Source organism: Rheinheimera fenheensis (assembly GCF_039871805.1).
GTDB lineage: Bacteria > Pseudomonadota > Gammaproteobacteria > Enterobacterales > Alteromonadaceae > Alishewanella > Alishewanella fenheensis.
Map to the genome: position 1 here is coordinate 1 of NZ_JBDPJM010000012.1, position 114,849 is coordinate 114,849.

Consider the following 114,849-nt stretch of genomic DNA (forward strand, 5'->3'; position numbering starts at 1 on the left):
GGCTCCCCAGACTGGACTCGAACCAGTGACCTACGGATTAACAGTCCGCCGCTCTAACCAACTGAGCTACTAGGGAACAGCATTCAACGGGGCGCAATACTAATGCCAGCTATACCCACTGTCAACACTTTGGCTGCGGGATTTTTGCTATTGCTGACCACTTGCATATTGTTTGAGCAAAGCGGCCACGCCAGTGCCCTGATTCATCGCAAAATAACTGAAACAAGCTAAAAAATAGCAGGGCGTGTTCGGGCAATAACTTCAAAGCGAAACGATTTTCCAGTCGTAGCCAGGTTTGGCGGCCACTGCAGCCACTTACCCACAGAAACTGTGGATAACTCTGTGAATGAGCAGGGTGTTTCCAGCGCAATACGGCATAGACATTAGCTTTGTCGTAGGTCAAGTGACTTGCGACGAAAATTTAATCTGTTATAAAACAGTGCTTTACTGTTTTTGTCGTGGCGGTTTACTTTCGTTAAACGGAAAAAAACTGGCACAGCTTAAGCAAGGCGGAAATGTGAACTGTTTCACCAGCTAACACCGTATCAGGATGCAATAACCGGTATACGCGGCGAAGCGGCTTAATAGGCGTAGTGCCCACACCGGCTTTTCTTTACAATAGGCCGACACTTCAACTGTGCTGTAGTTATGACCTCTGCCAATTCACTGACGCAAAATCCGATCCAGCCCACCTTAGTGGCGATGACGCTGCCTATGCTGGTGGGCATGATCACGCTGATGAGCTTTAACCTGGTCGACACCTTTTTTATCAGTATGCTGGGTACGGTTGAGCTGGCCGCTATCAGCTTTACCTTTCCGGTGACTTTTACCCTGATTAGTTTAGCAATTGGTCTGAGTATTGGTACCTCAGCGGTGATTGCTAAGGCGCTTGGCGCTGGGCGCCTAACGGAAGCGCGTACCGATGGCCAGGTGGCGTTATGGCTGGCTGCGGCTATGGTTGCGCTGTTAGCCTTAGTTGGCTATGTCTTTACCCTGCCGCTTTTCCGCGCCCTGGGCGCCGGTAACGATGTACTAGTGTTTATCCGGCAATATATGGATATCTGGTTTGCCGGCGCAGTGTTGCTGGTGGTGCCTATGGTGGGTAATGCGGTACTGCGCGCTGCCGGGGATACTAAAACCCCCAGTCTTATTATGGCCGGCTCAGGTTTGGTAAATGCTGTGCTCGACCCACTGCTGATTTTTGGCCTGGGCCCGCTACCAGCGCTGGGTATGCAAGGGGCAGCCATTGCTACTGTGCTGTCATGGGTGTTTGGTTCGGTGATGATTATTGCCCTGCTGGTAAAACACGATCTGATTGCGACTCAGTGGATTAGGCCGGCTACCCTTATTGGCATTTGCCGTAAAATCTTGCGTATTGGTTTGCCAGCCGCTGGCGCTAACATGCTCACGCCACTGGCCATGGCGGTACTGACAGCCATTATTGCCGGTTATGGTGATGCAGCGGTGGCAGCGTTTGGCGTAGGGGTCAGGCTGGAGAGTATGGCGTGTCTGGTGGTGCTGGCGCTGTCGATGACCTTACCGCCTTTTGTCAGCCAGAACTTTGGGGCCGGTTTGTTGCACCGTGTGCAGCAGGCTTACCGGCTATGTGGCCGCTTTGTGATGTTTTGGCAGTTTGGCATTTATGTCTTGCTGGCATTGTTGGCGATACCGCTGGCGCGTTTATTCAGTGACGAGGCTGAAGTGGTGCGTATTATTTGCCAGTTTTTGTGGATAGTGCCCTTAGCGTATGGCCTTCAGGGCATTATTATTTTAACGAACTCGTCGTTCAATGCGCTGCATCAGCCGGGCAGTGCACTGTTGCTTAGCATAGTGCGCCTCTTTGTGTTCTATGTGCCACTGGCCTGGCTTGGTGGTAAACTCTATGGCGTTACCGGTTTGTTTATCGGCTGCGTTATCGCCAACATCTGCACAGCCGCCTTAGCCTGGGGTTGGTTTAACTGGGCTGTAACCCGTAGCTTACAGGAGAGCCAATGAGCCGCGACTTTGAATTATGTTCCAGTTATCAGCCTGCCGGCGATCAGCCACAGGCCATTGATAAGCTGGTAGACGGACTTGAAGCCGGACTGGCACATCAAACCCTACTGGGCGTTACCGGCTCAGGCAAAACCTTTACCATGGCGAATGTGATAGCCAGGGTGAACCGGCCGACGCTGATTATGGCGCACAATAAAACCCTGGCAGCTCAGCTGTATGGCGAAATGAAAGAGTTCTTCCCCAATAACGCGGTGGAATACTTTGTTTCTTATTACGATTACTACCAGCCAGAAGCCTATGTGCCTTCTACTGACACCTTTATCGAAAAAGATGCCTCTATTAACGAGCATATCGAGCAGATGCGCCTTTCTGCCACTAAGGCACTGATGGAACGACGCGATGTCGTGATTATTGCCTCGGTATCGGCCATTTATGGCTTAGGTGACCCTGAATCTTACATGAAAATGCTGCTGCATTTAAAAGTGGGCGATATCGTCGACCAGCGCTTTATTCTGCGCCGGCTGGCCGAGCTGCAATACAGCCGTAACGACATTGACTTTGCCCGTGCCACTTATCGGGTGCGTGGTGATGTGATTGATATTTTCCCGGCTGAGTCGGACGACATTGCTGTACGTGTTGAGTTATTTGATGAAGAGATTGAGCGTATCAGCTTATTTGACCCCTTAACTGGCGCAGTCGAAAAGGTTGTTACCCGCTATACGGTGTATCCGAAAACGCACTATGTTACGCCGCGCGAGAAAATCCTGGCGGCGGTTGACGAGATAAAGGTTGAGCTTAAGCAGCGCCGGGACGAGCTTATAGCGCATAACAAACTGGTAGAAGAGCAGCGGCTTAGCCAGCGTACCTTGTTTGACATCGAGATGATGATTGAGCTGGGTTACTGCTCAGGTATCGAAAACTACTCGCGGTATCTGTCGGGCCGTGCAAACGGTGAGCCGCCTCCTACCTTGCTGGATTATTTCCCGGCCGATGGTCTGATGTTTATTGATGAGTCGCACGTGACCATTTCGCAAATTGGCGCCATGTATAAAGGTGATCGCTCGCGTAAAGAGAACCTGGTCAATTATGGTTTTCGTCTGCCCTCGGCGCTGGATAACCGGCCATTAAAGTTTGACGAGTTTGAAGCGATAGCGCCACAACGCATCTATGTATCAGCCACACCAGCCGCCTATGAGCTTGAGCACTCGGCTGGTGAAGTGGTCGAGCAGGTGGTGCGCCCCACCGGTTTGGTGGATCCGCAAATTGAGATCCGGCCGGTCGCGACACAGGTAGATGATTTATTGTCAGAGGCCTTTATCCGTGCTGAGCGCCAGGAGCGGGTGCTGGTAACCACGCTGACCAAGAAAATGGCCGAAGATTTAACCGAATATCTAAACGAGCATGGCGTAAAAGTGCGTTATCTACACTCGGATATTGATACCGTTGAGCGGATGGAGATTATCCGTGACCTGCGCCTGGGCGTATTTGATGTGCTGGTGGGTATTAACTTATTGCGAGAAGGCCTGGATATTCCGGAAGTGTCGCTGGTTGCCATATTAGATGCTGATAAAGAGGGCTTTTTGCGCTCTGAGCGCTCACTTATTCAAACCATAGGCAGGGCAGCGCGCAATTTACAGGGCCGGGCCATTTTGTATGCTGACCGCATTACCGGCTCTATGCAGCGGGCGATAGATGAAACCGAGCGTCGTCGTGCTAAGCAGTTGCAGTTTAATCAGCTGCATGGCATAGCGCCGCAGGCGATTAAACGCAAAATTGCCGATGTAATGGACTTAGGCCAGGACGCCAAGACGGTACTGCCGCTGGTGGCCGAAAAAGTGCGGTTAATAAAAGGTAAAACGCCGTATCAGGTAGAAGCTGAAATTAAACAGCTGGAGCAGAAAATGCTGCAGCATGCCCGGGAGCTGGAGTTTGAGCAGGCGGCAAAACTGCGCGATCAGGTGCTGTTGTTAAAGCAAGCGCTGCTTGAAATTTAGCCGGTCGTGCACCGATGTGCTTACAGTATAAACTGGTTACAAAACAACTGGCTAAACAGGTGCCGGGTTCATTGATTGTTCAGCAATAACTGCTAGTATGCGCGCGGGCTGCGTCAGCCTTTAATGCCCTTGGGTTTTATTTTTGAAGGACAGTTATGAAAACTACAATGTTAGCTTCTGTTATCGCCGTTTTTTCTGCCTCTGCACTGGCCAATAGCTATCAGCATCAATCAGACGCCAGCTTTGGCTGGGGTGATGTTGCAACCGGTGAACTACAAAACTGGTCACTGCGCCATGAGTTCTATTTAACGCCAGTGCGTAGCGGCACTGTTCCTTATGCCGAAGCTGCGTTTATCAGCCGTAATGCCAGTGTGTTTGCCGGTTATGACTACACCAAGTTTGACTTGCCGAGCGTGGCGGAGTTTAGTTTCAGTAACTGGCAGCTGGGCGGTGTCTATCAGGATAAGGCACACAATTTCTATGCCGCAGCTGCGGTTAGCGAAGTTAACGGCAATGACGATCGGCAACTGGATATCAGCCTGGGTTATTTTGTGGCCAGTGACTGGCTGGTAAAACTGGATGCCCGTAACATCGATAACGAGGGGCAGGGCAGTTATACCGAGTATGGTATCAGCACGAAAAAGCTGCTGGCGCTGGAAAAAGGTAACTTTATCAATATTGAAGCCAGCTTTATGGATGTGAAAGGCAACGATATTTCAGAGTACAGCGTGGCTGCCGATTATTACTTTGGCCGCAATATCGCTGTCGGCCTGGTATATGACTGGCTGTCAGATGATCTGGTTAACGCTGAGGAAGACAGCTTTACACTGCGTGGCAGCTGGTTCCTGCAACCGAATCTGGCGCTTAAAGCCGCCGTCGCCTTTGATAACTATGTTACACAAGACGAGCTGTATCAGTTAGGTATCAGCTACCGTTTCTAAGCCGTGCTTTCTTTTTATTAAAACCCGCCCGCTGTGGCGGGTTTTTTCATCATGGCGAAAAAAACATGCTGTTAAGCAAGGCTTTTTTGCGGTTAAATAAGGCGCGCTGGTCAGACTTGGCTAAGCTTGTTCTGCACCTTCATTTTTTCATGTTTCAGGATGATACTCATGCGTCGACCCTTGCCCGTATTTTTTAGCGTCAGCCTTGCTGCCATAGTATTAACCAGTTGCTCAAAACCTGCACCCGAGCCTGTAGCCGAGCAAGTGCGGCCGGTAAAACTGCATCAGGTAAGCAGTGAGGCACAAGGGGCTGTGCGCCAGTTTCCGGCGGTGGTGGCGCCCACTGAGCGTGCCAGCCTGACGTTTCGTGTCAGTGGTAAATTGGTACAATTGGTAGCCCGGCCCGGCCAAATGGTGCAAAAAGGTGAACTGTTAGCCCGGCTTGATGACACCGATTTTGCGTTAAAGCTCGATCAGGCCAAAGCCCGCTTTGAACTGGCACAAACCCAGTTTACCCGCGCTGAGCAGCTTATTGCGCAAAAACTGGTATCGCAAGCTGTGTTCGATGAAGCCAAAGCGCAGCTGCAGGTGGCGCAGGCGGATTTATCTACCGCCGAAACGGCACTCAGTTATACCCGGTTAGAGGCACCCTTTGCCGGCAATATTTCCCGTCTGCTGGTCGAAAACCACGAAAACGTCGCCGCCCAGCAACCGATTATGGAGCTACAGGTACGCGATCAGGTTGATGTGATCATTCAGGTACCAGAAGATGTGATCTCCAATGTGCGCAAAGACTTTGATTATCAACCCGAAGTGGTGTTCGACTCGCACCCGGACCTGCGTTATCGTGCCCGCATCCGCGAGTGGGACACGCAGGCCGATCCGGCCACCAACAGTTTTAAGGTGGTGTTCAGTATGCCAACACCGACTGAGTTTAACGTGCTATCTGGCATGACAGCCAATGTGATTGCTGAGGTCAGTAAAATCAGTACGGTATACACTGATGCGCTCTACATTCCGGCCAGTGCCATCTTTATGCCCGCCGACATCGCCCTTGCGCAGCAGCAAAGCTATGTCTGGGTATATCAGCCTGACAGCGGCATGGTGACGAAAAGAGCCGTTACTGTGAAAAGCTTAAGCAGTGCCGGTGCAGCGGTTACCGCGGGTTTAACGGAAGGTGAGCAGGTGGTCAGCGCCGGTATACAGCACTTAACGGAAGGCCAGCGCGTGCGGCCCTGGGTGCGTGAGCGGGGGCTGTAAGCATGGATATCGCCCGCTATTTTATTAAGTACCGAACGTCGTCGTGGTTGTTCGCCGCTATTTTACTTTGTGGCGGCATAGTGTCTTACATGGGACTAGGTCGGCTGGAAGATCCGCAATTTACGCTAAAACAAGCGCTTATCATCACCCAGTATCCGGGGGCATCACCGACCCAGGTCGAAGAAGAAGTCACCTATCCGCTGGAAAATGCCATTCAGCAACTGCCTTACGTGAACCATGTCACTTCTGTCTCAACCGCCGGTTTATCGCAATTAATGGTCGAGATGAAAGACACTTACCGCGCCAAAGAGTTAAAACAAATTTGGGATGAGCTGCGCCATAAAGTGAATGATTTGCAGCCACAACTGCCACCAGGTGTGCAGGTGCCGCAGGTAAAAGATGACTTTGGCGATGTCTACGGCATTTTATATGCGGTGACCGGTGACGGCTACAGTGACGATGAGCTAAGAGACTACGTCGATTTTCTGCGCCGCGAGCTGGTATTGGTGCCAAGTGTGGGTAAAGTGGCGGTGTCCGGTGTGCAGCAGGAGCAGGTCATCGTCGAAATTTCCAGGCCCAGGCTGACTGCGCTGGGCATAGCGCCGCAAACCTTATCGGCACTGCTGCAAAGTCAGAATATGGTGGCCAATGCCGGCTCTATTAAAGTCGGGCCAGACCGGCTGCGCATTTACCCGACCGGTGAGTTTGAATCGGTAAAAGAGCTGGAAAACCTGATTATCTCAAGCCCCGACTCAAAAGAGCTGATTTATTTAGGCGACGTGGCGCGGGTCTATCGCGAAAATGCCGAAGTCCCGGCACAGCTCATTCGTTTTGGTGGCCAGAATGCGCTCACGCTGGGCGTATCCTTTTCATCCGGCGTTAACGTGGTCGATGCCGGCGCGCAAATTAAGCAGCGCTTGGCTGAGCTGGAATACAACCGCCCGGTCGGTATCACGCTGCATACTATTTACAACCAGCCTGACGAAGTGGCCAATTCGGTTACCGGTTTTATCGTCAATCTGGCGGCAGCCGTAGCCATAGTCATATTGGTGCTGCTGGTATTTATGGGGCTGCGAAGCGGCATACTGATTGGCCTTATTTTGCTATTAACCGTGCTGGGCACTTTTATTTTTATGCTGCAAATGGATATCGAGCTGCAGCGTGTATCACTGGGCGCGCTAATTATTGCACTGGGTATGTTGGTCGACAATGCAATCGTGATTACCGAAGGCATTTTAATTGGTATGCAGCGCCGGCTTAAACTGGCCGATGCCGCCAGTTTAATTGTAAAGCAGACCCAATGGCCGCTATTGGGTGCAACAGTAATAGCCATCGCGGCGTTTGCACCAATTGGTTTATCCAGTGATGCTACCGGCGAGTTTGCCGGCAGCCTGTTTTGGGTGCTGCTGGTGTCCTTACTGCTCAGTTGGGTTACGGCCATTACACTGACACCGTTTTTTGCCAGCCTGCTATTTAAAGAAGCGCCCAAAGAGCAGGGCGAGCCTGCGCAGCTGTATCAGGGCATTATTTTTACTCTGTACCGCAAGCTGCTGTGGCTGGCGCTGCGCCAACGCGCACTAACATACACGCTAACGCTGGTGCTGTTGGTATTGGCAGTAGTGGGCTTTGGCAAGGTGAAACAGGTGTTTTTTCCGCCATCGAATACGCCCATTTTTCTGGTTGACCTGTGGCAGCCAGCCGGCACCGATATCCGCCATTCGGCAGAGGGTGCGCTGGCGCTGATGCGTTATCTGCAAACACTTGAGGGTGTAAGCCATGTGACCAGTACCAGCGGCCGCGGCGCTGAGCGCTTTATGCTGACCTATCAGCCGGAGAAAAACTTTGCCGCCTACAGCCAGCTTATTGTACGTGCTGAGCAGTTAGAGCAGTTACCTGAATTGATGCAACAAACCCGGCGCTACATTGCCGAACAGCTGCCGCGTTTGCAGTATAAATTGCTGCGTTTAGAAGTGGGGCCTTCAACGCCGGCAAAAATTGAGGCGCGTTTCAGTGGTGCCGACCCTGACGTACTGCGTGCTCTGGCCGAGCAAGCGAAAGCCATTTTACTGGCCGATGGCCGTGCGGTTAGCGTGCGGGATAACTGGCGTGAGCGCACCAAAGTGATTAGGCCGCGTTTCAATGAAGCGATGGCGCGCCGCGCCGGTATCAGTAAGCAGGATATCGATGAGGTGCTGCTAAGCAGCATGTCAGGCCGTACTGTTGGCATTTATCGTGATGGCACCCATTTGCTGCCTATTATTGCCCGCTCGCCTCTGGCCGAACGCGATAACCTCGATGCTTTGTACGATTTACAGGTGTACAGCAATAAACTGCAGCGTTATGTGCCGATAACCCAGGTCGTCACCGGTTTTGATCTGGTATGGGAAGATGCCCAAATTCAGCGCCGTGATCGCAAACGCACCATTACCGTGATGGCCGAGCATGACAGTTTAACTGACGATACCGCCTCTGCCTTACTGGCCAGAGTCAAAGCCGATATTGAAGCCATAACTTTGCCAACCGGCTACTTCCTCACTTGGGGCGGTGAGTATGAAGCGCAGCAAAAAGCGCAAACCGCGCTGTTTAGCTCGCTGCCGCTGGGCTATCTGATGATGTTTATTATCACCGTGTTACTGTTTAACTCGCTGCGCAGTGCCTTGGTGATTTGGGCTTGTGTGCCGCTGGCTATTATTGGTGTGAGCTTTGGCTTGTTACTGCTGGGGGCGCCCTTTGGCTTTATTGCGCTGCTGGGCTTTTTAAGTTTGTCCGGCATGCTGATAAAAAACTGCATAGTGCTGGTGGAGCAAATCAAGCTGGAGCTTAGCGAGGGCAAAGCGGCGTTTAACGCTGTGTTTGACAGTGCTGTCAGCCGGGTGCGGCCAGTGTCTATGGCCGCCATTACCACCATTTTAGGTATGTTACCGCTGCTGGGCGATGTGTTTTTTGCCAGCCTGGCGGTGGTGATTATGTTCGGTTTAGGTTTTGCCACTGTGCTGACACTGGTGTTTTTACCGGTGCTGTATTGCAGTATGTTTAATATTAAAACGCCACAGGAAACACCATGAAGCTTTTAGCTCCGTCAATGCTGGCACTCTGTCTGGCCGCCTCTGGCCAGGGCCGAGCCACCGATGACTGGTTACCGCCATTACCCGCCTGGCAGGGCGCAAGTGAGCAACTGGTAAAACAGCAGGGCGATGCCTGGGTCACGCCGGCAGAGCTTAGTGGCCTGACTGATAGCCCGGATTATGCTGCCACACTGGCCTATTTAACCAAGTTGGTAGACAGCTCAGATTTACTGCAGCTGGAGCAGTTTGGCCAAAGCCCACAGGGGCGGCCACTCTATTTGGTGAAGGCCAGTAAGGTGCTACACAAAATAGCGAATAACCCTAATCGGCCATTGTTATTAGTGCAGGCCGGTATTCACAGCGGTGAAATTGATGGTAAAGATGCCGGTCTAATGCTGCTGCGTGATATTGCCCACGGCGGCAAAGCGGCACTGTTGGATAACGCTGACGTGCTATTTATTCCGGTGTTATCGCCCGACGGCCATGAACGACGCTCGCTGTATAACCGGATGAACCAGCGCGGCCCCTTGCAGCAAGGCTGGCGCGCCACCGCACAAAACCTGAATCTTAACCGTGATTATGCCAAAGCCGATGCACCGGAGATGCAGGCGCTGTTAGGCGTTCTGAAGCAATATCAGCCCGATTTGTATATTGATGTGCATGTTACCGATGGCGAAGATTATCAGTACGATATTACCTACGGCTTTAACGAACCCTTCGCTGCTGTAAGTGTGAATGCCGCCAGCTGGTTGGCAAAGGTGTATCGCCCCGCGGTCAACGCAGCGCTGACTGAAGCCGGCCATATCCCCGGGCCGCTGGTATTTGGTGTCGACAACAATGATTTTAGCAAAGGTATTAGTGGCTGGACTGCCAGCCCGCGCTTTTCCAATGGCTATGGTGATGTGCGCCATTTACCCACTGTGCTGGTGGAAAACCACAGCTTAAAGTCTTACCGCCAAAGGGTGTTGGGTACTTATGTGTTACTCGAAAGAAGCCTTACGTTGTTAAACGAGCAGGGCAAAGCACTGATGCTGGCACGCCAGGCTGATTTACAGGCCAGGCCACAACAGCTGGTGCTGAGCTACAAAGCCAGTGAACAAGCTGATTTTATCGACTTTAAAGGCATGAGCTACGAGCTGCGCCAATCTGACATCAGTGGTGCGCCCTATGTTGCCTGGACCGGCAAGCCTGTGTTGTATAAGCAATTGCCAGTGTACTGGGATAAAGTGGCCGATGTTACTGTGCAAATCCCGGCAGCTTACTGGATCCCACCTGAGCAGCAGCTGGTTATTAGCCGCCTGGAGCTGCACGGTATTGAAATGACCACGCTGGCTCAGCCGAAAAAGCTCAAGCTGCAGCAGCTGAGCGTAGAAGACTATCGCTTTGCCGATAAGCCCTTTGAAAGCCGCTTTATGCTCAGCGAGGCTCGCTTTAGTGAGCACAGTGTACAGCGCAACCTAACTGCCGGTTGGGTTAGGGTAAGTACCGATCAGCCGCTGGGCCGTTTAGCGGTAGCGCTGCTGGAGCCCAGCGCGCCCGACTCATTCTTAAGCTGGGGCTTTTTCCCGGGGATGTTTGAGCGCACCGAGTATTTTGAACCCTATGCTATAGAGCCATTAATTGCCCGAATGCTGGCGCATCAGCCGGCCTTAAAGCAGCAGTTTGACAAGGCGCTGGCAGAGGATGAGCAGCTGAGAAACAACCCGCGTGCGCGCTACAACTGGTTTTACCGCCAGATGCCGTTTTATGATCAGCAATACCTGAAATACCCGGTACTGATTGAGCGCTAAGGCTTCAGGCAAGTACTGTTATCATGACAGCCTTGCCATCTCTGCTGATAATTACGCTATGCCGGCAATAAAAAAGCCCCGCGGTGAAAACCGGCGGGGCTTTTATCAAAGCGCTACAGCTTAGTTTTTAGCAGCAGCTGCTTTCTTTTCTTTCTCTTTGGCGATTACCGCGTCCGCGACGTTAGTCGGGCACGGTGAGTAGTGCGAGAACTCCATAGAGAACTGACCACGGCCTGAGGTCATAGTACGCAGGGTAGAGATGTAACCAAACATCTCAGACAGTGGTACGTCGCCTTTAATCCGAACGCCAGTTACACCCGCTTCCTGACCTGAGATCATGCCACGGCGACGGTTTAAGTCACCGATAACATCACCTACGTGATCTTCCGGAGTGAACACGTCAACTTTCATGATTGGCTCTAACAGCTGTGGGCCAGCTTTAGGCATAGATTGACGGAATGCACCTTTAGCTGCGATTTCGAACGCGATAGCTGATGAGTCAACTGCGTGGAAACCACCGTCGAACAGTTCAACTTCAACGTCCAATACCGGGAAGCCAGCCAGAGGACCGGTTGACATCATAGACTCAAAGCCTTTCTCGATAGCCGGGAAGAATTCTTTTGGAACGCTACCACCCACTACTGTTGAAGTGAACTTGAAGCCTGAGTTCTGCTCGCCCGGACGAATGCGGTAGTCAATTTTACCGTACTGACCTGAACCACCAGACTGCTTCTTGTGCGTGTAGCTATCTTCGATTTCACGGGTAATAGTTTCGCGGTAAGCAACCTGAGGCTGACCAACTACTAATTCAACACCGTAAGTACGCTTTAAGATGTCTACTTTGATGTCCAGGTGCAATTCACCCATACCTTTCAGAATGGTTTCACCTGAATCTGGGTCAGTTTCAACGCGGAAGGTTGGATCTTCAGCAACCATCTTACCGATAGCGATACCCATTTTCTCTACCGAACCTTTGTCTTTTGGTGTTACAGAGATAGAGATTACCGGCTCTGGGAATACCATGGGTTCAAGAGTACAAGGAGACTTAGGATCACACAGGGTGTGACCAGTCTGGGTGTTGTTCTTCAGACCTACCAGCGCGATGATGTCACCAGCTTGTGCTGTGGTCAGGTCGGTACGGTCGTTCGCATGCATTTCAACCATGCGGCCAACACGTTCAGTTTTACCGGTGTAGGAGTTCAGGATGGTGTCACCCTTGTTCAGTACACCTGAGTAAATACGGATAAAAGTCAGGGCGCCGAAACGGTCATCCATGATTTTGAATGCTAACGCACGGAACGGCTCGTCTGGAGATACGATAGCGTGCTGGCCGGTTTCGTTACCTTCTTCGTCAGTCAGTGGCTGAGGAATAACTTCAGTTGGTGACGGCAGGTAATCAACAACAGCGTCTAACAGTAACTGCATACCTTTGTTTTTAAAGGCAGAACCACAGTAAGTTGGGAAGAACGCCAGGTCACGGCAACCTTTACGGATACAACGCTTAATGTCTTCAATTGACGGCTCTTCGCCTTCCATGTACGCCATTAACAGGTCATCGTCCTGCTCAACCGCAGTTTCGATCAGCTGTTGACGGTACATTTCAACGTCATCCGCCATATCGGCAGGTACGTCAGTAACAGTGTAGTTCTCTGGCTGGCCAGACTCGTCCCACACGTAAGCTTGCTTGGTTAACAGGTCAACCACACCTTTGAAGGTGTCTTCGCGGCCGATTGGCAGCGTCATGATTAACGGGTTAGCACCCAGAACTTTTTTCACCTGCTCGGTAACACGGATAAAGTCAGCACCGATACGGTCTAATTTGTTTACGAAGATCAGACGTGATACTTCAGCGTCGTTAGCGTAGCGCCAGTTAGTTTCTGACTGAGGCTCAACACCGCCAGAGCCACAGAATACGCCGATACCGCCGTCCAGAACTTTCAGTGAACGGTATACTTCAACGGTGAAGTCAACGTGACCCGGGGTATCGATAACGTTGAAACGGTGGCCTTTCCAGAAGCAGCTAACCGCGGCTGACTGAATAGTAATACCACGCTCGGCTTCCTGCTCCATGAAGTCGGTCGTTGATTCACCTTCGTGAACTTCACCCAACTTATGGATCTTACCGGTCAGTTTCAGGATACGTTCTGTTGTAGTTGTTTTACCGGCATCAACGTGGGCGAAGATACCAATGTTTCTGTATAAGGATAAATCTGCTGACATAGTCATCTCTATAAGCTAGGGTTTAAAAATAGTGCGACAATATACAGGATTTTAAATCGATTTGCCCGAAAAAAAATTATCCTGTCGTGCAAATTTTTTCTACTGCTGTCAAAGCAGCGTGACAGGTTAGCCTGACAGTCAGTCAAGGTTTATCTTACTGTGGCATAATAGCCACCATCAAACCTATTTCGAGCTGGTAGAGTCTGCTGCTGTGACAATTGACCCCGTATTGCACCCGCATCAACCCATAGGAATATTTGACTCAGGTATTGGCGGGCTGTCGGTTGCACGCGCAATTCGCCAACTCTTGCCGGGCGAGCGTTTGCATTATTTCGCAGATACCGGCCATGCGCCTTATGGTGAAAAATCAGATGAGTATATTTACCAACGCATGCAGGTTATTACCCAGCAGCTACTAAGCGCAGGCGTGAAAGCTATAGTAGTTGCCTGTAATACCGCCACTACAGCGGCAATTGCCAGGCTAAGAGCAGAGTGTAGTGTGCCAATTATTGGCGTAGAGCCAGGAGTAAAGCCGGCAACATTGGTCAGTAAGTCGGGAGTAGTGGGTGTATTGGCTACGCCTCGCACCCTACAAACACCGGCTTTTAGCCAACTGAGCGCGCGCTTTGCAGGTAACACCCGTATTTTGCTGCAGCCGTGTCCTGGCCTGGTGCCGCTTATTGAGGCACTGGCGCTTGAAAGCCCAGAGCTGCGCCAGCTGTTGCAAAGTTATATTCAGCCGCTATTGGCACAAGGCGCCGACACCCTGGTGCTGGGCTGCACCCATTATAACCTTATCGTGGATCTGATTGCTGACACGGCCGGGCCAGCAATTACGATAGTGCGCACCGAAATGGCAGTGGCGAAACAGCTGCAGCGCAGGCTTAGCGCGCTTGGTTTACTTAATACCGGCGATGTACGGGGGCCAGACAGCTTTTATAGCAGTGGTGATAACGTATTGTTTCAGCGTCAGTTACAGCAGTTCTGGTGTTTATAACACCAGATACTGCGGCCATCCCAGTAACGGGCTGGTTAAACCTTGTTTGCCCTCAAACGCATCCAGCTTTTCAGGTGAGGCCTGGCTTGCCACCAACTGCTGATACTTCTGTGCAAACTGTAGGGTGCGCAGCAGTGCCGGCATAAAATGCTGGCCCAAGTCTGCTCGGATGGCGGCGGCATTTTCAGCCGGCAACTGTGCCAGCGCTGCGTCAGTTTGGGCATGAAAAAACGCCTCGTTAAACCATTCAGGTTTAAGCGTTATGTTAACAATACGCTGCTTTAAATCAGCCCGCACTTTATCGCTACCGGTCAGGGCGCGATAAAATACCACTTCGGCCAATACTTCCTCTAAGCTGAAATGCTCAAATTCATCAAAGTGTGTACGCATATAAAACTGCTGTTGTAGCAGTTGCATCGACTGTGTGCGGCGGTGCTCGATAAGCGCCTGTTGATACTGCTGATAACCGTCCCATTCTTCGGCATCAGGCGGGCAGGAAATGCTTTGCAGCAGCTGCTCAGCCACCTCACCATACAGCGACGTCTTACCGGTTTTTTTGCTTACCGTGACCAGCATGCTCCAGCCTTTTTGAAATGGCTTTACCAGACCTTCCGGGGCCTGTAATACGGCTAATGCGCGGGCAGGGTCTTTTTCGCTCAGCTCCTGTAAGCCCAGGCTTACCACGCCAATCACGTCATAAGCTGCTTGCTCCAGCAGATGCATTTTATATTTGTTGTAGAACTTGTCGGCAAATTTCAGGCTCATCAGCACGGCTTTGCTTTTTATCTGCGCCAGCTCAGTCGGCTCAAGCAGGCTTTCAGCGCGGGCATAATTGAGCACTTGGCTTAAAAAAGGGCCGTTACTGCTATCACGAACGATTAACTGCATAACTGCTTGTCCTTAATCCAGAAAGCTGAACATCTCGTCCACTTCGCTGAACTCATCGTCCGTGGCCTGGTTTTTCTCTTTGGCTTGTAGCACCAGCTCTGCCGCAAATTTGTTGATAATACCTTCCCAGCCTGAATTTTCATTACGGATAAGTGCTTTAATCGCTGTTTCTACTTCAGGGGTAAGCTGGCGGATTAACGCCAGTAAACTGCGCGGGTCGTCAAAACCCAGATTGTGCGTGTCTTCTGCCAGTTGCCGCTCGGTATAGGCTTCAGCTTCCTCTAAATGCTCTTCATCTTCGTACAGTTTATCTTCCCAGTAGTTCTCGTATTCGAGAATTTCGCCACGGTATATTTCGATAAAAGGAATAGATAAATAGAACAATCCGGCCGGATCTTCGGCGATACAGGATAGAATTTCGGCCTGCTTCTCTTCACTGTCCTGGGTGCGGATAAGATAAGTTAAAAAATCAAAGGTGTGCTGTTTTAACTCTTCGGCATTGTTTTTAATTTTCTCTTCCCAGTACAACGGTTGCTGGCAGACGATGTCGCGAATGCGCTCGGGCGTCATCAGCTCGGTCATGATTGACGGGAAAGAAATATCATGCTCGCTGTTAATCTGAGTTAGGGTAACAATATCAATTTGTTCAATGACTTCTGTTAACTGCTCATCGCTCATGGTATTGGCAATCAGCTCGAACTTTTTACTGGCCTGCTTGGGTTCTACCACTGCCAGCTCTTTAATTTCCGCTACTGCAATTTCAATTAAACTGGTGCTCATTAACCTTACTCTCCCTTAAAGCGAATATTGTCGTACTGATCGTCGTAACCTTCTTCATCGCTATCGCCGCTGTCATAATCGTCGCTGTAGTCGTCGGCATAGTCATCAGCGTAGTCATCGCCTGTATTGTCGTCCTGCTCAGCGGCTTCAGCCGGGGCGCTATTGCGGCTTATGGCAGTTAAACTGGCATTATCCAACATAAATAGCACAGCACAGGCTTCGATTAACAAGCTTTGCGAGTAGGCCCTTACCGCTTTTACCAGCTCTAAATCGGCATTAGCAAAGGCGATGGCGGTTTTAAATTCGTCCCACTGCGGCGCTTTACCGGTCTGCAGCCATTGCTGCCATTTAGGCTTTGCTGCTGGCGGAAACTTCACCCGGCCGTACAGCGCCATTGGCAGGTACTCGGGCACCGAGTCGAGCATCTCGGGATCGGCCAGTAAAATAGCTTTCATTTTGGCTGTAAATTGCTCCAGCGCTTTGGGCGTATCAGGGTCCAAGTAAGACTCGATATTGTCCTTGGCATCGCGGTGAAGGGCGCGAATACGCGCAAGATCCAGTTTTTCTGTCATAAGCGGCTCGTTCGGGCGGTTCTCATCGATATGATTAAGGGTAGTACTGATCCCACAACTCCTGCATAGCAGCAGCAGGGTCGGTTACAATGACATTATTAAAATCTTTAATGTAGGCCGCGCGTAGCTTGGCATCTGACAACACCTCATAAGCGACCTTAACCCGTTGTAACTGGGTGGCTGCGGCGTCTTTTTCTTCGTCACTTAAGCCATGCAGTTTATCTGGGTGATATTTGTTGGCCAAACGGCGGTAAGCTTTTTTAATATCATCTTCGCTGGCGTTACTTTTAACGCCCAAGATGCGAAAGTGGTTAATCATAGCATTTCCTGCAACAACAAGAATTCTCTGCCGCTTAGCAAGTGGTGCCAAGGGGCGAACAGCGGCTGATCATAGCAGAGCTATGCCGGTTCACCTAGTTGTGCACAGTCTGATTTTACAACTCGCAGGTGTTTTTACTGTGCCGTGTTGATAAACCAGCGCGGGTCTACCGGTAGCGTAAACAGCAACGGCGCAAATTTGTTAAAGTGAGCCGCATTGGCCGGGCAGTTAATATTGTCGGGGTAGCGCTTTTTCCAGGCATCATTCACCAGATACACCGTTTCGCCATACACAGCTACACCTTCTATAGCCGTTTGCACCATAAATTCATAAGCCGGGCAGGGGCTGTCGGCCGGCGTAGGCGCATAGTAGGCCATTTGCTGCACAAATGGCGCCTGCTGCTGGCTAATATCGATGATCCAAAGCTGATCGTCATTACGCGCGGCCGCCACTAAATAACCCGGATGGCCGGCTTTTTTCGCCGGCAGATAATCCAGGCCGTTAATCGGGTGGTCTTTAGCATCCGGTACCGGCAGCACAAAGCCGGTATCCTGTACCTTTATATAGCCGTCCTGTTGCCAAAAGGTTTTATCGTACGGCGTTTTGAAAATCATCGGCGCATTGGCCGCATTTTGCTCCAGTGCTAAATACAAATTACCGGAATTATCAAAGGCTAAACCTTCAATGCCGTCGTTAGGCGCATTACCCACCAAAGACGCTGCAGGGAACTGCACCGGGCGTACCGCGCTAATTTGCGCACGGCTTAATGGTTTATCGGTATCAATTTTTACCAGTAACGTGGGGTAGTCGGTGGAGTTTGTTTCGCCATAGCGCGCTTGACATTCTGGGCTTAACTGCACAAAGGAGGAGTCTTCCGTTACGCTAACAAACACGGTGTCATCCACTCTGTCCCAGGTTAGTGATTCAAAATCGGCATAGTGTTTAAACAGCTCGCCAAAGCAGCCATTTAGTACGCTTTCGGCCACAGTAATAGGCAGAGGTTCTGCCAGTAACTGTGCGGATTGTGGGTTTATCCTCAAAAGCTTATTGCGCATCGGCTCAGCCGCGCTGTTATCGCCTAAGTGAATTAGCTCGCCGTGGCGCCATGTAAAGCCGGAGCTTTGCGGATCATTAAGGGTTTGGCCGCTTAAATCGGTGATCCACTTACCGGCTACCGGCTGTGCCGCGATGGCTTGACCTGTAAATACCAAAGTGGCCAATAAACAAAGGGGTTTTCTCATCAGCGAAGCTCTTTCTCAAGAAGTGCCATTATTCTGCCTGTTGCCGGCTCCTTTTAAAAGCATTGCGCGGTCAAGTGCCTATTATGGCAGCTTGAGCGGCCGGCCACCGTCTAACGCCAGCACCTTGCCGGTTATATACCGGCTGTGCAGTAAATACAGCACGGTATTGGTCAGCTCTGCAGCGCCAGGCTCCACTTGCAGCAAGGACTTTTGCAGCGCTTTTTGCCGGTACTGCGCATCATCGTGTTCGTTAAACATCAAAAGCGCTGGCGCTATGGCATTTACTTTTACTTTGGGTGCTAAGGCGCGGGCAAAGCTGTAGGTTAAATTCTCCAGCGCGGCTTTAGAGGCCGCATAGGCCATATGCTTGCTGCTGCCGACGCTGGCGACAAAGTCGGTCAGGTGAATTATATCGCAGGCACCGGTTTGGGCTTGCAGTAGCGGTGTAAAAGCGCGGTTAAGTAAATAAGGCGCTTTGGCATGCACAGCCTGCATCGCATCATATATGGCAGCGTCTTGCTTCAGGCTGTCGGGGCTTGGAGCGCTTGGTAAATCGGCTTTCCAGTCGGAGGCGTTATGGATCAATGCACGTAAACTGGTTAACTGCTGCTGCATGCTGCTGACAAAGGCCGACAGTGCCACATGATCAGTCACATCCAGTTGCACACATTGCACGCCAGCTTCCCTCAACTGTGCTAGGCCGGGTTTTTCGCTGCGGTAGGTAGCAATCACCTGATAACCCGCTTGCTGAAGACTTAATGCACAGTGCAAACCCAGCCGCTGGGCGGCGCCGGTAATAATAATGTTGTTTTCCATCAAAGAAGTTCCTGCTTGTCGCTGCTAAGCTCAGCACTGTAACTGTTACGTGACAAAAGTGCTTTGGTTTGCCGGCCGCGCAGAAAAAAGCCGACTAAACCAAGTCGCGCGTTAATCAGTACAAATTTTCAGAACAATAAGGTCTTAGGGTAAACAAGACCACAAGTGCAGCAATAAAGTGACCATAAACAACATCAGAGGCAATAACAATGAGCAATAGCAGAAGACGTTTTCTTAAACTGTCCGCCGGGGGCGTGGTGGGCTTAAGCATGGGTGGTATTAGCTTAAAAGCGTTTGCCGCCGAGCAGGTAGACCCCGAAAGCCCACAGGCCAAAGCGCTGCAGTATGTGCATAAATCGGCCAAAGAAGGGCAAAACTGTGCTAACTGTATGCTTATTCAGGGCAACGAGGGCGATGCCTGGCGCCCCTGTGGTGTGTTCCCCGGGAAATTAGTCGCCAGCGAGGGCTGGTGTGCCGCCTGGGCGAAAAAACCAGGTTAATTTTAACTAGCAGGCCCGCTATCGCGGGCCTGCTAAGTGTTAACACTCGATAATATTTACTGCCAAACCACCGCGAGAGGTTTCCTTATACTTGGTCTGCATATCTTTACCGGTATCCCACATGGTCTTTATAACCTTGTCCAGCGACACCTTGTGATCGCCGCTACCGCGCAGTGCTAAGCGTGAAGCGTTAATCGCTTTTACCGCACCCATGGCATTACGCTCAATGCACGGCACCTGTACCAAACCACCGACAGGGTCGCAGGTTAGGCCAAGGTTATGTTCCATGCCGATCTCTGCAGCGTTTTCTACATGCGAAGGTGTACCGCCAAGAATTTCGGTTAAGGCGGCCGCCGCCATTGAGCAAGCGACGCCCACTTCGCCCTGACAGCCGACCTCTGCGCCAGAGATAGAGGCATTTTTCTTATACAAAATGCCAATAGCAGCGGCTGTTAACAAATACTGTACGGCAATATCCGGCGTAACTGGCTGAATAAACTTATCGTAGTACATTAATACCGCCGGAATAATACCGGCCGCGCCGTTAGTCGGTGCGGTAACCACCCGGCCACCGGCGGCGTTTTCTTCGTTTACCGCTAAGGCAAACAGGTTAACCCAGTCCATCACCTGCAATGGGTCGCTGCTTTTTTCTGCCATCAACTTTTTATACAGTGCCGGAGCGCGGCGTTTTACTTTTAACCCGCCTGGCAGTATGCCTTCGGTTTTAATGCCGCGCTCAATACAGGCACGCATAGTCAGCCAGATATTATTCAGCTCATCGGTAATTTGTGCCGGGCTGCGTAATACTTTTTCGTTTTCCAGCATCAGGCCGGCAATTGACAAGCCGTTTTCTTTGCACAGAGCCAGCAGCTCAGCACCTGATTCGAACGGAAACGGCGGCGGGTTATCAGCGGCAAACTGACTGGCGGCTTCCTTTTCTTTGGCAAAATCCTCAGCTTTAACAATAAAACCGCCACCAATCGAGAAATACACATCGCTTAGCACCACGTTTTTGTCCTTATCTAGCGCAATCAGCTCCATGCCGTTAGAGTGCTCTTTTAGCGTTTTACGCCGGTGAAATACAATAGCACCCTCGCGCGGGAAGCTGACCGGGTGGCTTTTTGCCAGACGGATTTGCTGCTCGTCATGTACTTGTTTTAGCAATCCCGGCACCGCATCCGGGTCTACCGTTTCAGGCAAATAGCCGGCTAAGCCTAAAATCACCGCTTTACCGGTACCGTGGCCGACACCAGTTTGGCCCAGCGAGCCATAAAGCTCTACTTTCACGCTGGCCACTTTTTCCAGCAGGTTTGTCTCGGTTAAGTCATCGGTAAACTTTTTCGCCGCCCGCATCGGGCCAACGGTGTGTGAACTGGACGGCCCAATGCCGATGCTAAACATATCAAAAGCGCTGATAATCATAATTTATTCTGTTTGGTCGTTATCATAATTGCGTCATTGTAGCCCAAGCAGCGTGCTTCTGTAAGTCGGTTGGTAACTGGTCAGCGCTTATTACAGATGAGAAAAACTAATGGAAAAATCTTATGCGAGTTGTAGGCACAACCTATGCAAAATGGCGGCGGTAGCCCCCCAGATAAACTTATCCTGATATGGCATAGCGTGTAGCTGCTGTACTTTACCGCGTAGCGGCAGGCTAAATTGATAGCGGTTTTCCTGCTGTAAGAAATGCGTTAGTGGCACTTCAAACACACCGGCCACTTCATCGACCTGCAAAATCCAGCGACGCTGCGGTTTAAGCAAACCCACCCAGGGCTGAATAGTAAAACCGGTGCTGGTGCTTTGCAGCGGCAGGTGGCCCAGTAACTCTACCGCGCTGGGCAATAAACCAATTTCTTCTTCGGCTTCGCGCAGCGCGGCGATGCTACCAGTTTCGCCTGGCTCGATGCGCCCGCCTGGAAAGCTGATTTGCCCCGGGTGGTGGCGTAAATGTAGCGCGCGCTGGGTAAACAACACCTGCAGCTTGTCGCCATAATTAATTATCGGCACTAACACCGCAGCCTGGTGTTTGTCACCGGCCGCGATAATGTCGGCTGCCGCGGCTTGCTGCAGTATAAAGCGCTGTCGAAACTCAACGGCTAGCATCTTAATGCTCCGCCCCGGCCAGCACCGGCAGAATTTTATTTACCTTATCCAGGGTTTCCTGATATTCGCTATCAGCGTCGGAGTCGGCGACAATGCCGCCACCAGCCTGACAGTGAATTTGCCCTTCGCTGCAAATCAGCGTGCGAATGGCAATATTAGTGTCCATATCACCGCAGCTGTTAATGTAACCAATAGCGCCGCAGTATACAGAGCGTCGCTGTGGCTCTAGCTGTTCAATGATCTCCATCGCCCGCACCTTGGGGGCGCCGGTAATAGAGCCGCCAGGAAAAGCACCGCGCAATAAATCGCAGGCGCTGTACTCAGGCGATAAGTTGCCGGTTACCGTGCTAACCAGATGATGTACCGCCGGAAAGCTCTCAATGGCAAACAACTGCGGCACGGCAACGCTTCCTGGCAGGCACACTTTGCCTAAATCGTTACGCAGCAAATCGACTATCATCACGTTTTCGGCGCGATCTTTCGCCGAATGGCGCAGGTTATCGGCTTCCACTTCGTCAGTCATCGGGCAAATACCACGCGGCCGGGTGCCTTTAATCGGTTTGGTTTCGACTTTGCCGCTATGTAGCTGTAAAAAACGTTCGGGCGAGATGCTGAGTACCGCACCCTGCGGCAGGCGGATAAAGGCAGAAAAAGGCGCAGCGTTCTTATCGCGTAGTTGTAAATAAGCCTGCCACTCATCACCCTGATACTGCGCGCTAAAGCGCTGGGTCAGGTTTATCTGGTAGCAATCGCCACTCAGTAAATACTGCTGTACCTGATTAAACCGCGCGACATAGCCGTGTTTATCCATATTCGCCTGCCAGGGTGTCGTTAAGCTAAAAGAAGGGGTTAGCGCTATTTTTTGTTGTAAACGTTTGTGCAATTTTTGCCAGCGCTGCTCGGCGTTACCACAATAATCAACACACCACAGTTGTTGTTTTTGCTTATCGAGTATTAGCGCCCACTGGTAAAGGCCTACCGCCAGATCGGGCAGTTTGATATCGGCCTTTGCTGTGGTGGGTAGCTTTTCAATATAACGGCCTAAGTCGTAGCCAAAATAACCCATGGCGCCGCCGATAAAAGGCAAATTGCTGTGGGCTTGAGTAGGAAAATAGCGTTTTAGCGCGCAGTTAAGTACGGTAAAAGGGTCTTCATTGTAATGATGGCTACCTTGCTCGTCGGTTAGCACACAATAACCATGCTCGGCTACAAGTGTAGCAACCGGTTCGGCCACGATAATGTCATAGCGGCTGTTAACATGCTCAGGTGCGGCTGAGTCAAGCAGCATCGACCAGGGCTGGCTGGCGAAGTGACTAAACAAATTGAGTAAGGTGTCAGGCGTATTGCCATAAATTTCCGCTGGAATAAGGTACTGCTGCATTAATGGGGCTAGCCGCTGTTTCTGATGCGCGCTATCATACCAGCACCCGCTAAAATAGTTAAACATGGCGCTGCCAGAGGCGTCAGAGGACAGGTAGAACATGACGGTTATTCGCCAGCAAGACTTTATCGATAGCATCGAAGATGCTCTGCAATATATCTCTTATTACCACCCGCTGGATTTTATCAAAGCGTTGGAGGTGGCCTACCACAAAGAGCAAAACCAGGCGGCAAAAGATGCCATAGCGCAAATTTTAATTAACTCGCGCATGTCTGCTGAAGGCCACCGACCGATTTGCCAGGACACCGGTATTGTGACCTGTTTTGTCAAAATTGGTATGGACGTCAAGTGGGATAAAACCGATATGACGGTGCAGCAGATGGTGGATGAAGGAACCCGTCGTGCTTACTTAAACCCGGATAACCCGCTGCGCGCCTCTATAGTGGCAGACCCGGCAGGGCTGCGTAAAAACACCAAAGACAATACGCCGTCAGTGGTGCATATCGATTTAGTGCCCGGCCATCATGTTGAAGTGATGATTGCCGCCAAAGGCGGTGGCTCTGAGAACAAAACCAAGATGGCGATGCTTAACCCGTCTGATTCTATTGTCGATTGGGTGCTGGAAACCCTACCGAAAATGGGCGCTGGCTGGTGTCCGCCAGGTATGCTCGGCATAGGTATTGGTGGTACTGCTGAAAAAGCGGCGGTGCTGGCCAAAGAAGCCTTAATGGAGCCGGTGGATATTCAGGATTTAATTGCTAAAGGTGCAGAAACGGCTGATGAAAAGCTGCGCTTAGAGCTGTATGAAAAAGTAAACAAACTGGGTATTGGCGCTCAGGGCTTAGGTGGCTTAACTACTGTGGTCGATGTAAAAATTAATAGCGTACCGACCCATGCTGCTAGCTTACCCGTGGTGATGATCCCCAACTGTGCTGCAACGCGCCATGTGCATTTCCACTTAGATGGCTCGGGGCCAGCCGATATTCAGCCGCCAAAACTGGAAGACTGGCCACAGGTGACGTGGGAGCTTGGTAGTAATGTACGTAGGGTAAATTTAGACACCGTAACGCCAGAGGAAGTACAAAGCTGGCAAGCCGGTGAAACCGTGCTGTTATCTGGCAAAATGCTTACCGGCCGCGACGCCGCGCACAAGCGCATAGCCGATATGCTAAGCCGTGGTGAAGCCTTACCTGATGGTGTCGATTTTAAAAACCGCTTTATTTACTACGTCGGCCCGGTGGATGCGGTGGGCGATGAAGTGGTAGGTCCGGCCGGCCCGACAACCGCAACGCGGATGGATAAATTTACCGACATGATGTTATCGCAAACCGGTTTGCTTGGCATGATTGGTAAATCTGAGCGTGGCGATAAAACGGTAGCAAGCATTAAAAAGCACAAGGCGGTGTATTTAATGGCGGTGGGCGGTGCAGCGTATCTGGTATCTAAAGCGATTAAAAAAGCCCGCGTGGTAGCCTTTGCCGATTTAGGTATGGAAGCCATTTACGAGTTTGAGGTGCAGGATATGCCGGTAACCGTGGCGGTTGACCCTAACGGCAACAACGTGCATCAGCAGGGGCCGGCTATCTGGAAAGCCAAAATTGAAGTTCTGGATGCGGCGTTAAAAGCCTAATCCGAATTAAGGCTACAGCACTGCTGTGGCCTTTATTTTTTCAGCTTATAACAACTAAAAATCAAGGGATACGCATGAACAAGACCTTAGTTGCGCTGGCGCTGCTGGCATCCGCCAGCGCCACGGCCAAAGGGCCATTAACCGTAGAGCATTTAAACCGCTTTAATAAACTGCATGATGTGGTGTTATCGCCCGATGGTCGTTTCCTGGCATACGGCCAGACTAATGCCGGTTTTAGCCCGGCAGATACGTCATCTGATTTATACCTGATGGATTTATCCAACTTAAATAAAGTGACCCGTTTAACCCAAAGCGCCGGCCGCGAAAGCCAGCTGCAGTGGGCAAGCGACGGCCAGAGTCTTTATTTTATTGCCGATCGCAGCGGCTCGAACCAGGTATGGCAATTGCCACTGTACGGCGGTGAAGCGCTGCAGGTCACCGATTTACCGCTGCCGGTAGAGGGTTTTAAAGTATCAAACGATGGCAAACAGATTGCGCTGGCGTTAGCGGTGAAGCCCGGCTGTCAGAACCTGCAATGTACCTTGGATGCCAAAGCCGCAGATGCGGCGAGAAAAGACAGCGCCATGGCCTATGACCAGCTAATGGTTCGCCACTGGGATCATTGGTTAACGCCATATCGCAGCCATTTACATGTGGCGGCACTGGGGCAGGGGGCGGTGAAAGACGCCACTAACCTGATGAGCGAGTGGAATACCAATATTGCCGGTATGAAAGAAGTGGCGTTTACGCCAGACAATGCCCGTTTAGTCTTTAGTGCGAAAATTCCTGCTGCAGATCAGGCCTGGCACACCAATTACGACATCTTTATGGTGCCGGTAGCGGGTGGTGAAAAGCAGAATTTAACCGCGGCCAACCCCGCCTGGGATGCACAGCCGTCGTTCTCCAGTGATGGCCGTTTTATGGCCTATAAAGCCATGAGCAAGCCACAGGCCGAAGCCGATAAATTCAGCCTGATGCTGTTGGATATGGTGACCGGGCAGAAAAAAGAGCTGGCGCCTGAGTTTGACCGCTCTGTCAGCGATTACAAATTTGGCCCGGATAACCGCACTGTGTATGTCACTACGCAGGATGTTGGCCAGTACAGCATTTATGCCATTAACACCGGCTTTGGTGATGTACGCAAAGTGTTTGGCGATGGCACTGCTGGCGCGTTAAATGTGGCCAGCGATAAACTGGTGTTTACCAACCACAAACTGGATATGCCACCAGAGGTATTTCAGTTAAACCTGGATGGTAGCAATTTGACCCAACTGACCGACATCAACGCCGACTGGCGCCAAGAAGTGCAGTTTGGTGACTATGAGCAATTTAGCTTTAAAGGCGCCAATGACGAAACCGTGTACGGTTATCTGGTAAAGCCGTGGAATTTTGACGCCAAGAAAAAATACCCGATGGCGTTTTTAGTGCACGGCGGACCGCAAGGCAGCTTTGGCAATATGTTTAACGAGCGTTGGAATGCGCAGATGTATGCCGCTCAGGGTTATGCGGTGGTGATGGTCGATTTTCATGGCTCTACCGGTTATGGCCAGGCCTTTACCGATTCAATTAGCCGTGACTGGGGCGGTAAGCCACTGGAAGACTTGAAAAAAGGCTTTGAGTACATTGTAAAAGCCCAGCCCTGGATAGATGGCAACCGTGCTTGTGCACTGGGTGCCTCTTATGGTGGCTATATGATGAACTGGATTGCCGGCAACTGGCCAACCGGCTTTAAGTGTCTGGTAAACCATGCTGGTTTGTACGATATGCCAAGCTTTTACGGCAGCACCGAAGAGCTGTGGTTTCCGGAATTTGATTTAGGCGGCCCGGCCTGGAATCCAGAGTCTGACTATCAGAAATTTAACCCCGCCGTGCATGCCGATAAATGGCAAACGCCTATGCTGGTTATTCACGGCTTAAAAGATTACCGCGTGCCTTATGCGCAGGGTTTAGGTGCCTTTACTAACCTGCAGCGCAAGGGTATCGACTCGCGCTTAGTGATTTTCCCGGATGAAAACCACTGGATCTTAAATAAAGACAATCGTGTACGTTGGTACAACGAGGTGTTTCAGTGGCTGGAGAAGTACACCAAGCCTTAAATTCGTGACACAGAGCCCTGCATAACGCAGGGTTTTGTTTTTCAGCAGGAAAAATTATGCAGTTATCTGATGTCGTGATCCTGGCTGGTGCCCGCACCGCTATTGGTAGTTTTGGTGGCAGTTTAGCCAGCTTAAGCCCGGCGCAGCTGGGCACGGCGGTGGCGAAAGCGGCAATACAGCGTGCTGGCGTGGCGGCAACGGATATCGACCATGCGGTGTTTGGCCATATTATTACCACCAGTGCTGAGGATGCTTATTTAGCCCGGCACATCGCCTTGAATGCTGGCATGTCAGCCAGTTCTGCCGCCTTTAATGTGAACCGTTTATGTGGCTCGGCGGTGCAGTCGGTGATATCGGCCGTGCAGTTGATACAACTGGGCCAGAGCAAGATTGCCCTTGCCGGTGGCAGTGAAAGTATGAGCAACGGTGCTTATCTATTACCCAAGGTGCGCCGCGGCCTGAAAATGGGCCATAGCAGTATGACCGATTTAACCCTGGGTATTCTTAGCGACCCTTTTGGTAGCGGCCATATGGGTATTACCGCCGAAACCATTGCGGCGCAATATGGTTTTAGCCGCGCCGATTTAGATGCCTTTGCGCTGCAGAGCCAGCAACGTGCTGCCAATGCGCAGCAGCAGGGTTATTTTGACGAGCAGATAGAGCCACTAACCGTGCCAGCAGGCCGCAGCGAAGTGCTGTTTAGGCGCGATGAACATATCCGCGCGGATACCACAGCAGAGAGCTTAGCTAAATTGAAGCCGGCGTTTAAGCAAGATGGCATTGTCACGGCCGGTAACGCCTCAGGCTTAAATGATGGCGCCGCGGCGCTGCTGCTAACCAGCCGACTTGAAGCTGACAAACGCGGTTTACAGCCACAGGCGCGCATTGTTGGTTATGCCTTTGCCGGCGTAGAGCCGGGTGTGATGGGGCTGGGGCCGATACCTGCGGTGCAACAGCTGCTGGCGCAAACGGGTTTAACGGTGGCCGATTTAGACGTGATTGAATCTAACGAAGCCTTTGCCGCTCAGGCGATGGCGGTAAGCCAAAGCCTCGGGTTTGATAACAACAAGGTAAACCCCAACGGAGGTGCTATTGCGTTGGGCCATCCGGTGGGCGCCACTGGCTCGATTTTGATCATTAAACTGCTGGCTGAGCTTAAGCGGATAAATGGCCGTTATGGTTTGGTGACCATGTGTATTGGTGGTGGCCAGGGTATAGCGCTGCTGTTAGAAACGCTGTAACACTTACTAAGCTAAATACCTGAAAGTTAAATAAAAAGACGAAGCGCAAAGCCTTTGCGCTGCGTCTTTATCTCGCTTAAGCCTGCTCAGCAGCTATTTGTTTTAACGCCGCAACTAATTGTGCGGGTTCCTGCGCGCCGGAGATCAGGTATTTGTTATTGATAATAAAAGCCGGCACTGACGAGATACCCGCTTGCTGATATTTAGCAATATCCTGCTGCACCGTATCACGGTATGCATCACTGGCTAAAATGCGTTTAGCTTCGCCGCTATCCAGTCCGGCTTTTACAGCGCAATCAGCCAATACTTTTGCATCAGATACATCTTTGGCTTCGCCAAAATAAGCATCAAACAGCGCCAGTTTCATTGCCGTGGCTTTTTGCTCTGTCGACTCTGCCCACTTTACCAGCCGGTGTGCGTCAAAGGTGTTGCAGGTAAAACGTTGCTGCATCTTAGTGAAATTAAGCCCTAAATCGGCCGCTATTTGCATCATATTGCTTTGGGCGGCGCGCATTTCTTCCTCACTGCGGCCATATTTACGGCTTAGCGCCGGCAGTATTGGCTCTTGCGGCGCGTTTTTATCCGGGTTTAATTCAAAAGCATGCCACTGAAGCTCAACCTGTAAATCGGGCAGGCTAGTCAGCGCCTGCTGCAATCTGGCGTAGCCAATGGCACACCAGGGGCAGGCGATATCAGATACCAGGTCAATTTTTACCCTATTCATTCTGTTTTCGCCTCTGCTTGCAATACAAGCAGGTAGTTGACCAGCGCATTAAACTGCTCCTGTGAGGACACCGCGCTGATGTTAACCAGATATTTGTTGTTCACCACAAAGCTGGGTACTGAGCGGATGCCGGCAGCGCTCACCTCGGCGTCGTATTGGGTAATCATGCTGTTTACCACCATGCTGTTAAACTCTGCATCCAACTGCGGCTGCTCGACACCAATACTGGCAAACAGTTTGGTAATGTCGCCGCGGCTTTGCGGTGCTTTACGCTGTTGATGAATCTGATTAAACAGTGCAGCGGCAAAGGCATCTTCAACCTGTAACAGCTCAGCCGTGGCGTGGGCGCGCTGTATTGTTGCGGCCATATTGCCACCCAAAAAAGAGACAGGTACTTTATTAAGTGGTGTGCCCTCTGGTAAGGCTTTTTTCAGCTCGGCGACAATAGGCTCGAAGTTATAGCAAAATGGGCAATAGTAAGAGAAATACTCTACTACCTGTGCTTTGGAGCTTGGTGGTGTGGCCAGTAGCTGATAATGCTCGCCTTGTTTAAAGCTATCGTTGGCAAAACTTAGGCTGCTCGCTAATAGCAGCAGGGCAGAAATTAAGGTAGAAAAAACAGGTTTCATTATTGGTCCCATAAAAATGCTGTTAGTAAAACGCTATCACAGCGCCGGAGCTGAACCAAGTTGCGTCGCCAGATAATCGACCAGTACCCGCACTTTTGCCGACAAATGCCGGTTTTGCGGATACAGCGCCCAGATACCATCATCCGGTTGGCGCTGCTCGTTTAGCACCGCCACCAGCTCGCCAGTGGCCAGCTTATCGGCAACATAGTAATCGGGTAGTTGCACCAGGCCTAGCCCTTTAAGTGCAGCGTCCAGTAGCGCCACACCACTGTTGCAGACAATACGGCCTTTAGGCTTAAACTGGACCACTTTACCCTGCTGCATAAAACGCCACTGCGCCACGGTGCCGGTAAGACATTGATGACTGGCAAGTTCGGTTAAGTTGGCCGGGGTGCCATATTTAGCCAGATAAGCCGGCGCAGCCACGACATACTGGGTACGACTGGCCAGTTTACGCGCAATCAGGCTGGAGCTCTCCAGTGTGCCTAAGCGAATGGCTAAATCAAAACCGCCTTGTACTAAGTCCAGTTTGCTATTGCTCAGCTGTAAATCAAGCTCTGTATCCGGGTATAACAGCATAAAATCATGCAGCAGCGGCGCAATGCGGGTTTCGCCATAAAACACCGGTGCAGTAAGTTTAATTTGGCCGCGCGGTGTGGCTTTTAAATTGGCCAGTGTGCGGTTGGCTTCTTCTAAACTGGCGACTAAGTGGCGACAATGCTGCAAATACAGCAAGCCCTCTTCGGTTAAACTGACACTGCGCGTGCTGCGATACAGCAGTTTAATCGCCAGGCTGGCTTCCAGCTCGGCAATATTGCGGCTAACCTGCGCTACCGAAATGTCCAGCTGACGGGCAGCTTTGGTAAAACTTTGCTGCTCTGCCACCGCAACAAATTCGCTGATGCCAATCCAGTGTTTCAATTAAACCTTCTCGTATTAAATCGGCTTTTTGATTGTCTATTTTTACATATTTGAAAAACTGATTTGCATTTTAGTATTATTCATACTGATATGGCAAAAATAAAAATCAGGTTACACTTGCGGGTAAGCAATTTTATGTCTGTGCAGTTAATTAAAAGGATAATGCAATGCAAATGATCAAAACACGCGCCGCTGTGGCCTGGGGCCCGGGCCAGCCATTATCTATTGAAGAAGTGGATTTAATGCCACCACAAAAAGGCGAAGTGTTGGTGCGTATTGTGGCCAGCGGTGTGTGCCATACTGATGCTTATACCCTGTCGGGTGCCGATCCAGAGGGTATTTTCCCGTGTATTTTGGGCCATGAGGGCGGTGGTATTGTCGAAGCGGTGGGCGAGGGCGTCACGTCAGTGGCGGTGGGCGACCATGTTATCCCGCTGTACACGCCAGAGTGCGGCAAATGTAAGTTTTGTTTATCGGGCAAAACCAACCTGTGTCAGGCCATTCGCGCTACCCAGGGCAAAGGTTTAATGCCGGATGGTACTACGCGGTTCTCCAAAGATGGCAAGCCGATTTATCACTATATGGGCACGTCGACCTTCTCGGAATACACCGTATTGCCGGAAATTTCACTGGCGAAAATTAACAAAGACGCGCCGCTGGAGAAAGTCTGTCTGCTCGGCTGCGGTGTTACCACCGGCATGGGCGCTGTGGTGAATGCCGCTAAGGTCAAAGAAGGTGATACCGTTGCCGTATTTGGCTTAGGCGGTATCGGATTGTCGGTCATCATTGGCGCCGTAATGGCCAAAGCCGGCCGTATTATTGCCATTGATATTAACGAAGATAAATTTGATATCGCGAAAAAGCTCGGCGCAACTGACGTGGTTAACCCGAAAAAATTCGACAAGCCAATTCAGGATGTGATTGTTGAGATGACTGATGGCGGCGTTGATTACTCCTTTGAGTGTATTGGCAATGTGAATGTAATGCGCTCGGCGCTCGAGTGCTGTCATAAAGGTTGGGGCGAGTCGGTGATTATCGGTGTCGCCGGTGCCGGCCAGGAAATATCCACCCGGCCATTTCAGCTGGTTACCGGCCGGGTATGGCGCGGTACTGCCTTTGGTGGCGTAAAAGGCCGCTCGCAGTTGCCGGACTATGTAGAGCGCTACTTAAACGGCGAGTTTGAGCTGGATACTTTTATTACCCATACCATGCCGCTGGAGCAGATCAATGAAGCCTTTGATTTAATGCATGAGGGTAAGTCGATTCGCACGGTGATTCATTTTTAGTAAGAAGCAGATGTGAGTGATGGACGGATTAGAACACCGTTCTGGTCGGCACAGAGTGTCTGAGCCCTGGTAAAGCGGGCGACAAATTCGTCGGGAACGAATTTGAACAGCTTTAGCTGGCCTCTGGTGCTGGGCAGGATAGCCCGGCATAGTTGCTGTGACGAGCCAGGGCGGGTGTTGTAATCTGTCCTACCTACACACTATGGGTAAATTATGACAATTTCAGCATTAACCAAAGTGAGCGAACAGCTGTGTTTTGGCGGCAAACAAATCCGCTTTAAACATCCATCATCCGTACTGCACTGCGAGATGCAATTTTCGGTGTTTTTACCACCACAAGCCGATAACGCCAGGGTGCCTGCGCTATACTGGCTGTCAGGTTTAACCTGCACCGACGAAAATTTTTCCACTAAAGCTGGTGCCCAGCGTATCGCTGCTGAACTTGGCATTGCGCTGATCATACCGGACACCAGCCCACGCGGTGAGAGCATACCAGATGATGAAAACGGCGCTTATGATTTTGGCTTAGGCGCCGGTTTTTATGTCAATGCGACGCGTGAACCATTCGCTAAGCACTACCAAATGTATGACTATATCGTCAGCGAATTACCGGCACTGGTTGAGGCAGAGCTACCGCTGTCAGATAAACGCAGTATTAGTGGCCATTCAATGGGCGGCCATGGTGCTTTGGTAATTGGCCTGCGGAACGTTGAGCGTTATCGCAGCATCTCAGCGTTTTCGCCAATTGGTAACCCGGTAAACTGCCCCTGGGGCATTAAAGCCTTTACTGGCTATTTAGGCGAAGATAAAAGCCAATGGCAGCAGTATGATGCTTCAGTGCTGCTGGCAGGGGCGAAAAGCCCTCCACCTATTCTGGTTGACCAGGGCAGCGCTGACAGCTTTTACCCTGAGCAGCTGCGCACCGACAGCCTGATTGCGGCAGCAAAGCAAAGCGGCGCCTCGGCACAGATCCGTATGCAGCAAGGTTACGACCATAGCTACTACTTCATCGCCAGCTTTATTGAGCAACATTTTCGGTTCCATGCCCAGCACTTGAAATAAAATAATGTGCTAGCATACTCCCGGTTAAAGGTTAATTGGGAGTATGTCATGAGCTACGATAACAATAATATTTTCGCCAAAATTCTGCGCGGCGAAATCCCAAGTTTTAGAGTGTATGAAGACGACTATACACTGGCCTTTATGGACATTATGCCGCAGGCAGATGGCCATACCCTGGTGATCCCGAAATTTGCCGCACAGACCCTGCTGGATATCCCGGCAGACCAGCTTAGCCATACCATGACCACAGTACAAAAAGTGATGTCGGCGCTAAAATCTACTTTAGGTGCTGAGGGCGTGGTGCTGATGCAACTGAATGGCGAAGCCGCCGGCCAAACCGTGCCGCATTTACATTTTCATTTAATCCCAGAGCATTTATCGAAACTAAAAGGCCACGGCGCGGCAATGGGCGATATGGAAAAAATTAAAGCCTTAGCAGAAAAAATTCGCGCCGCGTTATAAATCGGCTTAAGCTTTGGCAACTATAACAATAAAAAACTGCTATGCCGTATTTTTACCACGCCTTATCTGATGTAACCCGGCAACTGTCGGGCTCAGTGCTTTGGCGCAATCTGCTGCTATTTTTGCTTTGGTTAGCGGTGTGGATGTTAGGCTTGCTGGTTGAATATACCGAGCATGCCAGTGTCTGGTTTCCGGCGGCTGGTTTAACCTTTGCTGCACTATTTATCGTTGGCGTACGGGTAATGCCAGTGCTGCTAGCGGCTTGTGTCTGTATTACCTACTGGGCCGGGCATTACTACCAATTAAACCTTAATTTCTGGCAATTAACCCAAGCCGGGTTGCTGTTTGCCATCGCGCATATTCTGCCTTATTACGCCGGCGCCAGGCTACTTCGCCACATAGCGCTTAGCGCAGCGTTTAATTTACCCCTTTTTGTCATTAGCTTTTTAGTGATAGCCGCGCTTGCTGCGCTGCTGGCCACAGCTTTGGTGATTTGTGCTTTGGTGGTGTCTGGCATGTTACCGTTCGCCGAGGTTAGCCGTACCTGGCTACCCTTCTGGATTGGTGATATGGCGGGCGTTATCGTGATAGCGCCGTTGTTTGCAAGTTTGCTTAGTGTGTTATATCCAGCCCCCAAGTTTGTGTTTGATGATGTGTTGGGGCCACAGCAACGTATTGCCAGCAAGCAGTTTAAGTACAAATTACTGCTAAATATCAGCCTGCTCAGTCTGGCGATGTTGCTGGCTTGGTATGCCGATTCCCCCGAAAGCGCCTTTGCTATCTTCTTTTTGGTGATCCCGCATATGTGGATCGCCAGCACCGAAGCGCCATTTTACAACGCAGTCAGTGTGGCGTTAAGCAGCTTTGTGATTGCCTTGTTGGTGAACGTACTGGCGCTGATGGATTACGTCATGGTGTATCAGTTTGCCATCAACGTAATTGCCGCTAATGCCTTATTTGCATTGGCTGTACCCAGTTTAACGGCAGCTAATCAGCAGCTTAAACTGGTAGCCTCTACCGATAGCCTGACTCGGGTAGCCTCGCGCGAGCACTTACAGCAACGGGCGAGTTTAGAGATTAGCCGTAGCTTGGAGCAGCATCAGGCTTTGTGTTTAATGGTGTTTGATATCGACCACTTTAAGCAAATTAACGACAAATACGGTCACAGTAAAGGCGATGAAGTACTGCAGCAGGCATGTTTGGCAGCGCAGCAAATGCTCAGGCCAACCGATGTGATAGGCCGCTATGGTGGTGATGAGTTTGTCGTGATCCTGCCGCACACTGAGCAGGACGTTGTGGTAGCGATAGGGCAACGCATTATTGAGCGGCTAAAACACATTACACTGGATGAGCAGTTAACGGTGTCAGCCAGTTTTGGTGTTGCCACATTAAAAGCAGATGATAATTTTCGCAGCTTATTTGAACGTGCCGATGCGGCTTTGTACCGTGCTAAGCAGCAGGGCCGCAGCCAGGTAGCCTGGCACTAGGCAAAATTTGGCGCTGTCATATCTTTTTCACTTGAGCCGGCAGTGAATTGTATTTAAGGTAGCCGGCCATTTTATCTTTAACTGTATTGGGTTTAGTTATGAAGCGCTTACAGCACACTGCCTTTTGGCAAACTGCCTTTCTGTGCACTGTATTATTTCTTACTGCCTGCACTACGCCATCTGCCGATAATATTGGCCTGACACTGCGCCTTATTCATATTAATGACACCCATTCACAGTTTGATCCAAGCCCGGCCGCCTTTAAAAATGCCGACAGTCAGTCGCTTTATACCTTTATTGGTGGCCATCCGCGTTTGCTGACAAAAGCCGAGCAATTACGTGTACAAGCCCGGCAAGATGCCATACCAGCGCTATTTTTACATGGCGGTGATGCTTTCAAAGGCAGCGCTTATTTTGAGCTGTTCGAGCAGCGCATTAATATCGATATTCTGAATAGAATGAATATTGATGCGATGGCACTGGGCAATCATGAGTTTGATATTGGCCTTAGCAAACTGGCCGATTTTATCGACAAGGTTAATTTCCCCGTGCTGGCGGCCAATGTCGACACCTCAAACGAGCCACTACTGGCAAACAGTGCTAATTTAAAGCCTTATCAGTTATTTGCCCTGGAAAATAACCAACTTAGCGCCATAGCATCACCAAAACTGGCCGCCGGGCGTGAGTTGGTGGCGGTATTGGGGGTGGCGCTGGAAGATATGCGCGGCATATCCCCCGATACCGGCGCTTTAGTGTTTGACAGCGAAGTAGCCGCGGCGCAGCGCACTGTCGATTACCTGCAACAGCAAGGCGTGCAACACATTATTGCCCTGACACATTTAGGCCATCAGCGCGACCTGGCACTGGCCAGCGCGGTTAATGGCATCGATGCTATCGTTGGCGGCCATTCGCACAGCCTGTTAGGTGATTTTCGCCACTGGTATTTAGGTCAGCAGCGGCCTTATGCCGAAGTTGTTACCAATCCCGACGGCGTCGGCCGCACTTGTTTGGTTCAGGCCGGACAATTTGCCCAGGCGGTAGGGCAGGCTGAACTCACATTTAACCGCGATGGCCGCCTAACGGCTTGCAGCGGCGGCAATACCTTGCTGGCCAGCCGTGACTATTTCAGCTCAGCACTTCGCACTAACGACAGCCGTATCGATAGCCAGGCACAGCAGGCGACAGAGCACTTTGTGGCCAGGCTGCCGGGCACCGCCATTGTTGAGGAAGACCTAATGCTTCGCGCCGTGTTGGATAACAACTACTTGCCGGCGGTACGTGAGGCTTATGGCAAGGTTATTAGCGTAACGGATGCCGAAGTAGCACATGTGCGTTTGCCAGGCTCTGGTGGCAGTGACCAGCATGGCTCTAAGCTTGCCGGCCATATTGCCGATGCCATGCTGTGGTACGTCAACACCGATGATGTGCAGCGGCTGATGAAAAAGCCGGTGCAGCTGGCACTGATTGGCGCCGGCAATATCCGTGCGCCGCTGCCAGCCGGTGAAATACGCGAGGGCAATATCCGGCTGGAGGTATTGCCCTTTAATACGCCGCTAAGTGTGCTAAGCGTAAAGGGCAGTGAGCTGAGAGCCCTACTTACCGACATTATTAGCCAGTCGGTGGTAGCCGGTGCCCATACCGGTAAATTCCCTTATGTTGCCGGTATTCGTTACACTGCCAAGCAAAATGGGCCTGATACGGCAATTCTTACCCAGTTGGATATTCAGCAGCAAGGCCGTTGGCAACCTCTGGATGACAACGCGCGTTACACATTAGTGACCACCAGTTATCTGGCCGATGGTAATGATGGCTGGCAGCTACTGCAACAGCTACAGGCAGAGCGATCCGATCGGGTCGATCTGGTATTACGCCAGCAGCAGGCTGCGCTGTATCCGGTAATGAAAGTTGAAGCGAGGTCCGACAGCAGTGGCAAGCTCTCTTTTGCCGCCCGCTATCCAAACCTGCCAGCACTGCCATGCGATAGCATGGGGGTAGACTGTAAAGTCGCAGCACAAGCTTTTATTGACTACCTGCAAGCAAAGCCTGAGCTATGGCAGCAACAACGCGAACCGACTGTGACCCTGCTACGCTGATATAGTTAGTCAGGCATTATGGCGGCTGGCAGCCGCCAATATTGTCGCTAACGTTTAAATTTTGTTTCCAGAATTACTGACGAATTAGTGCGCTCTACGCCGTCTAAATTACCGATGTCATCCAGGATATGGCTTAGCTGCTCGGTGCTTTGCGCCTGCACTATAGCAATAAGATCGTACTCACCGCTGATGGCATACAACGCCGACACCTGCGGGATTTGTTTTAGCTCAACGTTGGTTTTGGCAGTTAACTTTTGCCGCACCTTAATACTGACATGGGCCGATACTAAGGATGTCAGGTAATCCTCGCCGTAATCGACCGAATAGCCTTTTATCACGCCACTTTGCTCTAAGCGGGCAATGCGGGTTTGTACCGTAGAACGCGATAAATTAAGCATCCGGGCCAGGTCGGAAATACTGGCCCGGGCATTGTGCTTAAGGGCGGCGAGTAACTTCTCATCTTCTTTGCTTATCACTTTGCAAATCCATGCCGTTAAATTGTAATATTAAGTAGTAAAATTGCTGATAATGATACTGCAATATGACACTGCTGACCAATATAATAAAGGCACTTTAAAAAGCGCCGCCACGTATTATTCGAACCAAGGTCGGCTAAACACAGACAGCAGTGAGGTTTTTATGCAGGTAACAAGAAGTTTATTTGATGAAGTGATGGTACCTAACTATGCGCCGTCAAAAATTATCCCGGTAAAAGGTGAAGGTTCACGCGTATGGGATCAGGACGGCCGCGAGTTTATCGATTTTGCCGGCGGTATTGCCGTTAACTGTTTAGGCCATTGTCACCCGGCCTTAGTGACAGCATTAAAAGATCAGGCCGACAAGCTGTGGCACTTATCTAACGTGATGACTAATGAACCGGCGCTGCTGCTGGCCAAAGCGTTGGTTGACACGACCTTTGCCGAAAAAGTCTATTTTGCTAACTCTGGCGCGGAAGCTAACGAAGCGGCATTAAAGCTGGCACGCCGTTATGCCAAAGACAAATATGGTGAGCAGAAAAACCAGATCATTGCCTTTAAACAAGGCTTTCACGGCCGTACCTTCTTTACTGTTACCGTAGGCGGTCAACCAGCCTATTCAGACGGCTTTGGCCCTAAGCCCGATGCTATCGTGCATGGCGAGTTTAATAACCTGGATAGCTTAAAAGCGCTTATCAGCGACAACACCTGTGCTGTGATGGTAGAGCCGGTGCAGGGCGAGGGCGGTGTTATGCCGGCCTCGGTTGAGTTTATTAAAGGCGTGCGCGAGCTGTGTGATGCCCATAACGCCCTGCTGATTTTTGACGAAGTACAAACCGGCGTTGGCCGTACCGGTGAGCTGTATGCCTATATGGGCTATGGCGTAACGCCGGATATTTTAGCCACAGCCAAAGCGCTGGGTGGCGGTTTCCCGATTGGCGCTATGTTAACCACTACCGAGATTGCCAAGCATTTGGTGGTTGGCACCCATGGCTCGACTTACGGCGGTAACCCGCTGGCCTGTGCAGTGGCCTTGGCGGCGCTTAATACGGTGAATACGCCGGCCGTGTTAGCCGGCGTAAAAGCTAAAGCGCAGCTGTTTAAAGACGGGCTGAACAAAATTAACGAAAAATACCATGTATTTAGCGAAGTACGTGGCCAGGGCTTATTAATTGGTGCCCAGTTAAACAGCGATTACGCCGGCAAAGCACGTGATTTTATGCTGGCGGCAGCCGACCAGGGCTTAATGGCCTTAGTGGCTGGCACCAGCGTGATCCGCTTTACGCCATCGCTGGTTATTCCTGATGCCGATATCATTGAAGGCTTAGCCCGTTTTGAGCAAGCCGTTGCGCAAGTGGTTAAGGGCTAAGTTATGTTAGTGATCCGGCCAATAACGGCAGCGGATTTTGCTGCACTAAAGCAAATTGCTATTGAGTCTGGCGCGGGGTTTACCTCGCTGCCGGTTAATGATGCACGTTTGCAGCAAAAAATTGCCCATGCCGAGCATAGCTTTGCGGCTAAGGTAGATGGCCCGGGCGATCAGGGCTATCTGTTTGTGCTGGAAGATACACAAACCGGTGAAATCGTGGGTACTACCGGTATTGAAGCTGCGGTGGGTTTAGGCACACCGTTGTATCACTTTCAGCAAAATACCGTTATTCATCACAGTGCTGAGTTAAACGTATTTAACCAGCTAAAAACCCTGACCTTGTGTAACGATTACACCGGCGCGTCAGAGATTTGCACCTTGTTTTTACGCGAAAGCTACCGGCGTAACCATGCTGGCCGGTTTTTATCCAAAGTACGGTTTTTGTTTATGGCCGAATACCCTGAGCGATTTAGCGACCGGGTAATTGCCGAGATGCGCGGCGCGGCCGACATTGATGGCCAGCCGCCATTCTGGCACTGGCTGCAAAAGCTGTTTTTAACTATCGATTTTCCCACTGCCGATCATTTAATTGGTATTGGCAAAAAAGCCTTTATTGCCGAGCTGATGCCGCGTCACCCGATTTATGTTGGCTTATTGCCAGAGTGCGCGCAACAGGTGATTGGCCAGGTGCATCAAAACACTAAACCTGCGCTGAAAATGCTTGAGAACGAGGGCTTCGCCCATCGCGGCTATATCGACTTATTTGACGCCGGCCCAACGGTGGAAGCGCGCTTAAGCCAGATTAAATCAGTGGCGGCCAGCAAAAAAGTACCGGTTAAAATCACTGAGGTGCAAAGCGAGCAAACGCTGGCGGTATCGAACACTGAACTACAAGGCTTTCGTGCCAGCTTCAGTAAAAACGCAAAGTTTGATGCAGATCAGCAGCAACTGCTGCTAAGTGCTGAGTTTGCCGATACACTGCGGCTGCGCGATGGCGACCTGGCAAGATTTATCGTATTAGACAAGGCCTGAGGGCCAAACAAGTAATAACGTGTAATAAAGGCGGATAAAAAATGCATACTGATGTAAAAGTGTTGTTTGCCAACCTGTGGCAAGACTATGTAGCCGTAACTCCTTCTGCCAAAAAAGTACACCAGTTACTGGGCAGTTCGCAGCAGGATGACGTGATAAACGATCATATTGCGCTGCGTACTTTTAACCTGGAAAAAGTCGGGCTGGAAAAACTGGCAGCGCACTTTAAAGCGCTGGGCTATGAAGAGTGTGGTGAATACCATTTTGAAGCGAAAAAGCTGTATGCCAAGCACTATGAGCACCCGGATCGCAGCTTACCAAAGGTATTTATTTCTGAGCTGTTGCTGGATAAATGCTCTGCTTACCTGCGTGATACTATCACTGCCTTGGTTGAGCAAATTCCTGCTGAAGCGGTGACTGCTGATAACTTCTTGTACAGTGGCACACACTGGCAGGTAAGCCAGGCCACCTATGAAAAGTTGCTGGAAGAGAGTGAGTATGCTGCCTGGGTTGCTGCCTGGGGTTATCGCGCTAACCACTTCACGGTAAGCGTTAATGACTTACACAGCTTTGATACCCTGCAGCAGGTAAACAGCGCACTAAAAGACGCAGGCTTTTTGCTGAATACCTCAGGCGGTGAGATAAAAGGCACGCCAGAGGTGTATTTAGAGCAATCGTCAACGCTAGCTGATTTACACCCGGTGCAGTTTAGCGATAGCGTAGCGACCATTCCAAGCTGCTTCTATGAGTTTGCCCGTCGTTATCCGCTGGCTAATGGCCTGCTGTACACCGGTTTTGTCGCGGCCTCTGCTGATAAAATTTTTGAAAGCACCAACGCCCGTTAATAGCGTAGTGTGATCTGTAACGTGATCGAGGCCAGCAGCTTTGCTGGCCTTTTTTATTGCTGCCCGGCACGATTTAGGTTGATCTGAGGCAACTTTCGTTCTGTACTGCACTCTTAGCAAACGCAAACTACCGTTAAGGGTTTATCTGCCAGTGGTTAAAACTATTTTTGCTACTACGCTGCTGTGTGTTGTTGCGGTATTGCCGCTAGCGCAGGCCAGCACTATCACCACACAAATTATTCCGTTACCACACCCACCTAATGGTAGTGTGCTGCATTTGGCCGACAATAAACAACTGGCGGTGTCCGGCTTTAGCCAGTTTGAGCGTTGGTTAAGTGTGGTCAATTTAACCGACTACAGCAGCCGCATGCTGCCGATACCTGATGATGCGCAGTATTTTAGTCAGGCAAAACTGGCCGGTAGCAGTAGTGAAACCCTGGTGTTTTTAGGTTTAGGGGGTGTCAGTGTACTAAGCGCTGACGGCAGCTATGCCCAGCGTATTGTAGCCAGCGAGTCAATTTACCGGGTACTGGATAAAAACCGCCTTCGCGAAGCCGATTTTGTTGTCGATTTAGGCTCGGGCCTGAGTGACTTTTTAATTCCGGATTTTCAGCACACACATTTATACCGCCAGCAGGTCGATGGTAGCTTTATACATTACCCACTCAACGTTTCCGCCCCGATGCGCAGTTGGCGTAATAGCCCGGATTACACGCCAAGACGCCACTTTATTGCTGATGTGAATAACGATAGCAGGCAGGATATTGTTTTTGTCGCTGACGGCAAGTTTCAGCTGTTTCTGCAGCAAGCCGATGGCAGCTTTAATGCTGAGGCTGTTGTTGCAAACTGGCCGGTAAGCCTGTCGACCGAGCAGGAGGCCGATCAGCGCAATGATGCCGGGCGCAGCTATAACGGTCAGAATATCGATACGCTGCGAGATATGATTGATATAGACGGCGATGGCATTGTCGATTTAGTGATTAACCGTGAGCAGCTGGCTGACGCCCTGGAGCGTAACAACAGCTTTCGTATTCATTTTGGCAGTCTGACTGAGCAGGGGCTGAGTTTTAACGCCGAGCCGGATACCTTTATTACCACGGATACCTCACCTATTGATGTGGTGATAGATGATTTTAATGCCGATGGCAGACAAGATTTCTATATTCCCAGCACGCATTTTGGTGTCGGTACTATTATCCGGGTGTTGTTACGGGGCAGTGCCAACCTCGATATCGACTTTTACCTGCTAAGCAGTGAGCGACAGTACCCACAACAGGCTGATTTCCGCCAGCAAGCCACTATCGATGTCAGCATTGGTAATCTGCGCTACGATATGCCGCTGTTTAAACTGGCAGATATGCAGGGAACCGGGCATAAATCGCTATTGGTGGGCGAGGGCAGCGGGCAGCTAAAGCTGTACCAGCACGAAGACAAACGCTTATTTAGCCGCCGGGCAGAGCGCTTTAAACTGGCACTGCCACGTGATGCCAGCCGCGCCAAAGTATTTGATGTAAACGGCGATGGTAAAGAAGATCTGGTCTTGCCGTTTGATAGCCAGGAGGCCGAGCAGCAGCGCAACCAGCTGCATTTAGTAATAATGCCTTAAACAATATCCGTCGTGAAAACGTACAGGGGCAGTAAAACTGCCCCTGTACAGGTTTAGCGTGGCTCAAACTCAAATGGCCGGCGCTGCACGTCGCGAAGACCTATTTCGTTTAAGCTATTGGCGTCGTATAAGCGGCCATTCACCATAGTATGAGTGACTTTATCGCTCTGGCGGATATCTTCAAGCGGGTTACCATCGATAACGATAATATCAGCCAGTTTGCCTACTTCCAGTGAACCTAACTGATGATCCATACCAAAGGTTTTCGCTGGGTTTATCGTCGCTGTTTTCAGAGCCTCTAACGGGCTCATACCGCCTTGGGCGAACATCCACATTTCCCAGTGTGCACCTAAACCTTCGCGCTGGCCGTGAGCGCCGATATTCGCCACCACACCAACATCACTGAGCTCTTTGGCGGTTTTAACCACGTTAAAATGATTGTAGTGATGCTCAGGTGCTTTAGGGCGGCGCATACTGCGTGGTGCCAGCTCGTCCATCGGCACATAGGTGCGCAGTTTTGGGTGCCTCCACACTTCGGTTTTATCATACCAATAGTTTTCGCCCCAGATACCGCCATAGGCCACGTTTAGCGTCGGCGTGTATGCCGTGCCGCTGGCCTGCCATAACTGTTTCACATCGTCGTACACCTTCGCTGCCGGCAGCGCATGTTCAATGGTAGTGTGGCCGTCGACTATCATAGACAGGTTATGCTGCATTAACGAGCCGCCTTCCGGCACCACCATCATATTCAGTTCGCGCGCCGCTTGAATTACCTGCTGGCGCTGGTTACGCCGTGGCTGGTTATAGCTTTTAACGCTAAAAGCACCGGCTTTTTGCAAGCGCTCTAAGTGAAATTTGGCGTCCTCCAGGCTGTCGATATGTGAGGTGTAACCTGCACCCTCAGCACCATATAAAATGGTACCGGTAGAGAAAATACGTGGTCCGGCAATGCGGCCAGCCTTTTGCATCTCGCTGGCCGCGAAGACTTCACGGGTATCATTGGACGGATCGTGAATGGCGGTAACACCAAAAGCTAACGAGGCATAATTCAGCCAGTTTTGCTGCGGTATAATCTGATTGCTACCCTGGCTGCCATGGGCATGGGCATCAAATAAGCCCGGCATAATAGTTTTACCAGTAATATCAAACACTTTTGCTTTGGCTGGGATGGCAACATCAGCCCGTTTACCCACGGCGATAATCTTGTTGTTTTCAACTACGACCACGCCATTTTGGATCACTTCATCGCCGTTCATGGTAATCACCTGACCGCCAACAAAAGCTACGGTACCACGTGGGCTGTCAACTGCAGCACTAAAGCCAAGGTTAACACCGTTTTTAGCTGCAAAATCTGCTTTACTATCGAAGTCAAACAAGCCGTCTATGCTGGCATGGTAAAGCTCGGGGCCCAAGCTCCAGTAAAGATGGCGGCTATCGCCAGCCCAGCTGATATATTCACCGGCGCGCACCGACAGCTGTTTTACCGGAAACTGTTTATCGCTGCCGCTAACATCAATAGCGCTGCCGCGTTCGGTAAAGGGCGTAACAAACACTTTAAAGCGATCTGCAAAGGCAAGATATTTGCCATCCGGTGACAGTTTGAACTCGGTGCCGAATTTGGCAGTGTACAGCGTTTGTTGCGTATGCTTGGTTAAATTTATACGGATAAGGCTGGGTGCACTGCCATAATCCATGGCATACACAGCATCATTACTGGCGGCAAACATAGGTGCATAGCCGTTACGGCTGATAAGCTCTGGCGTGCCGCCTTTGCTGCTGATTTTATACAAGCCGGTATTCAAAGACCACTGCCGCGGTAGCAGGCTGCCGGCACCGGTTTTGCGATACACCACGGTTTTGCCATCGGGGCTGAATACCGGCTCAACGTACTTGCCCGGTTCGCTGGTCAGTTTGCTGATACGGCCGTTACGTAAATTCAGAATATTTACCGAGCCCTGGTTGTTATCGTTCCAGCCGACATACACCAGCTCTTTACCATCGCGGGAAAACTGTGGGTAATATTCAAAGTCGGTGCTTTGTTTGGTTAAACGCCGGGGTTTGGGGTTAGCCACATCAGTAATATACAAATGCCCCAGCGCCGTAAATACCGCTTGCTTGCCATCGGGCGATACCTGCACAAAGCGCAGCATCTTAGTATCAAACTGCTCCTGATCCAGATTTTGCTGTACCCGCACTGCAGTTTGTATTTGTTTGCTGATATCTACGCTAAACGGCACTGTCGCCAGCTTTTTGTCGGCAACACTGAGCTTTTTAATTTCGCCACCGGCCCAAAACAGCAGTGCTTTGTTATCCGGCGTCCAGGCCAGTGTAGGATAAACGCCATGAATGGCCCAGGTTTCCTGCATATCGCGGTCTAAACCGTCATACAGTTTGATATGCTCGCCGCTTTGTAAGTTGTACAAAAATAACGTGCTTTGAAAATCTACCCGGCGGATATAGGCCAGATATTTACCATCGGGTGACGGTGTGGGGCGAATAGCACCGCCAGCGCCGTCTAATACCACTTCCCATTTACCGCTTTCGCGCTCAAAGCGCTTTATTTTATAAATGCCGCTTTCCGAGTCTTTGCTGTAATGGAAGGTTTTACCCGGCGTATCATCCTGCGAAAAGTAAATGTACTTGCCGTCGGGTGAAAACGCCGGCTCGCCCAAGTCTTTCTGATCGTTGGGCCGCTCGGTAAGCATAACTCCACTGCCACCGGTTTTATGATATTGCCAGATCTCACCGGCGCCTAAAGAGCGACTGGCAGTAAAGTGTTTACGAGCAACGATAAACTCGCCATCTGGGCTCCAGGCCGGGCTGTTCAGTAAACGGAACGTTTCATTGGTCACGGCACGCTGCTCACTGCCGTCAGCATTCATCAGCCAGATATTGTCGCCACCGCCTTCATCACTGGTATAGGCAATATATTTCCCGTCCGGGCTAAAAGTCGGCTGCATTTGCCAGCCAATGTCCGGCGTTAAGCGTTTGGCAACGCCACCGCTAACCGGCATGGTGTAGATATCGCCAAGTAAGTCAAAAGCGATTGTCTTGCCATCCGGGCTTAACGCAATGTTCATCCAGCTGCCCCGGTTAACCTTAATATTAACCTCGTTAAACTGGCCCTGCGGCGCGTTAACATCCCAGGTTGGGGCTTTCTCAGTTTCGGCCTGCAGAAAAAAACTACTGAGCGTCAGCGCCAGCAGACAGGGGGTAAAAGCTTTCATCATCGGTTCCTTGGAAGGTGGTTTTTTATAATTATCTAATTACGTATCAGAGTGACATAAACTGGCATAGGAGTTAAGTTTTTCGCTATTATCTTGCGTCAAAACTCAGGTTAAAGCCGATAAAGGAAGGAAAAATTGTGGTTGAGTCTCCCTGCGTTGCTTGTTGCCGGCTAAACGCCGATAAAGTCTGTGTCGGCTGTTATCGTCATATAACCGAAATAGTTGACTGGAATCGGCGTACAGACGCTGAAAATGAGGCTATATTACAACAAGTTGCTTTAAGAAAACGTCAGGCTGAACTTTCAGGTGTCGATGAGGGTAGTACCAGCCCTATCACCCAGGCCGAATGGCAAGCGGCAAAGCACCAGGTACGTAACCGTTAAGGAACAACAATGGTTGATTGGCAGCAGGTGTTTGGTATTAGTCCTTTTGCTTGGACCGAGCTGGGCACGGCATTATTGTGTGGTTTTATCATAGGTTTAGAGCGGCAATTACGTGGTAAGCCAGCCGGTATTCGCACCAGCATTCTTATTGTGATGGGGACCTATGTGTTTATCGCTGCATCGATGTCGGTGAATAGTAATATGACCGACCCATCGCGCATTATTGGCCAGGTAATTACCGGCGTGGGCTTTTTGGGTGCTGGTGTAATGTTAGCGCGTGATGGCATGGTGATTGGTGTTACCTCTGCGGCAACGATATGGGTGCTGGCGGCTATTGGCGTATGTATTGGCATTGGTCAGGATCTCGTCGCGATCAAATTATCTGTTATGGTCGTGGCGGTGCTGGTGGGTATCGATATTTTGGAAAACTCATCATCGGCGATGCGTCGTGGTGTGCACCGCACCTACAATGAATGGCTACACCGGGCAAATGGGAGTTTGTTTGGCCGGCGAAAAGAGGATCAAGATGTTGCTTCAAAACCAGATATAGATGATCCACACTAATTGCGTTGAATTTATAAAACAAAGACTTACAACTAAAAAACTGGAATTAACGGATGCTTGAAGCGGTTTGGATAGGGTTTGCTTTCTCTTTAGGGTTATTGGTACGAGCGATTGGCTTGCCACCTTTAGTAGGGTACTTATTGGCGGGGTTTGTTATCTCTGCAACGGCTGCTGATTTAGATTTACCGGCAGAAGGACCTTCTATAATTCATCATGTCGCCCACTTAGGTGTGTTACTGCTGCTGTTTACCGTTGGTTTGAAGCTGAATGTTCGAAGCTTGGGCAAGCCAGAGGTGCTGGGTGGCAGCACCTTACATTTTGCGTTATCAATTATTCTTACCCTACCTGCGGTGCTGTTTATTTTCGATGTTAGCTGGTATCAGGCGTTAATGCTGGCTGTGGCGCTCGCATTCTCTAGTACTGTACTGGCAGCCAAAGTACTAGAAGGCAAACGTGAGATCCGCGCCTTTCATGGCCGGGTGGCGATAGGTATTCTGATCGTACAGGATTTGCTGGCATTGCTGGTAATGAGTCTGGCCAACGGCACTACACCATCCCCCTGGGCATTGCTGGTGTTTGCTTTGCCGTTGCTCAGACCTTTGTTATACAAGTTGCTTGATGCCAGTGGCCATGAAGATTTATTGATTCTGTTTGGCTTATTGTTGGCTCTGGTGATTGGTGGTAAAGGCTTTGAAATGGTGGGTTTAAGCTCAGAGCTTGGCGCGCTGGTGTTTGGTGCTATTCTGGCGAAACACCCTAGAGCTGGTGAGCTGTCAAAATCGCTGTGGAGTATTAAAGAGTTCTTTCTGGTTGGCTTTTTCTTGCAGATTGGTATCGACGGTTTACCGGATGCCAACGCTTGGCTATTTGCCTGCGTGATGTCGTTGTTGCTGCCTGTCAAAGCGATACTGTTTTTCCTGCTGCTTATTATGTTTAAACTGCGTGCCCGAAGCGCGTTTTTAGCCAGCATTAGTTTAACCAATTACAGCGAGTTTGGTTTGATTGTAGCCAGTGTAGTGTTACCGGAGTGGCTAATTCCACTGGCACTTACCGTGGCACTGTCGTTTGTTATCTCTGCGCCGCTTAACCGCATGGCGCACCCCTTGTACGATAAACTCTGTAATCGGCTGCTTAAATTTGAGCGTAACATTCATCACCCGGACGAGCAGCCAGTATCCCTAGGCGATGCTGACGTACTAATTATGGGTATGGGTCGTACGGGCACTGCTGCCTATAACTACCTGGCAAATAGCCGCAAGATTATTGCCATGGACTCGGATCCGGCCAAAGTGGCACAGCACCAGAAGAAGGGCATTAATATTTTCTATGCGGATGCCGAAGATCAGGTGTTTTGGCAAGGGCTGGATTTTGGCAAGGTTGAAGCGGTTATTCTGAGTATGAATGATGTTGAAGCGAAAATGATCGCGGCGAAAAAGCTAAGAGCGGCGGGTTTTAGCGGGTTTATCGTGTCGCACAGCATGCACAATGATGAGGCGCGTGACATTATCGAGGCTGGAGCCGATCAAACCTATTTGACCATGTCTGAGGCAGGGGTGGGTATTGCCGAACACGTAAAACAGCATTGTTTTAGCTTAAAGGCGTAGTTATAGCAATTTGCAGCTTAAATAAAAAAAGGCGCTATAAAAGCGCCTTTTTTAAGAATATCAATATATTAGCTGGCGCTACGCTCTTTGATAGCGTTGATGATTGGCGAGCTGGCAAAACCATTGCTGTTGGCCCACTCGATATCACCTGAAGCGGCTACCTGGCTGCCTGGTAACTGGCTGATAATAAAGCTGGCAGCGTCTGCAGCGTTGTGCTTGATAGCGTGGCGAACCAGTGGTAAACCGTCACATACGATACCATCGTACACGTTACGCAGGCGTAAACGGTTGTCTGATAAGGCTTTACGCAGATTGTTCTTGTTATCTGCCGCAACGTAAGAGCAGATAGACATGGCTAACTGGTCGTCGGCAGCAACCGGAGCACTGATAAATGAAGTAGATGCGATAACAGCGGCTAAAGTCAATAATTTTGCTTTCATATTCAAGCTCCAAAATGAGTTAAGGTTCAATCATCAGTGCAACACTTGTTGCAAAACACGAAAGGACATAAGGCATGTCGTTTAACTCTGACAGAGCAGAATAAACATCGCACTTAGCGACGGCAGCCCAGCTATCGTAGAAGTCAGCTTACTGACAACCTTAGACCTGAAGCTTTGCGTGTTCACCCTTTCGGGTGACTTGCCTTTCGAGCGTGCGCATTCTAATAAGCGCTTAATTTTTATGCAAGCGAAATTTCCAGCAAAACAAATATAATATTAACTTTAATCGCTTAGCTAAACAGCCCTGATGGCGGCAGTGCTGCTAGCGCATTGCTGGGTAACCAGTGTTAGCGCCTCGCAGGTAAGCCTCGCGCTAATGCTGGCAGCACCGGCAACGCGGCAAGCTTGTTTTGGCAGTAATGGCAGTTTTAGCAGAGCACCCTGTAAGTTAGTGTTCTGATGTTTGATATAGTGCATTAAACCATAATAGGCATGGTTGGCTACGCCGGTACCGGCATGGTAAGACAGCTGAGCTGGGATCTGTTGCTGTTGCAGGGAACTGACGAGTGCTGCCAGCGGCAGGTTGCTAAAGTAAGCAGCCGGGCCATGCTGTGCGGTCAGGCTGTCTTTGGCAGTCTGGTTATCCTGATCCGGGCTTAGGCAGTGGTTAATATTTAGCGCAACCTTTTCCAGGCTGATTTGTGTTTGTGTCGCATCTTGTGCCAGCAGCAACAGTACCGCCGGTTTATGCTGGGTAATCAGCTGCTCAAGCGCCACCAAACTGCGTTTAAATGCATAAGGCAGTGTAGCTAACTGCAGCTGATAGCCGTCAGTGCTGCCGGTCTGCACCAGCGGTGTTAACGCATTAAATAAGGTGTGCTTATCCTGTGGGCTGGCCGCATCCAACACGGCAAGTAGTATGGTACGCATCGGCGTTCTGCTCCTTCAGCTTAGCGCTGTTAACATACTACAGCCGTTATTGTATTGCCAGATCCAGCGCCAGTAGCGATGACACTGCGCGCTGCCAGCGCTGCTGCAACTGCTGTGCGCTATCATGGCTAAGTTGTGGCGACAGCGTCTGGCCAGCGCGCCATGCCTGGCTGATGTCCGTTAGTTTAGTAAACCAACCCAGCTGCAATGCCGCCAAAAAGGCGGCGCCCAGTGCAGTGGCGTCACTGTTGGCAGCAGGTTCAACCTTAAGCTGGCAGATATCGGCTAGCGCATGCAAAAACCATTGGTTTACCGTCATGCCACCATCAACCCGCAGCTGGATAATATTAATGCCATCACTTTGCATAGCCTGCAGTAAATCCTGGCTTTGATAGGCCACGCTTAATAGTGCGGCAGCACAAAGTTGTGGCGCACCGCTGTCGCGGGTCATGCCAAGCAGTGCCGCTTTTACCTCAGGCTGCCAATAGGGTGCCCCCAGGCCGGTAAAGGCCGGGATCAACAGTTCCGACTGCTGGTAATGGCTTTGGCTGGCCAGGTGTTCTGTGTCACTGGCCTTTTGTATCACGCCCAGCTTGTCGCGCAGCCACTGCACGGTGGCGCCGGCCATAAAAATGCTGCCTTCCAGGGCATAGGTCGCCTGGCCGTTCAGTTGCCAGGCCAGGGTGCTTAATAGTTTATGCTGGCTACGTAACACCTTATTACCAGTATTGACCACCGTAAAGCAGCCAGTGCCATAGGTGCTTTTACTCATGCCCGGCGCGGTGCAGGCCTGGCCCAACAACGCTGCCTGTTGGTCGCCAATCATACTTAATACCGGTATGGCAGTGCCGAACAGGTCAGTAGTGGAGTAGCCAAACAGGCTGGCATTATCCTTTATTTCCGGCAGCAGCTGCCGCGGGATATTAAACAGCGTTAACAGCTCGTTATCCCAATCATGCTGTTGCAGGTTAAATAGCAGGGTGCGGCTGGCGTTGCTGGCATCAGTGGCATGCACGTTACCGCCGGTCAGGCGCCACAGCAGATAGCTGTCGACGGTACCAAAACACAGCTCGCCACGCTCTGCTTGCTGGCGTGCGCCAGCAACATTGTCCAGCAGCCAGCGAAGCTTGGTGGCCGAGAAATAGGGGTCGGCCAACAAGCCGGTTTTTTGCTGTAGCAGCGGCTCCTGGCCGCTGATTTTTAACTGTTGACAATAATCAGCGCTTCGCCTGTCTTGCCAGACAATGGCCGGATATACGCAGTTGCCAGTGTCTTTATGCCATAAAAGGGTCGTTTCCCGCTGATTGGTGATGCCTAAAGCGGCAATATCAGCGGCACTCAATGCAGCTTGCTTAAGCGCCTGACGGATGCAGCTGACCACACTTTGCCACAGCTGTTCGGGGTCTTGTTCTACCCAACCAGGCTTGGGGTAATACAAGTTAATTTCCTGCTGCGCTTGTGCCACCACCTCAAGTTGGCGGTTATACACTATAGCGCGGCTGGAGGTGGTGCCCTGATCGATAGCGAGCAGATATTTTGACATGACGGTGACTTTTAACGTTATGCTTAGACAATTGCTCAGCCTAGCAGTAAATAGACAGGCTGCCTATAGCCGGTACGAGGAGCGCAGAATGATTGTCACTTTCAAAAGTAAAGCGAGTGGAGATATTGTCTACACTGCAGATGTGGCCTTAAAACTTCTTAATATGATGGGGCGTGATGATAAAGTGCCTTCCGCTTTATACGCTGAGGATGTCGCCCTTGCGCTTGAAGCGCTGCGCGCTGCACTGGCGCAGTATGTTGCTCGCCAACAACCAGAATCGGCCATCGACGACGATATACATCAGGACGCTGCGCAAAAGCGCAGCATTGCGCTAACGGTGCGGGCGCAGCCTTTATTACAGTTACTGGAAAAAGCGGCGAAAAAACACTGCCCGGTGCTGTGGCAATAATCAGTGTGGAGATGGATGAGTATCTTGTTGCATAACCACCATTAGCTCCGGGGTGCTCATCAGTTTTTGATACAGCGCCAGGTGATACTCACCTAGCACGCTGTCATTGACCTGCTTTAAATGCTCTGCCGCGCGGTGGTGGTGGCCATCCTGCCAGCTGATTTCAGCCAATCGAAGCTGATAAATGGCAAAATGGTTATCGTCCTGACCAGGGGTAAAATACTGCAGAGACTGCAGGTAATTTTGATAAGCAGCCTTAAAGTTTTGTTGTAACTGTTGGGTGCGGGCTAAATTGCCAAAAGCAATGATAAGCTTACCTTTGTGGCCTATGCTAAGGGCTGCCTCCAAGGCCTTAGCACGAAGAGATTCTGCCGCGGCTAACTCCTGCCATTGATGTTTTATCAGCGCCTGGTTTGAATAAAGCTCAAACCAAAATAGCGGGTTACGACTTTTGCCGTATTGCTGCTCCGCTAATGCCAGCAGTTTAAACGCTTGCGCCGGATCATTCAGGGTGTAATACAAATTGGCCAGCTCGACCAAACGCAGTGGCGATCCAAAATTGTCAAATACCCCTTCAAGTTTTTCTACCGCCAGGTTGGCAAAATGCCTGGCGTCATCTGGCCGTTTAAACCAGAACAAGCATTTGGCATGGTAAAAGTAAAGTTGCAGCAAAAACACATCGGGCCGTGTTGGCTGCTGCAGCAAGGCAGAGGTCTCAGCAAGCAGGGCATCAAAGTGGCGGTTATCAAAGTAATAATCTAACTGGTAGGATTTTATTTTGTACCAGGCGGCAGAATTTGCCGGCAATAACGCCAACGATTGTTCAATATGCGTCAAGCAGCCAGCTGGGTTTTGGCTTAGCGTTGTAGGGTCATGAGATGGCTGATTTTGACAGAATAGTTCATGATCACTTAGATGCTCTGCGCTGATTGTTGGTTGGGCAATACTGCCAACAATCAGAAAAACACCCAGACTTCGCGCAGTTAACCACATAATAACCTGCCAATATATTACGACAGGGCTATATTGCCTGTTGCTAAACTAATATACAACTAGCAAAACTAGGGATGCTCTGGCCGCATCGGCAGGCTAAGCTGCACTTGAAGTCCAATTGGGGTAGTACCAAGCCGGATATTACTTAGTTGGATACTACCGCCGTGTGCTTCAATAATGTCGCGGCATAAACTTAAGCCTATACCTGAACCACTGGTTTTGCTGGTGTAAAACGGCACCAGCGCATGTTGCAGCTGCTCATCGCTCATGCCGCCGCCATTATCGCGCACACTGATTAACAGCTCGGTGGCCAGTTCGCTAAAGCTCAGGCGGATAAGATGTGGCGCTGAGCCAGACTCATGCGCATTTTTAATAATATTCAGCAGTGCCTGCTGTAGCTGCTGTGCATCGGCTTGCCACACGCGTACGGGCAAGTCGCCGCTCAGCTCAAACTCGTATAGATCCTGCAGTTGGTTAACCAGCCTGGGCCAGTTAACCGGGCTAAGGCTGGGGCGGGGTAGTTTGGCGAACTGAATATAGCCCTGAACAAAGTGGTTAAGTGCCTGGCTGCGTTCACTTAGGGTGCTAAACAGGCCTGCCAGTTCGTTTTGTTGTAAGGCTCTGGCGCGCTGCTCACCGCTAAATGCCAGCGATGACAGTGGCGCTAGCGTATTATTCAGCTCGTGGCCTATGACTCTTAGCAATTTTTTCCACGCGTTCAGCTCTTCACGCTTAATTTCCCGTGTCATTGGCTTTAGCAAAATCAGCTGATGTTGCTGCAGATTTAACTGAAACTGACTAAGCGAGAAATGCCAGATGCTGTTATCGGGTAAATGCAGCAGGCCCTGCTGTTTGGCGGTTATAGCCTGTGCCAATAGCGGATGGGCGCTAAGTACAGTGTTAAGCTTGGCGCCGTCGAAGGCTTTACCCTGGCTCAGCAATTGGCGCGCTGCCGGGTTACTCATCAGGATAATATCTTGCCGGTCGGTCAGTAGCAGCGCACTGGGGCTGCTTTGTAACACCGTGTCCAGCAGTAATTCGCGCTGGTACAGCGTGGCCCGCTCTTTGCGCAGCTGGGCTGACATCAGGTTTAAACTGCCTGCCAGCGCGCCTAACTCATGCACAACAAGCTGATTGGCGCTGGTATTAAAGCTGCCATCCTGTAGGTTTTGTGCATGCAGGTTAACGGCGTCCACTTCGCGCCATAGCGGCGCTATTGCCCACCGTTGTAACAACGCCAGCACAATGCCGGCAGCAATAATAACGGCACTGAGGCGCCAGTCCGGCCTGTAAAACTGCTGCAATAAAAGCAGTAGCAGAGATAGCGCCAGACATACAAGGTCAAGCCGCCGTCGGCTGCCTAGGCGCAGTGCTGTGGCAACGTATTTGCGGTTAAGGCGCGGCAATGCCGTAATACTCCATGCGTCGGTACAAGGCCTGGCGGCTAATGCCCAGCTGCTTTGCCGCGCGGGAGACCACGCCGCCGGCTTGCTGCAGCGCCAGCTCCAGTGCTGCGCGATCAATATCATCCAGTGCCCGCTTGCTACCGGCACTTTCTGGTAAGCCCAGATCCTGAGCGGTGATCTCGCTGCTGCTACTTAACAGTAAAGCGCGCTGACAGACATTTTGCAGCTCGCGCACATTGCCCGGCCAGTTGTAGCTTTGCAGTAGCTGCTCAGCCTCTCGGCTTAGGGCTTTTTTACCGGCTAAAAACAGCCGTGCCAGTGGCAAAATGTCGTCTTTACGCTCTGCCAGTGCCGGCAGTGCCAGCTGCACCACATTAATGCGGTAGTATAAATCCTGGCGAAATTCGCCGCGGCCTATAGCCGCCGTTAAATCGGTGTTGGTGGCACTGATAAGCCGAACATCCACTTTGCGCGTGACACTTGAGCCTAAGCGCTCGAACTCGCCGGTTTGCAGTACACGCAGTAACTTGGCCTGACCGGCCAGTGACAAATTGCCAATTTCATCTAAAAACAGACTGCCGCCATCGGCGGCCTCAAAGCGGCCAATACGGGTTTTAGTGGCGCCGCTATAGGCACCGGCTTCGGCACCAAACAGCTCAGCTTCCATTAAATCGCTGGGCAGCGCGCCCATATTCAGCTTGATAAAGGCTTTATCGCGCCGTTTGGAATTGGCATGCAGTACATTGGCAATGCCTTCTTTGCCGGCCCCATTGGGGCCGGTGATCAGCACCGCGGCGTTTGACGGCGCCAGTTGCAGCGCCATCTGTAACAGCTGTTGCATCTGGCTGCTGGCAAATACCAGGCCGCATAAGTCTTTACCGGCAAAGCTGTTATGGCGTGCCTGCTCGGCCTTTTGCTGCTGCAGCGTCAGTTGTTGCAGCTTTAGCGCATTGGCTACGGTAAGCAGCAGACGCTGATCATCCCAGGGTTTGGCAATGTAGTCAGTAGCGCCGGCTTTTACCAACTCGACCACCATTTCCAGCTGAGTCCAGGCAGTCATCAGTACAATAGGAATAGCCGGATACTGCTGGCGTAGCTGGTAAAACAAGGTTTTACCCTGCTCTCCTTGCATCTGGCCGGTGCTGAAGTTCATATCCTGCAAAATCAGCTCAATCTGGTGTGCTGCCAACAGCTGCCAGGCCTGCTGTGGCGAGCTGGCGCATAGCACCTCGTAGCCTTGCAGCGCAAACAGGGTTTGCAGTGCCTGGCAAATCGGTTGATTATCGTCAATCACCAATAATTTCAGCATAATTTATAAGGCTTTAGTGGCAGTGGCCGGTGATACCCGGGTGGCAATGGCCGCAGGATACCATGTCGCAACAGTGACACAAAGTAGTAGCAGCATGGCAGCAATAACCGGCAACCACAGCGGCAGTGCAGGCAGTGTAATGACCTTTGCCAGTTGCTGTTGCAGCAGGTAACTGGCCAGTGAGCCAAGCAAGCCACCCACTGCTGTGGTAAACCAGCTTTCGCTGAACACCTCCAACAAAATGCGCTTTTTACTGGCACCCAATGCGCGTTTGATGCCAATTTCATTTTGCTGCTGTACGCCATGGAACAGGGCATGGCTGTAAGCAGAGATCATCGCCACCAGTAACATCAGCGCACTTAGCACCGACAGTAAAATAGCCAGGCCGCGCTCTTGTTCAAACACATCACGATGCAGCTGGCGCAGGCTAACAATCCGGCGAATATCAATTTCCGGCTCTACTTCGCGCAGCACGCTGCTTAGCTGGTCGCGCACCGCGCTAACGGCCGCCTTTTCGACTTGAAGCAATATACTATAGCCATAATCGGCGCGCCGTAAGTCGCTATTAATAAACAAACCGTGATAATGATCGCTGGCAAAACGCTGGTACATCATATCCGCCACCACACCTACTACAGTGCCGGCTGAGGTTAACTGACCCAGCGCCAGTTCGCTTTGGCCAAACAGCTGTTTAGCCAGCTTGTCGGTCAGCACAATATTACCGGCGTTTTTATCTTCTGCCGTTAACCAGCGACCATGCAGCAGCGTCATTTGCAGAGTGTCAAACAGCTCGGTGCCAGCAAAGTTATAGGGCACCATGTCAATATTCGTAGTATCTTCTTTGCCATCAACATAGACATTACCGTTCATACCACCAAATAATAGTGGAGTTTGGTTACTAAAAGCAGCATGGCGTACACCGGGTATCTGGTTAAGCGCCGTTAGCTGTCGGCCTATCAGTTCGCCCAGCGCAGGGTGCACTATAAGGTTATCGTCGGTTGGTTTTAACTCAATGGCTAAGGTGGTATCCAGCTGTAAGCCGGTTGGCTGGTTGCTCAGCTGATACGCCTGCTGACTTAACAGCACACTGTTGCTCAGTAGTGCCAGCGTCAGCGTCAGTTGCACCAGCAGCAGCGCCGTGATGACTTTACGCTGCAATAACGATTTTATTAATAACGAAAGGCTCATCGGTAACTCCGTTTATTTCAACTGACGGTTTAAGCTGCCAAAAGACGCCCGCAGCGCCGGATAAAGTGTCACGAGATAACTGGCAAAAAAAGCAGTGGCTGCCATTGCGCTAAGCAACATGGGGTTCCACTGCGTTAAGCTGCGCGTGCTCGGCAACAGGCCGCTAATTAGTGCCATCGCGCCACTGGCTACCAGTAATGACAGCAGAAAAGCCAGGCTGCTGCTAACCAGTACATCGGCCAGCACCAGTTGTTGTAACTGGCTGCGGCTGGCACCCAGCGCCCGGCGCAGGCCAAACTCATATTGGCTGGCCAGGTAGCGGTTCAGTGCCAGGTGGCTGGCGTTAAACAAGCAAACAATTAAAAACAACAAGGACACCAGCGCAAAAGCATCTAACTGGCGGTTGCGGGCATTAAAGTGCTCAGTAATGTCGCGCATATTAGTTAGCCGGTTGGCTTCTGGTCTTGGGTGGCGGCCGGCGTCTTTCTCGTTTTGCACCAGCTGCTGCATAAACTGCTTATAAGCCGTTACCTGTGCCGGGTTGTCCAGCTGCACCCAGAACTGCGCTTGGAAAAAATCACCTTCACGGCCGTTCACGGCAAAGTTTTCGTTGTAGTCACGGCTATCGCGCGACATGGTAGTGGTGTTGGATTTAATCCCCAAATCGTAAGCGGTTTCCCACGGTAGATAGATATCGGCCGATGCCGAAGCGCCCAGGCCATTGGCAACATCGTACAGCCTTGGCAGCATGGCCCAGTCGTCCAGTACGGCGGCAATGCTAAATAGCTCATTGCCCAGCTGCAGAGTTTCACCCACCACATTGCTGCGGCCAAAAAAACGCTCGGCGGTGGCTTTAGCTAAAATGAGCTCGCGTCGTGCACTGTCATCGGCCCAGCGCTCACCATGTAAAATCGGCACATTAAACAAAGTAAAAAAGTCGCGCTGCGTTACCCTTAAGTGCACTGGTGTCGGCGTTTGGCCCGCTTTGGCCGGCAGGCGGGCATAACCGGCCGATTGATACATGCCTGCTTTGGCCGAAGGGATATCGCTGCGGCTTAATTTGGCCACATCCTGATAACTGAGCACCTTAAGTGGCTCGGTGCAGCTGTCACAGGGTTGCAGAGTGGAATTTATTTGCGGGTAAAACAGCGTATGGCTTTTTGCCGGCAACGGGTCGTGGTTAAGCCAGTAATACAGAGTGGCATTTGAGAAAAACATACCCAACCCCAGGCTTAAAATAAGCATGGTTAACAGGTAGGGGAGCGGCGCACGTTTAATATTACGTACCGCCAGGCTTAAAGCGTGTTGCAGCGCGTCCATGTTCAGGCTCCTTGTGCCAGCGCAACCGGCTGGTATAGCGTACTGTCGTGCAGCTGACCGTCGATGATCTGAATATGACGGCCGGCGCGGCGCGCCTGATCCGGGTCGTGCGTCACCATTAAAATGGTGCAGCCTTGCTGGTTAATTTTTTCCAGCAGTTCCATCACCTGACGGGCCATTAACGAATCCAGGTTACCGGTGGGCTCGTCAGCCAGCAAAATGCGCGGCTCACCGGCAATGGCGCGGGCTATAGCAACCCGCTGCTGTTGGCCGCCAGAGAGCTGGCCTGGCAGGTAATCGCGTCGTGCATGCAGGCCTACCAGTTCCAGTGCCTGCTCAATACGGCGTTTGCGCTCGACGGCCTTAAAGCCCCGATAGCGTAGCGGCAGCTCGATATTGTCGTAGATGCTAAAGTCTTTTATCAGGTTAAAACTTTGAAAGATAAAGCCGATTTTTTCATTGCGCAGTTTAGATAAGGCGGCATCAGATAAACCTCTAACCGACTGGCCATCGAGCAGATAGTCGCCGCTGTCAAAGTGCTCCAGCGTGCCAAGAATATTCAGCAAGGTAGACTTACCCGAGCCGGACGGGCCGGTAAGGGCGGCAAACTCGCCTTCGTTGACCTGCAGGTTTATCTGGCGCAGGGCATGGGTTTCAATCAGTTCAGTGCAAAACACCTTGGTTAAGTTGGTCAGCTGTATCATGGTTAATTCCTTGTTTTTCTTTGTTATTAGTTCAGGTTAACCCGCTCGGCGTCTTTAAAGTCGCCAAGGTTGGAGATAACCCACTGCTCGCCCTCAGTGGCGCCGCTTAAAATTTCTACCCACTGCACCGACAGCGCACCTAACTCAACCGGCTTGCGAATAGCCTGGTTATTCGCTACCTGATAGGCAATGCGCCCGGCGCCAGAACTGACAAAGTCGCCGCGGGCAATTTTCAGCACATTGGCTTTGTGGGCCAGGATCACCCGGGCGGTCAGGCGCTGGCTTTGACGCAGCGCTGTATTGTCGGCCTGGCTAAACCGCACTCTGGCGGTTACCTGGTTATTGCGCACTTCGGCCGCCACAGTGCTAATTGCTCCGGTCAGCTGCTGGTTACCGAGGTTAATTTCTACCTGCTGGCCGGGAGCTAAATCACGCGCATAGCTCTCTGGTACGGTAAGCTCGGCCTCGTATTGGCTTAAATCGATCACGGTCAGCAGCGGCTGGCCGGGTAGCACATGGCTTTGCTGCTCGGCTAACCAGTTACCCAACTGGCCGGTAACGGGGGCAGTAATATCCAGCGCGGCCACCTTGCGTTCAAGCTCACTGACCACCAGTTGCTGGCGGTGAATATCCTGCTCGCGTGAACGTTGTTCAAAACTCAGTTTGTCTTTAGCCAGCGTTACTTTACGTTTAGCGTGGTCAAATTCCAGCTCTGCTTTAGTCAGATTGTCTTTGGCAATATCAAAGTCGAGTTTACGGATCACGCCCATCTCTATCGATTGCGTAGCCCGCGCCAGCTCGCGTTTTGCTGCCAGCAGGTTTACCTGAGCGTTGTTCATCACCTGCTCAATATCCAGCTGCTGCTCGCGCGCCGCCAGCACCGCACGCTCGGCCTCACTTTGCATGCTGGCCAACACCGCCTGTTGCTGTTGTAAATCGTTTTGTAGGGTGGGGCTGCTAATTCTGGCCAGTAAATCGCCTAAAGTTACTGCCTCGCCCGGTTGTTTAAACAGCTGCACCTGACCGGTTTCCTGGCTGTACAGGGTGGGGGCGTTAGCCGCGACAATACGGCCTTGTACTGCGATATCACGTACTAAGTCGCCGCGCTGCACGGTAGCAAACTGTAGCTGGGCACGCGGTAACACCAGGCTGGCGCTTTGGCCGGTGGCCTGAAACAGCAAAACGGCTAACAGCGCCAGCACTGTGCCAGTTGCCGCCAGCGGCAGATAGCGGCGCCAAGCCGGTTTTGCCGGCCGCGCAATAATATGGTCTTGCTGTTCTGTACCCTGGATCATGTTTTATCCTTGTTTTGGTGTTGTTGCAGCGTTTGCTTCGATATAGCAGCTTTAATGCCAAAACTTAACTCATTGAATTTATAAACTAAGTTAAGTTTTGCGTTAGAATTTACGCTGTCCGCGGACAGTTTGAGTGTCCGTTGCCGTGCTGCGGACAACTATTGCTAAAACAATTGCTTAACGTAGAATCAACGCAGGAATAAGAAGCGTGAACAACAATATGGATACTTTGGCTCGTCAATGCGATAACTGTTTTACCATCTTACAGGGTGATTTTTGCCATCAGTGCGGGCAGGAAAAGAAAAGCTATATCCGTAATGTCAGCGGAGTGGTCACAGAGTTTTTCGGTGAATTCAGTAACTGGGACACCAGGGTCTGGCGCACGCTACTGCCACTGTGGTTTCGCCCCGGTTATTTAAGCCGCCGCTATGTCGATGGCCACCGCGTGCCTTATGTGCCGCCGCTGCGGCTGTATTTATTTACCTCGATAATCGCGTTTTTGCTGCTGGCAAAGTTATTACCCGACAACGGGGCAAACATTAATAACGCTAACGAAGAGCTACCCTCTGTTGTCAGTGGTGAACCTGTCTCGCCAGAGCAGTTTAAGCAAGAGCTGTTCAGTCAGATGCAGATCGAAGCCAAGGAGCAGGGTATGGCGCTGCCATTGTTATCAACCGAGACCAATAGCGAGTTTGAGCGCAAAATTGCCCAGTTAAGTGCTAACCCCAAACAGGCGATTAATAAGTTTTTTAGCCTGGCGCCACAGATGATGCTGTTGCTACTGCCACTGTTTGCATTACTGCTAAAGCTGGTTTATGTCCGATCTGGGCGCTATTACATGGAGCATTTAATCGTCGCGCTGCACAGCCACAGCTTTATTTTGCAGTTTTCGGTGCTGTATTTAGCGCTGGAACTGTTGGCGCAAAGCGTTAGCCTTGCGTGGTTGTCGCAAAGTGTTAAATGGCTGGCCAACGGCGTATTACTGTGGATGCCAGTGTACTTAATGCTGTGCCAAAAGTATTACTACCGGCAAAGCTGGGGTAAAACCTTAATAAAGTTCTGGCTGGTAAGCTCAGTGTATAACCTTATGGCACTAACGGCACTGGTAGGGCTGATTATTCTCAGCGTTTTATGGGCCTGAGTCGCGAGGTAAGTGAGGTATGACAAATCGTACTGTGCAACCAAGCCAACCTGTTCAACGTCAGTTAGAGGCGTATAATGCGAAAGATTTGCCCGCCTTTATTGCCTGTTACCATGTCGATATCCGCATTTACCGGATGCCGGCGCTGGAGCCGGCTATCAGCGGCAAAGATGCGCTGGCGCACTTTTACGCCAGTGAGCGTTTTACTATTGCGGCGCTTCGTGCCGAGGTATTGCAGCGAATGGTGGTGGGTAACAAAGTTATCGACCACGAGCGGGTGTATGGTATGACCGAACAGCCTTATGAGGTGATGGTGGTATACGAAGTGCAGCATGGCCTGATTCTAAACGCCTGGTTTTATCCGGCGTAGATCTGGTTAGTTAAACGCTTCAGGTAACTTGTATTTTATAGGGCGGTACAAGTATAAAAATAGTTAAGCCATATGCCGTAAGAGTATGGAATAAGTGAAGGGAAACAAAATGATTAACGCATTTAAACATTGGTGGAACAGCGTATCCAAAGCGCAACAAGTAGGCCTGATTGTGCTGGCAGCGTTTATCGCAGCAGTCCTTATCATGAGTTTTGGCGTGGTTATAGGCTCATCTCTGGGTAAGGCGCTTTAACTTTTAGGCTAAATTACCTAACATCTGAATAAGGCACGTTATGCAGAATATTGTGTGGGAAGATTTTCAACGGGTAGATATCCGCGTCGGCACTATTGTTGATGTTGAAGATTTTCCGCAGGCACGAAATCCAGCCTTTAAACTAAAAGTGGATTTCGGAGACGAGATTGGTATTAGAAAATCCAGTGCACAAATTACGGATCTGTATAGCAAAGAAACCCTGATCGGTAAGCAAGTGTTAGCCGTGGTCAATTTTCCCGCCAAACAAATTGGCTCTTTTATGTCTGAGTGTTTAGTCACTGGCTTTCATCAACCTGATGGTTCGGTCGTCCTTGCAACGGTAGATATGCCACTGCCTAATGGTTCGCGTTTGGCTTGAAAAGGTAATTGTTTGGCATTGAGTCGCATCAGGTGCGGCCTGTTCTAAAGTGTGAATGTTTTACGTAGTAGGAGTTTGGAGCACCCTTTAATGGATTTTGACAACAAAAAATACAAAGTCATGAAGCTACCGCACCCGGTGTTACTGCATTGGGTATTAAATCCCGGTTTGGCTTTTAATGAGCTTATTTTAGGTCAGCGCGTCCCTAAAATGACGTTGATTGACAAAACCAGCGATGCGCCCTTGATTGAAAGACAATATATCCCTTGTCCCCACTGCGGTTCTATCCATAGCGACAAGCTTTGGTCAAAGCCGGCAGCGTTTAAAAATTGGTTCGGCTTATTTTGCCCGACCTGTGAAAAAGCTATTCCATGTTTATGGAACCTGACTAGTCTGGTTGTCTTGTTTATAACCTTTCCAATTTGGGGCTGGTTTCGCCGCTCACTGGAGTCTAAGTGGCTCAGTGTTAAAAGAGAGCAGCATTTCAAGTGTGAGGATGTTGAACCAAAGACGGTTAAAGCCAACGATTGGTTAAAAATGGGGTTGGTATACGGCTTTCTCATGTTTTGTGTGATGACATTACCAGATATTGTCAGAGGCGAGGCGACAAGTAAGCACATTGCTTTTGCAATAGTTACTTGGTTGATTGCGGGGCTTTTGTTTGGTGGGGTAATGAAATTTATTCTGGGCCGTGGCAAACGTAAAGACCAATAGATACGGACGGTCTTCAAAACGAGCATTTTTGATAGAGCACATTTCTAGCATGGTAAGTATGGAATTCTCGGTAATAGTGTTAAATGCCATTATTATTCTGGTGGCTTATCTTTCGGTGTACCCCAAGCTGGCCGGCAATAGCTTTAATAAAATTGCTTTTTATGACCTGTTTGCCTCCGGCCTGGCGCTGGCTATTGTCGGCTCTAAATATTGGGGGAGTGGTCAGCTATTTAGCCTGGTGGTCGCTGACGTTAACTGGTTTTGGTTTACCCTGATCACTTACGCCATTATCGAAGTACCGGTAATGCTTTGGTATTTCAAGAAAAATAATGTGGATGTGAAGATAAAATAGTTCGCTTATCTGACTTGAAGCTGGGGCTTAAAGGACATTTAAATGCTAAGGAATAAAGGCGCTGGTTGGTTAAAACGAATCGGCATTGGTTTAGCTGTGATAATAATCGCAATTGCGGCATGGCTTTGGGTTATAGTTAACGATCTGCCAGACAGCCTTCAACCTAAACCTCGGCCAAACGGTGTGCTGTTCGATAATGTTCGCGTGCTGTCAATGGTGGACGAAGCGTCTGTATCGGCAGATCTGCAAGCGGTGTTGGTGCTGGGTGATAAAATAAGCCGTATTGCTGCCGCAGGTGAGATAGCCGCCCCTGAGGGTGTGCTGGTAATTGATGGTCGCGGGAATACCTTAATGCCGGGGCTTATTGATGCCCATATTCATCTTAACGACGAAACAGAACTGGCAGCCTATTTAGCGCATGGGGTTACCGGGCTGCGTAATATGTCCGGTTATCCGTTTCATTTGAGGCTAAACAAGCGTGTTGCCAAAGGGCAGCTACTCGCGCCAGATCTCATCACCACCGGGCCTATTTTGAACAGTCGCGGGCCTAACGCACTGATATTACAAACCACGGTTAGCAGCGCTGGACAGGCGCGCTTAGCTGTGCGGGCACAGTACAGCGCCGGCTACCAGCATGTTAAGGTGTATTCAAATTTAACCGCTGCAGCTTTTGATGCCATAGTGGCAGAAGCGGCACTACTGGGCATGACAGTAAGCGGACATTCACCGGAAGGTGAGAGAAGCGCAGGCATACCTTACACCAAACCTTTTCAGGTTCCATGGCTGGCCTCACTGGGGCAGGGGTTAACCACACTTGAACATATAGAAACCCTCGTTTGGCATGGTTTAAACGATAATTTAGACCACGAAGAAATGCAGCAGCTGGCGACGCTGCTTGCTGCGTCTGGCGAAGCGGTTACCCCTACCTTGTATGCGCATAAACGCCTGGTATTGATTGCCCAAAGCCAGGGCCAGTATTTAACCCGGCCGGGTGTAGATATGATTAACCCGCTAACCACCTGGTTTTCCAAAAGCGCCCAGCAGTATTGGAGCAATATGAACCCATCTGCCTATGAAGTGCCTCACGCCGAGTTTTTTCTGGCGGCAATCGGACTTTTGCACCAGGCTGGGGTGCCTTTGTTAACCGGCACGGATAGCGGCAGTTTTGGCATTATTCCGGGCGAGTCGGTTACACGTGAGCTTGAGCTGTTAGTAGCTGCCGGTATGTCACCTTTTGCAGCGTTAAATTCCGCCACACGGCTTAATGCAGAAATACTCGGTTTTCATAAAACCGGCATGATGTTACCCGGCTATAAGGCCAATCTTATTTTGCTGGCGCAAGATCCTTTAGCCGACATAACAGCGGTAGAGCAGCCACTGGGAGTGATGGTAGGGGGCTATTGGTTAGACGAAAACGCGGTTGAGGCACTAAAACTCTCAGCCCGTCAGCAAAAGACAAACACTTTTATCCGCTCACTGCTACGGGTAATTGAAATGAAACTCTTTACATAACAGCTGTGTAAATATTTGGTAAATTAACGCAAGGTTAAGTTAATTTGTGCCACTGTAATCAGCAAACATAATTACAGGAGAACACGCATGAAATTGATCCTTAGCCTGGCTATCAGCCTGACATTATTGATAGTTAGCACCAACGCTTCAGCCTGCGGCTTTCGGCTGGATAACGGCAAGTTATTACGCTGCGGCATGAATCGCATCGAGCTGTTATCACTGGCCGGTGAGCCGTTAAGTAAAGATATTGAAACGCTGGGTGTGGATACCGGCGAGCCGGTTAAAGGCGAGACGTTAGAAACCTGGTCTTACCGCTTGAAAGGCGATGTGGGCGGGCAGTTTTTGGTATCAGTAAGCCTGCAAGCGGGCAAGGTAACGGCGATAACGTCTAAACAACAAAGCCGGTTATAAACCGGCTTTTGCAACAATTGGATCTGACCCTCTGCATGTTATGTCATTAGGATAAAGTATGAGTAAATTTCTAATTTTACTGAGCCTTTTAGTTCCGTTTGGGGTTATAGCGACAATCCAGATTCCAGATAAATTTATTGCTGACGGGATTACACATGATATTGAATCCACTCCGTTAGAAGATTTGTTTAGTCACGACCAAATTCTTTTAATGCTGCAGCGTGATGGATGGTGTTCCGATAACTGGCGTGGATACAAAGCTGTTTGGGAATTAAGTGATGGAACTTTATATTTAAACTCTTTAGTTAAAAATGCATGTGATGAAAATCCGGAGTCCGTTGATCCTGTCCATTTTTTTGGTGAAAGTGAATTTCCGATTAAAGCTACATGGGTAAATAGCGTTATTGAAGTTAAAAAGTCTGAAATACGCTCTGTTACCAAAGAGCTGCCAAACGGTGATAAAGAATACGTGGGATATGATTATGATGCCGTCGTTTTTGAGTTTTCAGGCGGTAAGCTAGTGCAGAAATTAGAGAAAACCATTAAGAACCGCCGATATTGATATGAAATACCTTTCGAACAAAGATGCTTATATGACAAAGTTTGTTGTTATTTTGGTTGCCGCTTTACTAAACAGCTGCGCTAGTGTTCCGCTTGGAACAATGCTCGAATTCAGTACATTTGGCAAAGAGGATTTTGTAACGTTAGAGCCTTTGGAACTTAGGGCAAAAATACACGTTGATGAGCCTGTTCTGGCTGATGTAGCGAGTGCTGAGATGGTTCTTGAGCTTACCACTGATGAAGGCATCAGAGCGTTTACCTTTCCGTTGCTTTTGCTTAGCGAAGAAAAAATCGCACCGCAGGTCGGTTTTTTCTCAAGGTCAGTGGGAAAAACTGAATACACACTAAAACTTTCAGATGAAGCGGTAAAAAACTTTATCGCAACCCAACGCATTATTCAGGATGAACAGACCGGCTCAGTGAGTTTTTCAGTGACAACGGGTTTTCAGCAGTTTCCAAGTAACATGATTGAGATAGGTTTGTCTGTATTCTTGCAGCTGTCTGAAGAAGAAGGCTTTGTAACTTTATTTGATGCTGCAAAGTTAAACATCAATTATGACGGCTAACAACCGCAAGCAAAAAGGCGTCTGTTGGGCTCTCTATTCACGCTGTGCTAAGGTGCATAGCGTTCGTTAACGCTGGTTTACTCGCTCTTGTCAGCTATAAACCGGCTTGCTTCAGTAACCCAGCCATATGCTGCAGTGCGCTAAGTCCTTGAATATCTGTGGCTTGTAGCGGTACTTTATAGCGTGGCAGTTTGGCAAAATCCTGCTCTATCTGGGCTAAATGCACCTTTTCCTGCGATCGTCTGGCGGCGAGAAAATCACCATCGGCGCTGTCGGGCAGAATGCGGTTTACCACCAGACCGGCCAGTGGCAGCTTTTCTTGCTGTAAGCTTTGCACCGCGCGGCCGGTTTCTAAGATTGGCAGTTTTTCGGGCGTTAACACAAACAGCAGGGCAGTGCGGCTGGCATCGGTTAATACCTCGCGCGTGCGCTGCAGCAAACGTTGGCGGGCTAATAAGGTTTCGGTGATGGCTTTGTTGCGCTCATCCATGCCAGCGGTAGCATGCTGGTTTGGGTCGTCCAGTGGGCTGTCGATATCGCGGCCAGCTTTGGGCGTTAAATGGCCTAATACATCGCCCAGCTTCTCTGAGCGCTTATTGGCGTTTAATAAACCCTGCGTCCAGGCCGCCATGGCTTCAGGCAGGCTTAACAGGCGCAGGGTATGGCCGGTTGGCGCGGTGTCGAAAATAACCAGATCGTACTGGTTAAGGCCAAGCTCGATCACATTAGCAATACGCTCCAGCATGGCGGCTTCTTGTGCGCCGGGTGACTGGCGGGTTAAGCGCATTTGTCGCTCTATTTCGCCAAACATTTCCGGCCGGGTAAAGCGCTTTAGCTGGGCGGTGACTTTAGCCAGATGCTGCTCTACCTCGCGGTCGGGGTCGAGCTCTAAACCGTCTAAATTCCCTGCTAAGCGGGTAATATTGTCACCAATGTCACGGTCAAAGGCATCGGCTAAACTGTGCGCCGGATCGGTAGACACCAGCAACACTTTTTTACCGCGCTCGGCGGCCAGTACCGCCAGTGCAGACGAGGTAGTGGTTTTACCCACGCCGCCTTTGCCGCCAATCAGCAGCACGCGTTTATCCGTTAACAGCATTTAATATTGTCCAACGGTGAGTGTTCCATCCCCATGCGGGTATGCCAGTCGTGAAAGCGCTCCAGCAGCAGCGGTTGCAGCTCCAGCGTGTAATAACTGGCCGGGTTGGGTACACCCATCATTTCAGAGAAAATGAGCAGCATAAATAAATCATCCTGCTCACGTTTGGCGCGCGCTATCGCACTGCGATAGGGCGCGTTGTAGGCTTCTTCGGCATAAAAACTGGCCTGGCGGAACCAGGCCTTGAATTTATCTAAACTCATGTGTTTTGCGCGGCGGTTTTCGCTTTGTTGGCTTTAATCTGCTTGGTCAGCGCAGAGCTTGACTCCAGAATCACCAGCACGGCTGCAACCAGAATAATTAAGTCCAGCGTAAACAGGAACCAGTCGCCTTTCTCATAGAAGCTTTTCAGCTGAATTAATAAGCCAAGTGTGGTCATGGTAAGCAGGAACATCAAGGGCCCCAGCGTGTACCACATTGGCCGGCCCATTTTCACCAGCATGACCGTGATCACCAGCAAGGTTAAACCAGCCAGTAACTGGTTTGTGGTGCCAAACAGTGGCCAAATCATTAAACCGCCTGAGCCATCACCACCGGCACCAAAGGCCAGCAGTAAACAAGAACCGACCGCCAGTAAGGTAGCCGGCGCCGCTTTTTGCATCCAGCTGATGTTATAAATGCTGCCCCATTCCTGGAAGATATAGCGCTGCAGACGCAGGCCGGTGTCCATGGTGGTACCGGCAAACAGCACCACCATTACCGTGAGCAGGGTTTGTGATAACACCGTATCTAAACCAATACCGTTTTGCAGAATATTGGCACCGCCTTTAATAAAGGCCGACACACCGCCTTGGCCAAAGCTGTGGTAAATCGCCTGCCAGTCGGCCAGGGTAGCAAAACCGGCGGTAGCGGCAATAATGGCGGCCAGTGCCAGTGAACCTTCACCGACTGCACCGAAGTAACCCACAAAACGCACATCCGGCTCTTTATCAATTTGTTTAGAGGTGGTACCGCTGGATACCAGGCCGTGGAAGCCCGAGATAGCACCACAGGCAATGGTAACAAACAGCAGCGGGATCAGAGACGGCGTACCCTCTGGTACGTCAGTGTTAAAGGCGGGTGCTACCACGTCCGGGCTGGCCAGAATAACAGCGCCGTACAATAACCCCAGGCCGATAAACAGCTGAATTCCGTTAATATAGTCACGTGGTTGCAGCAGCATCCACACCGGCAGTAATGACGCGATAGCGGCATAAACAAATAGCAGGATGATCCAGGTCTGGTTGTCGCTTAATGGGCCAACCATTTCGGGCAGTGAAATAGGCAGCATAGGGCCAATATAGATCATGCCGTACAGTGCAATAACACCGACGATAGTCACCAGCAGCAGGCCCATATTTTTACGGTAAATAAGCTGACCGATAATCAGCGCCACCACGATAGCGCCCCATACGGGTATGGTGGCACTGGGGAAATTAATTAACTGACCGGCAATCACCACGGCAAACACCGCGTTTACCATCAGTAGCACCAGGAAAATAACGATCATAAAGATGCTGCGGGCGCGGTTGCCGACGATGTCACCGGTTAAGGCGCCGATAGATTTGGCTTTATTACGGCTGCTGGCCCAAATGGCGCCGGCATCGTGCACACCGGCAAAGAAGATAGTCCCAAACACCACCCATAAAAAGGCCGGTACCCAACCCCAGATTACTGCTATGGCAGGGCCGATTATCGGCGCCGCACCGGCAACAGAGGTAAAGTGGTGGCCCCATAAAATGTACTTATTAGTAGGCACATAGTCAATGCCATCTTGCATCTCATGCGCTGGCGTTCTGAAATTAGGGTCAACTTTAAAGATTTTTTCACAGATAAACTTGGAGTAGACGAAGTAACCCAGCGCCATGGCGCCAAGCCCCATCAACATCAAAAAAATGGCATTCATCTTTTAGCCTCAGTTGTGGTTGATTTTATTGTGGTTAGGGTCAGCCAAGCATAGTACAAAAAGGTGAGGCGGGCCGATATTAGACCAAAGTCGGGTTAAGCCGCTGCATGAGTTTGGTCGCGCCCGGCCGCTTTAGCCTGGTATAACGCATCATCGGCGCGGCTTAAACTGATATTTAACGGCTCATCGGGCCTGAACTGGCTAAGCCCTATACTGCATGTCACCCGCATTTTTCCGGGCGTATCGGCGAAGCTGATGTCGCTGATGGCCCGCCGCAGCCGTTCGGCAATAGTGAACGCCGCCTCGCTGTCGGTGTCGGGCAGCACAATTAAAAACTCTTCGCCGCCGGTGCGGCCAAAGTGATCTTGCTCACGCAGCATAGATGACACTGTCAGGCTCATTTGTTGTAGTACGGTATCACCAACATCATGGCCATATTTGTCATTTACTTGTTTAAAGTGGTCCAAATCAAGAATTAAGAAACTGAGCGGCTTGCTGGTATCGAGCGCTTTGACGCGCTCTTGCTCGGCCTGCATCATAATGCGCCGCCGGTTAGCAATGCCGGTAAGCTCGTCAGTCATTGCCAGCCGGTGTAATTTACGGTTACGCCGCTTTAATGACACAGCGAAGCTGAATAAAATCACCAGCAGCAGGGCAATCAGGCTAAGGGCGGCGTACTGCCAGCGCTGCGCCAGTTGCAGAGATGCCACATGTTGCTGCACCAGCTGTTTTTCAGCTGCCAGCTGCTGATTGCGCTCTTGCTGGCGCGCTGAGTCAAATTGAATTTTTAACAGTTGGCTTTGCTGCTCGCGGGCCTGTTGTTGTTGCTGTTGGTCCAGCTCGACATAGCGGCTTAGCCATTGATAGGCCGTGTCGTTATCACTATTAGCGGCGTAGGCGCGGGCTTTTGCCCGATACAGCAGCAGTAAATAACGCGGGTTTGCTTCAATATTTAAATAGATTTCGGCTTCACGTAGGTAGGGTAAGGCCTGGTTGGCGCGCGCCGTTGCCGTCAGGCTCTGTGCACGGTACAGCGCTAACAGCCCTTTGTAGGTATTAAGCGCCGATATATCAACACCACTTAGTTGGTTAAGCTCCAGCTCGGCCTCGCTGGCAACACGTAGCGCCTCGTCGTAACGCTTAAGCAGGTTATAGATCCATACCAGATTCACTTTGCTGTAGCTTTGCCACAGCGGTTCGTCTAACTGCTGATACACCTCTATAGATTGCTCAAACAGGCCGAGTGCCTGCTGATAGTCGCCAAGCTCAGCGTAAGAATAGGCTTTTTCATGCATAATCATTGCATTACGAAATGCCTCGTCGGGTGAGGAAAATTCCAGCTCTGCCTGTTCAATGTAGTCCAGCGCATCGCGGTATAACCCCATACGGCGGTAGGTGGCCGCGATAGATAACACCAAATCACTGATATAAGGTTTATAGCCCAAGCCGCGCTGCAACTGGTAAGCGGTGACATAGTGCTGCATGGCATCGGCATAATTGCCACGGTAAGAGTCAATGTTGCCCAGCAGGCTTAAACTGATGGCCAGGCTTAGCGGGTTTTCACTGTCGCTGGCAGCCTGATAACTTAGCCTGGCTTGTTGCTCTGCTTCAGCTGAGCGCCCAAGCAAGCTAAACAGGTAATAGCGGCAGACATAATAATCGGCCAGCGCCTCACTGTCGCCACGCGCTCTGGCCGCGGCCATTTTTTCATTGCTATAACTAAGGCCTGCTTCGGGTTGATCGTAATAGCCCAGCGAACACTTTAACCGGTCGAACATCTGGCTACGTTCGTTATCGCCAGCGGGCAGGGCGTTTTGCAGCTCCGTCAGCGCAGTTTTGTAATCAGCAATACTAAAAAAATAACGCTCGCCACTTTCAATTTGCCGCACCAGCTCGTCAAATTGCCCGCCCTGTGCCCACGCCATGCTGCTAAGGCTAACTAACCATGCTGCACAGTAATGCCGAAGCGCCATAATAAGCCCTTATCAACCTTCTATCGCAAAGCCTAGCAGGGCGCTTTGCACCCTGCCGACTGAATTAGGGTTTTTTTACCCAGTTGCCGTCAAGCAAAATAAAATGCCCGGCGCTGGTACGCTCAATGGCTTTTTTACCGGCCATGGCCTCCACATCGGCTACCGCAATATTGTTTTGCTGGGCTAAGCGGGCATATTCGGCACGGCGGGCATCATTGATCAGTTTGACAATGTCGGCCGCGTCACTGCTGTTTTGCACTACACCCAGATAGCCATTGGCTTGCTCGCCCACCAGGCCCTGCGCTTTGGCATTTCCCAGTGCGGCCATAGCTTGTTGTAGCGTCATCGCCAGTACCGGCAGGCTGATTGCAAACAGTAAAGGCAGTAGCAACAGCTTAATTTTATTGCTTAATTTCATAAGTCGCTCCTTAGAATAAACCGCTGTCGTCGCTAAACAGCTCGTCGAGTTGTTTATCTACTTTTATATAAATTTCGTGCTGAATTTTTACATTCAGATTGATGTTAATTGGCTCTGCCGGCATAGCGACCTGCACCTTGGGGGTACAGGCAGCCAGTAACAGTATAAGCACTGCTGCACTGCCCAGGGGTTTTATCATGGTTTTGCTCCGTTAGCGCCTTTGGCGCCAGACTGTTGTAATTTCTGTTGTACCCGCTTTTTAATCACGTCACTTATCTGGCTGCTCAGTTGCAAACTGGTGATAAGGGCGGGGATGTCCTCTTCCAGATTAATGTTTAGGTTAATGGCCCGGCCTTGCTCCAATGCCGGGTTTTTACCCTGTAACTGTAATGCCAGCAGCAGTTTACCGCTAGTGTCGTAGCTGACATTACTGGATAACACTGAGTAATGAAAATCATCCAGCGCTTCGAGCACCAGTTTCATGCCCGGGTTACTGGCGGCCATGCTTTGCGCCTTGGCTGGCCGGTATTGCAACTGGCCGCCCGGGCTTTCTGCCGCAATAACACCTTGCTGCACACTGGCGCCTTTGCTGCTCAATAACAGCGGAATACGGCCGGATAAGCTGCCGCTACCGATGACATCGGTGCTTGGGTGTTGCTGCAGTAACTGACTTAATGCCAGCTGCTTTAACTCGAGTTGCAGCAGTTGCTCGTCGTCAGCAAGCTTAAGTTGCTGCGGTTGTAGCGAGACACTGCCACCCATCAATGCAAGTTGCAGCTGACGGATATCCAGCATGCCGGCGCTTAACGCATCGGCACCAGCCTGATAACTTGCCGATAGCAACAGCGGGCCGGCAACAATGCCATGGTTTATTTCACCAATACGGCTTTGCTCAGTGCTGACCGTGAGCTTATCGTCCTGATAATTGGCGACAAAAGTAGCGCTGGCGTCTTTAAACAGACTGCGGTCATAAATGCCGCTAACACCAGATAATGTCAGCTCAGCCTGGGCCTCCGTTTGTGTAGCTAACAGCAAACTGCCATTGCCACTTAAACGGCCACGGTTAAGTTCAAGTAGCACTGGCCAACCGTTAAGGGTGGCGGCCAAAGGGTTACCCGCCAGTAGAAACAGCTCGTCCAGTTGCCAGTTAAGCTTGGTAGCGTCTGGGGTATAAGCTAGCTGATGCGCGACGCCAAAACCTGCGCTGTTGCTTACACGGCCATTAATGGCTAATTCGGTAAGCCTGCCATCGGCACTTAACTGCCACTGCCAGGCCAAAGGTTTAATGGCGCTGTGCTGCAGGTTGTCGATGTTCAGTTCGGCTGATGCCTTAAGCTTAATCTCGCTAAAGGCGGCATCGCCGCTAAGCCTGCTGTGGCTGCTGGAAAAGCGAAGTTGTTGCAGCGTTGCATCTTGCGCTGTGGCGCTGGCGACATTCGCGGTTAATTGCTGCAGATCCAGCTGCCAGCTGTCAGCGAGCCAATAGGCATTAAAGCGGCTTTGCAGCTGCACAGTATCTAGCTGCAGTAGTTCGCTGTTTAGTTGTGGCTGATTAACCGTCAGGTCAGCGTTTTGCAGGCTGGCGCTAAAAGGCGGTGTGGCATTAAGGTTAGCACTCGCAGTTAAGCTAACCTGGGTTGGCCCCTCAGTGGTTAGGCTAAATTGCAGCGGCAAGGCAGTAAGTTGCGCAGCACCCTCACTTGTTACATGCAAAATCAGCTTGCTAGTCTCAAGACCCATCTGAGACAGCGCCTGCGGTAGTAACAGCTCTGTCAGGTTAAGATTGGCCTCAAGCTGATATTGGTTAAGCTCGCCTTCTGTTATCGCGACTGCAGCCGTTAAATCGCCTTGTAGTAAACCCAGACCCGGCACAGCAAAAGGGCTGGGCAGATGAGCCCGTAATTGCCAATCACCACTGGCAGCACTAGCCAAGGCAGCTAAACCCTGCTGTGACGGTAGGGTAAGTTGCCATTGGCTTTGCACCGATACCGGGGCGGTAAAGTGTGCGAGTGCATCATCGGGCAGTGGCAGTTGCCAAAGCTCAAGCTGTTGACGCAACCAGGGCGAGGGCGGCGCTATTTGCAGCGATAACTCGCCGTCAATGCTGATATCAGTGTTCTGCTGTGTGCTTATCTGCTGGCGCAGTGCAAGGGTTGCGCTGTCGTCCAGCTGCAACTGAGCGCTAAGCTGTGGTAATTGCCGCTCACTGCTGTAGCTGCCGCTAAGGCTTAACCGGCGTTGCTGTGGGCTATCGGTATCGGCCAGCTCTAGTTTATAGTCGAGCGTGTTGTTATTGACGCGACTATGGCCGCTAAGCTGATAGCGGCACGCCCCGCCAGCGCAGGGCAGAGTAAGGTTAAGTTTTTCCAGTTGGATCGCTTCAGGCAATACAGGGGGTAACTGCCAGCTTTGTATAAAGCCGCCGGTTTCTGCGGTTTGGGAGGCATCTGCGTTATCAGACGCTGGCCAGGTGTTAAGCCTGATATCACCGCCAACCAGTTGCACTGCTGTGAGTTTGACATCGCTAAAGCGCCAGCTCAGGCTGAGTTTATCCAGCGTTACCTGTAGATCAGACTCGCTGATGACAAAGCTAAGGTTGCTCAGCGTAAGCCCCTGTAAACTCAGGCTACTGATCTCATATTGCACTTGCTGTACAGGCAGCGCCGCCAGTGTTTTTTGCACATAACGATATGCCACTGCCAGTACCAGCAGCACGATAGCCAGCGCTATGAGTAATGCTTTGTGCCAGCGGCGCATAATGTTATTCCTTAAAACTATGCATCGACATTAGGCCGAAGTGTCTGAATAGGCAATGAATATATCACGTTGTGCGGCTTTTGCCTGCTGTGTTCTGTATCACGGCATAGCCATTGCTGTTCCGTTGGCAAGGCAAAGAAAAAGGGCAGCCGAAGCTGCCCTGAGTGCGTTGACACCTTAACTATCGCTTATTGCTTGCGCGCAGCTGATGAAGCATCGCGGATGGCACGAAACTCGTTGCCCTCATGCCAGTTTGGCCAGGTGCGGCTATTAGCCAACTCGTTACCTACCTGATAAAACAGCATTAAGTCTTGCTGGGCACCACGTAAATCCCAGTCATCGCTCCATTCATCGCCTACTTTGTGGTAGCAGCAGCTGTTGTATTCCGCGCGCTGCGCTTTGCCCCAGTCGGCGCCTTTCTCAAAATGGTCGTTGCCGCCTTTTGCGTACAGGATAGGTACGCCTTTTTTCGACAGGTTAAAATGGTCTGAACGATAGGCAATACCGGCTTCCGGATTATGCTCGCGCACCGCGTAGCGGCCCTGTTGATGGGTGTATTTAATTAAAATATCTTCGGCGTTGTTATTGCCAAGGCCAACGATCACCATATCTTTCATTGGGCCGTACACATTCATCACGTCCATATTGATGCCGACAACAGTTTTCTCCAGCGGAAATACCGGGTTAGCGGCATACCAGGCTGAACCTAATAAGCCACGCTCTTCGGCGGTGACGGCAACAAAAACCACTGAGCGCTCAGGCTGTGCCTGTTGGGTAAAATACTCAGCCAGTGCCAGTAAGCCGCCGGTACCCGAGGCGTTATCCTGGGCGCCATTAAATACTTTGTTATTCGGGTTAGAAAAATCCATTCCCAGATGATCCCAGTGCGCCATGTACAGCACGTACTCGTCAGGATATTTGCTGCCTTCGATGTAGCCTACCACGTTACTTGAAGTGAGTTCGCGCAGGTTGTTTTTCACGCTGACAGAGGCTTTGGCATTAAGCGGCACTGGTGCAAAGTCTTTTTCCAGCGCTTTTTTATGCATAGTGGCTAAATCTGTGCCGATATTGGCAAACAGTTTTTCTGCCGACTCAGTAGTGATCCAGCCCTCAATTTCGGCGCGATCCATATTTTTGTTTTCGTTGATTAAATCAAATTTAATCGGTGAGCCATGTGCGACTACACCCCAGCCATAACTGGCGGCCTCGGTTTCATGGATAATCAGCGCCATGGCAGCGCCCTGACGGGCGGCTTCTTCAAATTTATAGGTCCAGCGGCCGTAATAGGTCATGGCGTTACCGTTAAACAGCGCCGGGTCTTGGGTGGCAAAGCCCGGATCGTTAACAAACATCACCACGGTTTTGCCTTTTACATCCAGCCCTTCGTAGTCATTCCAACCGTATTCCGGCGCAACAATACCATAACCAACAAACACCATCTCGCTGTCGGTGACCTGCACTTGCTCTGTGACGCGGGTGGTCCAGGCGGTCATATCATCGCGATAGGCAAACTGGGCCGGCAGGCTGTCGCCGCTTAGTGTCATCGCTGAGACTTGCACCGGATCAATTTGTACCAGTGATACCGGCTGTTTATAGCTGTCGCCATCGATGGGTTTTAAGCCAATACGGCGGAAGTTATCTTCTAAAAAGGCGACGGTCAGCTCTTCGCCCTTAGTGGCAGGTGCGCGGCCCTGAAACTCGTCAGACGATAAGGTTTTAATATATTCGCCCAAACGTGGGTTTACCACGGGCAGGCTAAACTCGGCAGTAACAGGTGCTGTCGCCGTGGGTTGGGTATCTGTGGTTTTTATGTCGGCCGGCTGCTCAGAGCATGCGCCCAACAGAGTAAGGGCAGCGGTAGTGGCGACCAGCTGCGTGAACCTGGAAAGGGTAATCATAGTGACTCCGTGATGTATTATTGTTATTCGCCACGCCGGACGTGACATTTAAAAACGCTTTATCTTAACGTAAGAAAAAAGCAGCGACCAGCGCGGTGGTCGCGGCCTAAGCGCAATCAGTCTTTATAGCCCCATGGCGTTGGCGGTAACGCCATGGGTTTGGTTAAATCAAAATCAACACGAAACTCACGACCTTCGCGAATTAAACGGTAACTGAAGGTTTGTGGGTAAATGTACATTTGCCAGATGTTGGTATTCGATTGCGGGTTACCTAAACGGACAAAAAGCTCTTTCGAGTACTGATCTGCCGGGAAGCTTTGTGCCGTAGGCCAGCCAGCATCGACAGTATGGCCGCCGTACATAGTCGACACATCATGACTGCCATCTTTATTGCGATGATCGTGCTTTAAGCTTAAACCGGAGCCGGTTTTAGTGATGATCCAAGTGCGTGAGTGGTCGTCACCGACATGGAACGGGATCTGTAGCTGGCGGTCTGTACAGTTACGTACATGCATAACGAGTCTGCCTTCAAAGCCTGGGCTTTTGGGGTTGTCCATTACCACTTTACCCTCATAGGCTTTACCGCAGTGGGCACGCAGGTTGTCAAAGTAAGCATCGTGGCTGGCAATAGACACCAGTGGTGCGTCCTGAACAACGTTGGCGTTAACAGAAGCGGCAGAAAATGTCAGGGCAACAGCGGTTGTAATTAGGCTTTTGTGCATATATTTCTCCTTTTAACACAGCCGGACTATACCTTTAGCCCGTATCAGCTGCAAACTGGTGCAAATGTTTTAATCGGAGATAACAGATGCAAAATGAACTGGATGGTAAGTTTTTATTAAGCGTATATGGCAAAGTCGAAAAACACGGCACTGCTGTTAACAACGAATTAGGTGCCGGCTTTACCCTGGACGGTATTACCGTGAATGCCGGTTTTGACGGTTACGAGGTGTACCTGAGTAATAACAAGGTGCAGCTTACGCTGGGGTTTCACAATAAATGGCATAGTGATGCTAAAAATGAAGCCGATATGGATGAGTTTGTCAGCCAACTGAAAAAAATTAACCGCAATTATTAATCTATTGTCAGTACGGCCGAAATTATTTTATGCCGGCTAAGGATTTGTTCAGGTTAACGCGATACCATAAGCGGCACTATATAAGCGCTGGCAGACGCAACAGCGGGGACAAGGAAAAACTTTGTTTAGACGGCTAAAAGGCTATTGCCTGGGGCGGTAAAACAGGGTAAGGTGTCGCCCGTCAATCGAATCTGATAGACCAGAAGAGGTGCGTTAGCCAGGTAGTTCAGGACAGATGTCTATACATCGTAGCCTGAATGAGGGGGACTAACGCCGAGGGATACGCCGATATAGAGCGTCGTATTCCGGTCGTTAAGGCTGAATCCTTACGACTGTCACCTGAAATTGCGGTGGAGAGCTTCTGGCCTTTGTTAACTACAGTGTACAGAAGCCTTCTGTGTTATTCTCGTTTTGCTGTTAGCAAATGCCATGCTCTGCTTATTATGTTTTATAAGGAGAGACCCCTTGTCTAAGCTTATTGTTGCGAAATTTGGCGGCACCAGTGTGGCCGATTTCGATGCGATGTCGCGCTGTGCCGACATTATTCTGAACGACCCTGCGATCCGGTTGGTTGTCGTCAGTGCCAGCTCTGGCGTGACTAATTTATTAGTCGATATCACCAAACATACCGACATCAGCGAGCGCTATGCCTGTTATCAGGGTATAGAGCGCATTACGCTTGCTGTACTGCAACGCCTGCAACAGCCGCAGCAGGTTGCCGCTGATATTGATACCCTGCTAAGTGCGCTTAAAGAGCTGATTGAGCAGGGCGGTGCTGTGTATAGCGGCGCGCACAAAGATGAAATTCAAAGCTTTGGCGAGCGGTTAAGCTCGGTGTTGTTCGCACAGGTGCTGCGTGAGCGCGGTGCGCCGGGATTATGTTTTGATGCACGCCGTGTTATGCGCACCGACAACCGTTTTGGTAAAGGTGAGCCACAAATTGGCCAAATTAGCCAGTTAGCTGCACTGCACCTGCAACCGCTGCTGAGCGATAACATCGTGGTGACACAAGGCTTTATTGGTGCCGATGACGCCGGTCAAACCACGACACTGGGCCGGGGTGGCTCCGATTACAGCGCTGCGTTGTTTGGCGAAGCACTGGCGGCCAACGTGGTGCAGATATGGACCGATGTGGTCGGTATTTTTACCACCGATCCGCGTTTAACTGAGCAGGCCCGCTGCATTAAAGAAATAAGCTTTGATGAAGCGGCTGAAATGGCCACTTTTGGCGCCAAAGTGTTGCATCCAGCCACGTTAATACCGGCGATGCGGCGTAACATCGGTGTCTTTGTTGGTTCCAGCCGCGAGCCAGAGGCTGGTGGCACCTGGATTGCCAAAGAGGTGCAAGAGCGTCCGCCATACCGCGCTATCGCCCTCAGAAAATCACAAACCCTGATCACGGTAAAAAGCCCGGCTATGTTGCACGCTGCCGGCTTTTTAACCCGGGTTTTTGACACCCTAAGCCGGCATCAGATTTCGGTAGATTTAGTTACCACCTCAGAGATCAGTGTGGCTCTTACCTTAGATGAAGGCGGCATGACCAGCGCGTTTAGTGCCTCGGTAGAGCCGGCGCTGGCGGAGCTGCGTAGCTTCTGCGATGTCAGTGTGGAGCAGGGTTTAAGTCTGGTGGCGGTAATTGGTAACCATTTACACAGCAGCAAAGGCGTAACCGGCGATTTATTTAATACGCTGGAGCGCATTAATATGCGGCTGATTTGCCATGGCGCCTCTAAACACAACCTGTGCTTTTTAGTGCAGGATGCCGATGCACCTGCGGTAGTAAAGCAGCTGCACCAAAACCTGTTTAGCGCAGCTTGAAGTCGTAAAACGCCTGATGTAGCAAAATAAGGGTAACGCGCCGCAGCGAAATTAGCGCTGTGGCGTACTCACCAATTGTGCTTCGGGTTCAGCTTGCGCCTCAACTAAACCCTCAGCGCGGCCAATCACCAGCGCCACCATGGTATCGCCAGTGACATTAGTGGCGGTGCGCATCATATCAATAATACGGTCTACCGCGGCGATAAAGGCAATCCCTTCTAAAGGCAGACCGACCACGCTTAGGGTCACGGTGAGCATCACCATGGCAGTGCCGGGTACACCGGCCGTGCCCACTGACGCCAGAGTAGCGGTGCCGGCGATTAACAGATAATCCAGCGCACTAAGGTCAATCCCATATAGCTGAGCAATAAATATTGCGGCTATCGCCGGGTAGATGCCGCCACAGCCATCCATGTTAATGGTGGCGCCCAGCGGCAGCACGAAGCTGGCGTAGTCTTTCGATACTTTCAGGTTTTCGGTAACCACCTTGTGGCTTACCGGCAAGGTACCGTAACTGCTGGCACTGCTATACGCCACCAACTGCGCCGGCAGTATGGCTTTAAAGTAGTCGCGCACACGCATACCGCCAAACAGTTTAACCAGGCCGCCATAGGTAAACAGAATATGGATGGTGCAGCCAATATACACCGCAATAATAAACTGCCCCAGCGGCAGCAAGGTTGCCAGGCCATAGCTGCCCACCGCCCACGCCATTAAGCCAAATACGCCCAGCGGCGTAAGCTCAAGCACCATACGGGTAACCTGAAACATAATGTCGGCACCCGATAACAGCACCTTTTTCATCGGTAGCGCTTTGTCGCCAACTTTATTAATAGCGATGCCAACAATGGCGGCAAAGACGATAATTTGCAGAATATTGCCATTTACCATAGCGGCTAACGGGTTAGTCGGAATAAGGTTGGTCAGCACATCGGCGACCGGCGGGATCTCACGTGGTTTCACCTCAGCGGCGGTTAACTGCATGGCGTTATCCCACGGCATTAACGAACCGACCGTAAGGCCAATTAAGCTGGCTATCAGCGCGGTAAATATAAACAAACCAATGGTTTTAAACGCCAGCCGCTGCATTTTACTGTTATCGGCCAGCGAGGTAATACTGCTAATCAGAGCAAAAAAGACCAGCGGCACCACTAACATGCGTATGGCGTTGATAAACAGGGTGCCCAGTGGCTTTAATGCTGTGGCCTGTTCACCCAGCAGTACGCCAGTGGCCACGCCGAGAAGCAATGCCCCTAATACCCGTTGCCAAAAAGGGATGGCAAACCAAAAAGCCAACATAAGTTTTTGCTCCAGCGAAAGTTTTCGACATTATAGAGACAACAAAAGCGGCCACAAGGCCGCTTTTCTATATGTTATAACCAGCAGGTCTGGATCAGCGCGTCGAGCTATTCGTACTGCAGCGGATCCGTGGTGTTGTTAAGAGCAAAGGCTTCTAACCGCTCCTGACAAGAGCCACATTTGCCGCAGGCTTTCTCACGGCCGTTGTAGCAGGTCCAGGTTTGGCTGTAATCCAGCCCCATCGCCAGTCCATCGGCGAGAATTTCAATTTTGGTTTGCAGCAAATAGGGGCTAACGATATCAACCGGTTCATAGTTGGCTATCTGACAGACATCATGCATTTTTTGCACAAATTCCGGCCGGCAATCCGGGTAAATAAAGTGATCGCCGCTGTGGGCGCCGTAATACACTTGGTTAGCGCCAATCGACACGGCATAACCGACCGCCAGTGACAATAAAATCATATTGCGGTTAGGCACTACCGTCGATTTCATATTATCTGCCGCATAGTGGCCTTCGGGTATGTCGATATTGTCGGTTAACGATGAGCCCGCCAGTAGCTGGTTAATGGCGGAGATATCAACAATTTTATGCTTAATGCCAAGCTGCTGACACACGGTGGCAGCGCACTGCAATTCTTTCACATGGCGCTGGCCATAATTAAATGAAAGGGCATAGACATCATGACCTGCCCGCACGGCTTTGTGTAATACGGTGAACGAATCCATTCCACCGGAGTAAATCACCACAACTTTGTTCGGCATAGCAGGCTCTCTCTTGTATAATGCAGCGTATTGGTAAAGCGTCGCCGTTGGGCGGGCGCGCATTGTACAGTAATTCAGCCACAGGCTAAAGGGTAAAGCACAGCGTGTATAAGGTTAACGAGGTTTTTGAAACCATTCAGGGCGAGGGCAGCTTTACCGGCGCGCCAGCGATTTTTATACGCTTGCAGGGCTGCCCGGTGGGCTGCAGCTGGTGTGATACCAAACATACTTGGGAAGTAAAACCAGAGCTTAAGCAAAGCCTGGGCGATATCGTGGTAAAAACCGTCGAGACTGAACACTGGGCAGGGGTGGCGCCTGCAGAGCTGCTGCAACTGTTTAACGAGAAGGGCTATCAGGCCAAGCATGTAGTGATTACCGGCGGTGAGCCCTGTATGTTCGACTTAAACCCGTTGTGTGAAGCCTTGCATGATGCCGGCTACAGTACGCAAATTGAAACCAGCGGCACTTTTGAAATAAAGGCGCCGCTGCAAACCTGGGTTACGGTATCGCCTAAGGTCAATATGGCCGGTGGTTATAAGGTACTGCAAAGTGCACTGGACAGAGCCAATGAAATTAAGCACCCGGTGGCAATGCAAAAACACATTGATGAATTGTTGCAGTTATTGCAACATACCGACACTGCAGCTAAGCTGATTTATTTACAGCCAATCAGCCAACAGCAGCGTGCTACTGAGCTTGCTATTGCCATGTGTAAGCAACATAACTGGCGCTTAAGCGTGCAGGTGCACAAATACTTGGGCATCAGTTAATAACGGGATATCAAGATGCAAAGTATTGCCGATTTTTTTCAGCGTTACGCCAAAGCCTATGTGAATGCCGACACTGCTGCTTTTAGTGATTTTATCTCGCTGCCCAGTATGTTGTTATCGGGTGATAATAAAACCCTGTTAATGGATAACGATGCGCTGCACAGCCATATTTTATCACAGGTAGAGAAATACCGCGCGCTGGGGGTAGTAGATGCTGAACCCATACTTCAGCATCAGCTTCGATTGTCAGACCAATTATATTTTGTCAGTCTGTACTGGCGCTTCTACCAACAGAGCGGTCAGGTGTTATTTACCTGTCACACCTCTTATACCCTACAAAAAAGCCAGCAAGATTGGCAGGTGGTCGCCATTATTCTGGACGACGAGCAAGCGGCGTACAACAGAGTGAGTGCGGCTTAGGCCTGATGTGCCAGCCAGGCCTGCAAGCTGTCCAGGCAGGGCGCCGGGCTGTTTTGCAGTGCTAATTGTTGTTTTAACGCCGGTTGCATAGGCAACAGCTCCAGATAACGCGATGCTACCCAGGCTGCATCAGTATATTTAGGCTCTGGGTAGAGCTGTTGTAGCGTAGGATAGTGCATCAGCATTTTTTGTAATTGCACAGTGAGCTCATGATACTCGGGCGCAACGGCTTGGGACGGCCAGCTGTCCAGCACCTTCACTTCAGCTACATTCAGTTTATCGGCTTCTTGCCAGCGTTTAATGATCTGCACCTTTTCTACCCCGGCGATGGTAATACCCAGTAAGCCATCGTCCAACTGCTCGAAATCTTCAATTGTCACACGGGTAGCCAAGGGTAATATGCGATCCTCGTGCTGTTGGCTAACATAAGGGTTTACCTGTGCCATGGCAAAGTCACGCTTACCAGCACTTGCGTCACTAACCAGACGGACATAGCGTGGTTCAAACACCCGAAGGCGCATGCGCCCGCCGGGTAAGATAAAACTGCTTAGTGGAAATAATGCCAGTTGCTTCATGGTACTGCTAATAACGTTGTATAGTTGCGCTTTATACGCAGAGCCCCCGGCACTGGTTTGCCGGTAAAGGAGTTTTATGACAACAGCGCATTGGTTTTATCTGCTGAGTACGTTAATCAGCCTGAACCTGGTGTTACTGCTGGTCTTGCTAATGCGCCGCTCGGCAGCGACGGCACAGTTGCAGCAATTTAAGTTAGAACAGCTGCAGCAGCAAAGTCAGTGGCAGCAACAGTTACTGGAGCAATTACATCAGCAGCGCCAGCAGCTACAGCAACAGCAACAGGAGCATTTACTGCAGGTGCTGCAAAAAATCACCGACACCCAGCAGGCGGCGCGCTTTGAGCTAAGTAAAAACCTGCAGCAACAGGCGATAATGCTGGCTGAGCAGGTAAAGCAACTGACTCAGAGCATTGACCAGCGGCTAAAAGACATTGCCGGTCAGGTGGAAAAACGCTTAAGCGATGGCTTTGAAAAGACCAATCAAACCTTTACCGATATAGTTCAACGGCTGGCGCTGATTGACGATGCACAAAAAAAAATTACTGAGCTGTCCACAAACGTGGTTAGCTTACAAGAAGTGCTTGCCGATAAGCGCTCACGTGGCGCCTTTGGTGAGGTGCAGCTGACAGCGCTTATTCGCAACGTCCTGCCAGAGCAGCACTTTTCGCTGCAACATACACTCAGCAATGGTCGTATTGCCGACTGTATGTTGTTCTTACCCAAGCCCAGCGGCGATATAGCCATAGACGCTAAGTTTCCACTGGAGAGCTACAAAAAGATGACCGATCCGCAGTACAGCAGCGAAGAGCGCAAGCTGGCGCAGCGCCAGTTTAAGCTGGATATTAAAAAACATATTAATGATATTGCCGATAAATACATTATTGCCAATGAAACAGCCGACGGCGCCATTATGTTTCTGCCGGCTGAGGCCATCTTTGCCGAGCTGCACGCCTATCATGCGGATATTGTCGAAGAAGCTTACCGGCGTCGGGTATGGCTTACATCGCCCACCACCTTAATGGCGGTACTGACCACGGCGCGCAGTGTGCTAAAAGATGATGCCACCCGCCGCCAGGTGCATTTGATTCAGGAACACCTGGTTAAACTGGCCGAAGATTTTGACCGTTTTCGTGGCCGCTTTGATAATTTGGCTAAACATATTGATCAGGCGGCAGTGGACGTGAAGCAAATTCATACTTCGGCTAACAAGATCAGCAATCGTTTTAGCCAGATAGAAAAAGTGGAATGGCTGGAGCAAACTGACTAAGCTGTATCAGACAAACCTAAACTAAACGACTAACCCGCTGGTGATAAGGGGCTGTTATGCGCAAAAGTAGTAAGTTGTTTTTGCTATTAGTCACAACGTGTTATGTGAGCTATGCCACCTGCTTGTCGGCACAGCCGCCGCTGCAGTTAAGGGCTATTGTCAGCGAAAGCAATACACCGCCTTATGCCATTTTTGCTGCCGATGGCAGCTTACAAGCCGGGATCAGTAAAGACATTATTGACGAGCTGGCAAGACAGCTTGGCGCCGGGGTAAGTTACCTTAATCTTCCGCGCACCCGGGTAGAGCCCTGGCTGCGTGATGGCAAAGCTGAGCTGGCCTGCTTTTTAAACCCGGACTGGGTGAATGAGCCTGAAAAGCTCAACTGGACAGGGCCACTATTCAGCACACAACAATTGATGGTAAGGCGTAAGGAAAGTGAACCGGTGACGGCTATTCAATATCTGGCCGGTAAACGGGTGGGTACCACCTGGGGTTTTACTTACCCGGAGCTGGAGCAGGTGTTTCGTTTAGGCGATGTGATCCGCGATGATGCCCACTCACTGGAAAGTAATTTGATGCGTTTAAAGCAGGGCCGGCTTGACGTGGTGATGACGGTCGATCTGTCTTATCTCTTCTATGTAAAAACCTCGGGTGACACCAGCTTTGCCGCTGACGGGCTCTGGTCAGAGCCGCCATCTGTGTATTGTGCGCTGAGTAACTATGATGAGGCGCTCTCAGCGCGGCTACAGCAACAATTTGAACAGCTGGTACAAAACGGTTTTATTGGCCAGCAACTTAATTTTTACATGGGCCGGCCAGCCACGCCTTAACGGCGTGGGTCATCTTTTAAGCGAGGGATTTTAAGGCCCAGCTCCATGCCGCGAAACCGCGCATAGTAGGTGCAGCCAATAAACATCATACTGGCTAACAGCAATTCCAGTATCGACAGGTACAGCTGTATACCATTGGCGACCCAAAGGTTAGTCAGGCTGTGCAAAAAGTAAATCATCACTATAAAATTGGCCCAGGCCAGCGTGTAGGCATGGCCTTTCACAATGCCATAAAACGGCAGCCATAATGGCAACCATAACAACGCTAACAGCACATAGGCATTTCCCAGCTGTGGCGGCGCCAGCCATAAAATCCAAAGTGGCTGTAATAACCATAAGCCGAAAAAACCCAGCCGGCCAAGCAGTAAATAGCGCGCTGTATGTGCTTCCATGGGGACTGCGACTGCAGAAGAAGATGATGTTGTCATTGTGATACTCTGTTATGTTTTAACTGCTGGCTTAACGTTGCCAGGCGCTTGCCAAAGCCAATTGCCAGACGCTGCTCGTCAATACTAAGTTTGTTATCGGCGTGGTGGCCACTGACATGGCTTGGGCCATAGGGCGTGCCGCCGCTTTGAGTTTGATGTAGCTCCGGCTCGCTGTACGGAATGCCGGTAAGCAGCATACCGTGGTGTAACAACGGCAGACTCATACTAAGCAAGGTTGCTTCATTGCCACCATGCATACTACCCGAAGAGGTAAAAACCCCGGCGGGCTTGTCAATAAGTTCACCTTTTAGCCACAGGCTGGTGGTGCTGTCCCAAAAGGCTTTGGCGTCGGCCACCATGTTGCCAAAGCGCACCGGGCTGCCAAAGGCTAAACCGTCGCACTGTGCCAGCTCTTGTGGGCTGACAATAGCGTGTTTACAGGCATGAGTGTTATCCAGTGGGGGAATACAGCGCACCCGGGCTTCAACACCGGCTTGCTGCACACCAATGGCAATTTTATCCGCCAAAGCCGCGACAGCACCGTGGCGTGAGTAGTACAGGATCAGAACATAGCCTGTCATGACAGCAAGCTTTCAACGTTGCTAAGCGGCCTGCCAATAACAGCGCGCTCGCCATGAACCACTATTGGTCGTTCAATCAATTTGGGGTGTTGGCTCATGGCCCTCACAAGCTGTTGCTCGGATAGGGCCATGTTGTCCAGCGCAAGCTGCTGGTATTCGTCTTCTTTGTTGCGCAGTAACTGCCGGGCGCTGATATTAAGTTTTTTCAGCAGGCTAGTCAGTTCAGCCTCGCTGGGCGGTGTTTTCAGGTATTCAATCACGCTAATGTGTTCACTGTGCTGTTGCAGCAGCGATAGTGCTTCGCGGCTTTTTGAGCAGCGTGGGTTGTGGTAGATGGTAAACATGGTGCTGTCCTGTGGTTTTCTGGCAAATTACATCCGACGTAAGCGGTCAAATTCAGCCTGTAATTGGCGTTTTTTCGCTTCCAGCCGGCGGTTTTCCAATTTTTCTTCCGGTTTTAGAAAGTTTAGCGCCTCGTTCAGATCGTCAATCGCGCGCGGATAATTGGCAAGCTGATAGCTTAAATCGGCACGGGCCTCATAAAAGCGCGCCATATCGCCGGTAGCTTTGTAGGCTTCGGAGAGTAAATCGTAAGCCAGGATACTGTCGTTTTTATAAAACAAAAGACTTTTCAGCAAGTGTATCGCCAGACGGTTAGCGCCGGATTTTAACGCCGCATTGGCGTAGTTTAGCGTGACCACCTGATTATTCGGCCTGAGCATATATTGTTGTTCCAGCATATCCAGACACAGCTGGTATTCTTTTTGCGCCAGCAGAATATCGGTATATACGTCAACGTAATACAGATTATGCTCATCTTGCGCCAGGAGGGCTTCTATTTGCTTGCGGGCGGCGTCTAGCTTGTTGTTATCCAGCAAGACAATAGCCAAACCATACTGATTCGCTTTGGTATTGCCGCCGGGCTCGCTGAGCATTTTGCGAAACACGGTTTCAGCGTCCTGCTTGCTGTAATGATAGCGCGCTAACACTCTGGCCCGGCTTAGGGTGAAGTCCTGGCTGTCGGGAATAAAACGGCGCTGAAATTGCTCAGCTCTTAATCGTGTATCACTGACCCGGCTTTGTGACAGTGGGTGGGTTTGCAAAAACGCCAGCTGCTGATTGATAAAGCGGCTTTGTTCGGTCAGCTTACGAAAAAAATCCGGCACGGCGTGCGGGTCGAACCCTGCATCGGCCAAAATTTGCATGCCAATACGATCGGCTTCCTGTTCGTTACTGCGGGTAAAGTTAATCGCACTTTGCTGCGCCGCACCCTGGGTAGCCACCATGGCCGCCATACCGGCCTCGGGGTTAACCGTGGCCAGTACGATAGCACCTAAAATGCCGGCCAGCGTAAGCGGGGCTTTTTGGCTTTGCGCTTCAACAAAACGGGCGATATGACGCTGGGTAACGTGGGCGATTTCGTGCGCCATTACTGAGGCAAACTCGCTTTCGCTATCGGCCACTGCCAGGGTGCCGGTGTGCGAAGCAATGTTGCCACCAAGGGTAGCGAAAGCGTTGATATTTTTATCCTGTACCCAGTAAAACTTAAACGGGAACTTCACGTCATTGGCACGCGCAACTAGGCGGTTACCCAGTGAATTAATGTACTCATCAAGTAAAGGGTCATACACCATAGGCAGGCTGCCCCGGGTTTGGCGCATCATCACATCGCCCAGCTGCTTTTCTTTGTCTGGCGTAATGGTGCTAAAGGCGTTGCCGCCTAAATCGGGCAGAGAGGCCTGTGCCGGGGTGGGTGTATTGGCCAGGCTTAGTGCCAGCAGGCAGCAAACTAACGGTTTGTGTACAGCATAAAACGTCATAAGAGGAGTGCCCGCCCTGATGCATGATAAATAGCTAACATTGCTCATTTTGTCTGAGATTGTGTCGATTAGTTCCAACAGCAGCGGCCGCTAATTTAGCATAAATTCGTCGTCTGCTCACAGTTAAGCACCAAAATCCTCGTTTCTTCGTTATACTGCGAAGCGTTTATTACGCTTGGCACTGATACTTTACTGGAGTTGGCTAATGTTGGATTGGTTAAAAAAGTGGTACCTGCATAAGTTTTCAGATCCTCAGGTTGTCACACTGTTTCTGTTGCTGGTTATCGGCTTTATGGCCATTTACTGGCTAAGTGGTATTTTAGCACCGGTATTAGTGGCAATTGCGCTGGCTTATTTGCTGGAGTGGCCGGTTGCCAGGTTAGCCCGCTTAGGCTTGTCACGTGCTGTAAGCACTATCGTTGTGGTATCGGCCTTTGTTGGCGTGGCGACCTTGACGTTGATGTGGATCATCCCGCTGGTATGGTATCAGGGGCGTAATTTACTGCGTGATTTGCCGCAAATGATTGAGCAAGGTAAGGCCTACCTGCTTGAGCTGCCACAAGCCTTTCCTGGCATGGTCAGTGTTGAGCAGATTAACTTATTTATGCATTCGGTGGACGAGCGCTTGATGGGCTTTGGCCGTGACATGCTGCAATTATCATTGGCCTCTATAGTTGATTTGGTGGCTTTGCTGATTTATCTGGTGTTGGTGCCGCTGATGGTGTTTTTTATGCTAAAAGACAAAGCTCAGCTGACCAGCAGCTTTGTACAGCTGTTACCTACTGAGCGTAAATTAATAAGCCAGGTCTGGCATGAAATGAATATGCAGATCATGAACTATATCCGCGGTAAAATTTTGGAGATCCTGATTGTCGGTACCACCAGCTATATCGTGTTTGCCTTATTTGGTCTGAATTACCCGCTGCTGCTGGGTGTGTTAGTCGGGCTGTCAGTGCTGATCCCTTATGTCGGCGCTGCGGTAGTTACTTTACCGGTAGCGCTGGTGGCGTTTTTTCAGTGGGGGCCAAGTGCCGAGTTTGGTTATTTGATGCTGGCCTACGGCATTATTCAGGCGCTGGACGGTAACTTATTAGTGCCGGTGTTATTTTCTGAAGTAGTTAATTTAAATCCGGTGTTTATTATTATTGCGGTGCTGTTTTTTGGTGGCCTGTTTGGCTTCTGGGGTATCTTCTTTGCGATACCGCTGGCGTCACTGGTAAAAGCGACCATAAATGCCTGGTCGGCGCGGGTGCATCCCGACCAGGCGGAAACTCACAGTGTGTAAGTTACTCTTTACCAATAGAAGCGGGCGCTGAAACCGGCGCTTAGCTCACGTCCCGGTGCCGGCTCTATTGGCCGGCCATTATTGACAATGACTGAGCCGACATAGGTTTTGTCGGTCAGATTATCCAGTGCCAGCCAGTAATCCAACGTCAATTGTTGCAGTTGCTGGCTGTGCCTTGCTGCGAGCGAAAAGGTCACGGCGGCAGGCGCAGCAGCACTGTTATCATCGTCTGTGTATACCTTACTACGATAACGGCTTTGCAGGCTGAATACAGTGTTATTCTGCCAGGGGGTGAGTTCAAGCTGCCAGTCGAACTGCTGTTTTGCCACACCGGGCAGGCGCTTACCGCTAAGATCACCGGCATCAAACTCAGCACTTAGATAATGCGCGCCAAGCTGCTGGCGCACATAGCCATTAAGACGCCAGCTAAGTTGCAGCTCAGCGCCGTTACGCGCAGTTTGGGCAGCATTGCGGTAGCTGGTACGGCCCCCGACAGCTTGATCAACCACCAACTCATCGGTAGTTTGAATATCAAACAGGCTGATACTGCCGGTAATATTATGGTGCTGCCATTTCAGGCCGGTTTCCCATTGATGGTTGCGACTGGCATTAAGTGTCAGATTAATGCCGTCATCATCCGCTTTGTATGCAATTTCGGCAAGCGTAGGGCTCTCAAAGCCGCGGGCGGCACTTAAAAACGCGCTCAGGTTATCATTAATCCGATAATTGACGCCGGCCGCCAACGCCTGGTTATAAAAGGCCTTGCTGCCGCTGTCATCCGGGTTGTCTGCGTTAATGTAGCGGTCGGCTATGTTCAGCTTTAGCTCGCTGTAGCGCCAGCCTGCCTGCAGTTGCCAGCGCTGTGCCGGTTGCCACTGGCCTCGGATAAACATATCACTGCTGTTGGCACTGTCGGTTTGATCGCGGCGCAACTCACCGCGCTGGCCAAAGTCGTTAATAAAGCCCAGCCGGTCGTCATCGCTTTGCATAATACTGGCGCCGACACGCAGCTGATAGGTTTCGCCCTGTAGCAGTCGATAATGAGCATTAACGCCGCTAAACTGGCGGTCAAGCACCACCTCTCCGCCGGCTGAGGTTGGCGCACTGCCGGGAAATGCCAGGCGCTGGCCAATTTGCCGCTCGCCCAGCCAGGCACTGATTTGCCAGGCATCATCTTGCGGGTAATCTGACAAGCTTACACTAAGTTGACGCTGTTTGCTGTTTTTCTCGGTATCAAACCGCAGTGCTGCCTCGTCAGTTTGCTTCGGGTTGGCGCGCCAGGCATCCAGGCTTAGCCCGAGCGGATCCTGTAACTGTGGGTCGCGTGCATAGTCCAGCCTGGCGCTCAGCCGGGCATAGCCCACTAAAGCCGTGCGGTAGAGTAGCTGGGCTTGCTGTTTCTCGGCTTGTGAATGCGGCCGGTAGCCGTCGGTGGTGAAACGTTTGGCACTGGCACTTAAGCTGCTTTCACCCGATACCCAGTCAGCAAACAGTTGATACTGCCGGTGCTGCTCAGAGCCTGCTACTGAGGCGCCAACCGCGTTTTGCACCGGTGTGCGGGTATACAGTGAAACCACACCACCGGAAGCATTGCCATACAAGGCCGCCAAAGGGCCTTTCAGTACTTCGACGCTGTCGATGTTATCCAGCAGAATGCTCGACAGTTGGCCCTGGCCATCGGGGGTTGAAATAGGAATACCGTCTTGTTGTAAGTACAACGAGCGGATACCAAAGGCACTGCGGCTGCCAAAGCCGCGCACACTTAACCGCGTATCCTGAGCAAAGTTGGCCCGGCTGTCAGCTTGCACCCCGCTAAGACCGGCAAACAACTGGGCGCTGTCAATTAAAATACCGCTGTCAGGGGTAAAGGATAGTGCGGTTGAGGCAGGGCTATTAAGCCAGGCCTCGCGCTGCAGTGAGGCACTTACCACGATAACTTCAGCATTATCTGCCGTATCTGACGCTTGGGGATTCGACTGCTGTGAAAAAACAGGGTTGCTGTAACTAAAAGCCAGTGCCAGCGTAGACAGCATAGTGGCGGCACTGGTTATTTTGCCTGTCATTTATTGTGCCGGCGTTAAGCGCAGCACCTGACCATCGCTGCTATCGGTAAGTAGATACAAGGCGCCGTCAGGGCCTTGCTCTACATCACGAATACGCTGACCGACCATAATGCGCTCTTCATGCGACACTTTTTCGCCATCCAGTTCCAACCTTACTAACTGGCCGAATTTCAATGAGCCAACCAGCATATTGTTTTTCCAATTGCCAAACAGCTCTGCACCGTAAAACACCATGCCACTGGGGGCAATAGAAGGCACCCAGTAGTGCAGCGGTTGCTCTAAGCCAGCTTGCTGCTTTTTACCGATAACGCCGCCGCCATATTCCTCGCCATAAGTGATGACTGGCCAGCCATAGTTTTTACCGGCACGGGCAATGTTAATTTCATCGCCGCCTTGTGGGCCGTGTTCATGGGTCCACAGCTCGCCTGTCGAGGGGTGCAGTGCTGCGCCCTGGATATTGCGATGGCCGTATGACCAAATTTCTGCTTTGGCGTTTGTGTTATCAACAAAAGGATTTGCTTGTGCCGCTTTGCCTTCGGGCGTCACGCGGGATACGGTGCCAATGTGATTAGCCAGGTTCTGCGCTTCATTACGCTGACTGCCGCGATCGCCCATGGTAATAAACAAATTGCCTTCGTTATCAAACACTAAGCGGCTGCCAAAGTGGTGGCGGGCGTCTACTTTGGGCTGCTGGCTAAAAATCACCTTAACCTCAGTAAGGGCGTCATCACGCAGAATGGCACTGCCCACAGCGGTACTACTGCCACCCTCACCAGGCTCACTGAAGCTGAAAAACAACCGATTGTCGTTGGCAAAATCAGGCGATAACACCACGTCTAGCAAGCCGCCCTGACCTTTAGCTTCAATAGCTGGCAGGCCGCTCAGTGCGGTTTTGCTTTTGCCATCAGCAGATACCAGCAATAAGCCACCGTTACGCTCGGTTACCAGCAGGCGGCCATCGGGTAAAAAAGTCATGCCCCAGGGGTGTTTAAGGCCAGATACCAGGGTATCTACCTGAATTGTTGCTTTTTCGCTATTGAGTACTGTTGCGCCAGCATTGGCGCAAAGTGCCGAGGCAATAGCCAGGCTTAGTAGTATTTTTTTCATTATGTTCTCCCGCTAGCAAAATATGGATGTCAGGCCAGATAATCCAGCACGACCTGGTGGTGGTCTTTGGTTTTAAAGTTATCGAACACTTTTTCAACCTTGCCATTCTGGCCAATTAAAAAACTGATACGGTGTAAGCCATCATAGACTTTACCCATAAACTTTTTCTCGCCCCAGACACCAAAAGCGTCCGCCACTTTGTGGTCTTCGTCTGACAGCAGGGTAAAGTTTAGCTGGTCGCGCTGAGCAAATTTCGCCAGCTTCGCCGGTGCATCCGTGCTGATACCCACTACAGTGACGCCTTTGGCACTCAGTTCAGCCATACTGTCGCGCAGGCCACAGGCCTGAACGGTACAGCCAGGTGTCATAGCCTTAGGGTAAAAATATACCAGCACACGTTGTTGTTTTAACAAGGCAGATAAACTAACGGGCTGACTGTTTTGGTCTGCTAGGGTAAAGTCTGGCGCACTTTGGCCAGCGGCTAAATAGCTCATTTTGCTTCCCTCTTTTTATCACACTTGGGCATGAAAACTGCCGGTTAAATTCATCTCTGCCAGCAGCGCCATTACTGCCGAGCGAATTGCATCGGGCTGTTCGCCCTCGGGTATTTCCAGCGTCATTTGGGTGTGCATCTGCAGCACGCCGCTGGCATCTAACCGGCTTTGCGATTGTAAAGAGCCAATATACACCTGATGACTGGCCAACAAGCCCGTTATAGCCCCTAAGGTGCCGACCCGGTCTGCACCGGTGTAGTCCAGCACGTAGTGCGCTGCCACGGCTCTGTTTTGATGGGCACCAGTACGTTTGGTCATTGTAGTCAGATCAAGTTCTAACCCAAGACCGGGTAATAAATGCTCTATCCGGCTTATTGAGGCGGGATCTCCGGATAACAACATAATGAAGGTAAATTCGCCACCAAAAATGGCCATGCGGCTATCAGTAATATTACAGTTGCAATCGGTGACTAAACGCGCCAGCTTACTCACAATACCGGTTCGGTCAGTGCCGATCGCGGTGACAACAAGTTGTTGAGGCATAGTATAAAAACCCTGAAGACTGTGCACAGAGACAAGAGGACATCATTAAGGCATCAAGTGTAACATACCCTTAGCTGAAATCATCGGGCTTGCTGATGTTGCTCATTGCGTCTGCACTTCTTGTGTTTAGGCCGGTGTCTCTTTAACATAGACGCCCTTACAGATGACGGGGTTTGTATTACGATGTTCAAAGGAAGTTGGGTTGCGCTTGTTACACCTATGCTGGAGTCTGGCGAAATTGATTACCACAGCTTAGCGCGACTGGTTGATTTTCACCTGCAAAATGGCACCGATGGGCTGGTTATTATGGGGACTACCGGTGAAGCGGCAACCATCAGCTTCGCTGAACAACTTAAGGTGATGTCAGCCGTATGTGAGCAAGTGCAGGGCAAAATTGGCGTTATCGCTGGCAACGGTGCCAATGCGACTGCCGAAGCGGTTGAACGCACTAAAGCATTAGCGCGCTTGCCAATAGACGGTTTTTTAACGGTAACACCGTTTTACAACAAACCAATGCAAAAAGGTATGGTACTGCATTTTAATGCGGTTGCGGCTGCGGCAGGGGATAAACCCATCCTGCTGTATAACGTACCGGGGCGAACCGGCGTCGATTTACTGCCTGAAACGGTTGCGCAGCTGAGCAACACAGCCAATATCGTCGGTATTAAAGAAGCGACAGGCTCTATGCAGCGCCTGGCTGAGCTAAAGAAACTGTGTCCTGCTGACTTTGCCCTGTTAAGCGGTGATGATGCTTCGGCTTGCGAGTTTATGCTGCAAGGTGGCCATGGTGTTATTTCGGTTACCACTAATATAGCACCAGCTGCAATGGCAAAGCTCTGCCGTTTCGCGATGGCCGGAGATGCAACATCCGCCACTGCGACGGATGCACCGCTACGGGCACTGCATCATGATTTATTTATCGAAGCGAACCCGATACCGGCAAAATGGGCACTGAAAAAAATGGGTTTGATAGCCTCAGACACTATGCGTCTGCCTCTGACACCGCTTGAACCAATTCATGTGGCGGTAATCGAACAGGCACTGGCAAAAGCCGGCATATCAGTTTGATGGTGCTGCGTGCAGGCATACTGTGCGCCACCTTATCTTAGGAGTAAGTAAGTGCAATATTGGGTGAAATGTAGTTTAGCGGCCAGCCTATTGTTATCCGGGTGTTCGTTGTTTTCGGCACAGCAGCCGGCTCAGGAAGAGGGCACTAAAGGCATAAGCAGCCTTAAAATTCCCACCGGTTTAGCGCAGCCTGCACAACCGGCACAATTTGATATACCCGAGTCTAGTTCGACACAAGCCGAGACCGATACCCGTTCACCGGCTTTGGTGCTGGCAACCGCCACCAGCAGTCGGGTAGAAGAGGGGGATAAGCTGTCCCGGGTCTGGTTTGACCGAACGGATTATACCGGTGACTTGGTGCCGTTTTTACAACAAATGTTACAGGCGCAGTTTGCCGAGCAAGGGGTAACGCTGGAGCCAGACGACACGGGTTTGGTGTACACCACCGGCTGGATCAACCGTAGTGAAGAGCAGGGCTTTTGGTTTTGGAAATCACAACAGCAAACGGAGCAGGCAAGATTTACTATCCGCATAGAGCCCAGGCCACATGGCCGCTCAGCCAGCATGACGGTGACGATGTTGGAGCATCAATACTTTAATGAAGACGCCAAGTTGATTGGGCGCGCGGCGCAGCGTCAGGAAGTGGCGTTACTTAACCAAATTATCGACCGCATTGGTAAAGAAGAGATCATTATTGCCCAGGCTAATAAAGCTAAAGCCCCTGATGTGGCATTAGAGCCCGGGATGGATGCTAACGGCAACCCGGCGTTATTGTCACCACAGCCGATTGACGTAGTGTGGTCGCAACTCGAAGCAGTATTTAGTGAACTGAATCTGGAAGTGACGGATATGAACCGCTCGGCGTTCACTTATTACCTGAATTACGAGAAGCAGGCGCCGGGTTTATGGTCGCGAATCTGGGGCTCGGATGATAAGCCAGTGTTACCGGTAGCGAATGGCGAATATCAGTTAGTGTTAAGCCGGGTAGCCCAGCAAACCGCACTGAGCCTGCGCGACAAAGATGGCGCCGAGCTTGCACCGGAAACCGTATTGGCGCTGCATCAGCCCTTTGTTGAGGCAATCCGGCTGGCCCGGGTAGAGTTATAGATGGAACACACGGCACAGTACGGTATTTAACCAAGGCTTTAGTAGGGAATGGGAATGCGGATTACAGGACTTCTGCTGTTTGTATTGATAACAAGCCTGAGTGCCGGAGCGGCGCAGGTTACAGACTTGTACCAGGCAGAGGTGGAAGCCACAGGTGGACCCGCGCAGTGGCAGCGTCTTGCTTTACAGCAGGTGTTGGTAAGGGTTACCGGCAATACCGAAATTGCCAGCCTGCCGGCGATTGCTACTGAGCTTGCCGCACCCTCGGCATACGTTAAGCAGTTTGAAGCGATACGGCATCAGGATGGCAACCGCATGCGGGTGCTGCTGGACGCGGTAAAAATTAACCAGTTATTGCAGAACAACCAACTGCCGGTATGGGGCAGTATGCGGCCTGATATTCTGGTGTGGCTGGTGTTGCAGGACGGCCAGCAGCGTCGTTTTATCCGCGGTGCTGACACTGAGCTGATAACTGCGCTACAAAAGGCATTCAAGCAATCGGCTTTACCGCTATTGCAGCCGTTATACGATTTTGACGACATAAACCAGTTGTCGGATACCGATGTCTGGGCCGGTTTCTGGCAGCCGATAACACAGGCCAGTGGTCGGTATAATCCCGATGTCGTTATTGCTGCCACAGTGAATACGAAAGCCGGCGAAGGCGAGGCTGCACTGAGTCTTAACTGGCAGCGTCAGGCCGATAACCGTACCTTTCGTGATGAAGTCAGCGCATCGGATGCCGATAGTCTGATGCAAGCTTTTGCTGCAGTACTGGCTTCGCAGCTGGCGCAGCAATACGCCAGTGTGCTTAGCAGCGAGAATGGCGCCCAGCTGTTGTTAGAAGTGCAGCAACTGCATAACCTGGCCGATATCGTTCACGTACAGCGTTTATTGCAGCAACTGGTAGGCGTTACTGAGGTAACCATTAGCCGCTTTGTCAGTGGCAGCACTTATTATTTGATCAGTAGCAGTACAGGTGCCGATGGCCTGATGAATGCGCTGCGCTTTAGCCCGCGCTTAAAATTAGCCAGTCCTGCCTTATCAGGCGATACTGAGTCAATTAATGATGCAGTGGGCCAAGAACAAGCCTTAGATAGCACCGCTGTTCCGGTGCTGGCCACCTTTATTTACAGCCGGCCCTGATGCAACCTCTGCAATATACGTTGGCGGTAACGCTGCCGGAGGATGAAACCCTCGACAGCTTTTATGCCGGCGCGCAAAGCGCCGCAGTCGCCTATTTGAAACACTACCTTGGCCAAAGCACAGCACAAAACCCACTGTATTTATTTGGTGCCAGTGGCAGTGGTAAGTCGCATTTGTTATACGCTGCCTGCGTACAGGCGCAGGAGCAGGGCTTAACCAGCCAGCTGGTGGCGCTGGATGAGTGCCGTCAATTTAGCCCGCGCCTACTGGATAATTTGGAACATTTAGATTTGGTGTGTCTGGATAATATCCAGGCCATCACCGGCGAGCTCAGCTGGCAAACTGCGGTGTTTGATCTTTACAACCGTATGCTGGAGCAGGGCAAGGCTTTAATTATCGTGGGTAACCAGGCACCGGCTCAGCTTGGGCTACAACTGGCTGATTTAGTGTCGCGTTTGCAGGCTTGCACCAGTTTTCAGCTGCGCCTGCTGACCGATGATGACAAGCAAAAGCTGCTGCAACAAAAAGCCCGCCTGCGTGGCATGGAGCTGCCTGATGAGGTCGCGCGCTACTTGCTTAATCATCAGGACAGAGATATCCGCGCCCTGGTGGCGATGCTGGATAAGCTGGATAAAGCCACCTTAGTTCATCAGCGCAAGTTAACCATTCCTTTTGTCAAAGAAATTCTTAATTAATCCATACGGTTTGCCAGAAAAAGTCAGTTAAACGCCTGCGTTTAGCCAAGGTTCTGGTGTATCATTAGCGGCTTTAATACTGAACACTACTAGCTGCTTTGAGGACACGCATGAACCTGACAGCAATAATGGAAAACGCCTTAGAGGCCGTTGCCGCCGCCACTGATATTCCGGCACTGGAACAGATCCGGGTCGAGTTTCTTGGCAAAAAGGGCAGCATCACTGAACTATTAAAATCGCTGGGAGCCATGGATCCTGAGCAGCGCAAACAAGCTGGCGCGCAAATTAACGAATTAAAACAGCAGGTGCAGGATGCGCTGAATGCACGGCGCGATCTGCTGCAAAACGCTCAGCTGGCGGCAAAATTGGCGCAGGAACAAATTGACGTTACCTTACCGGGCCGCACGCTGGAATTTGGTGGCCTGCACCCGGTCACCCGTACCATAGAGCGTATCAGTGCATTTTTTGCTGAACTTGGCTTTGAGGTAAAGCACGGTCCGGAAATTGAAGATGATTTTCATAATTTCGACGCGCTGAATATTCCCGAGCACCACCCGGCCCGGGCCGATCATGATACCTTCTATTTTAACCCTAAGCTGATGCTGCGCACTCAAACCTCGGGCGTGCAAATTCGTACTATGGAGCAGCAACAGCCGCCACTGCGTATCATCTCGCCAGGCCGTGTATATCGTAACGATTACGACCAAACCCATACCCCGATGTTTCATCAGGTAGAAGGCTTGATGGTAGATACCAAAGTCAGCTTTACCGAGCTTAAAGGCATACTGCACGACTTTTTGCATAACTTCTTTGAAGAAGATTTGCAGATCCGTTTTCGGCCCTCGTTTTTCCCGTTCACAGAACCCTCTGCCGAAGTTGATGTGATGGGCAAAAATGGCAAATGGCTGGAAGTATTAGGCTGCGGTATGGTGCACCCGAATGTGCTGCGCTCAGTTGGCATTGACCCTGAGGTATACAGCGGTTTTGCTTTTGGCATGGGCGTTGAGCGCCTAACCATGCTGCGCTACGGGGTAACCGATTTGCGTGCCTTCTTCGAAAATGATTTACGTTTCTTAAAACAGTTCAGATAAGCGGAGTGAAGTAAATGAAATTCAGTGAAGCCTGGTTACGGCAGTGGGTAAACCCTGCTATTGACAGCAACACCTTATCTGAACAGTTGTCTATGGCCGGTCTAGAAGTAGATGGTATTGAGCCGGTAGCAGGTAAATTTAGCGGCGTAGTGGTAGGTGAAGTGGTCGAGTGCGGTCCGCACCCGGATGCCGATAAACTGCAGGTAACTAAAGTGAATGTTGGCAGCGGCGAATTGCTGGACATCGTCTGTGGTGCAAAAAACTGCCGTAAAGGTTTAAAAGTCGCGGTAGCTACCGTGGGTGCTGTGCTGCCGGGTGATTTTGTTATCAAAAAGGCCAAACTACGCGGCCAGCCTTCTAACGGTATGCTGTGTTCGTTCTCTGAGCTTGGTATGGCCGAGGATTCAGATGGCATTATCGAACTGCCACAAGATGCGCCGCTGGGGCAGGATATTCGCCAGTATCTTGAGCTGGACGACTGTATTATCGAAGTGGATTTAACGCCCAACCGCGCTGACTGTTTAGGCATAAAAGGCCTGGCCCGTGAAGTTGGGGTGTTAAATAAGTTAGACGTATGCCAGCCGGTGATTGACGCTGTAGCTGCGACCCATGCCGAGACAAAAGCCATTCACTTGGCCGCGCCGGACGCCTGCCCGCGTTACTTGGGCCGTATTATCCGTAACGTCAATGTCAGTGCGCCCAGCCCACTTTGGCTAACAGAAAAGCTGCGCCGCTGCGGTGTGCGCAGTATCGATGCGGTAGTGGATATTACCAACTATGTGCTGCTGGAGCTGGGCCACCCGATGCACGCATTTGATTTAGCCAGCATCGATGGTGATATTACTGTGCGTCTGGCTAATGACGGCGAAAAGCTGGTGCTGCTGGATGAAAGTGAAGTAACGCTCAAAGCCAATACCTTGGTTATTGCCGATAACAGTAAAGCGCTGGCAATGGCTGGTGTATTTGGTGGCTTGCACAGTGGCGTCACCGCCAACAGTAAAGACATCTTTTTAGAAAGTGCATTTTTTGCGCCTTTGGCTATCGCAGGTAAAGCCCGTCAATACGGCCTGCACACTGATGCATCCCACCGCTACGAGCGTGGGGTAGATCCCCAGCTGCAGCGCGAGGCAATGGAGCGCGCCACCCGCTTGCTAATCGATATTTGTGGTGGCGAGTCAGGCCCGGTGGTCGAAGCGGTATCAGAGACGCATCTGCCAAAAACTGCCGATATCAGCTTAACTGAAGCCAAACTGAGCCGTATTTTAGGCATTAGTATCGCCAAGACTGATGTCAGCGCCATTTTTAGCCGGTTAGGCCTGAAAGTGATCGAAACGGCTGACGGCTGGCAGGTAAAGGTGCCGGGCTACCGTTTTGATATCAGCATTGCTGAAGATCTGATTGAAGAAGTGGCTCGGGTATATGGCTATAACAATATCCCTAATATTGCACCGCAAGCCAGTTTGAAAATGCGTAGCTTTAATGAAGCTGAGTTAAGTGTGCAGCGCCTGCGCACTGTGCTGGTAGACCGCGGTTATCAGGAAGCGATTACCTACAGTTTTGTTGACCCTAAAGTGCAGCAACAGTTGTTCCCGCAGCAACAGGCATTGGTGCTACCTAACCCGATTTCGGCTGACATGTCAGCCATGCGGCTTAACCTGTGGCCGGGCTTATTGCAAACTGTGCAATACAACCAAAACCGGCAACAAAACCGGATCCGGCTGTTTGAGTATGGTTTGAAGTTTGTGCCAGATGCACAAGCTGAGGGTGGTGTACGTCAGGTTGAGGTATTAGGCGGTGTTATTCTGGGTTCAATGCATAATGAGCATTGGAACATGGAAAACCGCGTTGCCGACTTCTATGATGTAAAAGGCGATGTTGAAGCGCTGCTGGCACAAACGTCGGCGCCGGATGCGTTTCGTTTTGTTACCGCTGAGCACAGTGCCTTGCATCCGGGGCAAACAGCGGCTGTTTACCGTGGCGACAACCTGGTCGGCTATTTGGGCGCACTGCACCCTGAGGCTGAGCGTAAACTGGGTATTAAAGGTAAAGCCTATCTGTTTGAGCTGGAGCTGTCAGCGCTTGGCATGCGTGATATCGTGCAGGCTAAAGAGCTGTCGAAGTACCCGGCCAACCGACGTGACCTGGCGTTGGTGGTAAAAACAGAGGTGCGTTTTGCTGATATAGCTGCTACTATAAAAAAAGTTGGCGGAAATCAACTAGTTGACCTAAAATTGTTTGACGTATACACAGGACCGGGTGTGGCAGAGGGTTTTAAATCGCTGGCCATTGCTCTGACCCTGCAGGATATAGCGCGTACCCTGGAAGATAAAGATATCCAACAGTTGGTAAATCAAGTAGTTAGCGCGCTTGGTGAAGAGTTCAACGCAACGTTGAGGGATTAAGAATGGCGCTTACCAAAGCCGATTTAGCAGAACGTCTGTTTACAAAGTTTGGTGTTAGCAAACGCGATGCCAAATTAATAGTGGAAGCTTTTTTTGAAGAAATCCGTGCTGCCTTAGAGGCGGGTGATCAGGTAAAGTTATCCGGCTTTGGCAATTTTGACCTGCGGGTGAAAAATGAGCGACCGGGTCGTAACCCTAAAACCGGTGAAGACATTCCTATTTCTGCCCGTTGTGTGGTGACGTTCCGCCCCGGACAAAAATTAAAGTCTCGGGTTGAGGTAGGCACCAGCAAGAAATAAGTGGTGTGTAACCTGGTTTATAAACGGCAAATAGCGAAAGCTACTTGCCGTTTTTTTATTCACTTACACACAGGCTGAAAAATAATTGCGATCCAAACGCTGGCTTGTACAGTAAGTAGCACATCTAGAAGCGGATAAGCATTATGACGGTAAAAATTGGTATCAGTGCCTGTGTTTTAGGTGAAAAAGTGCGCTTTGATGGCGGCCACAAGGGTTCATCCTTTTGCATGCAGCAACTGGCGTCGTTGGTACAGTACGTGCCGGTATGTCCGGAAATGGCGATTGGCATGCCCTCACCACGGCCAGCGATAAGGCTGCAGCTGGATGATTCGCAGCAAGTACAACTGGTGCAAAGTAACAATCCAGCCATAAATCACACCGAGGCAATGCTGGCATTTAGCGACAAGAAATTACCGCAGTTAGCCGGGCTTAGCGGTTATATTGTTTGCGCCAAATCGCCCAGCTGCGGCATGGAGCGTGTGCGGTTGTTTGATGCCAAAGGACAGCAAATGGGTAAGCTGGGTGTGGGCCTGTTTACCCATCAATTGATGCAGAAGTATCCGTGGCTACCGGTAGAGGAAGATGGCCGCTTGTTTGATCCTGCGCTGAAAGAAAATTTTATATGCCGTGTATTTAGCTGTCATGACTACCAGCAGACGGTGCAGGATGGTTTTAGCGTAGGTAAGTTAGTGGCCTTTCACAGTCGGTATAAGTTTCTTGTGATGGCACACAGCCCCGTTGCCTACCGCGAGCTGGGTCGCTTGGTAGCCAATGCTAAGTTATTTGCAGCAGAAGAGTTACAACAGCGTTATTTGCTGGAGCTGATGCAGGCACTGAAAAACATTGCCACGCGCAAGCAACATGCTAACGTGTTGCAGCATTTACAAGGCTTTTTAAAACATGGTTTAAGTGCAGAAGCCAAGCAAGAGCTTGCCAGCCTGATAGACCGTTACCGGCAGGGCTTTGTGCCACTGCTCGCGCCTGTTACCTTGCTGCAACATCATTTGAAACAGCATCCGAACGCCTACGTCAGTGCGCAGCGCTATTTTAACCCTTATCCTGAAACCCTTGGACTGCGAGCCTAACATGTCTGCATTAACTGTTGTCTGGTTTAGAAACGATTTGCGCACTCTGGATAACGCTGTGTTGTGCAGTGCCATTGAACATGCTACCAGACACGACACTGCGCTAGTCGGCCTTTTTATCGCCACGCCCCAAACCTGGACACAGCATGATATGGCACCGATAAAGCAAGACTTGATCCGCCGTCGGGTCCAGGCGCTAGGTCAGGAGCTTGCAGTGCTCAATATACCGCTGCTGGCGGTAGAGGGGAGTGGTTATCAGCAAGTGCCGGCTGCTTTTGCGCAGTTATGTCAGTCGTTTCGGTTAACAGTGTTTGCTCAAACCGAATACGAGCTACGTGAGCAGCAACGCGATGCCAAGGTTGCACAGCTGCTCAGTAACAGTAGCGGTGAGCTGGTGCAGTTTGACACCCAGTGTATTATGCCGCCGGGCAGTATTCGTACGCAGCAGGGTGACATCTATAAAGTGTTTACCCCGTTTAAACGCAGCTGGCTGGCACGGCTGCATCAGCAGGGTGCGCATTGCCTGGGCAGGCCAAAGCCGCTACAGCAGAAGGTACCGGCATTACCTGAATATCCAGCAATGCAAGCGGGTGATAACAGCTCGGTGAATTGGGCTACAACGGAAGAGGACATACTCGCGGCACTGCGGTTATTTTGCCAGCAGAAAGTTGAAGATTATCAGCGGCAACGTGATTTCCCCGCTGTTGATGGTACCTCCAAGCTGTCGCCTTACCTGGCGATCGGTGCTATCTCTGCTATGCAGTGTGTTGCCCGTTTACAGTTAGAAGCAAAAGACAGTTGGGCGCTGGAAAAAAGTGGTGCTGAAGTATGGCTGTCTGAACTTATCTGGCGTGAGTTTTATAAACATATTCTTGTTGCCTACCCGCAGCTGATAAAGCATCAGCCGTTTCAGGCCGATACTGCAGCTATCCGCTGGACGAATAATAACACGCTATTTCAGGCTTGGTGTGAGGGGCAAACCGGATACCCGATAGTCGATGCAGCCATGCGTCAGCTGAACCAAACCGGTTGGATGCACAACCGTTTGAGGATGATTGTCGCCAGTTTTTTGGTGAAAGATTTACATATCGACTGGCGCCTGGGCGAGCGCTATTTTATGTCGAAGCTGATTGATGGTGACTTTGCCGCCAATAATGGTGGCTGGCAGTGGGCTGCCTCAACCGGCACTGACGCCGCGCCGTATTTCCGAATTTTTAATCCGGTAAGCCAAAGCGAAAAGTTTGATCCGCACGGCGACTTTATCCGTTTGTATGTGCCAGAGCTTAGCAAGCTGCAGGGTGCGGCATTGCATTGGCCCGCTAAAGTTGGGGGCGTTAAAGCTTACCCCAAACCGATAGTGGACCATAGCGTTGCACGCAAGCACACATTAGCCTTATTCGCCGAGGTAAAGAAAAGCTGATGACGACCATAGCCTGTCCCCGAATTGACCAGTTTTTACAGTTTTACAACGCCCTATCGGGTAACAACCTGCAGTCGTTGCAGCAGGTGTACCATCCGGACGTTGTTTTTATTGATCCGGTGCATGAAATTCATGGCCGCGATGCATTAAGCTCGTATTTTAGCCATGCCTATGAGCGCTTAGCGCACTGCGAGTTTATCGGGCAAGATAAACTGGAGCAGGACAACCATGGCTTTTTAAGCTGGCGTATGCAGTTTTCTCACCCGGCAATTAGCAAAGATAAACTGATTGTCGTGGAGGGCTGCTCGGTATTGCGCTGGCAAGACGGACACATTATTTATCACCGTGATTATTATGATTTAAGCGAAATGGTCTATCAGCACTTGCCGGTAATTGGCTGGCTGACCAGTAAAGTAAAACAACGTATGGCGAACAGTTAAGGCAGCGCCGCACCTAAGCAAAAAATAAGGAAGTAGTATGCGCATAGCAGTAGTGGGCGGCGGTATTTCGGGTATGATGGCCTGGTACCTGTTACAGCAAAAACATGATGTGACCTTAATAGAGGCGAATGATTATCTGGGCGGTCACACGGCAACGGTAGATGTCACAGTTGAAGGCAAGCAATATGCCATAGATACGGGTTTCATCGTGTTTAATAATTGGACCTACCCGATTTTTAACCGCTTTATCGCGGAGTTGGGGGTAGCATTTCAGCACACCACCATGAGCTTTTCAGTAAAGCACAGTGCACAAAACCTAGAGTATAACGGTAACACCTTCAGTAGCTTATTTGCACAGCGGCGTAACCTGTTTCGGCCCTCTTTCTGGGGTATGCTGCTGGAAATAGTGCGCTTTAACAAGTTGGGTAAAAAGCTGTTGGCCGAGCAACATCCGGATCTTGATTTAGCCCTGGGCGATTTTTTACTGAAGCACGATTTTGGCAATGCTATCCGTGATAACTATTTAATGCCGATGGGAGCTGCCATCTGGTCGGCGGGTTTGGCTGAAATGCCTGCCTTTCCAGTGCGTTTTTTCCTGCGTTTCTTCAATAATCACGGCTTGCTGAACGTCAGTGACCGGCCGCAGTGGTCAGTGATTAAAGGCGGCTCGAAGCGTTATGTCGAGGCATTGACAGCGAAGCTGGGCGCTGACAAGGTAAAACTTGGCCAGCGCATCACTAAGGTACAGCGCGACGATAAAGGCGTTATGCTGCAATTCGCTGACGGCCGTACCGAGCATTTCGATAAGCTGGTATTGGCGTGCCATAGCGATCAGGCCTTGGCGCTGTTGGGTGACACAGCCAGTGAAGATGAACGGGCGGTGCTTGGCGGTATTGCCTATCAGAAAAATGAGGTAGTGTTGCATACCGACGCCCGTTTACTGCCAAAACGTCAGCGTGCCTGGGCGGCCTGGAACTATAATTTAGATGCCAATATTAATGATAGGGCTACCTTAACCTACAACATGAACATTTTGCAGGGGATTAGTGCCCCGGTGACGTTTTGCGTCACCCTGAACAATACTGTAGCCATAGCGCCAGACAAAATTCTCGGCGTGTATCAATACGATCACCCGGTGTATAACCATTACACCCTGGCTGCGCAGCAGCAACGCAGCAAAATAAATGGCGCCAATCATACCTATTTTTGTGGCGCGTACTGGTATAACGGTTTTCATGAAGACGGTGCCAAAAGTGCAGTAGACGTTGCCGCGCTGCTGGGAGTGGATTATTAATGCTGAGCGGCCATGCAGTATACCAGGGTGAAGTAGGCCATTTGCGGTTATTGCCAAGGCAACATCGCTTCGCTTATCAGGTAGCCTTGTATTATCTGGATACTGCACAGCTTAACACCTCGGCATTGGCTAGCGTTGGCATAGGCTACGAGCAATTTGCTGCTTTAAGTTATCGCCGGCGCGATTACCTGCCCGGTGCAGACAGTCTTTATCAGGCGGTGTGTGACAAAGTGGCTGAGCTTGGTGGCACTATTGCGCCTGATCAGGTATTTGTGTTAACGCCGCTGGCCAACTGGGGGCTGTATTTCAGCCCGCTAACGCTGTACTACTGTTTTGATGCCGCCGGCGATTTTTGCTATTTGCTAGCTGAAGTGTCTAATACGCCCTGGAACGAGCGGCATTATTATTTGCAAAGCATCGTCAGTGGCCAGACACAGTATCAACATGCCAAAGCGTTTCACGTATCGCCATTTAACCCCATTGATATGCAATACCACTGGCAGATAATGCAACCTGGACCGCAGTTACGGCTCAGTATTGCTAACCACAAAGCCGGCAAACAGGTATTCAGTGCCTGGATGAATTTTGAGCGCCAAACTTTGACCCTGGCCTGGCGGCGACGTTGGCTGATCCACCATCCGTGGCAAAACGTACAGGTACTGCTACGTATATACTGGCATGCGCTAAAGTTATTAATCAAAGGCGTTCCGGTGCATGCCCACCCCAACACGAAGGATAACAATGCATGACAATGAGTCTTACTGAAACCTCAGTATTTGACAACCTGAGCTGGTTTGAGCGCTTGTGCCGCAAATTCGCGCTGGATTTTATCAGCCAGCTGCAACATGGCGACATCACAGTAGTGGAGGGGAGTCAGCGCCTGCGGTTTGGCGATGAGCAAGCGGCATTAAAAGCAGTGATTACGGTTGTTGATCCGGCCTTTTATCAGAAGCTGGTGATGTCAGGCTCTGTCGGCGGTGGCGAGGCGTACATTTACGGTTGGTGGCGCTGTGACAATCTAACAGCCTTGGTGCGTATTTTCGCGCTTAACCTGGCCACGTTAGATAAGCTTGACTCGGCCATCACCCGGCTTGGCCGGCCATTGTTGAAGTTACTCAACTGGCGTAATAAAAACTCTAAATCGCAGGCGCGCAAGAACATCGCAGCCCATTATGATTTGGGTAATGAGATGTACCGCTTGTTCTTAGATAACAGCATGATGTACTCCAGCGCGGTATATCCGGATGACACGGCTGATTTAGCCAGCGCCCAGCAGCACAAGCTTGAGCTCATTTGTCAGCGACTGCAGCTAAAAAGTACAGACCATCTGATTGAGATTGGTACTGGCTGGGGCAGTATGGCCATTTACGCGGCGCAGCACTATGGCTGTAAAGTTACCACCACCACAATTTCACAGCAGCAGTATGACTACGCTAAACAACGTATTGAAGCGTTGGGTTTACAAGGGCAGATCACCCTATTGCTGGAAGATTACCGCGACCTGCAAGGGCAGTACGATAAGCTGGTGTCGATAGAAATGATTGAGGCGGTGGGCGAAGAGTATTTGGATACCTACTTTGCCAAGTGTTCCAGCTTGTTAAAGCCAGAGGGCTTGATGGTGTTACAAGCCATTACCATTGTTGATCAGCGTTATAAGCAGTACGTGCGTGAGGTTGATTTTATTAAGCGCTACGTGTTTCCCGGCGGGTGTTTGCCATCTATCAGCCGCATGACGGATGCAGTCAGCCGTAAAACAGATCTGATAGTGCGACACCTACAGGATATTGGCTTTGATTATGCCCGTACGTTAAAAGATTGGTGCGACAACTTTATGCATGCCCGCGATAAAGTGCATCAGCTGGGTTACGATGATAATTTTGTCCGCTTATGGCAGTTTTATCTGTGTTATTGTGAAGGTGGCTTTCGTGAGCGTGCTACCAGTGCGGTGCATTTGGTGTTATCGAAGCCTGCAAACCGCGACAGTTAACCCACTAAGGAAAAACGCCGGCGTATGCCGGCGTTTTGCTCTTAGGAATTAGCTACTCAGAGGGAACCAAGATAATACCGTGCTCGGCGATAACGATTTTCTTATCTTTGTATAAAGTACCAATGGCCTGCTTAAAGGCTTTTTTACTCACGCCAAAACTGGCGTAGATTTGCTCCGGCGAGCTTTTATCTGTCAGGGCAAGCTTGCCACCATTCTGCTCCAATTTGGTCAGTATTTGTGTGGTGAGCTCCAGTGCTTGCTTATAAGTGGCGGCATTGAGGCGTAAGTCGATTTTGCCATCATCACGCACTTTAACGATGTAGGCACTGAGCTTGTCGCCACGGCGCAATGGCTTAAACACCTCATTTTTATACAGCACGCCCCAGTGCTGGTGATTAACCACGGCTTTATAGCCAATATCGGTTTGCTCACTAATGATAATGTCCACCATATCGCCAGCTTGACAGGGCGCGGGTGTTTTATGCAGATGGCGGTCCAGTTTGCTGGAGGCGACAATGCGGTTACTGTTATCGACATAACAGTACAGCAGATAGCTCTGGCCTTCTTTGAGCGGAAGTTGCTGCTCGCTAAACGGAACCAGCAAGTCTTTTTTCAGACCCCAGTTCACAAAGGCGCCGACTTTCGTGGTTGCAACTACTTGTAGCATGGCGACTTCGCCAACCTTTATTTTTGGCCGCTCGGTCGTAGCAATTAGCTGATCTTCTGAGTCCAGGTATAAAAATACCTCCAGCGTTTGACCAATTTGCAGATCTTTGGGGGCGACATTATTGGGCAGTAAGATCTCACCCCAGCTTAAGCCATCAAGATAAAAGCCAAATTTAACCTGCTTTTTTACTGTTAAACGATTTATTTTTCCAAGCGCCAGCATCTGACATCCACTATTTACGCCGCCAAGGGCTTTGAACACGCCGGCTATTGTAGCGTTTTTTTGCCAATGTTGCTGACTATTCCTTGTGCCATGCTACACTGCGCGCCGTTTCAGTGATTACAGGCCAAGATTTTATGGCAGCACAGGTGTTATTACATCTACGCAACTTGCATCAGGGTAAATATGACTTTGCGGCGCTGATTAAAGCGCAGCCCGCGCTGTCCGCTTTTGTATTCACCAAAGCCGATGGCGAGCAGAGCATTAATTTTGCGGATAATGCGGCAGTCGTAGCGCTGAATCAGGCGCTATTAGCACACTATTATCAGGTGAAGTTTTGGCAGCTGCCTGCAGGTTACTTATGCCCACCGGTGCCAGGGCGAGCCGATTATGTGCATTACTTAGCCGACTTGCTGGCCGGTAACGATAATATCATTCCACGTGGTAAACACATTACTCTGGTCGATATTGGCACGGGTGCCAATCTGATTTATCCCATCATTGCCAGCAGTGTTTATGGCTGGCAGGTTATTGGCTCAGATATTGATACGGTCGCGGTAAAGTCGGCGCAAGCCATAGTAGCGAGTAACCCGGTGTTAAGGGGCAGGGTGCATGTTGTCAGGCAGCAAGCTGCAGCGATCTTTACCGGCGTGATCCCCGCTGGTCAGTTTGTTCACCTTACCATGTGTAATCCGCCGTTTTATGCCTCAGCGGCGGAGGCTAATGCGGCCAGTGCACGCAAATGGACTAATTTGGCCAAAGCAAAGAGTGCAGCGCAGCGTAATTTTGCTGGTCAGCCACACGAGCTGTGGTGTAATGGCGGTGAGCTGGCGTTTATCAGTCAAATGATCCATGAGAGTCTGCAATTTAAACAGCAGGTTGGTTGGTTTAGTAGCTTAGTGTCGCAGCAGAAGCATCTGACACCATTACAAGCGTTAGTAAAAAAAGCCGGTGCAGCCAAGCAACGAGTTATCGAGATGCGCCAGGGGCAAAAGGTTAGCCGTATTCTGGCCTGGAGCTTCCAGCCGCCAGAATCATAACGGCTGCATCATTGCAGGACTACCTAAAGTACTGCACTGCTATTGCTGTTTTAGGGCGGCTGCCAACACGTTGCCAGACTTTTTCATGGATAAAGTAACCTACCGTATTCACTGCTGGCTCTATTACGGCCACTAAACCACCCAACACAAAGCTACCGGTGATTAGATAAGTGACCAAAAATGCAATGTTAAAATGCATAATGGCGAAAGTAATAGTCTTAGTCATTATTGACTCTCCTTAAACGGGTTATGTGCTAAATGATAGCGGTTCTCGTTATTGTTTAAAGTGAATTAATGTGCTTGAACTAATCGGAATTTTTAATAGACACGTAAAAGCTGCAGCTAATAATAAGGAGCAAGGTATGGATTGGCGCCAATGGCTGGATGTAAAGCAATATGAGTTTTTGCTGCAATGGTTTATGCGTCGTCAGCGCGAGCTTAACTTGGCTGAGCTTAACGAGCCGTTGGCTTATGACAATTTCAGTTTGTACGATCAGCTATGCCAGCAAATGCTAAAAGAGGCGGCTATTGCTTATGTTGAGCGTTTTTCACAGCCCGTAGCGCCTATTGCACTGACCAATATGCTGCACCTGGCTGAATTAGAGCTTGCCGGTCGGCCGGCGAAAAAACCATCCGGCAATCTACATTAAGGGTTGGACACTGTTGATGTATCTATGCGTTTTAACGCATCAATCAGCATCGGCTGATCAAGCTTTTCATTAAGGGGTAAAAGGGTGCCGGCTGACCATACGCCAAAACTGCCATCGGCGCGCAGTATTAACATTTTATCTTTTTTAAAGCTGATAATTTCATCGCCGCTTATGGTCAATTTAGGTAAGCTTAGTGGCTTTTGCAGGTTATCACCCAGCCAGCTTGCGTGGTCATTACAACCGGCCTGCGCCAATAGTGTCGGCACTATATCTAAGTGCTGCGTTACGCTGTGTGGCTGCAGCTGGTGCAGCGCTGCCCAGTTACTCCAGGCGCGTACCGGTGCCAGACGAAATTGTGTAGCGCTGGCATTAAGTTGTAACAGCAGCACATTGGCGTACTGCTGGTAAAGGTTAATATGCTGCTGTGGGTTATTATCAAACACGATGGCAAATTGCGCTGGCTTGTCAATTGCTAACCAGGGCAGTTGCGGCAATGCGGTAGTGCTCTGCCGGCTTATACTGATACCCTGAGCGGTAGTCTGGTTAAGCCAACCCGGTGCGCTCTGTAAACTGTCCAGCGTCTGCTGATGTTCAGTGTTAAACGTGCTGTAAACCAGGTTTAACAGTGCCTCGCTCTGTTGCACCGGGGCAAAATGCTGCTCCAGTGCCTTCAGCTTCAGGTTTTGCACCACAGCAGAGTGCTGTTCATTCAGCAAAGCACTGATAATCACAACCGTAGGTGCGCCTTGACGTGAGGCTTCACAATACAGTTCACTGGTCGAGCCTGTACTGGCTGGTAAGTTGAGTTTATCCAGCTGCAACTGGGCCCGGCGGTTTAAATCAACCAACTGATAACGGGCTAACAGCGTTTTTGCTGTAGCAGGGTATGACAGGGGTAAGACATTATCCTGACGCGTCACGTCATAATGTAAATTGGCATCCGCATAAATATGAATAAGATGGCTTAAGCTGAAGCTGCCGATAAACATTGTTAAGGCCACACCGCCAATCCGGGTTTGTTTTAAGCGTTCGACTTTTTTCCAGCAGTAGTTGCTCAGCGTCAGCTGTAACGCGAGCAGGATGGCGCCTACAGCCAGTACGATCAGTACAAAGTTGCGCAGGTTGGTGACAATTTGCTGACGCAGCAAATCTATCGCTTGCTCAAATGAGGCACTGCCAATGTGATAGCCCAAATGGGCATACACATAGGCGTCAAAAATCAGTACGATCAGCGCACAGCTTGCGAGTACCGCAGCCAGACCACGCACGTGACGTTGGTAAGGAAAGATCAGCGAGACCGGAAAAATGGTCAGGATGAAGAATAAAAAACACAAAAAGGCGGTATGGCCTATCCAATTTAGCGGCAGATACAGCTGGCCCAGCAAGCTGGACGGCAGCGGCTCTGATAGCCAATATACAGAGGTGACACCTAGCGCCAGAATGATATTAAAAAAGCAGAACCAATGGCCCCAGTTCAGCAGGCGGTTAACTTTTTTAACCAGCGACAGATTGTTTTCCAGCACCATAGGGTGTTAGCCAGCTTTCGTGTTTACGGCATCTGCTAATGCCTGGTTAAAATGACTGACCACCGCCTGGCGCTGTGCCGGTGGGACACTGCTGTTGACGACGTGGCTAATTGCATTACCCAGACACATCAGGCTAAGCTCGGTAGTGGCTTTTTCGCTGTGTAGTACATCCAGTAACTGATTAACCAGTTTCTCAATCTGAGCAGTGGAATACTTTGATACAATTGGCATGAATTATCCGCAAGTTATGTGGTGTAAACAGGTAGAATAGTATCAGAATTCATTTTAAACAGGAAAAATTATGTCTGTAGATGTGCAGCAGTTGGCGATTAATTATCTGGAACTGGATGAGCAAGCCTTAAGTAAAGCGCATTATCGACCAGCCTTGGTTACGCCCACCGCCGCCGTGGCACATTTGGTCGAGCAATTACATCTTGCCTACAACGGCAAACCTGCCAAAGGGTATGCGGCCTTTAGTGCCGATAAAGATCCGCAAGTGGCATCAGTGCTTGGCGACTGGCAAAAACATAACAGTGACTTTATGGTGTTAGCCAATACCGCCACGGCGGCATTGGAGCAGCAGTTGCAAGCGCACCAATTACCAGAAAGTGGTTATTTGCTGATTTGCCATTACCGCTATTTAGCCAGTGACTATTTGCTGTTCTGTTTGCTCGGCAGTAAGGATCATTTTTCGTTAACCGAGGAGTTGGAGCTGGCAACGTCGCGTCATTTAGATATTGCCAGAATGCAGTTAGCTGCGCGTATTGACTTAACCGAATATCAAAGCTCGCCTGAGCAGGGCAAATATATCAGTTTTATCCGCGGTCGGGCCGGGCGCAAAGTCGCCGACTTTTTTCTTGATTTCCTCGGTTGTGAAGAGGGCACTGACGCCAAAGCTAATAGCAAGGTGGTTCTGGCCAGTGTCGAAGAGTATTTTTCTGCCGCTGATTTTGACAGCGCCGAGAAAAACGATGCGCGTAAACAGGTATACAGCTACTGTGAAGAGCGCGCCAAGGCAGGGCAAGACGTGGTATTAACCGAATTGTCGGCCGTGATTGACGAGCAGGAGCAACAAGGGTTTTTACGCTATTGCCAGGAGCAGCAGTTGCAGGTGGCCGAGCAGTTTCCGGTGGAAGTAAAAGAGCTGAAAAAACTGATAAAATTTAGCGGCCAGGGTGCAGGTTTATCAGTCAGCTTCGAGCAAAAACTGCTGGGTGATCGTGTGCAATACGACCCACACAGCGACACCCTGTTAATTAAAGGCACGCCACCGAACCTGCGCGATCAGTTGCAGCGCTTTATTCAGGGGTATTCTGCGTTTGATCGCGCCGAGCCGGGTGCTGAATAGGTCCTGTCTGCGCTTGTTGTTGCTCCTTATTGGTTTTATTACCGCCAGGGGGAAACTTCGCTGGCGGCAGCTTGAGATTAGCAAGATGCTTAATAAGCAGGATATTGCTTACCACAACGCCAAACGCCAGCAGCAGTGCCCAAAACAGTGGCCAGTTCATTGTGGCGGGCAAATATTGCTGATGTAACGCTGATAAAGCGCATCGAGGTGTGCCAACACCACATCCTGGCCAGCGATAGGATGCTGTGCTAAACAGTGTTTCAGTAGCGCCGGGCTAAATTGCGCCAGGTATTCTGATGCAACAGGTTGATAGCTCAGATGCCAGGGCTCGGCGGCGACACCACCCTGATAGTGCTGATATGGCAGGAAGAAGCCATAGCGGGCGCTGTGTTGCTTAAGCCAGCAGGCCAGGCGGTAAAAAGGCCCGTTAGGGCCATATTCAGCCGGTGTGAGTTGCAGTTTATAATCTGAAGTGACCGCAGCTGCATCATACAAGTCTAAATCGGTGCCCCAGTGATGCCGGCTGGCACCGGGCAGGGCAGAGTACAGCAGTATTGCTTCAAGTTTAGCCAGCTCCGCCAATTGCTCCATCAAAACTGGCTGGCCATGTTGGTCAAATACCGGTTTTTGGCCGCTGAATTTAGCCTGCCAGATTTGTGCCTGACGTTCAAAAGAGCGAAATGATGATGCGACGCGAATAGTTATACCGTCAAGCTGTGCTGCAGCACACAAGGCTGCAAAAGGCGCGGCAACATCTGTATGCAATTTTACGCCTTGTACGTTGTGCACTAAATGTCGCTCGGTTAAACCGGTAAGCACAGCCTCATCGCACAGCATCATAAACTCAGCTCAAGTTGCTCCAGGATCGCTTCATACATTTTAGTTAGTTGCTCTAAATCGGTTACTGACACGCACTCGTTTACTTTATGAATAGTAGCGTTACAGGGGCCAAGTTCAACGACTTGGGCGCCGGTGGGGGCAATAAAACGGCCGTCAGAGGTGCCGCCACTGGTTTCAAGCCGTGGCTCGAAGCCTTGTACCTGATAGATTGCCTTCACCGTCGCTTCGACCAGCGAGCCTTTATCGGTGAGAAAAGGCAACCCATTTAACGTCCAGTTTAGGTTGTAATTTAAGCCGTGGCGGTCCAGTAAGGCAGTTACCCGTTGTTGCAATTGCTCTGCAGTGCTTTCGGTGCTGTAGCGAAAATTGAACATTACCTTTAATTCACCGGGGATCACGTTAGACGCGCCCGTACCGGCATGGATATTCGCAATTTGAAAGCTGGTGGCCGGAAAGTAAGCATTGCCGTCATCCCAGTGCTCGGCGGCAAGCTCTGCCAGCGCTGCAGCAGCTTTATGCACCGGGTTTTCTGCCAGCTGCGGATATGCCACATGGCCCTGGATACCTTTAACCAGTAGGTTGCCCGTCAATGAGCCGCGGCGACCGTTTTTCACTACATCACCGGCTTTATGGCTGCTGGACGGTTCACCCACAATGCACCAGGTAATTTTCTCATTGCGGGCTTCCAGCGTTTCAATAACCCTTTTGGTGCCATTGATAAAAGGCCCTTCTTCATCGCTGGTAATTAGATACGCCAGGTCAAATTTGGGCGTAGGGTAACGCTGTAAAAAGCGCTCAGTGGCCACAACCATGGCTGCCAGGCTGCCTTTCATATCGGCCGCACCGCGACCAAATAGGGTATCGCAGATCACTGTCGGTTCAAATGGTGGCGTGTGCCAGTGCTCCAGAGGGCCGGTAGGCACAACGTCGGTGTGGCCGGCGAAGCAGAAAACCGGTTTGTTACTGCCGCGGCGCGCCCACATGTTTAGCGTATCTTCAAAATGCATCACTTCAATATTAAAACCAACAGCGGCCAGGCGCTGTGCCATTAATTGTTGACAGCCAGCATCTTCCGGCGTAACAGACTCGCGGCAGATAAGCTCCCGCGTAAGATCAATAACATCACTCATGCAGATAGTCCAAACAGGTGTTGATAGTCAGCAGGTTTAAAGCCCAGAAAATACTGGTTGTTGTGCACCAACAACGGTCTTTTAATCATTGCCGGTTGTGCCAGCATCAAGGTCAGCGCTTTTTGCTCGCTCATGTCCGCTTTTGCTTCTTCGCTTAACTGACGATAAGTTGTACCGCGGGTATTTAACAGGTTCTGCCAACCGCAGTGCTTGGCAAACTCTGTCAGTTGCCCGGCAGTTAAACCATCCTGGCGATAGTCAATAAACTGATAAGGGATTTGCTGTTGCTCCAGCCAGGCTCGGGCTTTTTTTATGGTGTCGCAATTTTTAATACCGTACAGGGTGGTCATAGCGGTAAGTTCTCGTGGGTATTATCTGAAGTTTCGCAAAGTGTACCTTTTGCAATCTGAACAACCAAGTATTGCGTAATACCTTTGCGTTATAACACAGAACCGGGTAAACGGACGGCAACAAACACCAACATTGCAGCAATATGTCTTTTTCAGGTCTTTTGCATTAAATTTTGCTGAAGCAGGCATTTTTGTAGCTTAACAGAAGGCTTGCTCCGGCTTGAATGCTGTAGTGTATTGCTTTGCGTTGTCCACAGATTTTGTGGATAACTTTGTGTGTAACGCTGTTTAACTGGGTTAAGTTTATGATATGTAATGGTAATGTGGGTTGGCATGTTTTTTGTTTGTTTTAACTGCCGTGGAACTGCAGTGTAAAATGATGAAAACAGCAGCTTATTCATATTATGAATATCAACTAAGC

Annotated in this window: 109 protein-coding genes, 1 tRNA gene and 2 riboswitches; of the genes, 57 read left to right on the forward strand and 53 right to left on the reverse strand. The window is 50.6% G+C overall.

Annotated elements, in window-relative coordinates; translation table 11 throughout:
* Positions 1–2 precede the first annotated feature (2 nt).
* Positions 3–76, reverse strand: a tRNA-Asn gene (locus ABGI61_RS14570).
* A gap of 572 nt (positions 77–648) precedes the next feature.
* On the opposite strand from ABGI61_RS14570, the gene ABGI61_RS14575 reads away from it, so the two are divergent.
* The 6 genes from ABGI61_RS14575 to ABGI61_RS14600 all read left to right on the forward strand — a co-directional run bounded on the left by ABGI61_RS14575 (position 649) and on the right by ABGI61_RS14600 (position 11,045).
* On the forward strand, positions 649–1,995 hold the full coding sequence (locus ABGI61_RS14575; protein ID WP_347602325.1) for an MATE family efflux transporter: 1,347 nt from the start codon (positions 649–651) through the stop codon (positions 1,993–1,995).
* Positions 1,992–3,989, forward strand: coding sequence for an excinuclease ABC subunit UvrB (gene uvrB, locus ABGI61_RS14580; RefSeq protein WP_347602327.1), 1,998 nt, complete (start codon positions 1,992–1,994; stop codon positions 3,987–3,989). The genes ABGI61_RS14575 and uvrB overlap by 4 nt, the downstream gene beginning before the upstream one ends.
* A 155-nt stretch (positions 3,990–4,144) precedes the next feature.
* A complete protein-coding gene (locus ABGI61_RS14585; protein ID WP_347602329.1) occupies positions 4,145–4,930 on the forward strand; it encodes a putative porin in 786 nt (261 codons plus the stop codon).
* Between the two features lie 168 nt (positions 4,931–5,098).
* A complete protein-coding gene (locus tag ABGI61_RS14590; protein ID WP_347602331.1) occupies positions 5,099–6,190 on the forward strand; it encodes an efflux RND transporter periplasmic adaptor subunit in 1,092 nt (363 codons plus the stop codon).
* Between the two features lie 2 nt (positions 6,191–6,192).
* Positions 6,193–9,255 carry an efflux RND transporter permease subunit gene (locus tag ABGI61_RS14595; protein WP_347602333.1) on the forward strand — a complete coding sequence of 1,021 codons (3,063 nt, stop codon included), beginning with the start codon at positions 6,193–6,195 and terminating at the stop codon, positions 9,253–9,255.
* Complete coding sequence (locus tag ABGI61_RS14600; RefSeq protein WP_347602335.1) at positions 9,252–11,045, forward strand: M14 family metallopeptidase; 1,794 nt, start codon at positions 9,252–9,254, stop codon at positions 11,043–11,045. The genes ABGI61_RS14595 and ABGI61_RS14600 overlap by 4 nt, the downstream gene beginning before the upstream one ends.
* A gap of 120 nt (positions 11,046–11,165) precedes the next feature.
* Here ABGI61_RS14600 and fusA read toward each other — a convergent pair whose 3' ends face one another.
* On the reverse strand, positions 11,166–13,271 hold the full coding sequence (fusA, locus tag ABGI61_RS14605; RefSeq protein WP_439645774.1) for an elongation factor G: 2,106 nt from the start codon (positions 13,269–13,271) through the stop codon (positions 11,166–11,168).
* A 205-nt stretch (positions 13,272–13,476) separates the two neighbouring features.
* Here fusA and murI point away from each other — a divergent pair, with 205 nt between their 5' ends.
* On the forward strand, positions 13,477–14,262 hold the full coding sequence (gene murI, locus ABGI61_RS14610) for a glutamate racemase (protein ID WP_347602337.1): 786 nt from the start codon (positions 13,477–13,479) through the stop codon (positions 14,260–14,262).
* Here murI and atcC read toward each other — a convergent pair.
* The 6 genes from atcC to folM form a co-directional block, all read right to left on the reverse strand.
* Positions 14,257–15,150, reverse strand: coding sequence for a cold adaptation protein AtcC (atcC, locus tag ABGI61_RS14615; protein ID WP_347602339.1), 894 nt, complete (start codon positions 15,148–15,150; stop codon positions 14,257–14,259). The two genes, murI and atcC, sit on opposite strands and share 6 nt — an antisense overlap.
* A gap of 12 nt (positions 15,151–15,162) precedes the next feature.
* The gene (gene atcB / locus ABGI61_RS14620; RefSeq protein ID WP_347602342.1) at positions 15,163–15,930 is read right to left on the reverse strand and encodes a cold adaptation protein AtcB; all 768 of its coding nucleotides are present in this window, start codon (positions 15,928–15,930) and stop codon (positions 15,163–15,165) included.
* Positions 15,931–15,935: 5 nt separating this feature from the next.
* Positions 15,936–16,502, reverse strand: coding sequence for a cold adaptation protein AtcA (atcA, locus tag ABGI61_RS14625; protein ID WP_347602345.1), 567 nt, complete (start codon positions 16,500–16,502; stop codon positions 15,936–15,938).
* Positions 16,503–16,536: 34 nt separating this feature from the next.
* A complete protein-coding gene (gene atcJ, locus ABGI61_RS14630; protein WP_347602348.1) occupies positions 16,537–16,821 on the reverse strand; it encodes a cold adaptation protein ActJcold adaptation protein ActJ in 285 nt (94 codons plus the stop codon).
* A gap of 134 nt (positions 16,822–16,955) precedes the next feature.
* Positions 16,956–18,062, reverse strand: a complete 1,107-nt coding sequence (locus tag ABGI61_RS14635; RefSeq protein ID WP_347602351.1) for a hypothetical protein — start codon at positions 18,060–18,062, stop codon at positions 16,956–16,958.
* Between the two features lie 81 nt (positions 18,063–18,143).
* Positions 18,144–18,878: a dihydromonapterin reductase gene (gene folM / locus ABGI61_RS14640; RefSeq protein WP_347602354.1), complete on the reverse strand. Its 735-nt coding sequence runs from the start codon at positions 18,876–18,878 to the stop codon at positions 18,144–18,146.
* Between the two features lie 209 nt (positions 18,879–19,087).
* Here folM and ABGI61_RS14645 point away from each other — a divergent pair, with 209 nt between their 5' ends.
* The gene (locus ABGI61_RS14645; RefSeq protein ID WP_347602357.1) at positions 19,088–19,378 is read left to right on the forward strand and encodes a high-potential iron-sulfur protein; all 291 of its coding nucleotides are present in this window, start codon (positions 19,088–19,090) and stop codon (positions 19,376–19,378) included.
* A 39-nt stretch (positions 19,379–19,417) separates the two neighbouring features.
* Here ABGI61_RS14645 and ABGI61_RS14650 read toward each other — a convergent pair whose 3' ends face one another.
* The 3 genes from ABGI61_RS14650 to pabB form a co-directional block, all read right to left on the reverse strand.
* Entirely contained in the window at positions 19,418–20,800 is a 1,383-nt protein-coding gene (locus tag ABGI61_RS14650; RefSeq protein WP_347602360.1) for an L-serine ammonia-lyase, read from the reverse strand.
* 120 nt (positions 20,801–20,920) lie between these two features.
* Positions 20,921–21,481, reverse strand: coding sequence for a CoA pyrophosphatase (locus ABGI61_RS14655; protein WP_347602363.1), 561 nt, complete (start codon positions 21,479–21,481; stop codon positions 20,921–20,923).
* A 1-nt stretch (position 21,482) separates the two neighbouring features.
* On the reverse strand, positions 21,483–22,862 hold the full coding sequence (pabB, locus tag ABGI61_RS14660; protein WP_440590660.1) for an aminodeoxychorismate synthase component I: 1,380 nt from the start codon (positions 22,860–22,862) through the stop codon (positions 21,483–21,485).
* 100 nt (positions 22,863–22,962) lie between these two features.
* Here pabB and ABGI61_RS14665 point away from each other — a divergent pair, with 100 nt between their 5' ends.
* From ABGI61_RS14665 to bktB, 3 genes are all read left to right on the forward strand, one after another.
* A complete protein-coding gene (locus tag ABGI61_RS14665) occupies positions 22,963–24,492 on the forward strand; it encodes a fumarate hydratase (protein WP_347602369.1) in 1,530 nt (509 codons plus the stop codon).
* 74 nt (positions 24,493–24,566) lie between these two features.
* Positions 24,567–26,588 carry a S9 family peptidase gene (locus tag ABGI61_RS14670; RefSeq protein WP_347602373.1) on the forward strand — a complete coding sequence of 674 codons (2,022 nt, stop codon included), beginning with the start codon at positions 24,567–24,569 and terminating at the stop codon, positions 26,586–26,588.
* Between the two features lie 56 nt (positions 26,589–26,644).
* On the forward strand, positions 26,645–27,829 hold the full coding sequence (bktB, locus tag ABGI61_RS14675; RefSeq protein WP_347602376.1) for a beta-ketothiolase BktB: 1,185 nt from the start codon (positions 26,645–26,647) through the stop codon (positions 27,827–27,829).
* Positions 27,830–27,905: 76 nt separating this feature from the next.
* Here the strand turns inward: bktB and ABGI61_RS14680 are convergent, their stop codons facing one another.
* From ABGI61_RS14680 to ABGI61_RS14690, 3 genes are read right to left on the reverse strand one after another with little or no spacing between them, the layout of a single operon-like run.
* Positions 27,906–28,553 carry a DsbA family oxidoreductase gene (locus ABGI61_RS14680; RefSeq protein WP_347602379.1) on the reverse strand — a complete coding sequence of 216 codons (648 nt, stop codon included), beginning with the start codon at positions 28,551–28,553 and terminating at the stop codon, positions 27,906–27,908.
* Entirely contained in the window at positions 28,550–29,182 is a 633-nt protein-coding gene (locus ABGI61_RS14685) for a thiol:disulfide interchange protein DsbA/DsbL (protein ID WP_347602382.1), read from the reverse strand. The genes ABGI61_RS14680 and ABGI61_RS14685 overlap by 4 nt, the downstream gene beginning before the upstream one ends.
* Before the next feature lie 36 nt (positions 29,183–29,218).
* Complete coding sequence (locus tag ABGI61_RS14690; RefSeq protein WP_347602385.1) at positions 29,219–30,103, reverse strand: LysR family transcriptional regulator; 885 nt, start codon at positions 30,101–30,103, stop codon at positions 29,219–29,221.
* Between the two features lie 176 nt (positions 30,104–30,279).
* Between ABGI61_RS14690 and ABGI61_RS14695 the strand changes: the two genes are divergently transcribed.
* The 5 genes from ABGI61_RS14695 to ABGI61_RS14715 all read left to right on the forward strand — a co-directional run bounded on the left by ABGI61_RS14695 (position 30,280) and on the right by ABGI61_RS14715 (position 36,493).
* The gene (locus tag ABGI61_RS14695; RefSeq protein WP_440590661.1) at positions 30,280–31,389 is read left to right on the forward strand and encodes an S-(hydroxymethyl)glutathione dehydrogenase/class III alcohol dehydrogenase; all 1,110 of its coding nucleotides are present in this window, start codon (positions 30,280–30,282) and stop codon (positions 31,387–31,389) included.
* A gap of 213 nt (positions 31,390–31,602) precedes the next feature.
* Complete coding sequence (gene fghA, locus ABGI61_RS14700) at positions 31,603–32,451, forward strand: S-formylglutathione hydrolase (protein WP_347602388.1); 849 nt, start codon at positions 31,603–31,605, stop codon at positions 32,449–32,451.
* A gap of 48 nt (positions 32,452–32,499) precedes the next feature.
* Positions 32,500–32,913, forward strand: coding sequence for an HIT family protein (locus ABGI61_RS14705; RefSeq protein ID WP_347602391.1), 414 nt, complete (start codon positions 32,500–32,502; stop codon positions 32,911–32,913).
* Positions 32,914–32,954: 41 nt separating this feature from the next.
* Positions 32,955–34,400 carry a GGDEF domain-containing protein gene (locus tag ABGI61_RS14710; RefSeq protein ID WP_347602394.1) on the forward strand — a complete coding sequence of 482 codons (1,446 nt, stop codon included), beginning with the start codon at positions 32,955–32,957 and terminating at the stop codon, positions 34,398–34,400.
* 98 nt (positions 34,401–34,498) lie between these two features.
* Positions 34,499–36,493, forward strand: a complete 1,995-nt coding sequence (locus ABGI61_RS14715) for a bifunctional metallophosphatase/5'-nucleotidase (protein ID WP_347602397.1) — start codon at positions 34,499–34,501, stop codon at positions 36,491–36,493.
* A 47-nt stretch (positions 36,494–36,540) separates the two neighbouring features.
* Here ABGI61_RS14715 and ABGI61_RS14720 read toward each other — a convergent pair whose 3' ends face one another.
* Positions 36,541–36,969 carry an Lrp/AsnC family transcriptional regulator gene (locus tag ABGI61_RS14720; protein ID WP_347602400.1) on the reverse strand — a complete coding sequence of 143 codons (429 nt, stop codon included), beginning with the start codon at positions 36,967–36,969 and terminating at the stop codon, positions 36,541–36,543.
* Between the two features lie 163 nt (positions 36,970–37,132).
* On the opposite strand from ABGI61_RS14720, the gene ABGI61_RS14725 reads away from it, so the two are divergent.
* The 4 genes from ABGI61_RS14725 (at position 37,133) to ABGI61_RS14740 (ending at position 41,821) form a co-directional block, all read left to right on the forward strand.
* Positions 37,133–38,338, forward strand: coding sequence for an aspartate aminotransferase family protein (locus tag ABGI61_RS14725; RefSeq protein WP_347602403.1), 1,206 nt, complete (start codon positions 37,133–37,135; stop codon positions 38,336–38,338).
* A gap of 3 nt (positions 38,339–38,341) precedes the next feature.
* Positions 38,342–39,370, forward strand: coding sequence for an arginine N-succinyltransferase (gene astA / locus ABGI61_RS14730; RefSeq protein ID WP_347602405.1), 1,029 nt, complete (start codon positions 38,342–38,344; stop codon positions 39,368–39,370).
* 41 nt (positions 39,371–39,411) lie between these two features.
* Positions 39,412–40,215, forward strand: coding sequence for a DUF1338 domain-containing protein (locus ABGI61_RS14735; RefSeq protein WP_347602408.1), 804 nt, complete (start codon positions 39,412–39,414; stop codon positions 40,213–40,215).
* A gap of 151 nt (positions 40,216–40,366) precedes the next feature.
* On the forward strand, positions 40,367–41,821 hold the full coding sequence (locus tag ABGI61_RS14740; protein WP_347602411.1) for an FG-GAP repeat domain-containing protein: 1,455 nt from the start codon (positions 40,367–40,369) through the stop codon (positions 41,819–41,821).
* Between the two features lie 53 nt (positions 41,822–41,874).
* On the opposite strand, the gene ABGI61_RS14745 is transcribed toward ABGI61_RS14740, so the two are convergent.
* Positions 41,875–45,051 carry an amidohydrolase family protein gene (locus tag ABGI61_RS14745; RefSeq protein WP_347602414.1) on the reverse strand — a complete coding sequence of 1,059 codons (3,177 nt, stop codon included), beginning with the start codon at positions 45,049–45,051 and terminating at the stop codon, positions 41,875–41,877.
* A gap of 134 nt (positions 45,052–45,185) precedes the next feature.
* Here ABGI61_RS14745 and ABGI61_RS14750 point away from each other — a divergent pair, with 134 nt between their 5' ends.
* From ABGI61_RS14750 to ABGI61_RS14760, 3 genes are read left to right on the forward strand one after another with little or no spacing between them, the layout of a single operon-like run.
* Positions 45,186–45,431 (forward strand): DUF1289 domain-containing protein, encoded by a 246-nt coding sequence (locus ABGI61_RS14750; protein WP_347602417.1) that lies wholly within the window; start codon positions 45,186–45,188, stop codon positions 45,429–45,431.
* A 9-nt stretch (positions 45,432–45,440) separates the two neighbouring features.
* A complete protein-coding gene (locus ABGI61_RS14755) occupies positions 45,441–45,995 on the forward strand; it encodes an MgtC/SapB family protein (protein ID WP_347602420.1) in 555 nt (184 codons plus the stop codon).
* 53 nt (positions 45,996–46,048) lie between these two features.
* Entirely contained in the window at positions 46,049–47,599 is a 1,551-nt protein-coding gene (locus ABGI61_RS14760; RefSeq protein WP_347602423.1) for a cation:proton antiporter domain-containing protein, read from the forward strand.
* Between the two features lie 68 nt (positions 47,600–47,667).
* On the opposite strand, the gene ABGI61_RS14765 is transcribed toward ABGI61_RS14760, so the two are convergent.
* The 3 genes from ABGI61_RS14765 to glpK form a co-directional block, all read right to left on the reverse strand.
* Positions 47,668–48,039: a DUF3718 domain-containing protein gene (locus tag ABGI61_RS14765; RefSeq protein WP_347602426.1), complete on the reverse strand. Its 372-nt coding sequence runs from the start codon at positions 48,037–48,039 to the stop codon at positions 47,668–47,670.
* Between the two features lie 118 nt (positions 48,040–48,157).
* Positions 48,158–48,253, reverse strand: a riboswitch (cyclic di-GMP riboswitch).
* Between the two features lie 80 nt (positions 48,254–48,333).
* On the reverse strand, positions 48,334–48,969 hold the full coding sequence (locus tag ABGI61_RS14770) for a pyroglutamyl-peptidase I (RefSeq protein ID WP_347602429.1): 636 nt from the start codon (positions 48,967–48,969) through the stop codon (positions 48,334–48,336).
* Positions 48,970–49,015: 46 nt separating this feature from the next.
* Complete coding sequence (gene glpK, locus ABGI61_RS14775; RefSeq protein WP_347602432.1) at positions 49,016–50,512, reverse strand: glycerol kinase GlpK; 1,497 nt, start codon at positions 50,510–50,512, stop codon at positions 49,016–49,018.
* 88 nt (positions 50,513–50,600) lie between these two features.
* Here glpK and ABGI61_RS14780 point away from each other — a divergent pair, with 88 nt between their 5' ends.
* On the forward strand, positions 50,601–50,921 hold the full coding sequence (locus ABGI61_RS14780) for a DUF1840 family protein (RefSeq protein ID WP_347602435.1): 321 nt from the start codon (positions 50,601–50,603) through the stop codon (positions 50,919–50,921).
* Here ABGI61_RS14780 and ABGI61_RS14785 read toward each other — a convergent pair whose 3' ends face one another.
* The 7 genes from ABGI61_RS14785 to ABGI61_RS14815 form a co-directional block, all read right to left on the reverse strand.
* A complete protein-coding gene (locus ABGI61_RS14785) occupies positions 50,922–51,758 on the reverse strand; it encodes a tetratricopeptide repeat protein (protein ID WP_347602437.1) in 837 nt (278 codons plus the stop codon).
* Between the two features lie 224 nt (positions 51,759–51,982).
* Positions 51,983–53,218 carry a sensor histidine kinase gene (locus ABGI61_RS14790; protein ID WP_347602440.1) on the reverse strand — a complete coding sequence of 412 codons (1,236 nt, stop codon included), beginning with the start codon at positions 53,216–53,218 and terminating at the stop codon, positions 51,983–51,985.
* An 88-nt stretch (positions 53,219–53,306) separates the two neighbouring features.
* On the reverse strand, positions 53,307–54,629 hold the full coding sequence (locus ABGI61_RS14795) for a sigma-54-dependent transcriptional regulator (protein ID WP_347602443.1): 1,323 nt from the start codon (positions 54,627–54,629) through the stop codon (positions 53,307–53,309).
* 3 nt (positions 54,630–54,632) lie between these two features.
* Positions 54,633–55,817 carry an FtsX-like permease family protein gene (locus tag ABGI61_RS14800; protein WP_347602446.1) on the reverse strand — a complete coding sequence of 395 codons (1,185 nt, stop codon included), beginning with the start codon at positions 55,815–55,817 and terminating at the stop codon, positions 54,633–54,635.
* A gap of 12 nt (positions 55,818–55,829) precedes the next feature.
* Positions 55,830–57,137, reverse strand: coding sequence for an ABC transporter permease (locus tag ABGI61_RS14805; protein ID WP_347602449.1), 1,308 nt, complete (start codon positions 57,135–57,137; stop codon positions 55,830–55,832).
* Positions 57,138–57,139: 2 nt separating this feature from the next.
* Positions 57,140–57,841 carry an ABC transporter ATP-binding protein gene (locus ABGI61_RS14810; RefSeq protein ID WP_347602452.1) on the reverse strand — a complete coding sequence of 234 codons (702 nt, stop codon included), beginning with the start codon at positions 57,839–57,841 and terminating at the stop codon, positions 57,140–57,142.
* A 26-nt stretch (positions 57,842–57,867) separates the two neighbouring features.
* On the reverse strand, positions 57,868–59,136 hold the full coding sequence (locus ABGI61_RS14815) for an efflux RND transporter periplasmic adaptor subunit (RefSeq protein ID WP_347602455.1): 1,269 nt from the start codon (positions 59,134–59,136) through the stop codon (positions 57,868–57,870).
* Between the two features lie 208 nt (positions 59,137–59,344).
* Here ABGI61_RS14815 and ABGI61_RS14820 point away from each other — a divergent pair, with 208 nt between their 5' ends.
* The 10 genes from ABGI61_RS14820 to ABGI61_RS14865 all read left to right on the forward strand — a co-directional run bounded on the left by ABGI61_RS14820 (position 59,345) and on the right by ABGI61_RS14865 (position 65,395).
* Entirely contained in the window at positions 59,345–60,277 is a 933-nt protein-coding gene (locus ABGI61_RS14820) for a DUF3667 domain-containing protein (RefSeq protein ID WP_347602458.1), read from the forward strand.
* A gap of 19 nt (positions 60,278–60,296) precedes the next feature.
* The gene (locus ABGI61_RS14825) at positions 60,297–60,647 is read left to right on the forward strand and encodes a nuclear transport factor 2 family protein (protein WP_347602461.1); all 351 of its coding nucleotides are present in this window, start codon (positions 60,297–60,299) and stop codon (positions 60,645–60,647) included.
* Between the two features lie 109 nt (positions 60,648–60,756).
* A complete protein-coding gene (locus ABGI61_RS14830; protein ID WP_347602464.1) occupies positions 60,757–60,900 on the forward strand; it encodes a hypothetical protein in 144 nt (47 codons plus the stop codon).
* Between the two features lie 40 nt (positions 60,901–60,940).
* Entirely contained in the window at positions 60,941–61,279 is a 339-nt protein-coding gene (locus ABGI61_RS14835) for a tRNA-binding protein (protein ID WP_347602466.1), read from the forward strand.
* 90 nt (positions 61,280–61,369) lie between these two features.
* Entirely contained in the window at positions 61,370–61,993 is a 624-nt protein-coding gene (locus ABGI61_RS14840) for a hypothetical protein (RefSeq protein ID WP_347602468.1), read from the forward strand.
* 58 nt (positions 61,994–62,051) lie between these two features.
* On the forward strand, positions 62,052–62,345 hold the full coding sequence (locus ABGI61_RS14845) for a hypothetical protein (protein ID WP_347602471.1): 294 nt from the start codon (positions 62,052–62,054) through the stop codon (positions 62,343–62,345).
* A gap of 183 nt (positions 62,346–62,528) precedes the next feature.
* On the forward strand, positions 62,529–63,857 hold the full coding sequence (locus ABGI61_RS14850; protein ID WP_347602474.1) for an amidohydrolase family protein: 1,329 nt from the start codon (positions 62,529–62,531) through the stop codon (positions 63,855–63,857).
* A gap of 87 nt (positions 63,858–63,944) precedes the next feature.
* On the forward strand, positions 63,945–64,268 hold the full coding sequence (locus ABGI61_RS14855; RefSeq protein WP_347602477.1) for a hypothetical protein: 324 nt from the start codon (positions 63,945–63,947) through the stop codon (positions 64,266–64,268).
* Between the two features lie 58 nt (positions 64,269–64,326).
* Entirely contained in the window at positions 64,327–64,830 is a 504-nt protein-coding gene (locus ABGI61_RS14860; RefSeq protein ID WP_347602480.1) for a hypothetical protein, read from the forward strand.
* A gap of 31 nt (positions 64,831–64,861) precedes the next feature.
* Positions 64,862–65,395 (forward strand): hypothetical protein, encoded by a 534-nt coding sequence (locus tag ABGI61_RS14865; protein ID WP_347602483.1) that lies wholly within the window; start codon positions 64,862–64,864, stop codon positions 65,393–65,395.
* 94 nt (positions 65,396–65,489) lie between these two features.
* On the opposite strand, the gene ABGI61_RS14870 is transcribed toward ABGI61_RS14865, so the two are convergent.
* From ABGI61_RS14870 to ABGI61_RS14910, 9 genes are all read right to left on the reverse strand, one after another.
* Positions 65,490–66,494: an ArsA family ATPase gene (locus ABGI61_RS14870; RefSeq protein WP_347602486.1), complete on the reverse strand. Its 1,005-nt coding sequence runs from the start codon at positions 66,492–66,494 to the stop codon at positions 65,490–65,492.
* On the reverse strand, positions 66,485–66,757 hold the full coding sequence (locus tag ABGI61_RS14875) for a cory-CC-star protein (protein WP_008223598.1): 273 nt from the start codon (positions 66,755–66,757) through the stop codon (positions 66,485–66,487). Before ABGI61_RS14875 ends, ABGI61_RS14870 begins: the two co-directional genes overlap by 10 nt.
* On the reverse strand, positions 66,754–68,439 hold the full coding sequence (locus tag ABGI61_RS14880; protein WP_347602489.1) for a carbon starvation CstA family protein: 1,686 nt from the start codon (positions 68,437–68,439) through the stop codon (positions 66,754–66,756). Before ABGI61_RS14880 ends, ABGI61_RS14875 begins: the two co-directional genes overlap by 4 nt.
* 95 nt (positions 68,440–68,534) lie before the next feature.
* On the reverse strand, positions 68,535–70,412 hold the full coding sequence (locus ABGI61_RS14885) for a tetratricopeptide repeat-containing diguanylate cyclase (RefSeq protein ID WP_347602492.1): 1,878 nt from the start codon (positions 70,410–70,412) through the stop codon (positions 68,535–68,537).
* Between the two features lie 64 nt (positions 70,413–70,476).
* Entirely contained in the window at positions 70,477–70,830 is a 354-nt protein-coding gene (locus ABGI61_RS14890) for a YdbL family probable chaperone protein (RefSeq protein WP_347602495.1), read from the reverse strand.
* A gap of 10 nt (positions 70,831–70,840) precedes the next feature.
* On the reverse strand, positions 70,841–71,029 hold the full coding sequence (locus tag ABGI61_RS14895; protein WP_347602498.1) for a YnbE family lipoprotein: 189 nt from the start codon (positions 71,027–71,029) through the stop codon (positions 70,841–70,843).
* Positions 71,026–73,587, reverse strand: a complete 2,562-nt coding sequence (locus ABGI61_RS14900; protein ID WP_347602501.1) for an intermembrane phospholipid transport protein YdbH family protein — start codon at positions 73,585–73,587, stop codon at positions 71,026–71,028. Before ABGI61_RS14900 ends, ABGI61_RS14895 begins: the two co-directional genes overlap by 4 nt.
* Positions 73,588–73,775: 188 nt before the next feature.
* A complete protein-coding gene (locus tag ABGI61_RS14905; RefSeq protein ID WP_347602504.1) occupies positions 73,776–75,485 on the reverse strand; it encodes a M28 family metallopeptidase in 1,710 nt (569 codons plus the stop codon).
* Positions 75,486–75,601: 116 nt separating this feature from the next.
* Positions 75,602–76,207: a hypothetical protein gene (locus ABGI61_RS14910; RefSeq protein WP_347602507.1), complete on the reverse strand. Its 606-nt coding sequence runs from the start codon at positions 76,205–76,207 to the stop codon at positions 75,602–75,604.
* Positions 76,208–76,293: 86 nt separating this feature from the next.
* Between ABGI61_RS14910 and ABGI61_RS14915 the strand changes: the two genes are divergently transcribed.
* Together ABGI61_RS14915 and lysC are read left to right on the forward strand one after the other, a co-directional pair.
* Complete coding sequence (locus ABGI61_RS14915; protein WP_347602510.1) at positions 76,294–76,563, forward strand: DUF3081 family protein; 270 nt, start codon at positions 76,294–76,296, stop codon at positions 76,561–76,563.
* 195 nt (positions 76,564–76,758) lie between these two features.
* Positions 76,759–76,932, forward strand: a riboswitch (Lysine riboswitch).
* Positions 76,933–77,028: 96 nt separating this feature from the next.
* Entirely contained in the window at positions 77,029–78,381 is a 1,353-nt protein-coding gene (gene lysC / locus ABGI61_RS14920) for a lysine-sensitive aspartokinase 3 (RefSeq protein ID WP_347602512.1), read from the forward strand.
* Between the two features lie 51 nt (positions 78,382–78,432).
* Here lysC and ABGI61_RS14925 read toward each other — a convergent pair whose 3' ends face one another.
* The gene (locus ABGI61_RS14925) at positions 78,433–79,680 is read right to left on the reverse strand and encodes a dicarboxylate/amino acid:cation symporter (protein WP_347602515.1); all 1,248 of its coding nucleotides are present in this window, start codon (positions 79,678–79,680) and stop codon (positions 78,433–78,435) included.
* Positions 79,681–79,787: 107 nt separating this feature from the next.
* Positions 79,788–80,444 carry a 7-cyano-7-deazaguanine synthase QueC gene (gene queC / locus ABGI61_RS14930; protein WP_347602518.1) on the reverse strand — a complete coding sequence of 219 codons (657 nt, stop codon included), beginning with the start codon at positions 80,442–80,444 and terminating at the stop codon, positions 79,788–79,790.
* A gap of 104 nt (positions 80,445–80,548) precedes the next feature.
* Between queC and queE the strand changes: the two genes are divergently transcribed.
* Together queE and ABGI61_RS14940 are read left to right on the forward strand one after the other, a co-directional pair.
* Complete coding sequence (queE, locus tag ABGI61_RS14935; protein ID WP_347602521.1) at positions 80,549–81,214, forward strand: 7-carboxy-7-deazaguanine synthase QueE; 666 nt, start codon at positions 80,549–80,551, stop codon at positions 81,212–81,214.
* A 15-nt stretch (positions 81,215–81,229) separates the two neighbouring features.
* A complete protein-coding gene (locus ABGI61_RS14940; protein WP_347602524.1) occupies positions 81,230–81,634 on the forward strand; it encodes a DUF6841 family protein in 405 nt (134 codons plus the stop codon).
* On the opposite strand, the gene ABGI61_RS14945 is transcribed toward ABGI61_RS14940, so the two are convergent.
* Positions 81,631–82,209, reverse strand: a complete 579-nt coding sequence (locus tag ABGI61_RS14945; protein WP_347602527.1) for an LON peptidase substrate-binding domain-containing protein — start codon at positions 82,207–82,209, stop codon at positions 81,631–81,633. The two genes, ABGI61_RS14940 and ABGI61_RS14945, sit on opposite strands and share 4 nt — an antisense overlap.
* Before the next feature lie 76 nt (positions 82,210–82,285).
* Here ABGI61_RS14945 and ABGI61_RS14950 point away from each other — a divergent pair, with 76 nt between their 5' ends.
* Together ABGI61_RS14950 and ABGI61_RS14955 are read left to right on the forward strand one after the other, a co-directional pair.
* Positions 82,286–83,476 carry a DNA recombination protein RmuC gene (locus tag ABGI61_RS14950; RefSeq protein ID WP_347602530.1) on the forward strand — a complete coding sequence of 397 codons (1,191 nt, stop codon included), beginning with the start codon at positions 82,286–82,288 and terminating at the stop codon, positions 83,474–83,476.
* Between the two features lie 56 nt (positions 83,477–83,532).
* Positions 83,533–84,306 carry a substrate-binding periplasmic protein gene (locus tag ABGI61_RS14955; RefSeq protein WP_347602533.1) on the forward strand — a complete coding sequence of 258 codons (774 nt, stop codon included), beginning with the start codon at positions 83,533–83,535 and terminating at the stop codon, positions 84,304–84,306.
* Here ABGI61_RS14955 and ABGI61_RS14960 read toward each other — a convergent pair.
* The 4 genes from ABGI61_RS14960 to bepA are packed head-to-tail and all read right to left on the reverse strand — an operon-like array spanning position 84,303 to position 87,135.
* The gene (locus ABGI61_RS14960) at positions 84,303–84,698 is read right to left on the reverse strand and encodes a DUF2069 domain-containing protein (RefSeq protein ID WP_347602536.1); all 396 of its coding nucleotides are present in this window, start codon (positions 84,696–84,698) and stop codon (positions 84,303–84,305) included. The two genes, ABGI61_RS14955 and ABGI61_RS14960, sit on opposite strands and share 4 nt — an antisense overlap.
* 32 nt (positions 84,699–84,730) lie before the next feature.
* Positions 84,731–85,315 carry an NAD(P)H:quinone oxidoreductase gene (gene wrbA / locus ABGI61_RS14965; RefSeq protein WP_347602539.1) on the reverse strand — a complete coding sequence of 195 codons (585 nt, stop codon included), beginning with the start codon at positions 85,313–85,315 and terminating at the stop codon, positions 84,731–84,733.
* Entirely contained in the window at positions 85,312–85,659 is a 348-nt protein-coding gene (gene arsC, locus ABGI61_RS14970) for an arsenate reductase (glutaredoxin) (RefSeq protein WP_347602542.1), read from the reverse strand. The genes wrbA and arsC overlap by 4 nt, the downstream gene beginning before the upstream one ends.
* Before the next feature lie 27 nt (positions 85,660–85,686).
* Entirely contained in the window at positions 85,687–87,135 is a 1,449-nt protein-coding gene (bepA, locus tag ABGI61_RS14975; protein WP_347602545.1) for a beta-barrel assembly-enhancing protease, read from the reverse strand.
* Positions 87,136–87,340: 205 nt separating this feature from the next.
* Here bepA and ABGI61_RS14980 point away from each other — a divergent pair, with 205 nt between their 5' ends.
* Complete coding sequence (locus ABGI61_RS14980; RefSeq protein ID WP_347602548.1) at positions 87,341–88,420, forward strand: AI-2E family transporter; 1,080 nt, start codon at positions 87,341–87,343, stop codon at positions 88,418–88,420.
* Between the two features lie 8 nt (positions 88,421–88,428).
* Here ABGI61_RS14980 and ABGI61_RS14985 read toward each other — a convergent pair whose 3' ends face one another.
* Genes ABGI61_RS14985 through ABGI61_RS15000 form a run of 4 tightly spaced genes read right to left on the reverse strand, consistent with a single transcriptional unit; the run spans position 88,429 to position 92,627 of the window.
* Positions 88,429–90,483 carry a TonB-dependent receptor family protein gene (locus ABGI61_RS14985; RefSeq protein WP_347602551.1) on the reverse strand — a complete coding sequence of 685 codons (2,055 nt, stop codon included), beginning with the start codon at positions 90,481–90,483 and terminating at the stop codon, positions 88,429–88,431.
* A complete protein-coding gene (locus ABGI61_RS14990; protein ID WP_347602554.1) occupies positions 90,484–91,590 on the reverse strand; it encodes a PQQ-dependent sugar dehydrogenase in 1,107 nt (368 codons plus the stop codon).
* Between the two features lie 29 nt (positions 91,591–91,619).
* On the reverse strand, positions 91,620–92,084 hold the full coding sequence (gene bcp / locus ABGI61_RS14995) for a thioredoxin-dependent thiol peroxidase (protein WP_347602557.1): 465 nt from the start codon (positions 92,082–92,084) through the stop codon (positions 91,620–91,622).
* A gap of 18 nt (positions 92,085–92,102) precedes the next feature.
* Positions 92,103–92,627, reverse strand: coding sequence for a glycine cleavage system transcriptional repressor (locus tag ABGI61_RS15000; RefSeq protein ID WP_347602560.1), 525 nt, complete (start codon positions 92,625–92,627; stop codon positions 92,103–92,105).
* A gap of 183 nt (positions 92,628–92,810) precedes the next feature.
* On the opposite strand from ABGI61_RS15000, the gene dapA reads away from it, so the two are divergent.
* The 13 genes from dapA (at position 92,811) to ABGI61_RS15065 (ending at position 106,658) form a co-directional block, all read left to right on the forward strand.
* Positions 92,811–93,695 (forward strand): 4-hydroxy-tetrahydrodipicolinate synthase, encoded by an 885-nt coding sequence (gene dapA, locus ABGI61_RS15005; RefSeq protein ID WP_347602563.1) that lies wholly within the window; start codon positions 92,811–92,813, stop codon positions 93,693–93,695.
* A 51-nt stretch (positions 93,696–93,746) separates the two neighbouring features.
* A complete protein-coding gene (gene bamC, locus ABGI61_RS15010) occupies positions 93,747–94,802 on the forward strand; it encodes an NlpB/DapX family lipoprotein (RefSeq protein WP_347602566.1) in 1,056 nt (351 codons plus the stop codon).
* A gap of 84 nt (positions 94,803–94,886) precedes the next feature.
* Entirely contained in the window at positions 94,887–95,945 is a 1,059-nt protein-coding gene (locus ABGI61_RS15015) for a DUF8605 domain-containing protein (RefSeq protein ID WP_347602569.1), read from the forward strand.
* Positions 95,945–96,640 carry a DnaA inactivator Hda gene (hda, locus tag ABGI61_RS15020; RefSeq protein WP_347602572.1) on the forward strand — a complete coding sequence of 232 codons (696 nt, stop codon included), beginning with the start codon at positions 95,945–95,947 and terminating at the stop codon, positions 96,638–96,640. The genes ABGI61_RS15015 and hda overlap by 1 nt, the downstream gene beginning before the upstream one ends.
* A gap of 110 nt (positions 96,641–96,750) precedes the next feature.
* Positions 96,751–97,731: a phenylalanine--tRNA ligase subunit alpha gene (gene pheS, locus ABGI61_RS15025; protein WP_347602575.1), complete on the forward strand. Its 981-nt coding sequence runs from the start codon at positions 96,751–96,753 to the stop codon at positions 97,729–97,731.
* Positions 97,732–97,745: 14 nt separating this feature from the next.
* On the forward strand, positions 97,746–100,133 hold the full coding sequence (pheT, locus tag ABGI61_RS15030) for a phenylalanine--tRNA ligase subunit beta (RefSeq protein WP_347602578.1): 2,388 nt from the start codon (positions 97,746–97,748) through the stop codon (positions 100,131–100,133).
* A 2-nt stretch (positions 100,134–100,135) separates the two neighbouring features.
* A complete protein-coding gene (locus tag ABGI61_RS15035; RefSeq protein ID WP_008223539.1) occupies positions 100,136–100,432 on the forward strand; it encodes an integration host factor subunit alpha in 297 nt (98 codons plus the stop codon).
* Between the two features lie 143 nt (positions 100,433–100,575).
* Positions 100,576–101,517, forward strand: a complete 942-nt coding sequence (locus ABGI61_RS15040) for a YbgA family protein (RefSeq protein ID WP_347602581.1) — start codon at positions 100,576–100,578, stop codon at positions 101,515–101,517.
* A gap of 1 nt (position 101,518) precedes the next feature.
* Positions 101,519–102,937, forward strand: coding sequence for a deoxyribodipyrimidine photo-lyase (gene phrB / locus ABGI61_RS15045; protein ID WP_347602584.1), 1,419 nt, complete (start codon positions 101,519–101,521; stop codon positions 102,935–102,937).
* Positions 102,937–103,377, forward strand: coding sequence for a nuclear transport factor 2 family protein (locus ABGI61_RS15050; protein WP_347602587.1), 441 nt, complete (start codon positions 102,937–102,939; stop codon positions 103,375–103,377). Before phrB ends, ABGI61_RS15050 begins: the two co-directional genes overlap by 1 nt.
* Before the next feature lie 37 nt (positions 103,378–103,414).
* A complete protein-coding gene (locus tag ABGI61_RS15055) occupies positions 103,415–104,671 on the forward strand; it encodes an NAD(P)/FAD-dependent oxidoreductase (protein ID WP_347602590.1) in 1,257 nt (418 codons plus the stop codon).
* Positions 104,671–105,420 (forward strand): DUF1365 domain-containing protein, encoded by a 750-nt coding sequence (locus tag ABGI61_RS15060; RefSeq protein WP_347602593.1) that lies wholly within the window; start codon positions 104,671–104,673, stop codon positions 105,418–105,420. The genes ABGI61_RS15055 and ABGI61_RS15060 overlap by 1 nt, the downstream gene beginning before the upstream one ends.
* A complete protein-coding gene (locus tag ABGI61_RS15065; RefSeq protein WP_347602596.1) occupies positions 105,417–106,658 on the forward strand; it encodes a class I SAM-dependent methyltransferase in 1,242 nt (413 codons plus the stop codon). Before ABGI61_RS15060 ends, ABGI61_RS15065 begins: the two co-directional genes overlap by 4 nt.
* A gap of 52 nt (positions 106,659–106,710) precedes the next feature.
* Here ABGI61_RS15065 and ABGI61_RS15070 read toward each other — a convergent pair whose 3' ends face one another.
* Positions 106,711–107,547, reverse strand: a complete 837-nt coding sequence (locus tag ABGI61_RS15070; RefSeq protein ID WP_347602599.1) for a CvfB family protein — start codon at positions 107,545–107,547, stop codon at positions 106,711–106,713.
* A gap of 134 nt (positions 107,548–107,681) precedes the next feature.
* On the opposite strand from ABGI61_RS15070, the gene rlmF reads away from it, so the two are divergent.
* Positions 107,682–108,584, forward strand: a complete 903-nt coding sequence (gene rlmF / locus ABGI61_RS15075; RefSeq protein ID WP_347602602.1) for a 23S rRNA (adenine(1618)-N(6))-methyltransferase RlmF — start codon at positions 107,682–107,684, stop codon at positions 108,582–108,584.
* Positions 108,585–108,603: 19 nt separating this feature from the next.
* On the opposite strand, the gene ABGI61_RS15080 is transcribed toward rlmF, so the two are convergent.
* Complete coding sequence (locus tag ABGI61_RS15080) at positions 108,604–108,810, reverse strand: DUF2061 domain-containing protein (protein ID WP_347602605.1); 207 nt, start codon at positions 108,808–108,810, stop codon at positions 108,604–108,606.
* A 136-nt stretch (positions 108,811–108,946) separates the two neighbouring features.
* Between ABGI61_RS15080 and ABGI61_RS15085 the strand changes: the two genes are divergently transcribed.
* Positions 108,947–109,234: a hypothetical protein gene (locus tag ABGI61_RS15085; RefSeq protein ID WP_347602608.1), complete on the forward strand. Its 288-nt coding sequence runs from the start codon at positions 108,947–108,949 to the stop codon at positions 109,232–109,234.
* Here ABGI61_RS15085 and ABGI61_RS15090 read toward each other — a convergent pair.
* Positions 109,231–110,760, reverse strand: a complete 1,530-nt coding sequence (locus tag ABGI61_RS15090) for a DUF3413 domain-containing protein (protein WP_347602611.1) — start codon at positions 110,758–110,760, stop codon at positions 109,231–109,233. The two genes, ABGI61_RS15085 and ABGI61_RS15090, sit on opposite strands and share 4 nt — an antisense overlap.
* Positions 110,761–110,766: 6 nt before the next feature.
* Positions 110,767–110,991, reverse strand: coding sequence for a YejL family protein (locus ABGI61_RS15095; RefSeq protein WP_347602614.1), 225 nt, complete (start codon positions 110,989–110,991; stop codon positions 110,767–110,769).
* Positions 110,992–111,061: 70 nt separating this feature from the next.
* Between ABGI61_RS15095 and yejK the strand changes: the two genes are divergently transcribed.
* Entirely contained in the window at positions 111,062–112,108 is a 1,047-nt protein-coding gene (gene yejK, locus ABGI61_RS15100) for a nucleoid-associated protein YejK (RefSeq protein WP_347602617.1), read from the forward strand.
* A gap of 156 nt (positions 112,109–112,264) precedes the next feature.
* Here yejK and ABGI61_RS15105 read toward each other — a convergent pair whose 3' ends face one another.
* From ABGI61_RS15105 to ABGI61_RS15115, 3 genes are read right to left on the reverse strand one after another with little or no spacing between them, the layout of a single operon-like run.
* Positions 112,265–112,948 (reverse strand): M15 family metallopeptidase, encoded by a 684-nt coding sequence (locus ABGI61_RS15105; protein ID WP_347602620.1) that lies wholly within the window; start codon positions 112,946–112,948, stop codon positions 112,265–112,267.
* A complete protein-coding gene (gene dapE, locus ABGI61_RS15110) occupies positions 112,945–114,078 on the reverse strand; it encodes a succinyl-diaminopimelate desuccinylase (protein WP_347602623.1) in 1,134 nt (377 codons plus the stop codon). The genes ABGI61_RS15105 and dapE overlap by 4 nt, the downstream gene beginning before the upstream one ends.
* Positions 114,075–114,428 (reverse strand): ArsC family reductase, encoded by a 354-nt coding sequence (locus ABGI61_RS15115; protein WP_347602626.1) that lies wholly within the window; start codon positions 114,426–114,428, stop codon positions 114,075–114,077. Before ABGI61_RS15115 ends, dapE begins: the two co-directional genes overlap by 4 nt.
* Positions 114,429–114,849 lie beyond the last annotated feature (421 nt).

Bases quoted from the DNA above. Each gene is read 5' to 3' on its own strand.
- ABGI61_RS15040 (WP_347602581.1), top strand. From the start codon at position 100,576: ATGACGGTAAAAATTGGTATCAGTGCCTGTGTTTTAGGTGAAAAAGTG.
- atcA (WP_347602345.1), bottom strand. From the start codon at position 16,502: ATGACAGAAAAACTGGATCTTGCGCGTATTCGCGCCCTTCACCGCGAT.
- ABGI61_RS15055 (WP_347602590.1), top strand. From the start codon at position 103,415: ATGCGCATAGCAGTAGTGGGCGGCGGTATTTCGGGTATGATGGCCTGG.
- wrbA (WP_347602539.1), bottom strand. From the start codon at position 85,315: ATGACAGGCTATGTTCTGATCCTGTACTACTCACGCCACGGTGCTGTC.
- ABGI61_RS14980 (WP_347602548.1), top strand. From the start codon at position 87,341: ATGTTGGATTGGTTAAAAAAGTGGTACCTGCATAAGTTTTCAGATCCT.
- ABGI61_RS15050 (WP_347602587.1), top strand. From the start codon at position 102,937: ATGACGACCATAGCCTGTCCCCGAATTGACCAGTTTTTACAGTTTTAC.
- ABGI61_RS14830 (WP_347602464.1), top strand. From the start codon at position 60,757: ATGATTAACGCATTTAAACATTGGTGGAACAGCGTATCCAAAGCGCAA.
- ABGI61_RS14685 (WP_347602382.1), bottom strand. From the start codon at position 29,182: ATGAAACCTGTTTTTTCTACCTTAATTTCTGCCCTGCTGCTATTAGCG.
- ABGI61_RS14845 (WP_347602471.1), top strand. From the start codon at position 62,052: ATGGAATTCTCGGTAATAGTGTTAAATGCCATTATTATTCTGGTGGCT.
- ABGI61_RS14990 (WP_347602554.1), bottom strand. From the start codon at position 91,590: ATGAAAAAAATACTACTAAGCCTGGCTATTGCCTCGGCACTTTGCGCC.
- ABGI61_RS14950 (WP_347602530.1), top strand. From the start codon at position 82,286: ATGACAACAGCGCATTGGTTTTATCTGCTGAGTACGTTAATCAGCCTG.
- ABGI61_RS14885 (WP_347602492.1), bottom strand. From the start codon at position 70,412: ATGGCGCTTCGGCATTACTGTGCAGCATGGTTAGTTAGCCTTAGCAGC.
- ABGI61_RS14705 (WP_347602391.1), top strand. From the start codon at position 32,500: ATGAGCTACGATAACAATAATATTTTCGCCAAAATTCTGCGCGGCGAA.
- ABGI61_RS14665 (WP_347602369.1), top strand. From the start codon at position 22,963: ATGACGGTTATTCGCCAGCAAGACTTTATCGATAGCATCGAAGATGCT.
- ABGI61_RS14645 (WP_347602357.1), top strand. From the start codon at position 19,088: ATGAGCAATAGCAGAAGACGTTTTCTTAAACTGTCCGCCGGGGGCGTG.
- folM (WP_347602354.1), bottom strand. From the start codon at position 18,878: ATGGAAAACAACATTATTATTACCGGCGCCGCCCAGCGGCTGGGTTTG.
- ABGI61_RS14915 (WP_347602510.1), top strand. From the start codon at position 76,294: ATGCAAAATGAACTGGATGGTAAGTTTTTATTAAGCGTATATGGCAAA.
- ABGI61_RS14955 (WP_347602533.1), top strand. From the start codon at position 83,533: ATGCGCAAAAGTAGTAAGTTGTTTTTGCTATTAGTCACAACGTGTTAT.
- ABGI61_RS14895 (WP_347602498.1), bottom strand. From the start codon at position 71,029: ATGATAAAACCCCTGGGCAGTGCAGCAGTGCTTATACTGTTACTGGCT.
- ABGI61_RS14765 (WP_347602426.1), bottom strand. From the start codon at position 48,039: ATGAAAGCAAAATTATTGACTTTAGCCGCTGTTATCGCATCTACTTCA.
- ABGI61_RS15090 (WP_347602611.1), bottom strand. From the start codon at position 110,760: ATGGTGCTGGAAAACAATCTGTCGCTGGTTAAAAAAGTTAACCGCCTG.
- ABGI61_RS15060 (WP_347602593.1), top strand. From the start codon at position 104,671: ATGCTGAGCGGCCATGCAGTATACCAGGGTGAAGTAGGCCATTTGCGG.
- bcp (WP_347602557.1), bottom strand. From the start codon at position 92,084: ATGAGCTATTTAGCCGCTGGCCAAAGTGCGCCAGACTTTACCCTAGCA.
- ABGI61_RS14875 (WP_008223598.1), bottom strand. From the start codon at position 66,757: ATGAGTTTAGATAAATTCAAGGCCTGGTTCCGCCAGGCCAGTTTTTAT.
- ABGI61_RS14810 (WP_347602452.1), bottom strand. From the start codon at position 57,841: ATGATACAGCTGACCAACTTAACCAAGGTGTTTTGCACTGAACTGATT.
- ABGI61_RS15000 (WP_347602560.1), bottom strand. From the start codon at position 92,627: ATGCCTCAACAACTTGTTGTCACCGCGATCGGCACTGACCGAACCGGT.
- ABGI61_RS15080 (WP_347602605.1), bottom strand. From the start codon at position 108,810: ATGACTAAGACTATTACTTTCGCCATTATGCATTTTAACATTGCATTT.
- ABGI61_RS14595 (WP_347602333.1), top strand. From the start codon at position 6,193: ATGGATATCGCCCGCTATTTTATTAAGTACCGAACGTCGTCGTGGTTG.
- ABGI61_RS14925 (WP_347602515.1), bottom strand. From the start codon at position 79,680: ATGTTGGCTTTTTGGTTTGCCATCCCTTTTTGGCAACGGGTATTAGGG.
- ABGI61_RS14890 (WP_347602495.1), bottom strand. From the start codon at position 70,830: ATGAAATTAAGCAATAAAATTAAGCTGTTGCTACTGCCTTTACTGTTT.
- astA (WP_347602405.1), top strand. From the start codon at position 38,342: ATGTTAGTGATCCGGCCAATAACGGCAGCGGATTTTGCTGCACTAAAG.
- arsC (WP_347602542.1), bottom strand. From the start codon at position 85,659: ATGTTTACCATCTACCACAACCCACGCTGCTCAAAAAGCCGCGAAGCA.
- ABGI61_RS14860 (WP_347602480.1), top strand. From the start codon at position 64,327: ATGAGTAAATTTCTAATTTTACTGAGCCTTTTAGTTCCGTTTGGGGTT.
- rlmF (WP_347602602.1), top strand. From the start codon at position 107,682: ATGGCAGCACAGGTGTTATTACATCTACGCAACTTGCATCAGGGTAAA.
- ABGI61_RS14755 (WP_347602420.1), top strand. From the start codon at position 45,441: ATGGTTGATTGGCAGCAGGTGTTTGGTATTAGTCCTTTTGCTTGGACC.
- atcJ (WP_347602348.1), bottom strand. From the start codon at position 16,821: ATGATTAACCACTTTCGCATCTTGGGCGTTAAAAGTAACGCCAGCGAA.
- ABGI61_RS14585 (WP_347602329.1), top strand. From the start codon at position 4,145: ATGAAAACTACAATGTTAGCTTCTGTTATCGCCGTTTTTTCTGCCTCT.
- ABGI61_RS15065 (WP_347602596.1), top strand. From the start codon at position 105,417: ATGACAATGAGTCTTACTGAAACCTCAGTATTTGACAACCTGAGCTGG.
- atcB (WP_347602342.1), bottom strand. From the start codon at position 15,930: ATGAGCACCAGTTTAATTGAAATTGCAGTAGCGGAAATTAAAGAGCTG.
- pabB (WP_440590660.1), bottom strand. From the start codon at position 22,862: ATGCAGCAGTACCTTATTCCAGCGGAAATTTATGGCAATACGCCTGAC.
- ABGI61_RS14865 (WP_347602483.1), top strand. From the start codon at position 64,862: ATGACAAAGTTTGTTGTTATTTTGGTTGCCGCTTTACTAAACAGCTGC.
- ABGI61_RS15070 (WP_347602599.1), bottom strand. From the start codon at position 107,547: ATGCTGGCGCTTGGAAAAATAAATCGTTTAACAGTAAAAAAGCAGGTT.
- ABGI61_RS14960 (WP_347602536.1), bottom strand. From the start codon at position 84,698: ATGGAAGCACATACAGCGCGCTATTTACTGCTTGGCCGGCTGGGTTTT.
- dapA (WP_347602563.1), top strand. From the start codon at position 92,811: ATGTTCAAAGGAAGTTGGGTTGCGCTTGTTACACCTATGCTGGAGTCT.
- ABGI61_RS14655 (WP_347602363.1), bottom strand. From the start codon at position 21,481: ATGCTAGCCGTTGAGTTTCGACAGCGCTTTATACTGCAGCAAGCCGCG.
- ABGI61_RS14680 (WP_347602379.1), bottom strand. From the start codon at position 28,553: ATGAATAGGGTAAAAATTGACCTGGTATCTGATATCGCCTGCCCCTGG.
- ABGI61_RS14825 (WP_347602461.1), top strand. From the start codon at position 60,297: ATGACAAATCGTACTGTGCAACCAAGCCAACCTGTTCAACGTCAGTTA.
- ABGI61_RS14670 (WP_347602373.1), top strand. From the start codon at position 24,567: ATGAACAAGACCTTAGTTGCGCTGGCGCTGCTGGCATCCGCCAGCGCC.
- ABGI61_RS15105 (WP_347602620.1), bottom strand. From the start codon at position 112,948: ATGATGCTGTGCGATGAGGCTGTGCTTACCGGTTTAACCGAGCGACAT.
- pheS (WP_347602575.1), top strand. From the start codon at position 96,751: ATGAACCTGACAGCAATAATGGAAAACGCCTTAGAGGCCGTTGCCGCC.
- ABGI61_RS14745 (WP_347602414.1), bottom strand. From the start codon at position 45,051: ATGATGAAAGCTTTTACCCCCTGTCTGCTGGCGCTGACGCTCAGTAGT.
- ABGI61_RS14870 (WP_347602486.1), bottom strand. From the start codon at position 66,494: ATGCTGTTAACGGATAAACGCGTGCTGCTGATTGGCGGCAAAGGCGGC.
- atcC (WP_347602339.1), bottom strand. From the start codon at position 15,150: ATGCAGTTAATCGTTCGTGATAGCAGTAACGGCCCTTTTTTAAGCCAA.
- ABGI61_RS15095 (WP_347602614.1), bottom strand. From the start codon at position 110,991: ATGCCAATTGTATCAAAGTATTCCACTGCTCAGATTGAGAAACTGGTT.
- ABGI61_RS14725 (WP_347602403.1), top strand. From the start codon at position 37,133: ATGCAGGTAACAAGAAGTTTATTTGATGAAGTGATGGTACCTAACTAT.
- yejK (WP_347602617.1), top strand. From the start codon at position 111,062: ATGTCTGTAGATGTGCAGCAGTTGGCGATTAATTATCTGGAACTGGAT.
- ABGI61_RS14575 (WP_347602325.1), top strand. From the start codon at position 649: ATGACCTCTGCCAATTCACTGACGCAAAATCCGATCCAGCCCACCTTA.
- fusA (WP_439645774.1), bottom strand. From the start codon at position 13,271: ATGACTATGTCAGCAGATTTATCCTTATACAGAAACATTGGTATCTTC.
- dapE (WP_347602623.1), bottom strand. From the start codon at position 114,078: ATGAGTGATGTTATTGATCTTACGCGGGAGCTTATCTGCCGCGAGTCT.
- ABGI61_RS14760 (WP_347602423.1), top strand. From the start codon at position 46,049: ATGCTTGAAGCGGTTTGGATAGGGTTTGCTTTCTCTTTAGGGTTATTG.
- ABGI61_RS15085 (WP_347602608.1), top strand. From the start codon at position 108,947: ATGGATTGGCGCCAATGGCTGGATGTAAAGCAATATGAGTTTTTGCTG.
- fghA (WP_347602388.1), top strand. From the start codon at position 31,603: ATGACAATTTCAGCATTAACCAAAGTGAGCGAACAGCTGTGTTTTGGC.
- ABGI61_RS15115 (WP_347602626.1), bottom strand. From the start codon at position 114,428: ATGACCACCCTGTACGGTATTAAAAATTGCGACACCATAAAAAAAGCC.
- ABGI61_RS14715 (WP_347602397.1), top strand. From the start codon at position 34,499: ATGAAGCGCTTACAGCACACTGCCTTTTGGCAAACTGCCTTTCTGTGC.
- ABGI61_RS14945 (WP_347602527.1), bottom strand. From the start codon at position 82,209: ATGAAGCAACTGGCATTATTTCCACTAAGCAGTTTTATCTTACCCGGC.
- glpK (WP_347602432.1), bottom strand. From the start codon at position 50,512: ATGTCAAAATATCTGCTCGCTATCGATCAGGGCACCACCTCCAGCCGC.
- ABGI61_RS14855 (WP_347602477.1), top strand. From the start codon at position 63,945: ATGAAATTGATCCTTAGCCTGGCTATCAGCCTGACATTATTGATAGTT.
- uvrB (WP_347602327.1), top strand. From the start codon at position 1,992: ATGAGCCGCGACTTTGAATTATGTTCCAGTTATCAGCCTGCCGGCGAT.
- ABGI61_RS14805 (WP_347602449.1), bottom strand. From the start codon at position 57,137: ATGGACGCGCTGCAACACGCTTTAAGCCTGGCGGTACGTAATATTAAA.
- queC (WP_347602518.1), bottom strand. From the start codon at position 80,444: ATGCCGAACAAAGTTGTGGTGATTTACTCCGGTGGAATGGATTCGTTC.
- ABGI61_RS14710 (WP_347602394.1), top strand. From the start codon at position 32,955: ATGCCGTATTTTTACCACGCCTTATCTGATGTAACCCGGCAACTGTCG.
- ABGI61_RS14770 (WP_347602429.1), bottom strand. From the start codon at position 48,969: ATGCGTACCATACTACTTGCCGTGTTGGATGCGGCCAGCCCACAGGAT.
- ABGI61_RS14780 (WP_347602435.1), top strand. From the start codon at position 50,601: ATGATTGTCACTTTCAAAAGTAAAGCGAGTGGAGATATTGTCTACACT.
- ABGI61_RS14940 (WP_347602524.1), top strand. From the start codon at position 81,230: ATGCAAAGTATTGCCGATTTTTTTCAGCGTTACGCCAAAGCCTATGTG.
- ABGI61_RS14905 (WP_347602504.1), bottom strand. From the start codon at position 75,485: ATGATTACCCTTTCCAGGTTCACGCAGCTGGTCGCCACTACCGCTGCC.
- ABGI61_RS14880 (WP_347602489.1), bottom strand. From the start codon at position 68,439: ATGAATGCCATTTTTTTGATGTTGATGGGGCTTGGCGCCATGGCGCTG.
- ABGI61_RS14735 (WP_347602408.1), top strand. From the start codon at position 39,412: ATGCATACTGATGTAAAAGTGTTGTTTGCCAACCTGTGGCAAGACTAT.
- ABGI61_RS14840 (WP_347602468.1), top strand. From the start codon at position 61,370: ATGGATTTTGACAACAAAAAATACAAAGTCATGAAGCTACCGCACCCG.
- ABGI61_RS14815 (WP_347602455.1), bottom strand. From the start codon at position 59,136: ATGATCCAGGGTACAGAACAGCAAGACCATATTATTGCGCGGCCGGCA.
- phrB (WP_347602584.1), top strand. From the start codon at position 101,519: ATGTCTGCATTAACTGTTGTCTGGTTTAGAAACGATTTGCGCACTCTG.
- ABGI61_RS14600 (WP_347602335.1), top strand. From the start codon at position 9,252: ATGAAGCTTTTAGCTCCGTCAATGCTGGCACTCTGTCTGGCCGCCTCT.
- ABGI61_RS14835 (WP_347602466.1), top strand. From the start codon at position 60,941: ATGCAGAATATTGTGTGGGAAGATTTTCAACGGGTAGATATCCGCGTC.
- ABGI61_RS14800 (WP_347602446.1), bottom strand. From the start codon at position 55,817: ATGAGCCTTTCGTTATTAATAAAATCGTTATTGCAGCGTAAAGTCATC.
- ABGI61_RS14635 (WP_347602351.1), bottom strand. From the start codon at position 18,062: ATGAGAAAACCCCTTTGTTTATTGGCCACTTTGGTATTTACAGGTCAA.
- pheT (WP_347602578.1), top strand. From the start codon at position 97,746: ATGAAATTCAGTGAAGCCTGGTTACGGCAGTGGGTAAACCCTGCTATT.
- ABGI61_RS15035 (WP_008223539.1), top strand. From the start codon at position 100,136: ATGGCGCTTACCAAAGCCGATTTAGCAGAACGTCTGTTTACAAAGTTT.
- bepA (WP_347602545.1), bottom strand. From the start codon at position 87,135: ATGACGTTTTATGCTGTACACAAACCGTTAGTTTGCTGCCTGCTGGCA.
- ABGI61_RS14650 (WP_347602360.1), bottom strand. From the start codon at position 20,800: ATGATTATCAGCGCTTTTGATATGTTTAGCATCGGCATTGGGCCGTCC.
- ABGI61_RS14910 (WP_347602507.1), bottom strand. From the start codon at position 76,207: ATGCACAAAAGCCTAATTACAACCGCTGTTGCCCTGACATTTTCTGCC.
- ABGI61_RS14985 (WP_347602551.1), bottom strand. From the start codon at position 90,483: ATGACAGGCAAAATAACCAGTGCCGCCACTATGCTGTCTACGCTGGCA.
- hda (WP_347602572.1), top strand. From the start codon at position 95,945: ATGCAACCTCTGCAATATACGTTGGCGGTAACGCTGCCGGAGGATGAA.
- ABGI61_RS14795 (WP_347602443.1), bottom strand. From the start codon at position 54,629: ATGCTGAAATTATTGGTGATTGACGATAATCAACCGATTTGCCAGGCA.
- bktB (WP_347602376.1), top strand. From the start codon at position 26,645: ATGCAGTTATCTGATGTCGTGATCCTGGCTGGTGCCCGCACCGCTATT.
- ABGI61_RS14590 (WP_347602331.1), top strand. From the start codon at position 5,099: ATGCGTCGACCCTTGCCCGTATTTTTTAGCGTCAGCCTTGCTGCCATA.
- ABGI61_RS14900 (WP_347602501.1), bottom strand. From the start codon at position 73,587: ATGCGCCGCTGGCACAAAGCATTACTCATAGCGCTGGCTATCGTGCTG.